This is a genomic window from Catellatospora paridis, assembly GCF_009720365.1.
In the GTDB taxonomy this organism is placed as follows: Bacteria; Actinomycetota; Actinomycetes; order Mycobacteriales; family Micromonosporaceae; genus Catellatospora; species Catellatospora paridis.
The window spans coordinates 55,820-152,999 of the sequence record NZ_WBZD01000043.1; the positions used below are offsets into that span (position 1 = coordinate 55,820).

The 97,180-nt window shown below is 72.1% G+C and carries 88 protein-coding genes, 1 rRNA gene and 3 pseudogenes (1 of these 92 only partly in view); 35 read left to right on the plus strand and 57 right to left on the minus strand.

Annotated elements, in window-relative coordinates; all coding sequences use genetic code 11:
* Positions 1-142, plus strand: partial view of a DUF1345 domain-containing protein gene (locus tag F9C41_RS38125; RefSeq protein WP_155391719.1) — the 3' end only. Its footprint begins 539 nt before the window's first position; only the last 142 of its 681 coding nucleotides appear in the window; the start codon falls outside the window, past its left edge; the stop codon is at positions 140-142.
* 117 nt (positions 143-259) lie between these two features.
* Here the strand turns inward: F9C41_RS38125 and F9C41_RS38130 are convergent, their stop codons facing one another.
* The 4 genes from F9C41_RS38130 to F9C41_RS38145 all read right to left on the minus strand — a co-directional run bounded on the left by F9C41_RS38130 (position 260) and on the right by F9C41_RS38145 (position 4,100).
* Positions 260-1,249, minus strand: coding sequence for a hypothetical protein (locus F9C41_RS38130; protein WP_155391720.1), 990 nt, complete (start codon positions 1,247-1,249; stop codon positions 260-262).
* Between the two features lie 363 nt (positions 1,250-1,612).
* A complete protein-coding gene (locus F9C41_RS38135) occupies positions 1,613-2,779 on the minus strand; it encodes an endonuclease (protein ID WP_155391721.1) in 1,167 nt (388 codons plus the stop codon).
* Positions 2,780-2,934: 155 nt separating this feature from the next.
* Positions 2,935-3,774 (minus strand): DUF4262 domain-containing protein, encoded by an 840-nt coding sequence (locus F9C41_RS38140; RefSeq protein ID WP_155391722.1) that lies wholly within the window; start codon positions 3,772-3,774, stop codon positions 2,935-2,937.
* Positions 3,775-3,818: 44 nt separating this feature from the next.
* A complete protein-coding gene (locus tag F9C41_RS38145; protein WP_155391723.1) occupies positions 3,819-4,100 on the minus strand; it encodes a hypothetical protein in 282 nt (93 codons plus the stop codon).
* Between the two features lie 356 nt (positions 4,101-4,456).
* Between F9C41_RS38145 and F9C41_RS38150 the strand changes: the two genes are divergently transcribed.
* On the plus strand, positions 4,457-4,897 hold the full coding sequence (locus F9C41_RS38150) for a peptidoglycan-binding domain-containing protein (protein ID WP_196280135.1): 441 nt from the start codon (positions 4,457-4,459) through the stop codon (positions 4,895-4,897).
* A 242-nt stretch (positions 4,898-5,139) separates the two neighbouring features.
* On the opposite strand, the gene F9C41_RS38155 is transcribed toward F9C41_RS38150, so the two are convergent.
* Positions 5,140-5,622 (minus strand): DUF2283 domain-containing protein, encoded by a 483-nt coding sequence (locus tag F9C41_RS38155; RefSeq protein WP_155391725.1) that lies wholly within the window; start codon positions 5,620-5,622, stop codon positions 5,140-5,142.
* Between the two features lie 162 nt (positions 5,623-5,784).
* Positions 5,785-6,156, minus strand: coding sequence for a hypothetical protein (locus tag F9C41_RS38160; RefSeq protein ID WP_155391726.1), 372 nt, complete (start codon positions 6,154-6,156; stop codon positions 5,785-5,787).
* Between the two features lie 227 nt (positions 6,157-6,383).
* Here F9C41_RS38160 and F9C41_RS38165 point away from each other — a divergent pair, with 227 nt between their 5' ends.
* Complete coding sequence (locus tag F9C41_RS38165) at positions 6,384-6,623, plus strand: SHOCT domain-containing protein (protein ID WP_155391727.1); 240 nt, start codon at positions 6,384-6,386, stop codon at positions 6,621-6,623.
* 114 nt (positions 6,624-6,737) lie between these two features.
* Here the strand turns inward: F9C41_RS38165 and F9C41_RS38170 are convergent, their stop codons facing one another.
* From F9C41_RS38170 to F9C41_RS38200, 7 genes are all read right to left on the minus strand, one after another.
* A complete protein-coding gene (locus F9C41_RS38170; protein WP_155391728.1) occupies positions 6,738-7,133 on the minus strand; it encodes a hypothetical protein in 396 nt (131 codons plus the stop codon).
* Positions 7,134-7,293: 160 nt separating this feature from the next.
* Positions 7,294-7,851 carry a GNAT family N-acetyltransferase gene (locus F9C41_RS38175; RefSeq protein WP_155391729.1) on the minus strand — a complete coding sequence of 186 codons (558 nt, stop codon included), beginning with the start codon at positions 7,849-7,851 and terminating at the stop codon, positions 7,294-7,296.
* On the minus strand, positions 7,848-8,528 hold the full coding sequence (locus F9C41_RS41945; protein WP_155391730.1) for a UTRA domain-containing protein: 681 nt from the start codon (positions 8,526-8,528) through the stop codon (positions 7,848-7,850). Before F9C41_RS41945 ends, F9C41_RS38175 begins: the two co-directional genes overlap by 4 nt.
* Positions 8,507-9,274, minus strand: coding sequence for a hypothetical protein (locus F9C41_RS38185; protein WP_155391731.1), 768 nt, complete (start codon positions 9,272-9,274; stop codon positions 8,507-8,509). The genes F9C41_RS41945 and F9C41_RS38185 overlap by 22 nt, the downstream gene beginning before the upstream one ends.
* A gap of 286 nt (positions 9,275-9,560) precedes the next feature.
* On the minus strand, positions 9,561-9,956 hold the full coding sequence (locus tag F9C41_RS38190) for a hypothetical protein (RefSeq protein WP_155391732.1): 396 nt from the start codon (positions 9,954-9,956) through the stop codon (positions 9,561-9,563).
* A 10-nt stretch (positions 9,957-9,966) separates the two neighbouring features.
* Positions 9,967-11,478: a sodium/solute symporter gene (locus F9C41_RS38195; protein WP_155391733.1), complete on the minus strand. Its 1,512-nt coding sequence runs from the start codon at positions 11,476-11,478 to the stop codon at positions 9,967-9,969.
* Between the two features lie 127 nt (positions 11,479-11,605).
* Positions 11,606-12,550: an aminoglycoside phosphotransferase family protein gene (locus F9C41_RS38200; protein ID WP_155391734.1), complete on the minus strand. Its 945-nt coding sequence runs from the start codon at positions 12,548-12,550 to the stop codon at positions 11,606-11,608.
* Between the two features lie 128 nt (positions 12,551-12,678).
* On the opposite strand from F9C41_RS38200, the gene F9C41_RS40930 reads away from it, so the two are divergent.
* The 4 genes from F9C41_RS40930 to F9C41_RS38215 all read left to right on the plus strand — a co-directional run bounded on the left by F9C41_RS40930 (position 12,679) and on the right by F9C41_RS38215 (position 16,915).
* Positions 12,679-13,914 carry a sensor histidine kinase gene (locus tag F9C41_RS40930; protein ID WP_196280137.1) on the plus strand — a complete coding sequence of 412 codons (1,236 nt, stop codon included), beginning with the start codon at positions 12,679-12,681 and terminating at the stop codon, positions 13,912-13,914.
* Positions 13,911-14,693: a LytR/AlgR family response regulator transcription factor gene (locus F9C41_RS40935; RefSeq protein WP_196280138.1), complete on the plus strand. Its 783-nt coding sequence runs from the start codon at positions 13,911-13,913 to the stop codon at positions 14,691-14,693. Before F9C41_RS40930 ends, F9C41_RS40935 begins: the two co-directional genes overlap by 4 nt.
* Positions 14,694-14,864: 171 nt before the next feature.
* Positions 14,865-15,770, plus strand: coding sequence for a hypothetical protein (locus tag F9C41_RS38210; protein WP_230690322.1), 906 nt, complete (start codon positions 14,865-14,867; stop codon positions 15,768-15,770).
* Positions 15,771-16,084: 314 nt separating this feature from the next.
* Positions 16,085-16,915 carry a hypothetical protein gene (locus F9C41_RS38215; protein ID WP_155391736.1) on the plus strand — a complete coding sequence of 277 codons (831 nt, stop codon included), beginning with the start codon at positions 16,085-16,087 and terminating at the stop codon, positions 16,913-16,915.
* 80 nt (positions 16,916-16,995) lie between these two features.
* Here the strand turns inward: F9C41_RS38215 and F9C41_RS38220 are convergent, their stop codons facing one another.
* Together F9C41_RS38220 and F9C41_RS38225 are read right to left on the minus strand one after the other, a co-directional pair.
* A complete protein-coding gene (locus tag F9C41_RS38220) occupies positions 16,996-17,403 on the minus strand; it encodes a VOC family protein (protein WP_155391737.1) in 408 nt (135 codons plus the stop codon).
* A gap of 67 nt (positions 17,404-17,470) precedes the next feature.
* Positions 17,471-17,890, minus strand: coding sequence for a helix-turn-helix domain-containing protein (locus F9C41_RS38225; protein WP_155391738.1), 420 nt, complete (start codon positions 17,888-17,890; stop codon positions 17,471-17,473).
* A gap of 221 nt (positions 17,891-18,111) precedes the next feature.
* Here F9C41_RS38225 and F9C41_RS38230 point away from each other — a divergent pair, with 221 nt between their 5' ends.
* Entirely contained in the window at positions 18,112-18,468 is a 357-nt protein-coding gene (locus F9C41_RS38230; protein WP_155391739.1) for a DUF485 domain-containing protein, read from the plus strand.
* On the plus strand, positions 18,465-20,108 hold the full coding sequence (locus tag F9C41_RS38235) for a solute symporter family protein (protein WP_155391740.1): 1,644 nt from the start codon (positions 18,465-18,467) through the stop codon (positions 20,106-20,108). Before F9C41_RS38230 ends, F9C41_RS38235 begins: the two co-directional genes overlap by 4 nt.
* 53 nt (positions 20,109-20,161) lie before the next feature.
* Here the strand turns inward: F9C41_RS38235 and F9C41_RS38240 are convergent, their stop codons facing one another.
* Positions 20,162-20,593, minus strand: coding sequence for a CBS domain-containing protein (locus tag F9C41_RS38240; protein ID WP_155391741.1), 432 nt, complete (start codon positions 20,591-20,593; stop codon positions 20,162-20,164).
* A gap of 63 nt (positions 20,594-20,656) precedes the next feature.
* A complete protein-coding gene (locus tag F9C41_RS38245; RefSeq protein ID WP_155391742.1) occupies positions 20,657-21,289 on the minus strand; it encodes a nucleoside/nucleotide kinase family protein in 633 nt (210 codons plus the stop codon).
* Between the two features lie 48 nt (positions 21,290-21,337).
* Here F9C41_RS38245 and F9C41_RS38250 point away from each other — a divergent pair, with 48 nt between their 5' ends.
* The gene (locus F9C41_RS38250; protein ID WP_155391743.1) at positions 21,338-22,507 is read left to right on the plus strand and encodes a nucleoside 2-deoxyribosyltransferase domain-containing protein; all 1,170 of its coding nucleotides are present in this window, start codon (positions 21,338-21,340) and stop codon (positions 22,505-22,507) included.
* A gap of 45 nt (positions 22,508-22,552) precedes the next feature.
* Here F9C41_RS38250 and F9C41_RS38255 read toward each other — a convergent pair whose 3' ends face one another.
* Positions 22,553-23,380: an inositol monophosphatase family protein gene (locus F9C41_RS38255; protein ID WP_155391744.1), complete on the minus strand. Its 828-nt coding sequence runs from the start codon at positions 23,378-23,380 to the stop codon at positions 22,553-22,555.
* Between the two features lie 281 nt (positions 23,381-23,661).
* Here F9C41_RS38255 and F9C41_RS38260 point away from each other — a divergent pair, with 281 nt between their 5' ends.
* The 4 genes from F9C41_RS38260 to F9C41_RS38275 all read left to right on the plus strand — a co-directional run bounded on the left by F9C41_RS38260 (position 23,662) and on the right by F9C41_RS38275 (position 28,353).
* A complete protein-coding gene (locus F9C41_RS38260; protein WP_155391745.1) occupies positions 23,662-25,356 on the plus strand; it encodes a stealth family protein in 1,695 nt (564 codons plus the stop codon).
* 2 nt (positions 25,357-25,358) lie between these two features.
* Complete coding sequence (locus F9C41_RS38265) at positions 25,359-27,374, plus strand: PIG-L family deacetylase (RefSeq protein ID WP_196280140.1); 2,016 nt, start codon at positions 25,359-25,361, stop codon at positions 27,372-27,374.
* A 28-nt stretch (positions 27,375-27,402) separates the two neighbouring features.
* Entirely contained in the window at positions 27,403-27,975 is a 573-nt protein-coding gene (locus F9C41_RS38270) for a TIGR03086 family metal-binding protein (RefSeq protein WP_155391747.1), read from the plus strand.
* Positions 27,976-28,098: 123 nt separating this feature from the next.
* Positions 28,099-28,353: a hypothetical protein gene (locus F9C41_RS38275; RefSeq protein WP_155391748.1), complete on the plus strand. Its 255-nt coding sequence runs from the start codon at positions 28,099-28,101 to the stop codon at positions 28,351-28,353.
* A 45-nt stretch (positions 28,354-28,398) separates the two neighbouring features.
* On the opposite strand, the gene F9C41_RS38280 is transcribed toward F9C41_RS38275, so the two are convergent.
* Positions 28,399-29,397, minus strand: coding sequence for an ArsR/SmtB family transcription factor (locus F9C41_RS38280; protein WP_407924777.1), 999 nt, complete (start codon positions 29,395-29,397; stop codon positions 28,399-28,401).
* A 58-nt stretch (positions 29,398-29,455) separates the two neighbouring features.
* Between F9C41_RS38280 and F9C41_RS38285 the strand changes: the two genes are divergently transcribed.
* From F9C41_RS38285 to F9C41_RS41710, 3 genes and pseudogenes are all read left to right on the plus strand, one after another.
* Complete coding sequence (locus F9C41_RS38285; protein ID WP_196280141.1) at positions 29,456-30,658, plus strand: MFS transporter; 1,203 nt, start codon at positions 29,456-29,458, stop codon at positions 30,656-30,658.
* Positions 30,659-31,364: 706 nt separating this feature from the next.
* Positions 31,365-31,610 (plus strand): HNH endonuclease, encoded by a 246-nt coding sequence (locus F9C41_RS41950; RefSeq protein ID WP_269059026.1) that lies wholly within the window; start codon positions 31,365-31,367, stop codon positions 31,608-31,610.
* A gap of 27 nt (positions 31,611-31,637) precedes the next feature.
* A pseudogene (locus F9C41_RS41710) lies at positions 31,638-31,859 on the plus strand (MFS transporter); the annotation flags it as partial.
* Here F9C41_RS41710 and F9C41_RS38300 read toward each other — a convergent pair.
* A complete protein-coding gene (locus F9C41_RS38300) occupies positions 31,828-32,763 on the minus strand; it encodes an alpha/beta fold hydrolase (RefSeq protein ID WP_155391751.1) in 936 nt (311 codons plus the stop codon). The pseudogene F9C41_RS41710 and the gene F9C41_RS38300 overlap by 32 nt on opposite strands.
* On the opposite strand from F9C41_RS38300, the gene F9C41_RS38305 reads away from it, so the two are divergent.
* Together F9C41_RS38305 and F9C41_RS38310 are read left to right on the plus strand one after the other, a co-directional pair.
* On the plus strand, positions 32,747-33,271 hold the full coding sequence (locus F9C41_RS38305) for a PadR family transcriptional regulator (protein ID WP_230690323.1): 525 nt from the start codon (positions 32,747-32,749) through the stop codon (positions 33,269-33,271). The genes F9C41_RS38300 and F9C41_RS38305 overlap by 17 nt on opposite strands.
* Before the next feature lie 15 nt (positions 33,272-33,286).
* Entirely contained in the window at positions 33,287-35,767 is a 2,481-nt protein-coding gene (locus F9C41_RS38310; RefSeq protein WP_155391753.1) for a DEAD/DEAH box helicase, read from the plus strand.
* Between the two features lie 92 nt (positions 35,768-35,859).
* On the opposite strand, the gene F9C41_RS38315 is transcribed toward F9C41_RS38310, so the two are convergent.
* Positions 35,860-37,092 (minus strand): threonine/serine exporter family protein, encoded by a 1,233-nt coding sequence (locus tag F9C41_RS38315; RefSeq protein WP_230690333.1) that lies wholly within the window; start codon positions 37,090-37,092, stop codon positions 35,860-35,862.
* A 77-nt stretch (positions 37,093-37,169) separates the two neighbouring features.
* Between F9C41_RS38315 and F9C41_RS38320 the strand changes: the two genes are divergently transcribed.
* The 5 genes from F9C41_RS38320 (at position 37,170) to F9C41_RS38340 (ending at position 42,079) form a co-directional block, all read left to right on the plus strand.
* Positions 37,170-37,961, plus strand: coding sequence for an alpha/beta fold hydrolase (locus F9C41_RS38320; RefSeq protein WP_155391755.1), 792 nt, complete (start codon positions 37,170-37,172; stop codon positions 37,959-37,961).
* A 112-nt stretch (positions 37,962-38,073) separates the two neighbouring features.
* Positions 38,074-38,805, plus strand: a complete 732-nt coding sequence (locus F9C41_RS38325) for an NUDIX hydrolase (protein ID WP_155391756.1) — start codon at positions 38,074-38,076, stop codon at positions 38,803-38,805.
* A gap of 70 nt (positions 38,806-38,875) precedes the next feature.
* Entirely contained in the window at positions 38,876-39,859 is a 984-nt protein-coding gene (locus F9C41_RS38330; RefSeq protein ID WP_155391757.1) for a molecular chaperone DnaJ, read from the plus strand.
* A gap of 10 nt (positions 39,860-39,869) precedes the next feature.
* Complete coding sequence (locus F9C41_RS38335; RefSeq protein WP_155391758.1) at positions 39,870-40,838, plus strand: hypothetical protein; 969 nt, start codon at positions 39,870-39,872, stop codon at positions 40,836-40,838.
* Positions 40,835-42,079, plus strand: a complete 1,245-nt coding sequence (locus tag F9C41_RS38340) for an adenylosuccinate synthetase (RefSeq protein WP_230690324.1) — start codon at positions 40,835-40,837, stop codon at positions 42,077-42,079. The genes F9C41_RS38335 and F9C41_RS38340 overlap by 4 nt, the downstream gene beginning before the upstream one ends.
* A gap of 84 nt (positions 42,080-42,163) precedes the next feature.
* Here F9C41_RS38340 and F9C41_RS38345 read toward each other — a convergent pair whose 3' ends face one another.
* Positions 42,164-44,239 (minus strand): amylo-alpha-1,6-glucosidase, encoded by a 2,076-nt coding sequence (locus tag F9C41_RS38345; RefSeq protein ID WP_155391759.1) that lies wholly within the window; start codon positions 44,237-44,239, stop codon positions 42,164-42,166.
* A gap of 137 nt (positions 44,240-44,376) precedes the next feature.
* On the opposite strand from F9C41_RS38345, the gene F9C41_RS38350 reads away from it, so the two are divergent.
* The 5 genes from F9C41_RS38350 (at position 44,377) to F9C41_RS38370 (ending at position 49,079) form a co-directional block, all read left to right on the plus strand.
* Positions 44,377-45,405, plus strand: a complete 1,029-nt coding sequence (locus F9C41_RS38350) for a LacI family DNA-binding transcriptional regulator (RefSeq protein WP_155391760.1) — start codon at positions 44,377-44,379, stop codon at positions 45,403-45,405.
* Positions 45,406-45,459: 54 nt separating this feature from the next.
* Positions 45,460-46,704, plus strand: coding sequence for a sugar ABC transporter substrate-binding protein (locus tag F9C41_RS38355; protein WP_155391761.1), 1,245 nt, complete (start codon positions 45,460-45,462; stop codon positions 46,702-46,704).
* Positions 46,705-46,775: 71 nt separating this feature from the next.
* Entirely contained in the window at positions 46,776-47,858 is a 1,083-nt protein-coding gene (locus tag F9C41_RS38360; protein WP_230690325.1) for a carbohydrate ABC transporter permease, read from the plus strand.
* Between the two features lie 2 nt (positions 47,859-47,860).
* Positions 47,861-48,739: a carbohydrate ABC transporter permease gene (locus F9C41_RS38365; protein WP_155391762.1), complete on the plus strand. Its 879-nt coding sequence runs from the start codon at positions 47,861-47,863 to the stop codon at positions 48,737-48,739.
* 100 nt (positions 48,740-48,839) lie between these two features.
* On the plus strand, positions 48,840-49,079 hold the full coding sequence (locus tag F9C41_RS38370) for a hypothetical protein (protein ID WP_147433059.1): 240 nt from the start codon (positions 48,840-48,842) through the stop codon (positions 49,077-49,079).
* A gap of 24 nt (positions 49,080-49,103) precedes the next feature.
* Here F9C41_RS38370 and F9C41_RS38375 read toward each other — a convergent pair whose 3' ends face one another.
* Complete coding sequence (locus tag F9C41_RS38375) at positions 49,104-49,736, minus strand: alpha-ketoglutarate-dependent dioxygenase AlkB (protein ID WP_155391763.1); 633 nt, start codon at positions 49,734-49,736, stop codon at positions 49,104-49,106.
* A gap of 223 nt (positions 49,737-49,959) precedes the next feature.
* Between F9C41_RS38375 and F9C41_RS38380 the strand changes: the two genes are divergently transcribed.
* Positions 49,960-52,098 (plus strand): protein kinase domain-containing protein, encoded by a 2,139-nt coding sequence (locus F9C41_RS38380; RefSeq protein WP_155391764.1) that lies wholly within the window; start codon positions 49,960-49,962, stop codon positions 52,096-52,098.
* A 49-nt stretch (positions 52,099-52,147) separates the two neighbouring features.
* Here F9C41_RS38380 and mscL read toward each other — a convergent pair whose 3' ends face one another.
* The 11 genes from mscL to F9C41_RS38435 form a co-directional block, all read right to left on the minus strand.
* Positions 52,148-52,582, minus strand: coding sequence for a large conductance mechanosensitive channel protein MscL (gene mscL / locus F9C41_RS38385; protein WP_155391765.1), 435 nt, complete (start codon positions 52,580-52,582; stop codon positions 52,148-52,150).
* 60 nt (positions 52,583-52,642) lie between these two features.
* A complete protein-coding gene (locus F9C41_RS38390; protein ID WP_155391766.1) occupies positions 52,643-53,674 on the minus strand; it encodes an NAD(P)/FAD-dependent oxidoreductase in 1,032 nt (343 codons plus the stop codon).
* Entirely contained in the window at positions 53,671-54,183 is a 513-nt protein-coding gene (locus tag F9C41_RS38395; protein WP_155391767.1) for an isoprenylcysteine carboxyl methyltransferase family protein, read from the minus strand. Before F9C41_RS38395 ends, F9C41_RS38390 begins: the two co-directional genes overlap by 4 nt.
* Before the next feature lie 2 nt (positions 54,184-54,185).
* Positions 54,186-55,268, minus strand: a complete 1,083-nt coding sequence (locus tag F9C41_RS38400) for a type III polyketide synthase (protein ID WP_155391768.1) — start codon at positions 55,266-55,268, stop codon at positions 54,186-54,188.
* A gap of 227 nt (positions 55,269-55,495) precedes the next feature.
* The gene (gene der, locus F9C41_RS38405) at positions 55,496-56,920 is read right to left on the minus strand and encodes a ribosome biogenesis GTPase Der (RefSeq protein WP_155391769.1); all 1,425 of its coding nucleotides are present in this window, start codon (positions 56,918-56,920) and stop codon (positions 55,496-55,498) included.
* Positions 56,917-57,585 (minus strand): (d)CMP kinase, encoded by a 669-nt coding sequence (gene cmk / locus F9C41_RS38410; RefSeq protein ID WP_230690326.1) that lies wholly within the window; start codon positions 57,583-57,585, stop codon positions 56,917-56,919. Before cmk ends, der begins: the two co-directional genes overlap by 4 nt.
* A 121-nt stretch (positions 57,586-57,706) precedes the next feature.
* Positions 57,707-58,033 carry a hypothetical protein gene (locus F9C41_RS38415; RefSeq protein ID WP_155391770.1) on the minus strand — a complete coding sequence of 109 codons (327 nt, stop codon included), beginning with the start codon at positions 58,031-58,033 and terminating at the stop codon, positions 57,707-57,709.
* Entirely contained in the window at positions 58,030-58,446 is a 417-nt protein-coding gene (locus F9C41_RS38420; RefSeq protein WP_155391771.1) for a YbaB/EbfC family nucleoid-associated protein, read from the minus strand. Before F9C41_RS38420 ends, F9C41_RS38415 begins: the two co-directional genes overlap by 4 nt.
* Positions 58,433-59,116: an endonuclease V gene (locus F9C41_RS38425; RefSeq protein ID WP_155391772.1), complete on the minus strand. Its 684-nt coding sequence runs from the start codon at positions 59,114-59,116 to the stop codon at positions 58,433-58,435. The genes F9C41_RS38420 and F9C41_RS38425 overlap by 14 nt, the downstream gene beginning before the upstream one ends.
* 19 nt (positions 59,117-59,135) lie before the next feature.
* Complete coding sequence (locus F9C41_RS38430; RefSeq protein ID WP_155391773.1) at positions 59,136-59,678, minus strand: NUDIX hydrolase; 543 nt, start codon at positions 59,676-59,678, stop codon at positions 59,136-59,138.
* A 61-nt stretch (positions 59,679-59,739) separates the two neighbouring features.
* On the minus strand, positions 59,740-60,456 hold the full coding sequence (locus tag F9C41_RS38435) for a hypothetical protein (protein WP_155391774.1): 717 nt from the start codon (positions 60,454-60,456) through the stop codon (positions 59,740-59,742).
* Between the two features lie 183 nt (positions 60,457-60,639).
* On the opposite strand from F9C41_RS38435, the gene F9C41_RS38440 reads away from it, so the two are divergent.
* A complete protein-coding gene (locus F9C41_RS38440) occupies positions 60,640-61,494 on the plus strand; it encodes a hypothetical protein (protein ID WP_155391775.1) in 855 nt (284 codons plus the stop codon).
* Positions 61,495-61,512: 18 nt separating this feature from the next.
* Here F9C41_RS38440 and F9C41_RS38445 read toward each other — a convergent pair whose 3' ends face one another.
* Positions 61,513-62,739, minus strand: a complete 1,227-nt coding sequence (locus F9C41_RS38445) for an SUKH-3 domain-containing protein (RefSeq protein WP_155391776.1) — start codon at positions 62,737-62,739, stop codon at positions 61,513-61,515.
* A 117-nt stretch (positions 62,740-62,856) separates the two neighbouring features.
* Between F9C41_RS38445 and F9C41_RS38450 the strand changes: the two genes are divergently transcribed.
* From F9C41_RS38450 to F9C41_RS38460, 3 genes are all read left to right on the plus strand, one after another.
* Positions 62,857-69,018: a toxin glutamine deamidase domain-containing protein gene (locus F9C41_RS38450; RefSeq protein WP_456236822.1), complete on the plus strand. Its 6,162-nt coding sequence runs from the start codon at positions 62,857-62,859 to the stop codon at positions 69,016-69,018.
* Entirely contained in the window at positions 69,006-70,109 is a 1,104-nt protein-coding gene (locus F9C41_RS38455; protein WP_155391778.1) for a PQQ-binding-like beta-propeller repeat protein, read from the plus strand. Before F9C41_RS38450 ends, F9C41_RS38455 begins: the two co-directional genes overlap by 13 nt.
* Before the next feature lie 70 nt (positions 70,110-70,179).
* On the plus strand, positions 70,180-70,536 hold the full coding sequence (locus F9C41_RS38460) for a nuclear transport factor 2 family protein (protein ID WP_155391779.1): 357 nt from the start codon (positions 70,180-70,182) through the stop codon (positions 70,534-70,536).
* Positions 70,537-70,540: 4 nt separating this feature from the next.
* On the opposite strand, the gene F9C41_RS38465 is transcribed toward F9C41_RS38460, so the two are convergent.
* The 14 genes and pseudogenes from F9C41_RS38465 to steA form a co-directional block, all read right to left on the minus strand.
* Complete coding sequence (locus tag F9C41_RS38465) at positions 70,541-71,314, minus strand: TIGR03089 family protein (protein ID WP_155391780.1); 774 nt, start codon at positions 71,312-71,314, stop codon at positions 70,541-70,543.
* Positions 71,315-71,411: 97 nt separating this feature from the next.
* A complete protein-coding gene (locus tag F9C41_RS38470) occupies positions 71,412-72,218 on the minus strand; it encodes a pseudouridine synthase (protein ID WP_155391781.1) in 807 nt (268 codons plus the stop codon).
* Positions 72,205-73,056, minus strand: a complete 852-nt coding sequence (scpB, locus tag F9C41_RS38475; protein WP_230690334.1) for an SMC-Scp complex subunit ScpB — start codon at positions 73,054-73,056, stop codon at positions 72,205-72,207. Before scpB ends, F9C41_RS38470 begins: the two co-directional genes overlap by 14 nt.
* A 400-nt stretch (positions 73,057-73,456) precedes the next feature.
* On the minus strand, positions 73,457-74,533 hold the full coding sequence (locus F9C41_RS38480) for a segregation and condensation protein A (protein WP_407924778.1): 1,077 nt from the start codon (positions 74,531-74,533) through the stop codon (positions 73,457-73,459).
* 52 nt (positions 74,534-74,585) lie between these two features.
* Complete coding sequence (locus F9C41_RS38485) at positions 74,586-75,515, minus strand: ParA family protein (protein ID WP_155391784.1); 930 nt, start codon at positions 75,513-75,515, stop codon at positions 74,586-74,588.
* A gap of 242 nt (positions 75,516-75,757) precedes the next feature.
* The gene (ald, locus tag F9C41_RS38490) at positions 75,758-76,870 is read right to left on the minus strand and encodes an alanine dehydrogenase (RefSeq protein ID WP_155391785.1); all 1,113 of its coding nucleotides are present in this window, start codon (positions 76,868-76,870) and stop codon (positions 75,758-75,760) included.
* A 228-nt stretch (positions 76,871-77,098) separates the two neighbouring features.
* The gene (locus F9C41_RS38495; protein ID WP_230690327.1) at positions 77,099-77,689 is read right to left on the minus strand and encodes an NUDIX domain-containing protein; all 591 of its coding nucleotides are present in this window, start codon (positions 77,687-77,689) and stop codon (positions 77,099-77,101) included.
* An 81-nt stretch (positions 77,690-77,770) separates the two neighbouring features.
* On the minus strand, positions 77,771-79,474 hold the full coding sequence (locus F9C41_RS38500; protein ID WP_155391786.1) for a CTP synthase: 1,704 nt from the start codon (positions 79,472-79,474) through the stop codon (positions 77,771-77,773).
* 40 nt (positions 79,475-79,514) lie between these two features.
* Positions 79,515-81,800: an alkaline phosphatase family protein gene (locus F9C41_RS38505; RefSeq protein ID WP_196280146.1), complete on the minus strand. Its 2,286-nt coding sequence runs from the start codon at positions 81,798-81,800 to the stop codon at positions 79,515-79,517.
* Positions 81,800-82,924 (minus strand): glycosyltransferase family 4 protein, encoded by a 1,125-nt coding sequence (locus F9C41_RS38510; RefSeq protein ID WP_230690328.1) that lies wholly within the window; start codon positions 82,922-82,924, stop codon positions 81,800-81,802. Before F9C41_RS38510 ends, F9C41_RS38505 begins: the two co-directional genes overlap by 1 nt.
* Positions 82,925-82,959: 35 nt before the next feature.
* Entirely contained in the window at positions 82,960-84,594 is a 1,635-nt protein-coding gene (gene murJ, locus F9C41_RS38515) for a murein biosynthesis integral membrane protein MurJ (RefSeq protein ID WP_155391788.1), read from the minus strand.
* 326 nt (positions 84,595-84,920) lie between these two features.
* Positions 84,921-85,748 (minus strand): annotated as a pseudogene (locus tag F9C41_RS38520) (hypothetical protein); the annotation flags it as partial.
* 6 nt (positions 85,749-85,754) lie between these two features.
* On the minus strand, positions 85,755-86,684 hold the full coding sequence (locus F9C41_RS38525) for a copper transporter (RefSeq protein ID WP_155391789.1): 930 nt from the start codon (positions 86,682-86,684) through the stop codon (positions 85,755-85,757).
* Between the two features lie 27 nt (positions 86,685-86,711).
* Positions 86,712-87,890, minus strand: a complete 1,179-nt coding sequence (steA, locus tag F9C41_RS38530) for a putative cytokinetic ring protein SteA (RefSeq protein ID WP_155391790.1) — start codon at positions 87,888-87,890, stop codon at positions 86,712-86,714.
* Positions 87,891-88,051: 161 nt separating this feature from the next.
* Here steA and F9C41_RS38535 point away from each other — a divergent pair, with 161 nt between their 5' ends.
* On the plus strand, positions 88,052-88,375 hold the full coding sequence (locus F9C41_RS38535) for a DMT family transporter (protein WP_155391791.1): 324 nt from the start codon (positions 88,052-88,054) through the stop codon (positions 88,373-88,375).
* An 82-nt stretch (positions 88,376-88,457) separates the two neighbouring features.
* Here the strand turns inward: F9C41_RS38535 and recN are convergent, their stop codons facing one another.
* The 8 genes and pseudogenes from recN to rrf all read right to left on the minus strand — a co-directional run bounded on the left by recN (position 88,458) and on the right by rrf (position 97,173).
* Positions 88,458-90,203, minus strand: coding sequence for a DNA repair protein RecN (recN, locus tag F9C41_RS38540; protein ID WP_155391792.1), 1,746 nt, complete (start codon positions 90,201-90,203; stop codon positions 88,458-88,460).
* Between the two features lie 149 nt (positions 90,204-90,352).
* The gene (locus F9C41_RS38545; RefSeq protein WP_155391793.1) at positions 90,353-91,258 is read right to left on the minus strand and encodes an NAD kinase; all 906 of its coding nucleotides are present in this window, start codon (positions 91,256-91,258) and stop codon (positions 90,353-90,355) included.
* A gap of 4 nt (positions 91,259-91,262) precedes the next feature.
* Entirely contained in the window at positions 91,263-92,084 is an 822-nt protein-coding gene (locus F9C41_RS38550) for a TlyA family RNA methyltransferase (RefSeq protein ID WP_155391794.1), read from the minus strand.
* 5 nt (positions 92,085-92,089) lie between these two features.
* The gene (locus tag F9C41_RS38555; protein WP_120320145.1) at positions 92,090-92,314 is read right to left on the minus strand and encodes a hypothetical protein; all 225 of its coding nucleotides are present in this window, start codon (positions 92,312-92,314) and stop codon (positions 92,090-92,092) included.
* Positions 92,311-93,198: a phasin family protein gene (locus F9C41_RS38560; protein ID WP_230690329.1), complete on the minus strand. Its 888-nt coding sequence runs from the start codon at positions 93,196-93,198 to the stop codon at positions 92,311-92,313. Before F9C41_RS38560 ends, F9C41_RS38555 begins: the two co-directional genes overlap by 4 nt.
* 76 nt (positions 93,199-93,274) lie before the next feature.
* Positions 93,275-94,075 (minus strand): annotated as a pseudogene (locus F9C41_RS38565) (HAD-IIA family hydrolase); the annotation flags it as partial.
* The gene (locus F9C41_RS40950; protein ID WP_230690336.1) at positions 94,072-95,013 is read right to left on the minus strand and encodes a Replicase polyprotein 1ab; all 942 of its coding nucleotides are present in this window, start codon (positions 95,011-95,013) and stop codon (positions 94,072-94,074) included. The pseudogene F9C41_RS38565 and the gene F9C41_RS40950, both read right to left, overlap by 4 nt.
* Positions 95,014-97,056: 2,043 nt before the next feature.
* Positions 97,057-97,173: ribosomal RNA gene (rrf, locus tag F9C41_RS38575) — 5S ribosomal RNA — on the minus strand.
* Positions 97,174-97,180 lie beyond the last annotated feature (7 nt).

Below are 97,180 nucleotides of genomic sequence, written 5' to 3' on the forward strand. Positions count from 1 at the left end.
CATGACCTACCAGGTGTCGGACACGACGCTGCGCAGCCGGCGGATGCGGCGGACGGTGCTGGTACACGCCCTGGTGGCGTACCTGTTCGGCGTGGTCATCGTGGCCGGAGCCATCAACCTCATCGCCGGACTGGTGAACTGACCAAGCCGACGCTCACGATCCTGTGGGCCGACCGGAACCATACGCATGCGAAGAGGTCTGCGGTACGCCGGCTGTGTGAGCAACCAAGAACCGCAGACCTCCGCGCCTCTGGGGCCGTCAGGAAGAGGCGTAGTTGACGAAGTAGCCGACCGAGTAGTTGGACGGCTCCACCCGAAGCGGGTTCAATGCCGGGTCGACCGCCAGATAGAGCTTGGCACTGAACCGGCGGCAGTCCGACCCCGCCGTGATCGGCAGGTATGTCAGCGAATGGACCTTCTTGTGGTGCTGGTCCCACGAGATCGCATAAGCCGTCGGGCTCCCCGTCACCACCTGACACACCTCGCCCGTCACCACGTTGCTGACCGTGACGACCGGGTAGTAGTGCCCAGCGGAGCCCTGGCCCTTGAGGCTAAGCGGTCCCCAAGTGCTCTGCGGGCAGCTGTCGGTGTAGTAGTAGCACGCGGTCAGCTCCGCATCGAGCACCAGCCGCACTGACGTCGTGCTGCTCGCCGCGGTCCAGGAGTTCGAGTGCAGCACGTACTCGGCGCTGCCTGCGGGCAGGCCAGCGCCGACGAACACACCCTCGTCGCCTGCCTGGCAGGTCGCCGGATACAGCACGCAGTCCTCCGCGGTCGACCAGATCGCCGAGCCCGGGTAGACCGACCCGGACAGCCACAGGTACGTCTGGCCGCCGGCCAGCGCGGTGAGGTAGTCGGCGTCGGTCGCGCCGCCCGCGCCCTTCTTGCTTCTGCCGAACAGGCGGCAGGTGTACTCCCCGTCGGCGGGCGCGGTCCAGAGCCAGTTCACCACCAGTTTGGTGATCTCCGGTTGGCCCGTGCTGTTCTGCGTGGTGTTGACGCCCCAGTCGTCGCCGCAGGAGATGCGGGCCGCGACCATCATGTTGCCGGTCGTGCTACTGGCCGCGGCCAGCCCTGCCTTCAGGGTGCGGGTCTCCCCGGCGGTCCACGCCTTGGTGATGGCGGCCAACTCCGTGTAGCCGACCTGCGGCACCGTCGTGTCGACGGCGAGGTCGTCCTGTGTGTACGCGTATGCGGGCTGCGCGCCCAGTGTCACGGCACAGGCCACGGCGACCAACACCGTTGCCATCGCCGCGCCTGCACGGCGCAGCAGGTTAGACATTCCCCCGTTGGTGGTGCGCACCATTCCTCCATGATCAGTTAGATCGGGTCATTATCGCCGCCTTCTCCACTACGCGCTGCCCCGCGAGGACCACATGCGGCGGACGCACCCACCCGCCGCATGGGGGCAGACACACATAGGCCCCGGTCCTCAGGCCGGGGCCAGGATGCCGTCCCACCCGTCACGCCTGCGCCCGCTCCCTATCGGGCGGTCGACAACGGCGTGCCCGTGGCGATGCGGACGCGCTTCGGATCGGCGAGCGCGCACGCCTCGCGCGGAGTTGCCCACGATCTGATGGGACGGCCCACCGCCGAGCAGCACCCGGGCCGGTCAGCCCCAGATCGCCGTGGCCCACTCCGGGTGGTCGATGAACGGGTTGCGGTTGTGCTGCCAGTTGTCGTAGATGACCTGGTTGCGGCGCTTCTCGAAGGCGTCCGGCGGGTCCTGCTGGTTCCACTGGAGCAGCACCGACAGCTTGCCGATGTACGGCACCGACCCGTTGCTGGTGGAGTTGTTCAGCTCCAGGTTGGGCCAGCCGTCCTCGCCCTCGTACCGGATGGCCATGTACATCAGCATCCGCGCGACGTCGCCCTTGACCGCGTTGCGCGGCTCCCACGAGTCGGTGTCGGTGTAGTTGCCCGGCGCCTCGCCGACCGCCGAACCGCCCAGGTCGAAGTCCTTGTTACCGCGGGTCGAATTGACCGTCACGTCCTCGGGGCGCAGGTGGTGCAGATCGGTGCCGGGGCCGGTCGCGGTGCCGAAGTCGCCGTGCGACTGCGCCCAGACGTGCTCGCGGTTCCAGTCGTTGACCCCGCCGCCGTTGGTCGTCTTGCTCTGCGAGCGCCCGCTGTAGATCAGGATGACGTTGGCGGCGTTGTTGGGATCCTGGTCGGTGGCCTTCAACCCCTCCCACACCTGCGCGTACGTGACCTTCGTCTGCGTCTTGATGATGTTGTGCAGCGCGGTGCGCAGCGCCGGCCCGGTCTTGCCGAGCGCGCTCGCGTAGTACGTGGGGTCGTACGGTCCGCTCGACCCGGTCGGCGCGGGCGACGGTGACGAACCGACGCCGAGGCTCATCGAGGTCGGGTCCTTGAGCCCGCCGTGCGAGAAGTACGCCGTCAGCGTGCCGGTGACGGTCACCTGCCGCCCCATCAGCCCGGGATTGCCCTGCAGCCCGAAGGCGCTGCGGTAAGCCGCCGTGACCTGGACATACAGCATGCGTGAAGTGCTCGACTCGGCCGCCGCGTCGGCGATCGCGATCGCGGTGTCGCCGGTGAACCCCGACTTGATCACGGTGTTCGTCGCGGTCGGCTGCCCGACGATGTAGCCCGCCACCGTCGCAGAGCGTCCGTCCTGAGCCGACAGTGCTGCGGCGACCGTCAGCGGGGCCGCCGCCGAAGCCGACATGGTGGCGACACCGGTGGCCACCGCGACCGCGACGGCCAGAGCCACAGCAAGCCGCTTGCCGCCGGCCGAAGTCACCTTCAAAGCACTCATGGCCAGAATGCTATGGGTCGTGGCGCGCGGGCAGAAGAGGCGTGCTGTCGCATCGCGACAGTTCACTCTCCCGGACCCCGTACGCCCTGCTCCGCCGGGCATTCCAGTTTGGTCATAACATCACCGGGGTCGGCGGCCGCCCGCCGCCGGTCAGGTCACTCGTCGGCGAACGCGTGCGGGAACCGCACCCACCGGCCGTCGTTCTGCTGCCAGGACTGGGTGCCCTCGGGCAGGTCACCGAGCGCGACGACGTGCGGCTGGCGCTCGACCACGTGCCGCAGGTGGACCAGGACCGCGTCCCCCTCCTCGGTGCTGCCGCCGTCGAGGAACTGCCAGTCGTCGTCCGCGTCGTGCACGACACCCGTCACCGTCGTCTCACCGGCCATGACACGTTTCGTCGTGTAGACCATGTCGTCCGGGCAGCCGCCGGCGAACAGCCACGGCTCCTCGTCGCGCAGCCGCCGCCACGGCCCGTCCGGGTGCTCGTCGTGCGGCAGCCAGAGCTGCGGCTGGACGTCGCGGCAGTGCTCGTCGACGCCGTCGTCCCAGGGGAAGCGGTGCTGCTTGTCCGGCCATACCAGCTGCAGGAACGCCAGCGGCGGCTGCTGGTAGAAGTTCAGCGCCTGCCCGAACAGGTCGCCGTACCAGGTGTTGTGGATGTATCTGACGGCCAGCGGGTAGTTGTTGATCACGTCGTCGACAAGGTCGCCGGGGCGGAACTCGCGGCCGTCCTTGACCAGGTCACCGGCCGCGTTGATCAGCTGCATGCAGGTTTCCATCCGCAGGCCGAAGACGGCTAGCTCCAGGCTGCGGTGGGTGTGCCATAGGCCGATCGAGTAGCCCCAGGCCGGCACGTGCTCCTGCTCCCGGACTCCGACGACGTGCCAGCCGTGGGAGTTCACGTCGCCGGTGATGCGGGCTTGGCGCTCGCTCGGCTGCGCGGGCGGGTCGCAGACGTGGCAGTGGCACGGGAGGGTGCGCAGGTCGCTGGGCATCGGTGCAGTGTAGGCGGGGGCAGGTGGCCCGCCTAGGCGACCTTCTACCGCCACTCCACGGGGCCCGGGATGACGGACTCTGCGGCGGCAATCGCCTCGGCCAGCGTGTGGAAGCCCTGCGAATCCGGCCAGAACGGCTTGCCCGCGTGGTGCCGGACGTAGTACAGGTGACCGTTCTCGTTCAGCTCCGGAACCTCGCCGGGTTCCAGGTCGTCGTCTGCGGCACCGATCTCGTACCAGAAGTCGTAGTCCAGCATGACCACGTATACCGCCGTGGGTGCGATGCCGTCATACATCCAGAGGCCCCTGGCCACGACTTCTTCCACCCGGCAAGGATGGCACGGGCCGACACCGCCCCGGCTCAACGGCCCGACAGGTGACGCGCACCGCCGGTGAACAACAGCGTGCGGCGGCTGTGATGCGACCGTTGACCACCGTGAACGACAGCGCGACTCGCACCCTTTCGCGGGCTCGCTGAACCCGCCCACGAAACCTCGTGACCTCGGCCTTTCGGTACATTCCGAATTATCTATGCAATCGGGTCCCGTGACCCTACGCTCGGCGCGGATGTCGGCTTGACGGGTGGCGGCTGATGTCTCGTCGGCCGGATCAGTGCACGTCGCGCCCACGGCGTGCGAACGGGATTCGGGTCCGACCCGAAGCCACCCGGCTCGGAGCGAACATGAAGCGAATGCTCAGCGCAGTCGTCGTCACGCTGACAGCAGTGTTCGGCATGGTGATCACCGCCGCGTCGCCGGCTCAAGCCCTCAGCCCGTGCACCTCGTACTCACACACCCAGAACCGCGGCGGCTACATGGCGTCCGTTCCAACGATCGGCAACGAGACCGACAACGTGAACTGCGAACTGTGGCAGGGCCGGACCGGCGACGCCGTCAAGGTGCTGCAGTACGCGCTCAACGAGTGCTACCTGAAGGCTTTCCCCCACCACAAGGTGCCCCTCATCGTCGACGGCGGTTTCGGCACGAAGACCCGTGAAGCACTGGAGTTCGCCCAGTACGTCCAGGGCATCTCGGTGGACGGGCGATACGGCCCGCAGACGCGGACCAACATGCTGTGGCCGCAGGATGGCGGCAGCACTGCGACCTGCACGTATCTTTGGTGAGGTGACGGTCCCGCTATCGGGTCACCGGGATTTCCGTGGGCAGCCGGGCCGACCGCCGTCAGCCCGGCTGCCAGGAGCCCACAGCCTCCTGAGCACCGGAGGATCACCACTTCCCGGGGCCGCTGACCTGGCCCGTCCAGGCTGAAGGCGCCGCCCGATGCAGGAGCGAACAAGGGTAGATCTCCACCTTCGAACTGCTCGGACCTCGCTGGGTGAAACGGCCTTGGCACGAGCGCATCGCCTCAGGTCGACAGCGACCGGATGAGACCTCCTGCGCCGATGATCTCGATCCCGACGAGGAAGCCGTCTTCGTCGAAGTCCAGGACGATGTCGCCTCTGCCCTTCCTCTCCACGACGACGTTCTCTCGCACGCCTCCGGCAGGCACGGGAAACAGCGACACATAGGCGGCGTCCGCGTCGGCGTCATGGTTGAGTTCGAGCGCTCGGGCACCCAGGTGAGGAATGGTCACGAACCCCTCGGTCCAGTGATCCTCGTCCAGCTGGTACGACGTGACCAGGAAACAGTCCGGCTCGTCGACGAAGCCAGGCTGGTCCCGCGTCTGCTCGATGCGCTCCTGCGCGCGCTGGTCTGATGAGTAGACGCCGAGGAGTTTGATGTCGTCGCCGCTCTGCTCATCCCAGGTCAGCTCGCCGTCTTCGGTGTGCTCGACAGTGCCGTCGAGGTTCCTGGCGTGCCTTACGTGCCAGAGGAGGTAAACCCGCATAGCCGAGGAGGCTAGTCCAGGGCGCGATCCTCAGACCGCCGCTTTTCGCACACGGTCCGCCGATCCGAGACGGCCCCGAAGTAGGTGCCTGCGCTACCGGTGGGGAGCCAGCGACCTCTTCCTCGTCATGGACGAGCCCGACCTGCGCACGACCTGCAGCCGCTACATCTGAGCGAAGCTGTCCATTCCGGTCAGCGTGAGGATCTCGGTCCGCACGTCCGCACATCCGGTTTTTACCAGCTCATCGAGTTGACCGGCGTTTTCGGGCTTGGCACCCTGCTGGTCGAAGAACGTCGCCAGGTTCGCCGCCAGGTTGACCTTCCGTCCGACTTCGGACCCGATCCCCTTGAGCACCGGGACCTGTTCCCGCAGGTAGGCGCAAAGGGCGTCGGCCGACAGAGACTTGCCTCCCGCTGCCGGCGCAGACGCAGACGCACCACCCGCTGGTGCCACTGCGGGCTCGCCCGTTTCAGAGCATGCGGCCAGGGACAGTGCGGCCACCATGAATACCTGAACAATCTTCAATCGCTTCACATTCGGGATCATGCCAGCTGTGGTCGTCGTACACAGCGTCAGATAGTCGCCTGTGGCGTCACTCCTTCACGTGGTAACGCACTCCGGCCGCACCACCGATGACCGGCTCGAAACCACTCCGCCGACGGCCGGCCACAGCGGTGGCACCTCGCCACGCGCCACTCACATGCCGCCCGTGATCGAAGCACCCTGCCGGGTGTTGTCCGGGCTCACTAGGCTGACGCGCCATGGAGGTCATCATCCCGGTCATCATCGTTCTCGCCGTCGTCTCGTTTCTCTGGGGGCGAGCTCATGACAGCTGGTTCGCGAAGAAGATCGGCGAGGAGGTGCGCGGGCAGACCCCACCTCGACAGGTGTCTCAGAATGACCCGGTCGTCCTGTTGGAGAAGCTGCACCGGCTCAAGGAAGCCGGCGCGTTGACCGATGCCGAGTACGAAGTCCAGAAGGCACGCATCCTCGGCGGGTGACGGCTCCGGCGCTGAGCATTGCACACCGGCTGCTTCAGCGGGCTCTGCCGCCGGGCGTACACGGCGACCTCGTCCGTCCGATCCAAGACTCGGCGTCGCCGCCTGACATCGAGGTCAGAGCGAGTACGGGTAGATCGCGACCCGCTCCTGCTCGATGACCAGTTCCACCCAGGTGCCATCGGTGTCCTCCGGCATGGAGCCTTCGACGTCGAGGAGGATCTGCCCACCGGCCAGGTCCAGCGCGGCGGCACCGTGCTCCAGGTGACGGAGCTTCCCGCGGAGCACCACACAGTGTCCTTCGGCGCCCACACCCGGCTCGCACACAGTTGACGACCTCGCGTTGCGCCCCCAGCCGATCACGGCATCCACGGTCCACTCGACGTAGTAACCGCCGGAGGCGGCATCCCGATCACCGACCCACACGGCTACAGCACGACCGACCGGCGTCTTGATCCGAGCCAGGAGCAGGCTTCGTGAACGGTTCTCGAAACTCTCGACCTCGACGAGCACCTGCCGATGATGCACGATGACATGGGCCGTCGGCGGACCAATTGACGGTGCCGCAGGAGCACGGCGGCCGACGTCGTCTCGCAGGCTGAAGTCGTAGTCGGCATGGGCGGATACCGAGACTAGGCGACCTCCGGTCACTCCCGCCGGGGGCGATTCAGCGTCACGAATCTTCTTTGAGACGCGTTCCGTGGTACGGCTGGGCCGGGCGCTGGAAACACGCGCCGGATGCACGGCTGGCGACGGTGCGGACGTGCTCGAATCCGAGCGCGGCGTAGTAAGCGTGCAGGTCGGCGTTGGTGGTCCACGCATCGAGGCGCAGCCAGAGGACTCCGGCGTCGTAGGCGCGTCCGGCAGCCCAGTCGAGCAGCTCGGAACCCAGTCCGGAACCGGCGTGCGCGAGGGGGACCATCATCTTCGAGGCGTAGAGGGCGTTGCCCGGATCGTCGGCGGGGTGCCAGAGGGTGTCGGCGTCCGGTGCACGATCGGACTTCCACAGCCCGTCGAGGTCGGCATATGCGGTCAGGGTTATCGACGCCGCCGCTGTGTCGCCCTCGTACGCCAGCCAGGTCTGCCCTGCTTGGATAGCTGCGGCGATGGCCCAGCGCGGCCACGGGGTCTGCCATTGGGCCTGCCCGCGCTCGGCCAGCCAGGCCGCGCGCTGCGTGCGCCAGTCAAGGATGGTGTCAATATCGCCCATCCGTGCGCGGCGGATGATCATCGGCGGAGCCGAGTGATGGTCTCGATGTCGCCGTGGGCCGAGACGAGCCGGACCTTGTCAGCGGCGAACGCTGCGGCGGAGATGCGCAGCGGACGGTCGGCGGTGTAGCCGGTCAGCACGTTGTGCAGCACTGGCGTGCCTGCCGCGACGGGGATCTGCAGTAGGGCGGCTTCTATGGGCGTGGGCATGCGGGCGCTGGTGGTGGTCAGGGCGGCGACCTGGTGGTAGCCGCGCTCCCTGAGGAGTTCGGTCGTGCCCTGGGCGATGTTGTGCGGGCTGAACAGTTCCGGGGAGTCCTGGATCGAGTGCGGCACGCCGTCGACGAAGCGCAGGCAGCGTCGCACCGCAGCCGTGCTGCCCGTCTCGACGTGCAGCAGAGCGGCGAAGTCGGCCGGCATCGGCTCCACACGGGTGGAGAACTCCTGGCTGGGCTCGTGGCCTGCTCTCGCACGGTGCGGAAGAACAGGTCGGCCTCTGACGTGGTGCTCATCGGCTGGTCGTCGCGCCACGCGTACGCCTCGATCATCACCTGTTCGCGGACGAACACCCCGCCGCCACGGCCAGGGCGGCGCTCGACCAGCCCCGCCGCCTGGAGCATTCGATTCAGCTCCGCGTAGCTGCCCAAGGTTGCACTTGCCGCTGACATCGAATACACCTAAACGGAAGGCTGCTCGCATCTCGCTCCTGGCGCCGCCACCTCCTTGCAGAACTGATGACGAATTTCGCGGATGCCGACATCGACCAGATGCATGAGGAAGTCTCCCCGGTCGAACTCCCCAAAAGCGGACCCGAACGCCTCGGTAGCTTTCTCAAAATCAGAGGATGTCGAATCTGTTGGCTCGATTGCGGGCGGCGGATTACTGCTATCTTTGCCAACCAACCCACCCACGTACCAAAGGTGCAGCAATGGCGACATGTCTACATAGATAAAGCTGCACGTTGTCATCACTTTGTCGCGTGCCGCGTTGGCTCGCGCAACGCAATCATCGAATTCCGGAAAGGCTGGAAGAATCAATGAGGCACGATTATAGAGTTCTGCAGAACCCCAAACGGTGAGGTGGTCGCGTATCCCCTGCACTCTCATCCGATCGGTCATATATTGACGCGGTGCCCGTTCGCATTCCGCAGGTTGCCCATCGCGCCCAGCGTTCGTAACGGAAGACAAGAACACTCGAGAAGGAGGTTCGCCAAACGTTTCCGTCACGCAGTGCTGCAGAGTTCTGAGTGAGCTCTTGAGACCGGACAGGCCATCGAGGAAGTCGGAATAGATGCGCCCACGTGCCTCGCGGATCTGAGCCATACGGTCGGCTTCGGCTTGCGCGCTCACAGCCGCTAGCTGCGCTTCGATGGTTGCCTGAGTGGCTGCAATCGTCAAGAGCCCGCCGACAAGCGCCCCGACTAATGAAGAAATAATCGACGTCACGGCTGAGGAACCGATTGGACCACGGATCCATCTGGTGACACGGGTCGCCAGTCGAGATTGCGCGGCAGAGTTCAGTTCCCACGTCGCGAACCTGCCACATTTGCCACTGCAGGCTCGTCGGGCGCGGCGCCGCCCGTGTCAGCCGAAGAGGACCCTTCCATGGCTGGCTAGAGTATCGACCCGCCGCAAAGGAAGAGTATGCGCAACCACACTCACACCGGCCCAGTCCGGTAGACCATACGGCAGCGACGATCCATGTCGGATACTCGCTCGATACCTCTCGTTGTCAGCGGGATGACAGCTCAGGGGTCGTGCCACGTTCGGCCGGGCGGCCGACGAGCGCCGCGAAGTCGGCCTCGTTGCGTTCGGCGAGCCGGGTGTAGACCAGGCCGGCCCCGGCCAGGAACGGGAACGACAGGACGCCGAGCAGCAGCCACGGCAGCGGCATCCCGGCCACCGACACATGCGTGCCCGCAGGCCACAGGCTGAACAGCAGCGGCAGCCCGCCGAGCGCCACCGCGACGACCGCGGCCAGCCGCAGCGCGAGCCCGAGCTGCACGCGCATCAGTTCACGCACCAGCGCGTCGCCCATCGCCGTCTGGTCGACCAGCTCGTCGTGCGCCCCGGGTCGCGGCCGGACCCGGCGGTGTGCGGCGAGGTCGACGCGTACTCGATCACTCACATCGGCCACGCTACAGCCGCGATGTTTCGGATTTGCGCTGCGTTTCCGGGGTGTGCAGCGTTTCGGGGGCGTGTAGGCGCAGCAGCATCGCGCCGACCGCCCCGGGCACGCGCCGCCGGGTGGCCAGGGACACCGACACCATGACCGCGAACGCCAGCGGCACCGTCCAGGCGGCGGGTTGGGCCAGGAGGTCCGCGGCCAGGCCGGGAGGCGGCGGCACGAAGATCGTCCAGAGTACGGCGACGACGGCACTCCCGCCCCCGGCCAGGATGCCAGCGGCGGCTCCTGCCGCGGTCAGTCCCCGCCACCAGATGCCGAGCACCAGCATCGGGCAGAAACTCGACGCGGCCACGGCGAACGCGAGCCCCACCACCTGCGACACGTTGAGCCCGTGTACGGCCAGGGCCAGGCCCATCGGCACCGCGCCCGCGAACAGCGCCGCCACGCGGAACAGCGGCAGCGGACCCCATACGGCGAGCCGTCCCCGGCCGAGCACGTCGTTGGCGAGCACCCCGGCGACGCTGGTGAGCAGGCCGTTCGAGGTGGACAGGAAGGCGGCGAAGGCGCCCGCGGCGACGAGCGCGCCGAGCGCGTCGGCGGCCAGGCCCGGTCCGAGGGCGGCGGCGGGCAGCAGGAGCACGACGGTGTCGTTGCGGCCGGTGGCCAGTTCGGGGGTATAGACGCGGCCGAGCACCCCGTACACCGTAGGGAACAGGTAGAACAGGCCGACGAGGCCGAGCACGATGGTGGTGGTGCGCCGGGCGGAGCCGCCGTCGGGGTTGGTGTAGAAGCGGGCGAGCACGTGGGGCAGGCCCATGGTGCCCAGGAATGTCGCCAGGATCAGCGAGTACGTGGCGACCATGCCGCCGGCGGGGGCCAGCCAGGCGTCGTCGACGGGGATGGCGGGCCGGCCGTCGTCGTTCCAGCGGGCCAGCAGGAAGAACGCGGGCACCGCGATCGCGGTCAGCTTGAGCCAGTACTGGAACGCCTGCACGTAGGTGGCCGAGCGCATGCCGCCGAACGCGACGTTGCCGGTGACCACCGCGCCGACCAGCACTACGCCGACCCAGCTCGGCGCGCCGGTGACGATGCGGAACGTCAGGCCCGCGCCCTGCAGCTGTGGCAGCAGGTAGAACCAGCCGATGAACAGCACGAACGCGGTGGCGAGCCGGCGCAGCCGGGGTGAGGCGAGGCGGGCTTCGCAGAAGTCGGGCAGGGTGAACGCGCCGGAGCGCCGCAGCGGCGCGGCCACGAACAGCAGTAGCGCCAGGTAGCCCGCTGCGAATCCGACGGGGTACCAGAGCATCTGCGCGCCGTACGCCAGGATCAGCCCGGCGACGCCGAGGAAGCTGGCGGCCGACAGGTATTCCCCGCCGATGGCGGCGGCGTTCTGCGTCGGGCTGACCATCCGCGACGCGACGAGCAGGTCCGACGTGCCGCGCACCAGCCGGATCCCCCACGCGCCGATGGCGACCGTCGCCACGGTGACGGTCGCGATCGCGAGCAGGGCATAGGCATTCACGGCCGCTGGATCGTACCCGAGGCAAGCCCACCTTCTGGCCGAAGGAAGGGCACCTTCTTAACGCTCTGGGTAGAGGAAGGGCACCTTCTTAACTCTGGCGACGCGGAGCAGCAGGATGCGGTGGGCGTCAGTGTCCGGCTTCGAGGCGGGTGCGCAGCCAGCGCAGGGAGGCTTCGCCCTGGGCGCGCTGGAAGGCGCGCACCGTCGGGATGCCGGGCGGCGCGGGCCGGCGGGCGGCGTCGAGGAAGTAGCCGGTCATCCCGGCGAGCACGCCGGTCACGTCGGCCGGGCGCGCGCCCAGCGGGGCGGTGTGCGCGGCGAGTAGGGCGTCCACGTCGTGGCCGCCGAACAGGTTCACGTTCACCATGATCATCATGCTGTCGAGCCAGGCCGGGCCGACGCATGCCCACGGCCAGTCGACGACGGTGACCGTGCCGTCGGGGCCGACGAGCAGGTTGTCGGCGCGGATGTCGGTGTGCGCGACGGTCTCGCCGTCCAGCGCCGCCACACCCGCGGCCCCCAGCTCGATCAGCTCGGGCAGGCGCGCGACGGCCCACGGGTCGAGGTCGTCCGGCGGATCGGTGGCGAGGCGCTCCCAGCCGCGCAGGTCGTTGCCGAGCAGGGCAGCCACGGTCGGCAGGTCGGGTATCGGGCACGGGGTAAGGCCCGTGGCGAGCATGCCCAGCGTATCGAGCACGGCGTCGAGTTCGGGGGCCGTCCACGGTGTCACCGGGTGCCTGCCCTCCACGTCCTGCAGCACCAGCGCGATCCAGCCGCCGTCGTCGAAGCAGCCGAGCAGCCGCGGCGCGGGCACGTTCGGCGGCAGGGCGGCGGTGACCAGCGCCTCCTGGCGGTGCAGCTGCACCGAGCGCTCGTTCTGGGCGGTGCTGACGGCTTTGACGAAGGCGCGCCGGCCACCGGCGGTGCGGACCCGGTCGGCGGTGCCCGGCGAGAAGCCGCCCTGCTGCGTCACCGCCTCCACGATCCGGTCGCCCAGGATCGTCTCCACCTCTGCCTGGACGTGTTCCGGCACGTCCGCCCACCCGATGCGTACCCCGCTCGCCACTGCCATCGGCAGATCCTCGCACCGGCGTGACCTGCCGTGCAGCCTGTTTTCCCCCGTTCGTGGTCGACCGGGTGGTCGCCGGTGCGGCGTCGCGGGGGTGGAGCGTGGGGGCGGGGCGTGGCACGATCGCTGCCATGTACCCAGCGCTGGGCGCCGCCGCCGTGGCGGCCGTCATCGCCGCGACCGCGGTGGTGATGATGCGCGGCCGTCGCCGGGTCGTCACGCCGGAGGAGCGGGCGACGTACCAGGTGCTGCATTTGGCGACGCTGGCCAGCGAGCCGCTGCGGCAGGGCTTGCGCGACGAGACCGCAGCGTCGGCGCTGAAGCACCTGCGCACCCTGGTCGGCGCGGCCGGGCTGGTGCTCGCCGACGGCACCGGTTTCCTGGCGCACGACGGCGCGGGCGGCCACCACCGCGAGGCTCTGCTGGCCGCGGCGCAGCGGGCGCTGTCCAGCGGCCGGCCGGTGCTGCTGCGACCCCAGGAGCTGACCTGTGTACGGCTGGACTGCCCGGTGCGCGGGGCTGTCGCGGCACCGGTGTCCAAACCCGACGGCGGCACCGCCGGGGCGCTGGTCGCGGTGACCGAAGCCCGGCCGACGCCGGGTCTGGTCCGGGTGGTGCTGGAGACCGCGCACTGGGTCGGGCTGCAGCTGGAGCTGGCCGAGTTGCAGGAGGAGCGGGCCCGCTCGGCGCGGGCCGAGGTGCGGGCGCTGCGGGCGCAGATCAGCCCGCATTTCGTCTACAACGCGCTGACCGCGATCGCCTCTTTCGTGCGCACCGATCCCGAGCAGGCCCGGGAGCTGATCCTGGAGTTCGCCGAGTTCACCCGGTACTCGTTCCGGGCGCACGGGGAGTTCACCACGCTCGCCGAGGAGCTGCGCTCGATCGACCGCTACCTGACCATCGAACGGGCCCGGTTCGGCGAGCGGCTGCAGGTGCGGCTGCGGGTCGCGCCCGAGGTGCTGCCGGTGGAGGTGCCGTTCCTGTGCCTGCAGCCGCTGGTGGAGAACGCGGTGCGGCACGGGCTCGCGCCGAAGCCGGGTGTGGGCACGATCCGGATCATCGCCGCGGACGCGGGTGCGGACTGCGAGATCATCGTGGAGGACGACGGCGTGGGCATGGACCCGGCGGTACTGCTGAACGGCGACGGCACGGTGGACGGCGACGGCGGGCAGCATGTGGGGCTGGGCAATGTGGACGACCGGCTGCGGGCGGTGTTCGGCGACGCGTACGGCCTGGTCGTGGAGACGGCGCCGCAGGCCGGCACCCGGGTCAGCCTGCGTATCCCGAAGTTCCGGGGTGGCGCGGTCATGAGCGAGCCGACCACGGCCGGGCGGCCCGCCGCCGGGCGCGACGGGAGGCGGGCGTGACCGGCCGTCCCGCGTCCCCGCCGCGGCTGCGGGTGCTGGCCGTCGACGACGAGCCCCCGGCCCTCGACGAGCTGCTCTACCTGCTGCGCAATGACCCCCGCGTGGAGTACGTGCACAGCGCCGCCGACGCCGCCGAGGCGCTGCGGGTGCTGCACGAGAACGACGTGGACGTGGCGTTCCTCGACATCCGCATGCCGGGCCTGGACGGCATGGACCTGGCCCGGGTGCTGCAGCGCTTCGCCCGCTCCCCTGCCGTCGTGTTCGTCACCGCGTACGACGACCGGGCCGCGGACGCCTTCGACCTGGGCGTCGTCGACTACGTGCGCAAGCCGGTGCGCGCCGAGCGCATCGCGGAGTCGCTGCGCCGGGTGCTGTCCGAGCGCGCGGCCGTCGAGGACCGGCCCGCGGCCCCGCCCGAGGCGAGCCCGGCCGGCGGGGATCCGATGATCCCGGTGGAGCTGGGCGGCGTGGTGCGGCTGCTGCCGCGCTCGTCGGTGTGCTGGGTGGAGGCGCAGGGCGACTACGCCCGCCTGCACACCACCGACGGCTCGCACCTGGTGCGCGTGTCGCTGACGCAGCTGGAGGAGCGCTGGACCGACGCCGGTTTCCTGCGCATCCACCGCTCCTACCTGGTCCGCCTGGACCTGGTCACCGAGCTGCGGCTGACCGGCTCCGGCTATGTGGTGTCCGTCGGCGGCCGCCAGCTGCCGGTCGCCCGCCGCCACACCCGCGTACTCAAGGACCGCCTCATCCGCCCCGCCAAGCAGCACTGGGGCTGACGGGCGGCCGCGTCACGCAGCCACCTGCGTGAATCTGTCGTCGCGTTGACCGCCCTACCGACGCGCCATAGCCTGCACTCGACGATCTCCAAGACGTGGGGCCTGAGTCGTCAAGAGTCCGGGGAGGACCACATGCGTTTCGGTGGACGGCTGACGATACTGATCGCTTCGGTGCTCAGTCTGTTGCTCCTATCTGGACAAGCCGCTCAAGCCGCTTATTACAACACGTACACCGACATCGCCAGCACGCCCGATACGAGCTGCTGCACGGGGGTACAGGGGTTCGCCGCCGGAGCCACCTACCTCTACTCGGTCAAGAACCACACCGACTACGACGACGTCTCCGTCATCTACCGTGTCCACAAGACCACCGGCGAGCGGGTGCTGATGACCAACGGCACCAATGGCGGGTCGACCAACACCTGGCTCGGGCACGGGAACGACATGACGATCGTCGACATCGACGGTCAGCACCATCTTTTCGTCGTCACCATGAACAGCAGCGGCGCGCAGCTCGTGAGGCTCCGCTACGAAGGCACCACCTACTACCACTCCGGGTCGTACCAGCTGCGCCTCAACGGGGCCGTAGCGGCGCCGTCCGGGATAAATCGCGTCTCGGTGACCAGCACCGCGATCACGTTCATGTTCAAGAGCGGGCGGACGATCTACAACGGCAGCCTCCCGCTGCGCGCCTCCTCCGGCACCATCGACCTGACCAGAGCGTTCGACCTGCAGGTCGACGGTGCCCTGGTCAACGGTGCCACGGTGCCGGACCTGGGGACGTTCGCCAACCAAGGATTCTTCTACGACGCGGCCAAGAAGGTCCTCTACTACCCGCTGACCAAGGACAACCGCAGCATCGTGCTCGTCTACCGGAACGTGTCGCCGACGACGACAGGGACCGCGCCCGCCGCCACTGATCTGTCCTTCCGCATCACATCTTCGGCATACTCGACCAAGTTCGAGATCGAGGGCGTCGGGATCAGCGACGGCAAGCTGTACTTCAACACGAACCGGGCGAACTCGAGCGGTGCCCACGACGGGGTCCACGTGTTCAACGGCTACGTCGCGGCCTAGGCGTACGACCCCGCTCACCGGAGCAGCCGTCGGCTATGGACCACAACCGGCGGCTGCTCCGCGAGACGAATTCCGGCTGACCCTGGTGCGCCCCGGTTCCGTGGCGAAATGCCGGTGACGTCGATCAGAGCGTCGCGGCCAACCGAGCTGTGAGTCTCCTCTATCGGGTGATACGCGGGTGTTTCGGCCGACTGCGGCTATTGCATCGTGAATACTGCCGAAGTCGCCAGTGGGAGAACCTGATGCCTTCAAGAGATCGCCGCGCCCGTCGCCGAGGTTCCATCAGGACCTGGCTTCGCCGGCACCGCACAGCTGTGGTCTCCACGTCCTCGGCGATCATGCTGCTTGTCATCGGGGCGATCGTCGCCCCGATCGCAGACCGCCTGGTCGAAGCGACCTGGCCGGCGCCCACGCCCACACCCTCCACCGAGGCCAAGCTGGTGACCATCGCCCAGTGGCCGCCGGAGGATCCCTATCTGTGCGATCACACGATCGCCGTCGCCGGGGCCGGCCCGAACCTGCCTGACACGCTCACCCCAGCTGAGGTCGAGGACGTCAGAAACATGGCGCTTCGGCAGCTCGATGCCGTCGTCTGGTATCACGGCGTGCTCAACATGACGCTTACCGGCGTCAACAGCGAACCGCTGCTGATTCTCGGCGTTGAGCCCGAAGTGTTCACCCGTCGTGACGTCGTTCCTGCCTGGGGCCTGGAGGCGGAACCCGGCTGCGGCGGACCGTCCCAGGTCCGCAATCTGCAGGCGGTGCTCGACCGAGGCTCGGTCACCGACCTCGGCGTCGTCGACGGCGGCATGGACAACCCGCAGGCCAAAGCAGCCCCGTTCGGACGCACGTTCACGGTGTCGCGTGGGGACGCCGCCGACATCAAGCTCGACGTCTACGCCTGCGAGGGACTCTACGAGTTCGGCGTCCGGATCAGCTATCTCGATGCCGACCGCGAACTCACCACCTGGGTCGGCACCCCCGACAAACCGCTGCGCCTGTTCGGCGGCTGGAATGGCGTACGCCGATTCCACAGCCAGTTCGGCGGTCCCGTCCTGCCCGGCGCGCTCCCCGGCGCCCCGGGCAGCCCGCTGCCTTCGGGACCTCCCGATGCCGCCGCACAGGCCTGCGCGAAGAACCACTGACCTGCGACTGTGCGCGTACGCGATCGGGGTTGCGCGTCGACACGTCGGGCTACCGCGTTTCACGAACAGGTCAGGATGGATCACCCCTGCTGGAGGATCCGGACCGGGTTGCCGAACGGGTCGCGGATGCCCATGTCGGTGCCGTAGAAGTGGTCGATGGGCTCCTGGGTGAAGTCGTTGAAGCCGCCCGCTTTGAGGTTCTCGTACAGTCCCCGCACGTCGTCGGCGAGCAGGACGAGGCCGGTCAGGGCGCCCTTGGTGATCAGCTCGCGGAGCTGCTCGGTCGTCGCTTCGTCGTGCAGCGGCGCACCTGGCCGCTCCAGGGCGATCTCGGTGCCGTCGGCGCCGGGGACGCGGACTGTCAGCCAGCGGTATGAGCCCTGCTTGACGTCGTTGCCCTTCTCGAGCCCGAGTTTGTTCACGTAGAAGTCCAGCGCCTCGTCCTGATCGAGGACGTAGATCGACGCGACGTTCAGCTTCGTGATCATCTCTGGTTCTCCTCGGTGCACGGTGATCGACGTATCGCCAGGCTAGGCGAATCCTCTCGACCTCGGCTTATCCAGAACTGCTCGATCGGGTCGCGGCCGCCCGTGGTCGGGTGTTGGCCATGAGGGCGCAGTGGGGCACGCCCACGGGTCGGTGTCCGCTGCGGTATCCCGACGGCGTCTGCCCGACGATCTCCCGGAACGTCCGACTGAAGGTCCCGAGGCTGGAAAAGCCGACGTCGAAGCAGACGTCGGTGACGCTGCGGCCGGTCTCCCGCAGCAGGAACATCGAGCGCTCCACCCGTCGCCGCTGGAGATAGCGATGCGGCGTCTCGCCGAACACGCCGCGGAAGCGGCGGCTGAAGTGCGCCGGAGAGAGGTGGGCAACCGCCGCGACGGCACGGACGTCGAGCGGCTGGGCGTAGGCGCGGTCCATCGCATCGCGGGCGCGGAGCAGACGCCGGTTCAGTTCCTCGACCTCTCGGCTCACGCCGCAATGCTATGCGGGTGGGAGCGCTGCCGTTCGGCGCGCGGGCAGGCACCGCTGGGCGCGTGTGGTCGACCGCTCGGCGCGCACGCCGCGCATGTCCGCTTCGGCCCGTTCACAGATCCACGCGCCGGTCCCTAGCCTGCGGGCAACCGCACTGTGACCCGTTGCACACACGTCGACGTGCCACGTTGCACCCTCTCCCCAACCGAGGCTGGTGATATATGAGCACCGACGCTCCGGACCGCTACGAGCGCATCGCGGAAAGCCCCGAGTTCGCCGGGCTGCGCCGCTCGCTGCGGCGCTTCGTGTTCCCGATGACGATCGCGTTCTTCAGCTGGTACGCCCTGTACGTGATCCTGTCGGCGTACGCGCGCGACTTCATGGGCACGATCCTGTTCGGCAACATCAATGTGGCGCTGGTCTTCGGGCTGCTGCAGTTCGTGACGACGTTCCTGATCGCCTGGCTGTACGCCCGCTACGCCGACCGCAAACTCGACCCCGTGGCCGAGGACCTCAACGCCCGCATCCAGGCCGGCGAGTTCGACGCCGACCCGCAGCCTGAGGAGGTCAAGGCATGAGCGCCCGTACCCTGACCATCGTCCTGTTCGTGGTCTTCGTGTTGATCACGCTGGCCATCACGATCTGGGCCAGCCGGCAGACGAAGACGGCGACGGACTTCTACGCCGGCGGCCGGTCGTTCTCCGGGTTCTCCAACGGCCTGGCGATCGGCGGCGACTACATGTCGGCGGCGAGCTTCCTCGGCATCGCCGGCATAATCGCGCTGTCGGGCTACGACGGCTTCCTCTACTCGATCGGCTTCCTGGTCGCCTGGCTGGTGGCCCTGCTGCTGGTCGCGGAGCTGCTGCGCAACTCGGGCAAGTACACGATGGCCGACGTGCTGGCGTTCCGGATGCGCCAGACGCCGGTGCGCGTGGCCGCCTCGATCTCCACCATCGTGGTGTCGATCTTCTACCTGCTGGCGCAGATGGTCGGCGCGGGCGCGCTGGTGGCGCTGCTGCTGGGCATCAAGCCCGGGGCGCACTTCCTGGGCATGGACGCCGACACCGCGAAGATCGCCACGATCATCTTCATCGGCATTCTCATGATCGTGTACGTGACCGTCGGCGGCATGAAGGGCACCACGTACGTCCAGATCGTGAAGGCGTTCCTGCTGATGGTCGGCGCCGCCCTGATGACGGTGCTGGTCCTGGCGGCGTTCAAGTTCGACCTGTCCGGGCTGCTCGGCGAGGCCGCGGCGAAGTCCGGCAAGGGCGCGGCGTTCCTGGAACCCGGCCTGCGCTACGGCAAGGAAGTGGCCGGGGACGCGGCGCAGACCTTCTACAACAAGATGGACCTGCTGTCGCTCGGCATCGCACTGGTGCTCGGCACGGCCGGCCTGCCGCACATCCTGATCCGCTTCTACACGGTGCCCAACTCCAAGGCCGCGCGTAAGAGCGTGCTGTGGGCGATCGGCATCATCGGCACCTTCTACCTGATGACCCTCGCGCTCGGCTTCGGCGCGGCGGCACTGGTCGGCGGCGAGGCCATCACCGCCCAGGACAAGGGCGGCAACACCGCAGCCCCGCAGCTGGCCCAGGTGCTCGGGGAACGCTTCCTCGGCGGCACCACCGGCGGCGCGGCGATGCTGGCGATCATCGCGGCGGTCGCGTTCGCCACCATCCTCGCCGTCGTCGCCGGTCTGACACTGGCCTCGTCCAGCTCGCTGGCGCACGACATCTACGCCAGCGTCATCCGCAAGGGACAGGTCAGCGAGGGCGGCGAGGTGCGGGTGGCCCGCATCTCGGCGTTCGCCATCGGCGCGGTCGCGATCGTGCTGGCCATCTACGCGCAGAGCCTCAACGTGGCGTTCCTCGTCGCGCTGGCCTTCGCGGTGGCGGCCTCGGGCAACCTGCCCGCGATCCTGTACTCCCTGTTCTGGAAGCGGTTCACCACCGCGGGCGCGACCGCGGCCATCTACGGCGGTCTGATCACCGCCGTGGTGCTGGTGTTCTTCTCGCCGGTCGTGTCCGGCAGCCCGACCGCGATGTTCCCGAACTCGGACTGGCAGTGGTTCCCGCTGTCGAACCCGGGCATCATCTCGATCCCGGTCGGCTTCCTCTGCGGCTGGCTGGGCACCGTCCTGTCCCGCGAGCCCGCGGACCCGCAGAAGTACGCCGAGCTCGAGGTGCGTTCGCTGACCGGCGTCGGCGCGCACTGACCCCCGGCACAGCACGAGGGGCGCCCCGGTCGGGGCGCCCCTTTCTCGTATGCTCAGCCGCGCGTCGGCGGCGCCGCGGTGATGGTGGAGACGAAGTGCGCCAGCTTCTCGTTCGACAGGTGCTGGGCCAGGTCCGCCTCGCTGATCATGCCGATGATCTGGTGGTCCTCGATCACCGGCACCCGGCGGATCTTGTGCTGCTCCATGGTCTTGAGGATCTCGTCCTCGTCGGCCTTGGCATCGACCCAGATCGGCGTGCCCTTGGCCATCTCGATGCAGGTCATCGTGTTGGGGTCGCCGCCCGACGCGATGCACTTGATGACGATGTCACGGTCGGTGATGATGCCCCGGAGCTTGTCGTCGCTGCCGCAGATCGGCAGCGAGCCGACGCCCATGTCACGCATCAGCTGGGCGGCGCGGGCCAGTGTCTCGTTCTCGGGCACGCATTGCGCGCCCAGGTGCATGATCTGCTTAGCCGTGGTCATGATTACCCCCCTGTAGCCAGTCCCCTGGGGTCATCCTGCGCTTCCAGCCTACGGCGGCGCGGCTTAATCGACGGACATGATCGCCGGGTGGCGGGCGTCGTCGACCTTCGCCACCAGGTCGGCGAAGGTCTGCGGAGCCACCTCGGCGGCGTAGCGGGCATACGCGGGCAGGGTCCAGGCCAGCTCGGGCGGGGTGTGCCGGGCCAGCGCCGCCGGCGACATCACCAGGTGCGCGGCCAGCTCGAACGGCAGCCCCGAGCCGAGCAGCAGGTCCCCGCTGACCAGCAGGACCGCGCCCGGCGGCAGGGTGAGGTAACCGGCCCGGGTCGCCCGGTCGCGCACCGGATCCCACAGCGTCGGCAGCACCCGGCCGGTGCCGCCCGGCCCGAGCGGGTCGAGCACCTCCCGCCGCAGCCCGGCCTCGTCGAACCAGCCCTCGTAGTAGGCGTAGGGATCGGTGCGGCCGAACTCGAACCGCACCGACCTCGGGCGCAGGAAGTCGACGGTGCGCACGTGCAGCACCTCGTGCCCGAGCGCGCGCAGCGGGTCGACCAGCGCCTCGGCCAGCCGGTCCGGCCCGGCCGCGGGCGCGCCGTCCACCGCCACCCGGGTCCACCCGTCCGGCTCGGCGATCTTGGCGATCCGCTCGACCAGCTCGCTCACCAGGCCCTCTGGCGTCACCGACCGCACACGCATCCGACTACCCTACCGACGGCCACTGTGGAGCATGGGACGATCACCGGCATGGAGATCGCGCGCGAGGTCGCCCCCGTGTACGCAGGAGAATCGCCCCCGGACTCCTGGGCGGCGGCGCTGTTCCTGGCCGGGCCGACCCCGCGCTCGCCCGACGTGGCGTCCTGGCGTCCGGAGGCCCTGGACCTGCTGGAAGAGCAGTGGAAGGGCCCGGGGCGGCTGGTGGTGTTCGTGCCGGAGCGGCCCGAGGGCGGTATGCCGCACGGCTGGCTGCGCCAGGTGCAATGGGAGGACGCCTGCCTGCACCTGTCCGACACGGTGCTGTTCTGGGTGCCCCGCGACCTGGCCACGCTGCCCGGCTTCACCACGAACGTCGAGTGGGGCCGCTGGGAGTCCAGCGGCCGGGTGGTGCTCGGCGCGCCGCCCGACGCCCCCGGCCTGCGCTACCTGTCCCACTACGCGCAGCTGCACGGCGCGCCCGTCGCCGACACCCTCGCCGACACGCTGGCCGCGGCGCTGACGCTGCTGGGCGGCGGATCCCGGCGCGCGGGCGCGCACCGCGAGCTGCCCCTGGCCCTGTGGCACGACCAGGGCGTGCGGACCTGGCTGGGCGCGCAGGAGGCGGCCGGCAACCGGCTGCGCTCGGCCCGGGTCGCCTGGACCTGGCCGGGCGCGGACGGGCGGCCGTTCTGGTGGGCGGCGCACGTCGGCGTCGAGGTCGCCGCGGAGGACCGGGTCAAGGACAACGAGGTGGTGCTCGGCCGGCCGGACGTCAGCGCGGTCGTCGCCTACCTGCCCGGGGACACCCTGGCGCAGACCCGGATCGTGCTGGTGCGCGAGTTCCGCTCCAGCGCGGTCACCACCGACGGGTACGTGCACGAGCTGCCGGGCGGGTCGCAGCCGGGCGCGGCTGACCCGCGTCAGGTCGCGTTGGCGGAGCTGGCCGAGGAGACGGGCCTCCGGGTGGACGCGGCGCGGCTGCGCGCCCATGGCGTACGCCAGCCCGCGGCGACGGTGTCCGCGCACCGGGTGCACCTGTTCAGCCTGGAGCTGACCGAGACGGAGCTGGCCGCGTTGGAGTCCGGACCGCAGCAGCACGGCGTCACCGCGGACGGCGAGCACACGGCCCTGGAGTTCACCACCTACGGGCGGCTGCTCGCCGACCCGGACGTCGACTGGACCACGGTCGGCCTGGTCACCGCAGCCCTGTCAGACCGCTGACCGGACCGGGCCGGCCGCAGTCAGGGCGCGGCCGGGTTCAGCAGGTCAGGCCGCATCGGCTGGGTTCAGCGCCGAGAGCACCAGGTGGGCCGTCGCAGCGTCCGGGGCGACCAGGAACGGCATGGGGTTGCCGCCGCCGATGCGGAACGGGCTGCCGTCGGCGGCCATGGCCACCCCGCCGGCCTCGGCGTGCAGCAGCAGCCCGGCCGCGTGGTCCCAGGGCAGCTCCCAGGTGAGCACCATCGCGGTCCGCCGCCCGCTGGCGAGCTGGATGTACTCCAGCCCTGAGGTGTCGAAGAAGGACAGCGCCACGCCGTGCCGGCTGAGCCGGTGGAAGCCTTCGCGGTGGTCGGGCGCCCACCAGATCGGCGGGGAGACGCTGACGTCGAGGTGGCGCAGGGTGGGCTCGACCGGGCGCACCTGAACCCGCTGCCCGTCGACGTACGCGCCGCCGCCCGCGGTGGCGACCGCCATCAGGTCCATGACCGGCGCGTAGGTCCACGAGGCGAGCAGGCGGCCGCGGTGGGCGAGCGCGACCAGCGTGGTGAACCGGGGGCTGCCGCTGACGAAGTTGTGCGTGCCGTCGATCGGGTCCACGATCCACACGGGGGCGTCGCCGTCGATCTCGTTCAGCAGCGCGGGGTCGCCCGCAACGGCCTCCTCGCCGACCATGATCGAGCCGGGGACCAAGGCGGTCAGGTGCTTGGCCAGCTCCTCCTCGGCGGCGCGGTCGGCGACGGTGACGAAGTCCGTCTCCGAGGACTTGAACGCGATGTCGGCTGCGGTGAGGCGGCCGAACCTGGGCAGGATCTGTTCCTCGGCGACGCGGCGTACCGCCCGCTCGACCTCGGCCACCTCTGTCGCGTCCAGCACGGGCCCAGCCTGCCATCCCGGCGGATGTCACCGCAGCGCGGCCCCGGCCCGCGAGGGTTCGGTCGGCGCGGGCGGAGCCGCGGAGCCAAGTCGGCGGTGTCGGCGACCGGACACCTTGGCTCCGCGTGGCGGGTCACCGATACTCACCCTGTTTCGGCAGGCAGCAGGCCCTGGCTGCGCTCACAGCGAACGTACAGGTCGGCCGTCCGGAGGAGTCTCGTTTTGCAGGTCACGATCGTTATTCCGACGTGATCTTCCAGGTGCCCCGACGGTCGGCCGCGATGGCGGCGCTCTCCCGCAGGTCGGTGGACCTGCTCCTGCCGCGCGCCCGACGGGCCGGCGGCCCGGCCGACAGGTGGGCGCGCTCGGCGGTGCGCTGGCACCTGACCAGCCGCTACGACACCACCGAGCTGCGGCTCGTGTCGACCGCGCACGGGCCGGCGCTGGCCCGGCCGATGGTCGAGGCGACCCCGCTGGCCGCGCGCCGGCTCGCCCTGGAGACGGTGCTGACGGTGCTGCGCGACGCGGGCGTCGACCACTTCTGCGTGCGGGGATACGACGACAAGGCGTCCGCGGTCGCCATCGGGTCGGGCGGGCGGCGCGAGGCGTGGGCCGCGCTGCGGCGCGAGGCGCTGCGGCGGCCGCTGTTCGTCGCCGCGGTGACCGACCAGGGCGTGCAGACCCCGATGCCCGCCACCTCCAACCACGCCTGGCGCACCCTGGCCGGACACCGGGTGATCCGGCTGATCCAGTACGTCTGCGACCCGTCCGGGTCACTGCTGCTGGGCGTGGCGCACGGCTGCGACGTCGAGGTGTGGTCGCGCACCCCGCAGGGGCCGCTGCACGCGCCCCGGCCCAACCGGGTCGCCGACCGGGTCCCGGCCACCGGCTCGTCGCTGAGCCTCGACGAGGCCGCCTTCACCCGGATGACGTCGGCGCACGTGCCCGGCCAGCCGCAGCGTCCGACCCGGCCGGAGTTCGCGGGCACCCTGCTCGACGACATCACCTTCCCGGTCGACGTGGTCTACACCTGGGTCGACGACAGCGACCCGGCCTGGCAGGCCCGGCGGGACGCCGCCCTGGCGGCGCAGGACCGGCCGCTGACGGTCCAGGCCACCGGGGAGTCGCGTTTCGCCAACCACGACGAGCTGCGCTACTCGATGCGCTCGCTGCACCTGTACGCGCCGTGGGTGCGCCGGATCTGGCTGGTCACCGACGACCAGGTGCCGTCCTGGCTGGACACCTGCCACGGCCGGGTGCGGGTGGTCAGCCACAAGGAGCTGTTCGGCGACCACGGCCGGCTGCCGACGTTCAACTCGCACGCCATCGAGAGCCGGCTGCACCACATCGACGGGCTCAGCGAGCAGTTCGTCTACTTCAACGACGACGTCTTCGTCGGCCGCCCGATCAACTCTCTGAAGTTCTTCCAGCCCAACGGCCTGTCGAAGCTGTTCCCGTCGCGTGGGAAGGTCGATCCGGGCCCCGCGGACGCGGCCGACCTGGCGCCCACCGTGGCGGGCAAGAACAACCGCGCCCTCATCGCCCGCGACTTCGGCCGGCACCTGACCTACAAGATGAAGCACGTGCCGCACGCGCTGCGCCGCGACGTGCTCGCCGAGATGTCCGAACGGTACGCGCAGGAGCTGGAGCGCACCGCGGGCAACCGGTTCCGGGACCCGACCGACGTCTCGCTGGTGTCCTCGGCGTACCACTACTACGCGCTGGCCACCGGCCGCGCCGCCATCGACCGGATCACCAGCACCTACGTGAGCCTGGCCGCGGCGGACGCGAAGCGGCAGCTGGCGCTGGTGCTGAGCCAGCGGGCCAAGGACGTCTTCTGCGTCAACGACGAGGACGGCACCACCGGGCAGCGGCACGATCGGGACCGGCTGCTGCGCGACTTCCTGACGGCCTACTACCCGGTGGCGGCGCCGTGGGAGCTGCCGGGTCCGGACGCCGCGCGACAGGACGGTTGACCTTGCACCGGCGCACGGCGCTCAGCGCCCTGCTGCTGGCCGGCGGCGGGGTGATCGGGCTGGGCCTGACCCGGCCCTGGGAGCGGGTCTGGTCGGCGGGCGCGCCCCCGCGGCCGGCCGCGTTCGTCAACATCTGCGCGCACCCCGACGACGACCTGTACTTCCTCAACCCGGACGTGATGCAGGCGCTGGACAGCGGGAACGCGGTGACCAGCGTCTACCTCACCGCCGGGGAGGCCAACGGGATCAACGCGCCGCTCGACGCCGGCCGCGAGCCGAAACCCGACTTCGAGGGGTACGCGGCCGCGCGGCAGTACGGCATCCGGTCGGCGTACGCGGCGATGGCGACCGGTGACCGCGACAGCGCGTGGCGGCGCGAGGTCCGCCACGTCGGCGACGCCGTGTACGAGACCGCCACGCTGGCCGCGGCCCCGCACGTCACGCTGGCGTTCCTCAACCTGCGAGCGCCCGTGGACGGCCCCGGAGGCAACCGGCTGCAGTGGCTGTGGGACGGCCGCCGCGACGCGCAGCCCTTCCTGCGGCCCGCCGACAGCCCCCTGCCCGCGGCCGGGGAGCTGACCCGCGACGAGGTCCTCGCCATCCTGGCCTCGGTGCTGGACACGGCCGAGCCGACCGTGGTGCGCACCCTGGACCCGGCCCCGGAGCACCTGAAGTACGCCGAGGGCGACGTGGCGTACTCCGACCACACCGACCACCTGTATGCGGCGTGGTTCGCGTTCGAGGCGGTGCGCCGCCACCGGCGGGCCGGCGAGGCGGTGCAGGTGCAGAGCTACCGCGGCTACTTCAACAAGCAGTGGCCGCGCAACCTCAGCCCGGCCGTGTACGAGCGCAAGTTCTCCTACCTGGACATCTACGGCTGGGCCGACGAGCATCCCTGCGCGGTGCCGTACGGCTGCGGCGACCTGCAGGTGGGCACGCGCGCGCGGGCCAAGCGGTACGGGCGCAGCCAGACCTACCGGCACCCGGGCGGCACGACGTGGCTGGTCCCGTACGGCGACGGGCTGGCCGCCTTCGCGGTGTTCGGCGGGACGGCGCTGAGGTGGCGGCGCGGCGCTGACCCGGGCTCCTGGTCCGCGCCGGAGCCCGTGGGCGGGGAGAACCTGCTCCCTCACCTGTGCGCGGTGTCCGCCCCGGACGGCCGCACGCACCTGTTCGGGGTACGCCAGGACCTGGCCGTCGCCGGCCCGCGCCTGGCCGTCGTGCACGGCGAGCAGGCCGTGCCCGGCGGCCCGGTCACCTGGGCGGAGCTGGGCAACCCGGACGCGGGCGGCGACCCGGCACGGGCCCGGGAGGTCGGCATGCCGGTCGCGGTCGCCGACGCCGACGGCGGCCTGAGCGTGTTCGCCCGCGACTTCGAGCGCGGGGCCGCGATGCGCCGGCGCGGCGCCGACGGGCGGTGGGGGCCGTGGATCCGGTTGGGTGGCAAGGGCATCCGCGACGCGCTGGTGACGGTGTCGGCCGGGCCGCGCACGGAGCTGTACGCGGTGACCGACGACGAGCTGCTGTGCTGGCGGCGCGACGACCCCGCGGGCCGCTTCGGGCAGCAGGAGGTGCTGCTGCGCGGGGTGATGGACGGCGCGCTGTCGGCCGCCCGCTCCGCCGCCGGCGGGGAGGGCCCGGTGCTGGTCGGGCACGCCGACGGGGCGACGCTCACCGTGCTACAGGATGGCGCCGGATCCACGGTGCCCGCCGGCGGCGGCACGGGCGCGGTGGCCGGGCTGCTCCGCGACGGCCGCCTGCAACTGCTGCGTCGCGACGACGCGGGCCGGGTCGGCCTCACCGACGCGCACCGGCCCGGTGAGACGGCGGCCTGGTCGCCGTCCGGGGCGCTGTTCACCGGCGCGCCCTCGGTCGCCGTGGACTCGCGCGGGCGGGCCTGGGCGGCGACCGTCGGCGCGGACGGCCGGCTGTGGACGTGCGCCCTCGACGGCACCGCGACGGACACCCGCTGGCAGGGCGCGCCTGCCCCGAGCACGTTGCGCCCGGCGCAGGTGTGAACGTCACCGGGCGGGGCAGGAAACGGGCATGGACGGTTATCTGACGCTTCCCGACCCGCTGGCCGCGTACGACATGATCACGGCCGAGGTCGGCGCGCTGGCGGGCACGGTCACCCCACGGCGCATGGACGACCCGACGCCGTGTGCGGGCTGGACGGTCAAGCGGCTGCTGTGCCACCTGGCGTTCATCGGTGACCGCTACGCGACCCTGGCCGAGGGCGCGCCGCCGCCCGAGGACGAGCCCGGCTACCCCGACCCGGTGGCCGCGTTCGGCGAGCACGCGGCGCGCGCCCGTGCCGCGTTCGGCCGGCCGGGTTACCTGACCGAGGTCGCGCCGACGCCGATCGGGCCGCAGCCGGGCGCGGTCACCGTGCAGCACGTCGTCAACGAGCTCACCACGCACGGCTGGGACCTGGCCCGTGCCCTCGGCGCGAGCACCGACATCTCCCCTGAGCTGGCCGTCCGCGTGCTCGCGAGCTGGCGGTCCTTTCTGGACGGGGTGCCCCGCGACGGCGGCCCGTTCGGGCCGGAACGACCGGTCCCGGCGGGCGCGACCGAGGCCGACCGGCTGGCCGCCTATCTGGGGCGGGACGCAGGCTGACCTTGGTTACCGACCGGTATGCCTAGTATGTCCATTCTGCCCCAAGGACCGCCGCCGCTCTTCTAGCGTGGGCCGTGGGTGTCAGCAGGGCGCTGAGGCCCCAGTTCGAGGAGGCACGGCAGCATGGCGAAGAACAACCGACCCGACCGCGACCCGCGCGAAGCCCGTCACGAGGACGCCCAGCACGCGGGCACCGCGCAGCACCAGGCGGCCGGTGGCGTGAACGCGCACTCCATGAACCACACCGAGTCCGAACATGAACAACCTGCGGCCGCCACGGCGACGATGCCGCAGAAGAAGGAGCAGGCGGGCAACTCGCCTACCTCGATGAAGTCCAAGAAGGGCAACCAGCCGAAGCACAACCAGCCCAAGCGGTAGCCCCGGCCGGGTGGCGGGCCGTGATCCGGCCCGCCACCTGCCTGTTCACGTCCCGGCCAGGGCGTCGCCGAGCGGGGTGCGCTCGTAGCGGACCGCGCGGCCGGTCCGGGTGCGGCTGACCAGGCCGGTGTCGCGCAGCACGGCCAGGTGCCCGCCCACCGCGCCCAGGCTCAGGCCCAGCTGGCGCACCAGCTGTGTGGTCGTCGCGGGCACGGCCAGGGCCCGCAGCACGTCGGCCCGGTGCGGGCCGACCAGCCTGCCCAGACCCAGCCCGCCCGGCTCGGCCGCCGGAGGCCCGAGCAGGTCGGCGATCCCCCGGGCCGGATACACCAGCGCGTACGGCCACGGCGGCTCCACATACGTGATGAGCGAGCCGAACACGGTGGGCATCAGCAGCAGTCCCCGGCCGCCGAGGCGGTGCCGCTCCCACGCCGTCCGCGAACCGGTCCGCACCTCGATCGTCCCGGCGGGTCCGTCCGAGCGCCAGCTCACCCGCGGATCGAGATCCGACAGTGCCGCCGCCCACCCGTACATCGCGAGGTGCCCGGCGCGGCGGACCAGGTCACGCTCCAGCACCGTCCGCAGCCGCGCCCAGTCGGGCTCGACCAGCGTGTGCCAGGCCGCCTCGATCGCGTCGGCGAGCCGGTCGACCACGTCCGGAGCGTCGAGCACCTGCCGCACGTGGCGCGGGGGCGGGCGCAGGCCGACCAGGTTGCGGGCCAGTTCCAGGCGGGCCCGGGGCAGCGGCGTGGCACGCACCACGGCCAGCTCGGCGGCGAAGTCGACGCCCGGACCGGCGGGCGGCGGGTGGACGAAGTCGGCGTTGTAGGCGCCGCGCCGCATCAGCGCGGTCAGCGCCCCGACCGCCGGCACCTCGCGGCGCAGCCGCTGGTAGTGCGGTGCGATGCGGTCGGCCCACGGTCGCAGCGCCCCCGCCGCCTGCACCCCGGCCGCCACCCGCAGCGCCTGCATCGCCTCGCCCAGCGGCGAGATCGCGTAGCGGGTGTGCGCCACGTCGACCGGACCCACGTCGATGGCCAGCATGTTTCGCCTCCTCGCGAAAGCTTAGCCAGGCCAGGCACGGGCCCCGATGCTGACCGACATGACCGTCACCGCCGCACCCCCGCGGGCCACCTACCGCGAGGTCTTCGCCGTAGGCCAGTTCCGGGTGCTGTTCACCGGCTACACGCTGTTCCTGGTCGGCGAGACCGTACGCATGCTCGCGCTGTCCGTGCTCGTCTACGCCGCAACGGGGTCGGCGCTGCTGTCCGCGCTGGCGTACGTGTCCGGCTTCCTGCCGTACGCGCTCGGCGGCACGCTGCTGCTGGCGTACGCCGACCGCTGGCCGCCCCGCGCGGTGATGGTCGGCTACGACCTGCTGCGCGCCGCCGTCGGGGCGGTGCTGGCGATCGGCGTGCTGCCCGCCCCGGCCATGCTGGCTCTGGTGTTCGTCACCGGGGTGCCCAGCGCCATCGCCTCCGCCGCCCGCACCGCACTGCTGCCCGACCTGCTCGACGGCGACCGCTACGTGCTCGGCCGGGCCGCGTTCGCCGTGTCCGCGGGCGGCACCCAGGTGCTCGGCTTCGCCGTCGGCGGGTTCCTGATCGCCGCCGTCGACGCCACCGGCGCCATGTGGATCACCGTGGCGTCCTGCCTGCTGTCGGCCGCGCTGATCCGGCTCCGGCTGGCCGACCACCCGCGTCGCGGCGGCTCCGGCGGCGGGGCCGTGGCCGTCACCTGGCGGGTCAACCGGAACCTGCTGGCCCGGCCCGAGGTCCGGTCGCTGCTGCTGGCGCAGTGGCTGCCGCCGTCGCTGGTGGTCGGCGCGGAGGGCGTGCTGGTCCCGTACGCCGCCGAGGCCGGGCTGCCGGACGCGGCCGGGCTGCTGTTCACCGCCGTCGCCGCGGGCATGCTCGCGGGCAACCTGGTCGTCGGGCGGCTGCTCACCCCCGACCGCCGGGAACGGCTGGCCGCCCCGCTCGCCCTGCTGCTCGGCGCGCCGCTGCTCGGCTTCGCCCTGTCCCCCGGCCCCCCGACCGCCGCCGCCCTGCTGGCCGCCTCCGGCTTCGGCGTCGCATACCAGCTGGGATTGGCCCGCCGTTTCCTCGACGCGGTCCCGGAGGCCGCCCGCGGCCAGGCGTTCGGCCTGGCCCTGACCGGCACCATGACCATGCAGGGCCTGTCCGCGGCAGCCGGCGGAGCCCTCGGCGAGGCCCTCCCGCCCGCCGCCGTCATCGCCCTCTGCGGCGCCGCCTCACTCACCGCCACCCTCGCCCTGCGCCCTACCCTCTCGCGTCGATCATGAACTTATGGCACGGCTCGGCGGCGTGTCCCTGCCACAACTTCATGATCACCGGCAGTGGCGGCCGTGGTCGGCCGGGACCCCGCGGGCGCTCCTGGGCGTGGTTAACGACCCCATCGTGCTGCTGCGCCTGTGGTGGCATTCTTCCGCAAGTCGCGGCGCCTACGGCGTCCCGATCCCTGCGGCCTGACCTTCCATGACCGCCGGCTGATCGGCTGGCTGCGCGAACTTCGCAGCATCAAGCCATTGTTCTGAGTCAACTTGTCGCATGCCACTCATAAGATCCACTCCCCATTGGATGGGAGGATCTGTGAGGGCTTGCGAGCACTGCAAGGTTGACATCTCGCACAAGCGGAGCGATGCACGGTTCTGCAACAAGCCCTGCAAGGCAAAGGCACGGCACGCCGCCAAGGGTGTGCCACCGCGCAGCCAGGGCGGAACGTGCACAATCGAGGGCTGCGGAAAGCCGTGGAAGGCTCAAGAGCTGTGTTCCCGTCACTACCAGCGGCTGTTGAAGTACGGCGACCCGCTGGCTACTGCGCAACCGGAGCCGGCGACCACCCGTCGATGCGTCACCTGCGGCGCGAGCACCCGCCACCGGCGATCCAACGCGATGGCCTGCTCGAAGCCGTGCAAGCTCAAGGCCGCTGACCGAAGGCGCAACGCGCGCCCAAGCGCCGTGATCCGAAAGCACGCCCGCCGGGCTCGTATGCTCGGCAACCCGGGCCTGGTTGTGATCTCGGCCGGCGAGTGGGAACGCATCAAGCGTCGCCACGATGGGCGCTGTGCCTACTGCCACCGCAAGACCTCTCGCCCCCAGATGGACCATGTCGTCCCGCTGGCGAGAGGAGGGCGGCATGCGCCCAGCAACGTCCTGCCCGCATGCGCGCCATGCAACCTCTTGAAGTCCGACTTCTTCCTGTCTGAATGGAGGCTTCTCCGCGGAAGGAGGTGAGTCCCATCTCAGCCCTGACCACAGACGGCCGTGGCCGCCACCTGGCGGGTCAACCGGAACCTGCTGGCCCGGCCCGAGGTCCGGTCGCTGCTGCTGGCGCAGTGGCTGCCGCCGTCGCTGGTGGTCGGCGCGGAGGGCGTGCTGGTCCCGTACGCCGCCGAGGCCGGGCTGCTGTTCACGGCCGTCGCGGCGGGCATGCTCGCGGGCATCCTGGCCGTCAGGCGGAGCCGCCGCCCAAGGTCAGCCGAGCCCCGCCACGGGCGCGGCCGCAAAGCACGGCGGCGAAGGGCTCGACCGCCGCCCGCCAGCCGGCAGGGTCCTCGCGGTGCAGGACGTGCCCGGACTCGGGCAGCAGCGCGAAGGTGGCGTCGGGCAGCAGGTCGGCGGCCTCGCGCTGGCCGGGCACGGGGTTGTCGCTGCGGCCGCCCGCGACGACCAGCGCCGGACACCTGACCAGGGCCAGCTCCGGGCGGTGGTCCCGGGCCGCCCAGTGCTCGACCGTCGCTACGACGTGCTCGGCGTGCGCCTGTGGCCGCCACCCGTCCGGGCCGTGCCGCATCACCTCGGCGAAGACCCCGCCCAGCGCCGGGCGGTCGGCCCCGAAGTAGGCGCGCACCTCGTCGAGCGAGGCGAACGGCACGGGCCAGCTCGCCAGCCAGTCCCGCCAGCTGCGCACGGCGTCGACCGGCGTGACCGGGGACATGTCGCCGACAACGATCCCGCGCACCAGCTCGGGCCGCCGACCGGCGAGCTGCCAGGCGGTCAGCCCGCCCATCGAGTGGCCGATCACCAGTGCCGGGGCGAGGCCGAGCCGCTCGATCACGGCCGCGGCGTCGCCCACGTAGGCGTCGCGGGTGTAGGGCCCGGCGGGGCGCTCGCTCATCCCGTGGCCGCGGGCGTCGTAGGCGACGACCCGGCCGTATGCGGTCAGCCAGGACGCGGTCGACGCCCAGGTGCCCGCGTGGTCGGTCAGCCCGTGCAGCAGCAGGATGCCCGGCCCGGTCCCGCCGAACGCGGTCACCTGCAGCCGGGTCCCGTATGCGCCCTCGATCTCCATGACGTCCTCCTCGGCGTACCTCGTTTCGAGGCACGAAGGTAGTGTATACCTCGAAACGAGGCAAGGCAGAATGAGCGGTGTGATCGAACTCGCCATCCTGGGTTTCCTGGCCGAGCAGCCGCTGCACGGATACGAGCTGCGCACCCGGATCGCCCAGCTCGCCGGACACGCCCGGCCGATCAGCGACGGCAGTCTCTACCCCGCGATCACCCGGCTGGAGAAGGCCGGGCTGCTGGTCCGCCGCCGCGAGGCGGGCGCCGCCGCGGCCCAGCGACACACCCTCGAACTCACCGGCGCCGGCCGGGCGGAACTGCTGCGGCGCTTGGCCGAACCCAGCGAGTTGGACATCACCGACAGCACCCGGTTCAACGTGCTGCTGGCCTTCCTCGGCCGGCTCGGCGACCCCGCCACGCAGGCCCGCGTGCTGCGGCGGCGGCTGGACTTCCTGGAGGCCCCGGCAAGTTTCTTCTACGCCGGAGACCGGCCGCAGCGGGCCGACGAGCAGGCCGACCTGTTCCGCCGGGGCATGCTCACCGTGGCGCGCGCCACCAGCCGGGCCGAGCGGGCGTGGCTACGCGAGGCGCTGGCAGAGCTCGCGACGTGAGACCATTTACGGACCATGACGCTCACTGATCACCTCCCCCGCGACAGCGATCCCGACTCCCTCTTCGACGCCTTCTCCGGCTGGGTGGCCGAGCAGGGCATCTCGCTGTACCCGGCGCAGCAGGAAGCCCTGATCGAGATCGTCTCCGGGGCGAACCTGATCCTGAGCACGCCGACCGGCTCCGGTAAGAGCCTGGTCGCGCTCGGCGCGCACTTCGCCGCCCTGGCCGAGAACCGGCGCACCTTCTACACCGCGCCCATCAAGGCACTGGTCTCGGAGAAGTTCTTCGCGCTGTGCGCCGCGTTCGGCCCGGAGAACGTCGGCATGATGACCGGCGACGCGGCGGTCAACCCGGACGCGCCGATCATCTGCTGCACCGCGGAGATCCTGGCCAACCTCGCCCTGCGCGACGGCGCGGACGCCGACGTCGGCCAGGTCGTCATGGACGAGTTCCACTTCTACAGCGAGCCAGACCGGGGCTGGGCGTGGCAGGTGCCGATCATCGAGCTGCCCGACGTGCAGTTCGTGCTCATGTCGGCGACGCTGGGCGACGTCACCCGGTTCGTCGACGACCTGTCCCGGCGCACCGGTCGGCCCACCGCCGTGGTCAGCTCCGGCGAGCGGCCCGTGCCGCTGTTCCACTCGTACGTCACCACGCCGCTGCACGAGACCATCGAGGAGCTGCTGTCCACCAAGCAGGCCCCGGTGTACATCGTGCACTTCACCCAGGCCGCGGCCCTGGAGCAGGCCAGCGCGCTGATGAGCATCAACATGTGCACGCGCGCGGAGAAGGACGCCATCGCCGAGCTGATCGGCACGTTCCGGTTCACCGCCGGCTTCGGCAAGACGCTGTCGCGCCTGGTGCGCCACGGCATCGGCGTGCACCACGCGGGCATGCTGCCCAAGTACCGCCGCCTGGTCGAGCAGCTGGCCCAGGCCGGGCTGCTGAAGGTCATCTGCGGCACGGACACCCTGGGCGTCGGCATCAACCTGCCCATCCGCACGGTGTTGTTCACCGGCCTGAACAAGTTCGACGGGCAGCGGATGCGGCTGCTCAAGGCGCGCGAGTTCCACCAGATCGCGGGGCGCGCGGGCCGGGCCGGATACGACACCCTCGGCACCGTCATCGTGCAGGCACCCGAGCACGTGGTCGAGAACGAGAAGGCCGCCGCGAAGGCCGCGGGCGACCCCAAGAAGCTGAAGAAGCTGGTGCGCAAGAAGCCGCCGGAGGGTTTCATCGGCTGGGCGCAGCCCACCTTCGAGCGCCTGGTCTCCGCCGAGCCCGAGCCGCTGACCTCCAGCTTCAACGTCAGCCACGCCATGGTGCTCAACGTGATCGAGCGCGGCGGCAACGCCTTCGCCAACATGCGCCACCTGCTCACCGACAACCACGAGACGCCGACCGCCCGCCGCAGGCACATCCGCCGGGCGATCATGATCTACCGGGCGCTGCGCACCGCGGGCATCGTGGAGCAGACCGAGGAGGGCCGCATCCGGGTCACCGACGTGCTACAGCTCGGCTTCGCGCTCAACCAGCCGCTGTCGCCGTTCGCGGTGGCCGCGATCGAGCTGCTCGGCAAGGACGACCCCGGTTACGCCATGGACGTGGTGTCGATCATCGAGGCGGTGCTGGAGGACCCGCGGCAGATCCTCTACGCGCAGCAGGACCGGGCCAAGGGCGAGGCCGTCGCGCAGATGAAGGCCGACGGCATCGAGTACGAGGAGCGCATGGCGCTGCTCGAGAACGTGACCTGGCCCAAGCCCATGGAGGAGCTGCTCGAGGTCGCCTTCGAGTCCTACCGCAAGGGCCACCCGTGGGTCGACGACCAGCGGCTGTCCCCGAAGTCCGTGGTCCGGGACATGTTCGAGCAGGGCATGACCTTCACCGAGTACGTCAGCTTCTACGGCCTGACCCGGTCCGAGGGCCTGGTGCTGCGCTACCTCGCCGACGCGTACCGCACGCTGCGCCAGACCGTGCCCGAGGACAGCAAGACCGAGGAGCTGCACGACGTCATCGAGTGGCTCGGCGAGCTGGTCCGCCAGGTCGACTCCAGCCTGCTCGACGAGTGGGAGCAGCTGAGCAACCCCGGCGACGCGCCGGTCGAGGCCGCCCCGCCCGCGGTCACCCGCAACGTGCGCGCGTTCCGGGTGCAGGTGCGCAACGCCCTGTTCCGCCGGGTCGAGCTGGCCGCCCGCCGGCGCTGGGAAGCGCTCGGCGAGCTGGACGCCGCCGACGGCTGGGACAGCCAGGCGTGGCGCGAGGCGCTGGAGCCGTACTTCGAGCTCTACGACGAGATCGGTATCGGCCCGGACGCCCGCGGCCCCGCCCGGATCATCATCGAGCAGGGCAAGGACGTCTGGAAGGTGCGCCAGATCCTGGACGACCCGGACGGCCACCACGACTGGGGCATCAGCGCCGAGATCGACCTCGCCGCCTCGGACGAGCACGGCCAGGCGATCGTCACCATCACCGACGTCGGCCAGCTCGGCGCCTAGCCCACCCACTTTCGCAACTTGTTAAGAGTCGCGGCCTCGGCGGATGCCGGTGGCCGCGACTCTTTAAAAGTTGCGCCGCGTGGGGTTGGGGGTCAGGCCGAGCGGGAGGTGAGGAGGCGGGAGGTGGCGGTCACGTTGGACAGGAGGCTGGAGCCGACGAGGACGCCCAGGGAGACCGCGACGACGGTCAGGAACGCGGTGACCAGGTTGGACCGGCCGGTGCCGGACAGTTCGACGAGGCCGGTCAGGCCGGTCACTCCGACCAGGCTGAGCGCGCCGGGCACCAGCAGCCAGAACGACGGCAGGAAGACGACCTGCGCGGGCGGCCCGTGCAGTCGCTGCACCGCGTTGGCCAGCGGCACGATCAGCAGCCCGCCGACGAACGCGGCGAACACACCGCCGCCGACCTGGCCGGCCAGGTACTGGCCCCCGTACGCCAGGAGGAGCGTGACCAGCAGCCACGGCAGCGAGCGGGGCGGCGCTGAGCTGTTGAGGTAGATGCCGACGCCGAACACGAGCACGCCGACCCACGGCGCCCACACGCCCAGCGGCGGCTCGCTCGCCGCGATCGCCTGCGCGGGCCCGGCGATCTGCATCCCGGCGTAGATGCCGAAGGTGAGCAGGAGCAGCACGTACACGCTGGAGACCAGGCGGCTCGCGCCGCTGATGATGGACCGGGTGACCATCTCCTGCGCGCCCAGCGTCAGCGCCGCCCCGGGCAGGAACGTGGCCAGCGGCGGGATCAGCAGGCTGGCCGGGTCCGCGCCGAGTTCCGGGCTGTACCGGTAGGCCAGCACGGTGACCAGCATCGCCGCCGCCACCGGCAGCGCCAGCGACAGCACCTGCACCCGCTCGGCGAGCAGGCGCAGCACGCCGACCAGGAGCCCGAGCAGGGCCAGGCTGATCAGCGCCCGGCCGTCGCGGACGAACAGCAGGCCGATGCCGACGGTGAGCACGCCGTGGCCGAACACCGTGATCACCGCGCCGAAGCGCGGTGGCGCGTCGAGGATGTCCTGGACCCGCTCGATGCCCTCGGCGGGCGGGATCGGATCGGCCTTGACCTGCTCGAACAGTTTGTACAGCCGGTCTACCTGGTCCAGGCGCAGCGGCGGCCCGTCGGCGTTGGCGAAGTCGACGGTGACCCCGCCCTCGACACCGGCCCGGACGAAGACTCCGGTCGGCACGACCAGGAACTCCACCTCGCCCACGCCGTAGGCGTCCGCGATCGCGACCAGCTCGTCCGGGATGCGGTTGGCCGTCTCCCCGGCCAGGCACAGGGCGACCCCGCACTTGCGGAGGAATTCGAGCAGGTTGTCGGGCGGCATGGTCACTGCGGCAGTATGGATCACCGTGGCGCGGCAGAGAAGGCCCGTTGCGGACCGTGGGACGGGGGGAGACGCAGATGCAGGTGGTACGCGACGGAGTCCGGCTGGACTGCCATGACTCCGGTGGCGACGGCCCCGCGATCGTGTTGCTGCACGGCCTCGCGGGCCACTCCGGGGAGTTCGCCGAGCTGCAGCGCTCGCTGCCGGCCGGGCTGCGGTGCGTGGCGGTGGACCAGCGCGCCCACGTGCCCGGCGAGCCGGTGCCCGCGGACCTGTCCCGGGCGGCGTACGCCGAGGACGTCGTGTTCGTGCTCCAGGAGCTGGGGCTCGCGCCGGCGGTGCTCGTCGGGCAGTCCCTGGGCGGGCACACCGCCATGCTGGCCGCCGCCGCGCGGCCGGACCTGGTACGCGGACTCGTGATGATCGAGGCGGGGCCGGAGGCCGACGGGCCGGAGCTGCCCGCGGAGATCGGCGGCTGGCTGGACTCGTGGCCGGTGCCGTTCGCCTCCCGGGAGCAGGCCGCGGAGTTCTTCGGCGGCGGGCCGGTCGGCGCGGGCTGGGCCGCGGGCCTGGTCGAACGCGACGGCGGGCTGTGGCCGAGGTTCGCCCGCGACGCCATGGTGGACTCGATAGCCACGCTCGTCGGCGCGCCCTCGTGGCCGGCCTGGGACAGTCTCGTCGGCCCCGTGCTGGTGGTGCGGGGCGAGCGCGGCATCATGACCGACGCCGAGGTGGCCCGCATGACGCAGCGCCCGGACACCACCCTGGTCACCGTGCTCGACGCGGGCCATGACGTGCACCTCGACCAGCCTGCGGCGACGGCGGCGGCGATCAGCGCCTACCTGGACGGCCAGGCGCCCGCCGCGTAGCCCACGGCCCGGTGGCCTGACCCACGCTGACCGCCGTCCCGTTGACAGTGGCCGGACTCGGCTCTAGAGTCCTTCTCAGATTGAGTTTATCTCCAATTGAGAAGGACGTGGCATGGTCACCGAGCGCGAGTTCCTCGACGGCTACGACCCGCGGGCCTACCCGGCGCTCGCGGTCACGGTCGACGTCGTCACGCTCACCATCCGCGACGGCGTGCTTCATGTGCTGCTGGTCGAGCGCGGCGAGCAGCCCTATGCCGGCCGCCTCGCGCTGCCGGGCGGTTTCGTCCGCGAGGAGACGCTCGACCAGGCCGCACTGCGCGAGCTCGCCGAGGAGACGGGCCTACTTCCCCGCGTCCACCTGGAACAGCTGGCCACCTTCGGCGACCCCGGCCGCGACCCGCGCATGCGGGTGGTGTCGGTCGCCTACCTCGCCTTCGCGCCGCGCCTGCCCGATCCCACCGTCGGCGGCGACGCCGCGGCGGCCCGCTGGGTCCCGGTCGACGACGCGACCGACCTCGCCTTCGACCACGACGCGGTCCTCGCCGCCGGGCTCGAACGCGCCCGCGCCAAGCTCGAATACTCGCCGCTGGCGACCGCGTTCGTCGGCGAGGAGTTCACGATCGCGCAGCTGCGCGGCGTGTACACAGCGGTCTGGGGTGAGGAGCCGCACGCGGGCAACTTCCACCGCAAGGTGCTCTCCGTCCCGGGCTTCATCGAGGCCACCGGCACGACCACCGAGCGGGGCGGCGAGCGCGGCGGACCCCGGTCCAAGCTCTACCGGGCCGGCGACGCCCGCATCCTGCACCCGGCGCTGCTGCGGCCCACCCCGGAGGAGCGGCGATGAGTGAGCGCAGCGAGCGAATCATGTGGCACGGGTCGGCTCAGGCACGTGACGAGCGCAGCGAGGAGCGGGCATGAGCGGCTTCGACGACGCGGTCACCCGCGTGCTGGCGGCGCGCTCCCCCGGCGACCTGTTCGGCGGCGGCAACAGCGGGCACGCGTACCGCACGCTTGCCAAGGTCCTGCACCCGGATGCCGCACCGGCCGGCTCCGGCGCGACCGCGACGCGCGCCTTCGCCCGGCTCGCGGACATGTGGGCCGCCCACCGCGGCGGCACCACCATGACCACGCGTCGCGGCACCTACCGCGTCGGGTCGCCGGCCTACGCCGGCGACATCGCGGACCTCCACACGGTCGACGGCGGCGCCGCGCTGCTGAAGCTGCCCCGGCATCCCGCCGACAGCGACCTGATGCGCCGGGAGGCACGCGCCCTGACCCGGCTGCGCAGACACGGCGAGGCACGCCATGGCGCGTACGCCCCGGAGTTGATCGAGTCGTTCACGCACCGCGACCCCGCGAGCGGCGCTCAGCGCACCGCCACGATCCTCGCCCACCAGGACGGGTTCGTGACCCTGGCCCGGGTGAAGCAGTCCTACCCGGACGGCGTCGACCCGCGGGACGCGGCCTGGATGTGGCGGCGCCTGCTCGTCGCCGTCGGCTACGCCCACCGCGCCGGGGTCGTCCACGGGGCCGTCGTCCCCGATCACGTGCTGATCCACCCGGTCGAGCACGGCCTCGTGCTCGTCGACTGGTGCTACAGCGTGACCGAGCCCGGTCAGACCGTCCCGGCGCTCGTCACCGGATACCGCGACCTCTACCCGCCGGAGGTTGCCGGCAAGCGCCCGGCGAGCGAGGCGACCGACATCCACCTCGCCACCCGGTGCATGACCTGGCTCATGGGCGACCGGACACCGGCCGCGCTGGCCCGGTTCGCGCACGGCTGCACCCTGCCCAATCCGAACGCGCGCCCGCACGACGCGTGGCGGCTGCTCGCCGAACTCGATGAGCTGCTGGACGCGCTCTACGGGCCCCGCACCTTCCGGCCCCTCACCCTCTAAGGAGCAGATCATGGGAAGCGGACGATGGTCCACCGACGTCTACGCCGCCGCGGCGGGCTACCGCGCGGCGACCGGCGCCAGCGCCTTCGCCTACAGCGACTCCGGCGCGCGCACCGTGCACGACGCCCTGAACCCGCACGGCGTCACGGTGCGGGAGAGCCGCGACAGCGACCAGCACCCGCGGTCGACGCCGATCGCGATCCTCTTCGACGTCACCGGGTCGATGGGCACGGTGCCGCGCGTGCTGCAGACCAAGCTGCCGGAACTGTTCGGCCTGCTGATCCGCAAGGGCTACTGCACCGACCCGCAGATCCTCTTCGGCGCGATCGGTGACGCCACCTGCGACCGCGCGCCTCTGCAGCTCGGGCAGTTCGAGTCCGACAACCGCATGGACGACGACCTCGGCCGGATCCTGCTCGAAGGCGGCGGAGGCGGGCAGCGCACCGAGTCCTACGAGCTCGCCATGTACTTCATGGCCCGCCACACCGAGCTCGACACCGTCGCGCGCGGCGGGCGCGGCTACCTGTTCATCATCGGCGACGAGATGGCGTACCGGCGGGTCAAGCCCGACGAGGTGCGCCGCGTCATCGGCGACACGATCGCCGAACCGATCAGCACCGAGGCGATCGTCGCCGAGCTGCAGCTCAGCTACGACGTGTACTTCATCATGCCCGCGCAGGCCAGCTACACCGGCGACGCCGAGATCCTCGGATATTGGCGCAAGCTGCTCGGCCAGAACGTCATCGAACTCGACGACCTCGACGCCGTCTGCGAGACCATCGCCCTCACCGTCGGACTCGGCGAGGACGCCACGGACCTCGACGCCGGACTGGTCGACCTCGCCGAGGCCGGGTCGGCGGCCGGCCCGACCGTCGGCAAGGCGCTCGCCCCGCTCGGCACCAGCCGCGGCGCGCTGGTGCGCTCGGCGCTGCCGGCCGGTTTCGGCGACGGACGAGCCAACCCGGTGACCCGGCTGTGACCAGCGCCCGCCACGTCATCGTCGTCGACCTCGGCTACGGCGACGCCGGCAAGGGCACGATCGTGGACTGGCTCTGCGCGACCCGACCGGTCACCACCGTGATCCGGTTCAACGGGGGCGCGCAGGCCGCCCACAACGTGGTGACGCCCGACGGGCGTCACCACACGTTCGCCCAGTTCGGCTCCGGCACGCTGCACGGGGTCCGCACCCACCTGTCCCGGTTCATGATGGTCGACCCGCTGGCGCTCGCCGCCGAAGCCGGACACCTGGCCGAGCTGGGCGTGGCGGCGCCGTTCGAGCTGCTCACCGTCGACCGCCAGGCGCTGCTGACGACACCGTGGCACCGGGCCGCCAACCGAGCCCGGGAAGCCGCCCGCGGGCAGGACCGGCACGGGTCCTGCGGCATGGGCGTCGGCGAGACCGCCGCGTTCGCGCTCGCCCACCCCGACCTGGCCGTCCGCGCCGGCGACACCGAGTCCCCGGCCACGCTCGCCCGCAAGCTGCGCGCGGTCCGGGACGCGCTCACCGCCCAGCTCGGCCCCCTCGACGCGCCACCCGTCGCCGCCGTGGCCGAGGCATTCCGGTGGTTCGGGACCGCGATCCGGCTGGTCTCCTCATCCCGGCAGGCGCTGCGCGGCCCGTGCGTGTTCGAGGGCGCCCAGGGCGTACTGCTGGACGAATGGCGCGGCTTTCACCCCTACACGACCTGGTCGACGACCACGTTCGACAACGCCGAGACCCTGCTGGCCGAATCCGGCGACGGCGCGGCCCTGCGCCTGGGCGTCGTGCGCACCTACACGACCCGCCACGGCGCCGGACCGCTGGTCACCGAGGATCCGCGGCTCACGGCGACCCTGCCGGAACGGCACAACACGCACGGCCCGTGGCAGGGCGCGTGGCGGGCCGGGCACTTCGACGCCGTCGCCCACCGCTACGCCGTCGAAGTGTGCGGCGGCGTCGACGCGCTCGCCGTCACCCACCTGGACGTCGCCGCACACCACGACCTGAAGATGTGCCTGTCGTACGAGCAGCTCGACCGGATCGTGCCCGGCGAGCACGGCGACCTGGCGTACCAGGAGAAGCTCACGCAGACTCTGACCACCGCCACCCCGGTCTACACCGGACTCACCGACGTGGGCGAGGTGCTCGGTGCCCCGATCGCGGTCACCTCGCGCGGCCCGACCTGGCGGGACAAGAGCCAAGCGAACTGGCAGCCGACGCGCTGGACAACCCGGGTCTGAAGCCCGAGCCGAACTGAGGGTCGGCACGGGTCACCCGGGGGCATCCCGCGAGCGGTGCTCGCGGGGTGCCCCCGTCGGCGGTGCTCAGTCCAGGGTCAGGCCGGACGGCAGTCCGGTGACGGTCGGCCGGCCCGTGCCGTCGACCGCCACGGTGACCGGCTTGCCGCCGATCCGCAGGCCGCGGGCGGTGACGGCGCCCAGGGGCGCGCCCGCCAGCGGCCGTACGCTGACCCGGCCTCCGGGCACGTCCGGGCGTACGCCGAGCATCGCGTGCAGCACCGCGACCACCGCGGTCGCCGACCACGCCTGCGGCCGGCAGGCCGCCGGGTACGGCACGGGCCGGCGTGACGTGCTGCGGGCGTCGCCGGAGTGCAGTTCCGGCAGCCGGTAGTCGAACGCCTCGGCGGCGGCCAACAGGCCCTCAGCCAGCTGCGCCGCGACCTCGGCGTGGCCGTCGGCGGCCAGGCCGCTGATCGCGATGGCCGTGTCGTGCGCCCACACGGTGCCGCAGTGGTACGACAGCGGGCTGTACCCGCGCTCGTCGGCGGCCATGGTGCGCAGCCCGAACGCGTCGGCGTTGCCCGGCGCGGCCAGCAGCGCGGCCACCGATGCGGACTCCGCCTCGGACAGGATGCCGGTGCCCAGCAGGTGACCGATGTTGCTGGTCAGCGAGTTGACGGGCCGCTTGTACCGGTCGAGCGCGAGTGCGGGGTGCGCGCCGTTCGGCCCGTCGACCCAGTACGCCGCGCGGAACCGTTCGGCCAGCCGGCCCGCGTGGTCGCGCCAGCGCTCGGCGCCGGCCAGGCCGTACGCGTCGAGTAAGGCCGCTCCGTGCACGGCCGCCTGGTAGGCGTAGCCCTGGACCTCGACCAGCGCGATCGGTGCGTCGGCCTGGCGCCCGTCCCGGAAGCGCACGGCGTCGCCGGAGTCCTTCCAGCCCTGGTTGGCCAGCCCGTGGCCATGAGTGTCGACGTACTCGACGAAGCCGTCGCCGTCGGGGTCGGCGTGCTTGTCCAGCCAGCCGAGCGCGGCTTCCAGGTGCGGCAGCAGGTCGGCGACCTGGTCTTCGGGCATGCCCCAGCGCCACGCGTCGTGCAGCAGGCTGATCCACAGCAGGGTCGCGTCGACGGTGCCGTAGTAGACGTCGGGCAGGTCCAGTTCGCCGACGGCGCCGCCGAAGTGGAACGGGCGGCGGCGCAGCTCGTGCATGATCTTGCCGGGCTCCTCGCAGGTGGCGGCGTCGAGCGCGCGGCCCTGGCGGCGGGCCAGCGCGCGCAGCGTGCCCGCGGCCAGCCCGGTGCCCAGCGGCAGCATCATCCGGGCCGCCCAGATGCTGTCCCGCCCGAACAGGGTGAGGAACCACGGCACCCCGGCCGCGAGGAAGGTGTCGCCCGGCTGCGCGGTCTCGGCCAAGCGCAAGGTCTGCAGGTCGTCCAGTGACTGGTCGAGCAGCCGGGTGAGCCGGTGGTCGGCGGCGGCGACCTGCGGGCGGGCCCAGTCCGCGGCGTGCCGGGGCGTGGTCACGATCGAGCGCGGGTCGCGGACCTCGGCGTGCCAGCGGTGGCTGACCTGCTCCCGCGGGCCGAGGGCGACCTGCCAGCGCAGGCCCGCGGCGATGCCGTCGATCAGCTCGGCGCCGGGGGCGGTGACGCGGACCTCGGTCTCGCCGTCCCGCCACCGCAGCGCGCCGTCGTATTCGCTCGCGGCGTGGTCCAGGCGTCCGCCGCCGGACTTCACCTCCTCGATCGGCGCGAAGTCGCAGCCCAGAGCGATGCTGAGAGTGAACGTGACGGGGACCGCAGCGGTCGAGGTGACCGTGAGGTGTTCGTCCATACCGGATGGTCCGGCGGTCCGCAGGCGCTCGACGCGCACGGTCGGGTCGGGGCCCGGATCGCCGAGCCACCGCACGAGAGCGGTGAACCGCGTCGCGCCCGGCGCGTCGGGGGCGAACGCAACGTGTTCCGGCTCGCGCCCGTCGATCAGCAGGTGCGCCCGGGACAGCACCCGGCTGTCTGCGTAGAACAGGCCTTGCACACCAGCCTCCCGGATCTGCCCATCGGTGCCACTCAACGCGCTCGCGGGAGCGAAGACGGTGCTGACCAGGTCGTGCAGCAGGGGTTGCAGGAGGCGGGCTTCGGATGGGTTGGACTGGTTGAGCAAGGGGTAACTCCTTGATGCCGAACCGTCTCTTGACAGTCGGTTCGTTGGGATGCAAAGTGATCATGATTCCGGCAGTTGAACGTTCAAATTATGCGGTCTCGTTTTTAGAACGATCAAGAGGGGCAAAGGCGGCGAGAATGGCTGACAGGGTGACAATCACCACAGTTGCTCGTCATGCCCAGGTTTCCGTTCAGACCGTGTCCAATGTGCTCAATTCACCTCATGTCGTGCGACCGGAGACCCGGCAGCGGGTGCAGGACGCCATCGACGCCCTGGGCTACCGCGCCAACCAGGCCGCCCGCCAGATGCGCACCGGCCGCTCCCGGCTGATCGCGGCCCGCATCGAGCCCGCACAGGACGGCATCAACGGCTCGATCCTGGACCGCTTCCTGCACGGACTCGCCGAGGCCGCCGCCCCCGCCCGCTACCGCGTGCTGCTCTACACCGCGGCCGACGACGCCGCGGAGATCACCACCTACGAGGACATGCTCAGCGCGTACGACATCGACGCGTTCGTGCTCACCAGCACGCACCATGCCGACACCCGCACCGGCTGGCTCGCCGAGCGCGGCGTGCCGTTCGTGACGTTCGGTCGCCCCTGGGACGCCCTGGGCAGCCATCCGTGGGTCGACGTGGACGGCGCCGCCGGCACCGCCGAGGCGACCCGGCACCTGCTGCGCGCCGGGCACCGCCGGATCGGCTTCATCGGCTGGCCACCCGGCTCCGGCGTCGGCGACGACCGCCGCTCCGGCTGGGCCGCCGCGCTGGCCGAGGCGGGAATCGACATCCACGGCCTCGACGCCGTCACCGCCGATGGGGTGGCCGAGGGCGTGGCCGCCGCACGCGACCTGCTCACCCGCGGCGAGCCGGTCACCGCGATCGTGTGCTGCAGCGACTCGCTGGCCCTAGGCGCACTGCACGCCACCGGCGGCGCCGAGCCCGCCGTGCCGGGCCCGCCCGCGCCCGGGCGGATCGCCGTCATCGGCTTCGACGACACCCCCGTCGCGCAGGCCGTCGGGCTCACCAGCATCGCCCAGCCGCTCGGCGAAGCGGCCACGCACTGCCTGCGGCTGCTGGCCGCGCAGCTCGACGCGCCCGGCAGCCGCCCACCGGGAGACGGGCAGATCCTGCTCACCCCGGCCCTGGTGCCCCGCCGCACCGCCTGACCTCACCACGCACCCTGTCCCGTCCCCACCCCGCTGAACAGGAGATAACAGAAAATGTTCCACAGCAGACTCCGCAGGACCGCCATCGCGGTCGCGGCGGCCGGTGCGCTGGCGGTCACCTCCGCCTGCGGCAGCGGCTTCGACGACGGCGCCACCACCGAGCAGAGCAGCGGCCCGGCTGCCCTGCAGGTGCTCATCGGCTCCTCCGGCGAGGCCGAGACCAAGGCCGTCAACGACGCCGCCGCCAAGTGGGCCACCGCCACCGGCAACACGGCGACCGTCACCCCGGCCCAGGACCTGAGCCAGCAGCTCGGCCAGGCCTTCGCCGGCGACTCCCCGCCGGACGTGTTCTACGTCGACGCCTCCCGCTTCGCCGACTACGCCAGCGTCGGCGCGCTGGAGCCGTACGGCGACAAGCTCGCCAACAAGGGCGACTTCTACGACAGCCTCAAGCAGACCTTCACCTACGACGGCAAGTTCTACTGCGCGCCGAAGGACTTCTCGACCCTCGCCCTGCAGGTCAACACCGACCTGTGGACCAAGGCCGGGTTGACCGACGCGGACCTGCCCACCACCTGGGAGCAGCTGCAGGCCACCGCCGAGAAGATCAAGGCCAAGGGCCTCACCCCGCTGGTCGTCGGCGACACCCGCGACCGGATCGGCGCCTTCCTGGTGCAGGCCGGCGGCTGGCTGGTCAGCACCGACGGCAAGCAGGCCACCGCGGACAGCCCGGAGAACCTGCAGGCGCTGACGTACTTCCAGGGCCTGCAGAAGAAGGGCCTGGCCGTCTTCCCCAAGCAGGTCGACGCCGGCTGGGGCGGCGAGGCGTTCGGCAAGGGCAAGGCCGTCATGACGATCGAGGGCAACTGGATCAAGGGCGCCATGGCCAACGACTTCCCGAACGTCAAGTACACGGTGCACGAGCTGCCCGCCGGCCCCAAGGGCAAGGGCACCCTGTCGTTCACCAACTGCTGGGGCATCTCCGCCAAGAGCAAGTTCAAGGACCAGGCGATCAAGTTCGTCGAGGCGATGACCAGCGTCGACCAGCAGCTCGCCTACGCCAAGGCGTTCGGTGTCATGCCGTCGCTGAAGACCGCCAAGGACGGCTACTCCCAGCAGTTCCCGGCCGACGGCCCGTTCGTGACCGGTGCCGACTACGCCCACGGCCCGGTGAACGCCCCGAAGATGGACAGCGTCCTGTCCGACTTCGACACCCAGCTGCAGAAGCTCGCCACCGGTGACCCGAAGGCGGTCCTGGAGCGGGTGCAGAAGAACGTCGCCGCCGCGCTCGGCAGCTGATCCCGACCGGTGGAAGGTGCGCGGCCGCGACCGCGGCCGCGCCCCCCGACTTCGCAGAAGGCAGGTGACTCGTGTTCGGCAGCAGGCGCCGCGGCGGCATCCGCGGCAACGAGGCGGTGGCGGGCTGGCTGTTCGTCGCCCCGGTGGTGGTGATCCTCGGCCTGTTCCTGCTGCTGCCCATCCTGATGGCGCTGTGGGTCAGCCTCAGCGGCTGGAACGGCCAGGGCAGCCCCTTCCGCGACGACGTGCCGTTCGTGGGCGCGGACAACTACACCCGCCTGTTCACGCAGGACGGGCTCGCCCGCGAGAACTTCATGACCAGCATCCGCAACAACGCGTACTACGTGCTGCTGGTCGTGCCCGCACAGACGGTCCTCGCGCTGGGCTTGGCGCTGGTCGTCAACCGGCGGGTGCTGCGCGGCAGGTCGTTCTTCCGCACCGCGTTCTACTTCCCGTCGGTGACCAGCTCCGTGGCGATCAGCGTCATGTTCCTGTTCCTGTTCGCCAACACCGGCGCGGTCAACTCCCTGCTGAGCGTGTTCGGCCTCGACGGCCCGCAGTGGTTCGCCGACCCGCGCGGGCTGCTGCACCTGACCCTGTCCGGACTCGGCCTGGTCGATCCGGCCCACCCGCCCGCGGCGCTGACCGACAGCGGGCTGCTGGGCCTGTCCTGGTGGGAGTGGCTTTCCGGGCCCAGCGTCGCCATGAGCACCATCATCATCCTCGTCGTCTGGACGACCAGCGGCACCTTCATGCTGATGTTCCTCGCCGCACTGCAGGACGTGCCGGTGCAGCTGGAGGAGGCCAGCCTGATCGACGGGGCCGGACCCTGGCAGCGGCTGCGCTACGTGACCCTGCCGCTGCTCAAGCCGACGATGTTCCTCGTCATCACGCTCGGGCTCATCAGCACCTGGCAGGTGTTCGACCAGATCTACGTGATGAGCCAGGGCAACCCCGCCAAGACCACGCTGACCCCCGCCTACCTGTCCTACCGCACCGCGTTCAAGGACTTCGAGTACGGCAGCGGCGCGGCGATCTCGTTCGTGCTGTTCCTGCTCATCGTGGTGCTGACGCTGGGGCAGCGCTGGGTCATGCGTGACCGCGACCGCGTGCCGCGCACCCGCCTGCTCCCGACCCGTACGCGGAGGTCCTGATCATGTCCGTGGCGGCCGACCGACCCCGCTCCCCCGCCCGCCGCGACGGCGGCCGCACCCTGGCGAGCCATTTCGTCGGGTACGCGGTGCTGGTCTTCTTCGCGCTGGTGTTCCTCTACCCGTTCGTGATCCAGCTGGCCAACGCGTTCAAGTCCGAGCCCGACGCGGCGGCCAACCCGCTGGCGCCGCTGCCGGACCCGGTGACGACCGCCGCGTTCACGCGGATCTTCGAGGGCACCGGCTTCCCCCGGTGGGTGGCGAACTCACTCGTCGTCACCACCGTCGTCACCGCCGGCCGGGTGTTCCTGGACTCGCTCGCCGGGTACGCCCTGGCCCGGCTGCATTTCCGCGGCCGCGCCGCGGTCACCGGCGCGGTCGTCGCGGTCATGGCGGTGCCCGGCGTCGTGCTGCTGATCCCGAAGTTCCTGGTGCTCAACCAGCTCGGCATCTACAACAGCTACACCGCGCTGATCCTGCCGGTCATCGTGGACGCGGCGGGCGTGTTCATCATGCGGCAGTTCTTCGTCTCCGTGCCGGTCAGCGTCGAGGAGGCGGCCCGCATCGACGGGGCGGGCGTGTTCCGGACGTTCTGGTCGGTGGTGCTGCCGATGGCCCGCCCGGCGCTGATCACGCTGACCATCCTGTCGTTCCAGGGCTCGTGGAACGAGTTCCCGCACACCCTGGTCGCGGTGCAGAGCCCGGAGCTGTTCACGCTGCCGCGCGGCGTCGCCGACCTGGTCAGCGGGTCACTGGGCGCGGGCAGCCAGTACCCGCTCAAGCTCGGCGCCGCCCTGCTGGCCACCATCCCGGTCGCCGTCATCTTCCTGGTGTTCCAGCGCCACTTCGTCCGCGGCGCGGCCGAGGGCGCCAGCAAGGAATAGAGGTCCGGTCGTAAGTCCGACATGGCGCCGGCCGCACGGCTGAGGGTCCCGATAGGTGGAACGCACACCAGCCGGCCGCCTCGAAGCCGACAATGTACCCATGACGGACGAGCATGCGATGCAACGCGAACTGGAGCAGGTCGACGCGATGATCGCCGAGTTGCGCAGCCAGGCCGAGCAGATCCGGCACGAGGTCGGCAACCGCGAGGACGGGCCCGGCGATCCCGGCGACACCACCCTGCTGATCAGCAGCGCCGAGGAGCAGGAGGCGCTGGTCGCGGTGCTGGAGGACCGCCGCGGCAAACTCCGCGAACGCCTCGGCCTGGGCGCGCAGGGCTAGTCTCCCCGCGGCACCGCAGGTCGCTCAGGCCACGTTGACCGGGCGGAACTGGACGCTCACCCGCGGCCCGACGTGGCGGGCCGTCTTCGGGATGCAGTGCTCCCAGGTGCGCTGGCAGGAGCCGCCCATCACGACCAAGTCGCCGTGGCCGAGCGGGAACCGGACGCTCGGCTCGCCGCCGCCGCGCGGGCGCAGCAGTAGCGGCCGGGGCTCGCCGAACGACACGATGGCGACCATGGTGTCGGTGTGCCTGCCACGGCCGATGGTGTCGCCGTGCCAGGCCACGCTGTCGCGGCCGTCGCGGTAGAGGCACATGCCCGCGGACACGAACGGCTCGCCCAGCTCCGTGGCGTAGAAATCCGACAGCGCGGTGCGGGCCTGGTCGAGCACCGGGTGCGGCAGCGCCTCGTCAGGGCCGTACCAGCGCAGCAGGCGGGGCACGTCGACCTCGCGCTCGTACATCTCCCGCCGCTCGGCCCGCCAGTCGACCTGCTCCAGCAGCACCTCGAGCACGTCTTCGGAGCCGTGCACCCAGCCGGGCAGGTGGTCGACCCAGGCCCCCCGGGTGAGCGGATGCCGGTTCACCGCCCCGGCCAGCGGCCCCAGGGTGGCCCGCTCATCAAGATCGAACATCGACGGCTGGTGTGCGTGCGCCATGAGCAGGGATTCTACACCCCTTTCGAACAGGGGTACCAATCCATGGGACTCGCTACCCTGATTAAGCGGCCAACCGGACGGCAGGGCATGATGACTGCCGAAGCGCTCCCAGTCGGCATATCCAATCACGACTGTTGTATGTGGTGTCGAACCGCCCGCCGGGGAATCGACGGGGATAGTATGCGGCGCGGGAGCGCAACTGAAAGCCGACTGAGGGTGTCGTATGAGGCCGCTGGGAACCACCGACCCGCACTCCGTAGCAACGTACCGGCTGGTCGGCGTTCTCGGCGGCGGCGGCATGGGACGCGTCTACCTGGGACAGTCTCCGGCCGGGCGCTACGTCGCGATCAAGGTGATCCGCCCGGAGCTCGCCGCCGACCCGATGTTCCGCCGCCGGTTCGGCCGCGAGGTGGCCGCGGCGCGCCTGGTGAACCCGCTGTTCACCGCCGCGGTCGTCGACGCCGACACCGACGCCGAATCACCGTGGCTGGCCACCACCTACATCGAGGGTCCCAGCGTGGAGCAGCGGGTGCGCTCCAGCGGCCCGCTGTCGGTCAGCGCCGTGCTCACCCTCGCCACCGGCCTGGCCGAGGCGCTGGCCTCCATCCACCGCGCCGGGCTGGTGCACCGCGACCTCAAACCGGCCAACATCCTGCTCGACGACAACGGCCCGCACATCATCGACTTCGGCATCGCGCTGTCCACCGACGCGGAGCGCATGACCACCGGCGTCAACGTCGGCACCCCGTCATACATGGCCCCCGAGCGCATCCAGGGCGAGGACGCCGGATCGCCCGGCGACATCTTCTCCCTGGGCGCCACCCTGTACTTCGCCGCCACCGGCCGCACCCTGATCAGCGGCGGGAGCATGTTCGAGCAGATCAACCAGGTGACCCAGGGCCGGTTCGACCTGGCCGCGGTGCCGATCCAGCTGCGGCCGTTCGTGGTGCGCTGCATCAGCCTGCGCCCGCAGGACCGCCCCACCGCCAAGGAGCTGTCCCGGATCCTCATCGGCACCGGCGTGTCGACCCCCACGCCCGGCTGGTTCCAGCCGCTGATCGCGCTGCCCGGCGGCGAGCCGCAGGTGGACGAGCCGATCGCGCCGACCTGGGGCACCCCGAAGCTGTGGCAGCGGCGGCCGGTCCTGGTGGGCGCCGTGCTGGGCGCGCTCGGGCTGGCCGCGGGCGGCGCGTGGGCGGTCACCCGCGGCGGCGCGGACCCCGGCGCACCGGACGGGTCGAGCCCGGCCAGCGGCGGGCCGAGCGGCTCGCCGCTCCCGACCGGGCCGCTGCGGCCGGGGGCACTGCGCTGGCAGACCAACTCGCGGACCACACCGGGCAGGTTCCACCTGGTGGTGGCCGACGGCGGGCGGCTGATCGGCACGGACGGGCCGCGGGTGTTCGCCACCGACCCGCCCGGCCCGGGCCAGAACCAGGCCTGGAGCGTACGGATCGACGCCGAGCCGGTCGCCGTGCGCGACTGGGGGCCGGCCGTGCTGGTCATCGCGGACAGCCGGCTGTGGCGGGTGGAGAACGAGACCGGCAACCTGGACTTCAAGGGCATCGACGCGGGCGGGACGGTCGGCGAGGTCGCCCTCGCCACCGACCGGGCCTTCGTGGGGCTGCCCGCCTCCGTGCGCGCGTTCAACCGGGTCGGCGCGCCGGTGTGGCGCAAGGACGTGACCGAGTCACCGCTGGTGGCCGACATGTCCTGGCTGGTCACCCGGCAGGAGCGCAACGGCACGGTGTGGATCACACTGCGCGAGGCGGCTACCGGCAACCAGAAGTGGCAGGTGACGTACAAGCTCACGCCCCCGCCACCGGATGCCGGTCGGGGTGGCCCCGGCGGTCCGGGCGGTCCCGGCGGCGGCCCGCCAGAGGACGCCTGGGAGGCCGTCGAGGCCCGGCTGGGCCCCACCCACCTGCTGTTGCGCGAGGGCGGCGTGCTGCGGGTGATCCGGCTGTCCGACGGCGCGGTCAGGTGGGAGAAGCCCTGGGACAAGCCGGTCGCCGGGGTCGACCTGATCGGCGACACGGTGGTGATGGCCGCCGACCGCATCTACGGCTTCCGCACCGACACCGGCGTGGAACGCTGGAACATCCCCGCCCGCGGCGGCCGCGTCGCCGCGTCGCCGGACGGCAAATTCTGCTATGCGGTCGCCCAGCAGCGCATCGCCGCGATCGACCCCGCGACCGGCAACGCCGACTGGTCCGTACCGCTGCCCGCCGACGCGCGGGAGGAGAACGTCAGCGGCCTGGTGGTGCGGCATCCGACCGGGTACATCCTGCTGCGGCCCCCGCCGTTCAAGGACGGCGACACACCCGACGTGCTCGCGATCTCGCTCGTCGCCGGGCCCCGATAGCTCCGGGCCGCGGTGGCGGCGGACGGCGCGCGGCCGCCCGCCGCACAGCTCAGCGGTCGGCGGGGTGGTCGTTCTCGTGGCGGACGGCCTGCGCGGGCACCCGGCCGGCGACCAGCGCGTCACGGATCTCGGTGAGCAGCCGGATGTCCTCGGTGATCGGTGCGGGCTCGGGCTCCTTGCCCTTGTTGCGCCGCTCGGCCAGCTTGTTCATCGGCAGCACGACCAGGAAGTACAGCACCGCGGCGGTGAGCAGGAAGGTGATCGTCGCGTTGATGAACGCGCCCCAGGCGATGACGTTGTCGGTGCCGATCTCCGTCTCGCCGCCGATCTTGCCGTCGCCTGCGCCCACCAGCTTGATCATCGGTTCCAGGAACGACTTGGTGAACTGGGTGACCAGGGTCGTGAACGCCGCGCCGATGACCACACCGACCGCCAGGTCGACGACGTTGCCACGCATGATGAAATTCTTGAAGCCGCTCAACATGTCCCACACCGTATCCGAGCGCGTGGCCCGACCCACGCGTCCGACACAGTGATGTAACGCCTATCCCGCCAGCACGTTCACCGCGCCGCGGAACAGCGGCGGAACCGCGACGCAGATCGGCACCACCGCGCCGCGCACCGGCCGGGCCGCGGTCAGCAGGACCAGCCCGCGGGTGAGCAGGCGGTAGGTGCGGGTACGCCGCCGCCACTGCGCCTCGTACCCGGTGAGGTCGCCGTTGAGCAGCGCGGACACCGCGGCCTCGGCCTGGCTCAGGGCCAGGCTGACCCCCTCGCCGGTCAGCGCGTCCTCGTAGCCGGCGGCGTCGCCGACCAGCAGCACTCGGCCGCGGACCCGCGCGGCGACCGTGCGGCGCAGCGGACCCGCGCCGCGCACCGGGCCGTCCGGTGCCGCGCCGCCGAGCCGTTCCTTCAGCTCGGGGAACCCGTCGAGCAGCGTCTCGTAGCCCAGCCCGGACCGGCGGTGCAGGATGGCGACCCCGACCAGGTCGGGCGCGACCGGGGTGACGTAGGCCTCGGCGTGCGCCGACCACCACACCTCGACCAGGTCCGACCAGGGCGCGACCGGGTAGTGCCGGCGCTGGCCGAAGCGCGCCGGAGTGCCGGCCGCCGAGGCGATGCCCACCTCCCGGCGTACCCGCGAGTGCAGGCCGTCGGCGCCGACCAGCCAGCGCGCGCGTACCCCCGCCGCCTCGACGCCGTGCGCGTCCTGCCGCAACCCGGCGACGCGCCCGGCCACCCAGGCGATCCCGGCCTGTGCCGCGCGTTCGCGCAGCGCGGTCTGCAGGGTGGTGCGGCGGACCCCGCGGCCCGGCCCGGCCGCGAAGCGGGCGTGGGCCGAGCGCTGTCCAGCGCGGTAGGCGATGCCGTGGAACGGCACGCCGACCGGGTCGACGCCGAGCGCCAGCAGCCGGGCCAGCCCACCGGGCATCAGCCCCTCGCCGCAGGCCTTGTCGATCGGGTCGGCGCGCGGCTCGACCACCACCACCGACATCCCCGCCCGCCGCGCCAGCAGCGCCGTGGCCAGCCCCGCCGGCCCGCCACCGGCGACCAGCAGATCGGCGTCGAAGCTCACGCGGTGGCCTCGGCCAGCGCCGCGTCCTCCACCCGGATGCGCACGGCCAGCAGGGCGAAGTTGAGCAGGGTGAAGGTCAGCGCGGTGAGCCAGGCGCTGTGCACCAGCGGCAGGGCGAAGCCCTCCACCACGACGGCCAGGTAGTTGGGGTGCTTGAGCCAGCGGTACGGCCCGCGGTCCACCAGCGGCAGTCCCGGCACCACGATGACCAGGGTGTTCCAGCGCCGGCCCAGGGTCGTCACGCACCACCAGCGCAGCGCCTGGCTCGCCGCGACCAGTGCCAGCATGGTCCAGCCGAGCGCGGGCAGGAACGGCCGGTCCAGCAGCCACACCTCGGCCAGGCACCCGGCCAGCAGCGCGGTGTGCAGGGCCACCATGTACGGGTAGTGGCTCCGGCCGTACTCACGGCCGCCGTTGGCCAGGGCCCACGCCGCGTGGCGCTTCGACACCACCAGCTCCACCAGGCGTTCGGCGGCCACCGCCAGGATCAGCAGGGTGTACGCGAGCACGCTCACCACCTCAGCAGGACGAGTTCGGAGCAGAACCCCGGCCCCATGGCGATCATGAGTCCGGGCTGGTCTTCGCGCGGTGGGCCGGCCATCGCCTCGTGCAGCACGTCCAGCACCGACACCGACGACAGGTTGCCCCGCCCGGCCAGCGACCGGCGCGTCGGCATCAGGGCCTCCGGCGGCAGGTCGAGGACCTTCTCGATGGTGTCGATGACCTTCGGCCCGCCGGGGTGGCAGACCCACGTCGCGACGTCGAGCGCGTCGACGTCGTGATCGGCCAGGAAGCCGCGCACGTCGCCGCCGAGGAAACGCTCGGCGATCGGGGCGACCTCGTTGGACAGCACGATCCGGAAGCCGCTGGACCCGATGCGCCAGCCCATCACCTGCTCGGTGTCCGGGTAGAGGCGGCTGCGGGTGGCCAGCACCCGCGGGCGGCCCGGCACCGCGGCGGCCCGCCGGCCGCCGACCATCACCACCGCGGCCGCGCCGTCGCCGAACAGGCTGGAGGCGACCAGGTTGGCGGGCGTGGTGTCCTGCTGCTGCACGGTCAGCGAGCACAGCTCGACCGCCAGCAGCACCGCGACCTGGTCCGGATAGGCCCGCAGGTAGTCGTGCAGCCGGGCCACCCCGGCCGCGCCGGCCACGCAGCCCAGGCCGAACAGCGGTAGCCGCTTCACGTCGGGCCGCAGGCCGACCCGTGTGGCCAGCCGGGCGTCCAGCGAGGGCACGGCCAGGCCGGTGACGCTGGTGGTCGCGATGAGATCGACCTCGTCGGGGCGCACCCCGGCCGCGTCCAGCGCCTCGCGCAGCGCGACCTCGCCCAGTTCCTGGGCCACCTCGATGAACGCGTCGTTGGCCTGGGTGAACCCGGTCAGCCCGGCGTACTGGTCCAGCGGCAGCGCCAGGTGACGGGTCTGCACGCCGGTGGTCCGTCCGAACCGGGCGAACACCTCGCGCCCGGGATGCTCGCCGGGCAGGCACATCGCGGTGAACTCGGCGACGATCTCCTCCTGGCGGTAGCGATGCGCCGGAAAGGCCAGCCGCACCGCCGACACCTGCGGCGCCGACTCATCGATGTGAATCATGTACCGACAGTACCGTCCGCAGGTCCGCTTGCCCACGAACGCCGCGTGGGCCGAGCGGGCACAAAGGACCGCGCGTCGCTTGCGGGCCGTGAGCGCGGTTTCGGGACAGAACCTGTGGTCAGTTCGAAGGTTCTGACACCGAACAACGATCATGGCGACGGGGCGCCGACGACGAAGCTCCGCCGGCCCCCGGTGGGGCGGGCGGAGCTTCGTGAGTGGATCAGCGGTCAGCCGTGGGTCTTGCCGCGGCCGCCGGGGCCCTTCTCCTTGCGGGGCTTGACCGAGATGTCGATCGGGCTGCCCTCGAAGCCGAACTCCTCGCGCAGCTTGCGCTCCACGAACCGGATGTAGCCCGGGTCCAGCGGCTGTGTCGTGAACAGCACGAACTTCGGCGGGGAGATGCTGGGCTGGGTCGCGAACAGGATGCGCGGGGCACGGCCGCCGCGCACCGGGTGCGGGGTCGCCTGCACCAGCGCGGTCAGCCACTGGTTGAGCTGGCCGGTCGGGATGCGCTTCTCCCAGCTGGCCAGCGCCTGGCGCAGCGCCGGCGCGAGCTTCTCGACGGCCCGCCCGGTCAGCGCGGAGATGTTGACGCGCAGCGCCCACGGGATGCGCTTGAGCTCCCGGTCGATCTCCTTGTCCAGGTAGTGCCGCCGGTCGGCGTCGACCAGGTCCCACTTGTTGAAGGCGAGCACCACGCCGCGGCCGGCCTCGGACACCATCGACAGCAGGCGCTGGTCCTGCTCGCTGATGACCTCGCTGGAGTCCAGCAGCACGACGGTGACCTCGGAGGTCTCGATCGCGGCGGCGGTGCGCAGCGAGGCGAAGTACTCGGTGCCGCTGGCCTTGCCGACGCGCTTGCGCAGGCCGGCGGTGTCGACGAACTGCCACGTCTCGCCGCCGATGACGACCAGCGAGTCGACCGGGTCGACGGTGGTGCCGGCGACGGGGTCGACGACCGAGCGCTCCTCCCGGGCGAGCCGGTTGAGCAGGCTCGACTTGCCGACGTTCGGGCGGCCGACCAGGGCCACGCGGCGCGGGCCGCGCGGGCCGGGCAGGTGGTCCTCCAGCGGGGCCTGCTTCGGGAACGCGGCGAGCACCGCGTCGAGCAGATCGCCCGAACCGCGGCCGTGCAGCGCCGACACGGCCCAGGGCTGGCCCAGGCCGAGCGACCACAGGGCGTGGACCTCGTACTCCATGTTCTGGTTGTCGGCCTTGTTCGCCACCAGCAGCACCGGCTTGGAGCTGCGGCGCAGCATCTTCACCGCGGCCGCGTCCTCGTCGGTCGCGCCGATGGACGAGTCGACCACGAACAGCACCACGTCGGCGGCGGCGATGGCCGCCTCGGCCTGCGCGGCGATGGCCGCGGCGCGGTCCTTGGCGTCGGGCTCCCACCCGCCGGTGTCCACGACGGTGAACTTGCGGCCCGACCAGTTGGCGTCGTACGCCACCCGGTCCCGGGTCACGCCGGGGATGTCCTCGACGACCGCCTGGCGGCGGCCGATGATGCGGTTGACGAGGGTGGACTTGCCCACGTTGGGGCGACCCACCACCGCCAGGACCGGCTGCGGGGTGACGACGTGCGTCGCCGGAGGCGCCTCCGGCAACGGCTGCTCGACGACCTCCAGCTCGCTCCACTCAGTGTTGCTCATGCTGCCTTCCTTGTTGTCAGCAGGCGGTGCAGCTCGCTGACAACCTCATCGATGCCCAGCTGGGTCGAGTCGAGCACCACCGCGTCGGCGGCCTGCTGCAACGGGTTGACCTTGCGGGTGGAGTCCAGGTGATCACGACGGGCCAGGTCGGCCTCGGTCGCAGCGTGGTCGCCGGCGGTCTCGGCGCTGCGACGGCGCGCCCGCTCGGCGGAAGAGGCGGTCAGGAAGACCTTGAGGTCGGCGTCGGGGGCGACGACGGTGCCGATGTCGCGGCCCTCGACGACGATCCGGGCGGACTCCTCGATGATCGCGCGCTGGCGGGCGGTGAGCACCTGCCGGACGAACGGCACCGCGGAGACGGCCGACACGGCCGCGGTGACCTCGCCGCCGCGGATCGGGCCGTCCACGTTCTCGCCGTTGACGCTGATCGAGGGACGCTCAGGGTCGGTCGTGATGATCAGCTCGCAGTCGACGGCCACCTTGGCGATGCCGTCGGGGTCGGTGAGGTCCACCCCGGCCTGCAGCACGGCCCACGTCAGCGCCCGGTACATGGCGCCGGTGTCGAGGTAGCGTGCGTCCAGGCGACGCGCCAGCCGGCGAGACACCGTCGACTTGCCCGAGCCCGAAGGCCCGTCCACCGCGACCACGCAGCGCAGTTCAGCCACGACCCATCCTCCGCCTCTAGGTTTGATGCTCCCATTCTGCCCGGTCCGTCCGGACGCCGATCAGGCAGAGGGGCTCCAGGCGGCGTAGAACACGTCCCGCAGGCCACAACCGGCCCGCCCGTCACACCGTGAGCTGCCGGAACCTGGCCTGCCCAGCAGCGTCGACGTGCTCGGTGGCGGCCACCGCGGTGACGATGGACTCACTCAGCTCCACCGTGCGGTGAGCCGCGTCACGCCACAGCAGGAGCAGCATGACCGCGCTGTCGGCGTACCGCGCCGCGAAGGCCTTGCCCAGCTCGTCGTCGCCCCAGGGGCGGTCCTGCCCGGCCTGCTCGATCCGGCCGCCGGACAGCTCTCGCTCGCGGACCAGGGACTGCCCGGCCAGGTTCAGCCGCCGGGCCACCGTCAGCGCGGCCGCCGGGTCGAGGTCGATCCGCTGTCCGATCATCGCTGCTCCTCGTAGCCCATGGTGTCGTCGTGGCGGCGCAGCAGCGCGCCCAGGTCGCCGCCGCGCAGCAGCTCGGGCACTCCGGTCTCGGCCGGCACCACCCGCGCCACCAGCTCGGCCGTCGCCTCCACGGCGGCCTGCTCGGCCCGGCGGGTGGTCTTGGTGATCAGCTCGGCGAGCCGGTCCGGCCGGTGCGCCGCGTACGCCCGCTCGTGCAGCCGCAGCCGCAGCAGTTGCCCGCGCGCGCCCACCACGACGGTGACCATCCCGTCGGCGGAGGCGACCGAGACCTCCAGCCCCGCCAGCTCCCGCTGCAGCTCCCCCACGTTGTCCCGCAGGTGGGTGTACTGCGCGTGGACCTCGTCGAAGCGGGCCCGCAGCGCCGCGTTGGCGTCGGGGTCAACGGGCGGCATGCAATCCTCCGAGCAGTCGGCGGGAGAGCTGGTCGGCGTGCCGGGTCGTCTCCGGCAGCCGGAAACGCGGCGACAGGGTCAGCGTCAGCGCGGTGGCCGCGTCGAGGTCGACGCGGTGCCCGACGGAGACGAACACCGGCTTGACCTTCGGCTGGCTACGCAGCACCCGGCCCAGCACCTCGTCGCCCTCGGTCAGCGGCGACCAGTCGCCCCGGCCCGGACCCGGCTCGGCGTGCGCGGTGGTGAACGGCGTCTTGGCCACCCCGAACGTGGGCAGCCCGGTGAGCACGCCGACGTGGCAGGCCAGCCCGAACCGGCGCGGGTGGGCGACTCCGTAGCCGTCGCACACCAGCACGTCGGGCGTGACCGTGAGCCGCTCCAGGGCGTCGACCAGCAGCGGCAGCTCCCGGAACGCGAGCAGGCCCGGCACGTACGGGAAGGTCACCTCGCCGGTCGCGGTGGCCGCCTCGACGACGGTCAGCGTGGCGAGGTCCAGCACGACGGCGGCGGCCACGGCCCGGCCGGTCTCCTCGTCGTACGACACGTCCAGCCCGGCCGCGGTCCGCGCGGCCGGAAGCGGCCCACCCGGCTCGACCCGTGCCCGCAGCGCGAGCTGCTGGCGCAGTGCCTCGGCCTGGTCGGCAGGCCACGGATCGTGCGGCACCCTCATCGCCGGACCCGCCCGTCGCTCAGCCGAGCCGGGCCATGGCGTTGCGCACCACGCGCGCGGTGTCCGTGCCGAGCGGGCTGGGCAGCGCGTCGGGGGCGAACCAGCCGAGCTCGTGCGACTCCTCGCTGACCTGCGCCACCGCGTTCGCGGGCGCGTGCACCAGGAAGATCACGTCGTAGTGCCGGTTGGGCCGGCCCGCGCAGTTCACGTGGTGCACGTCCACGTCGACCGGCACCGGGTCGACGACCAGCCCCGCGATGCCGCTCTCCTCGGTGGCCTCGCGCAGGGCGGCCGCGGCGAGGTCACCGTCCTCGGGTTCGAGGTGGCCGCCGAGCTGGCACCAGATGTCGTGCCGGCCGTGCAGGCACAGCAGGATGCGGGAGCGGTCGTGCGAGACGATGATCGCGCTGGCCGTGACGTGCCCGTCGAGATGCGGCTTGCCCATCACCTGCGGGCCCTGCGCCAGCAGGGCGATCGTCTGCGTCCAGTCGGCCTCGGCGTCGGTGGGCGGGCGCCAGTCGGTCAGCAGGCGTAGGGCGTCGGCATGCAGGGTCTGCGTCACCCGGCCGATGCTAGTGCCCGGGACGCGCTCGCGTTCCCGGGCCTGTGGACAACTTCGGCGATCACGCTTTGACCAGCACGTCGTCGCGGATCTCGCGGAGCAGCCGGGCGCTGTCGTCCATGGCGCGGCCGCCGTAGAACAGGCCGAGGCCGAGGCTGCCGTGGTCGATCCAGGCGCAGACCACGACGGGCGCGTCGCTCTGCTTGTCGCGGGCGTTACCGCAGCGCAGCTCCCCACCGCGCGCTCCGGCGGGGAAGCTGCGCACGCCCGTGGGCCGGTCCTTGCCCGCCCCGGCGAGCGCGCCGTCCAGTTCGCCGGCCGGGTCGAGGATGAACCGGGTGGCCACGACCAGCACCACCGGCATGTCCTTGTGCTTGGGCTCGTCGAGCTTGGCGACCTCCGCGCCGGTCACGTCCTGCTCCCGGTGGATCTGCGCGATCAGCTCGTTGGCCGCGGCGCGGACGTCGGGGCTGTCGTCGCGGCGCAGGCCCGCGATCGTGGCGCCCAGCTCGGCGCGCACCGGGTACTGCGCCCGGATCGGCGCGGTGACCGCGGCGAGCACCCCGCAGCAGCCCAGGCTCAGCACGGTCAGCGTGCCGAGCACCCACGGCCAGCGCCGCCGGCGGGGCCGCTCCACGTAGACGACCTGCGGCTCGGCTGGGGCGGCCGGTGCGATGCGCTGCGGGATGGACGCCATGCCGAGGGTGTGCGTGTGCCCGTCGCGGCCCGCCCACGGATCGGCGGGCGGGGGCAGCGGCGGCGTGGGGGTGTTGCTCACCCGCGGCACTGTACCGAGCCGCTCCCAGCACCGCACTCGAAGCGCGAGAGCGGCGCACAAAACCCCAGGTCAGAAACAATCTTGAGAACAAGTCTGAGCAATTCGGGCTAAATCAGCACCACCCTGGGAGAAATCTGATAGCACCCCCTTTTACCTGGGCTAATGCCTTCTTAATATCGGCCAATGCCCCCGCATACCCCCCGTGATCAGCAAGAACCTCGTTTCGCCCGCACCACCGGCTCCCCCGCCACCGGTCGGCACCGCCGCGACGACGGCTGGCAGGCCCGGCACCGGCGCGGGCGGTCCGGGGCGCAGCGCCTGCTCGCGCCACTGCTCACGTCCGCCGCACTCGTCGGCGTCGGAGCCGTGGCCATCCTGTCCGGCAACGCCCGCCCGGTCGTCGTCGAGCCGCCGACCGCCGCCGGGCTGCTGCCCGGCAATGCCGTCGCTTCGCCGATGTTCGTCGCCGCCAGCGACGTGACCAGCGGCGCGCTGCTGCACCGCATGCCGCAGTTGCGGGCGCCCAAGGCGAGCCCGCCGGCGGTCAAGCCGAAGCCCAAGCCGAAACCGAAGCCCAAGCCCAAGCCGGTGGTCCGGGTCGCGAAGCTGGTCGCCGGGATGGACCGCCAGCAGATGGACAACGCCGCCGCGATCGTCAAGAAGGCCCAGTCGATGGGCCTGTCCAAGTGGGCGATGATCGTCGGCGTGGCCACCGCCATGCAGGAGAGCCGCCTCTACAACGTGGCCAGCCACGTCGTGCCCGAGTCGCTGGACTACCCGCACCAGGGCACCGGTTCGGACCACGACTCGATCGGCCTGTTCCAGCAACGCGCCAGCGGCAGCTGGGGCTCCGTCGAGGAGATCATGCAGCCGCAGTACGCGGCGGGCGCGTTCTTCGGCCGCCTCGTGAAGATCGACGGCTGGGAGAACATGTCGCTGACCCGGGCCGCCCAGTCGGTGCAGATCTCGGCCTTCCCCGACGCGTACGCCAAGCACGAGGACAACGCGACCCTGATCGTCAGCGCGCTGCTGAACTGACGCGCCGGTCGCGGCGGCTCACCGGGCCACCGCGATCACGCCGTCGGCGCGCAGCCGGCCGGGCGTGCGCCCGGTGGCCAGGTTCGTCAGCGCCTCGTCGACGTGCGCGCCGAGGAACCAGTCCCCGGCCTGGTCGAGCACGAAGAAGCGGCCCCGCGCGTCCACGACCAGGATGTTGAAGGCCGTCTCGGACCCGATCGGACACACCGGCACGCCCAGCCGCTGCTCGAACGCGGCCAGCTCCGGCACGGGGCAGAACTCGTCCGGCAACCGCAGCGTGAACTGCTGCGCCAAGCAGTCCACGCCCGCGACGGTGGCCCGCGTGGACAGCTGCGGGTAACGCACGAAGACCTCGCGCGCGGCGGCCGCGGCCGCCGGGTCGTGCCACGCGCCGTGGGCTTCGCGCGCCTCGTCGAGCAGCCGGCCCACCTGCGCGGGGTCCAGCCCGCCGCCGGTCCAGCCGCCCTCGACGAGCACCGCCGCCACCGCCGGCGGGAACCGGTAGGGGTCGGGCGCCGCACCGGCCGCCACCGGCTCGCGCAGCTCGGTCCAGTCCACCGCCGCCAGGTCGCCGCCGCCGAGTCCCTGCCAGGCGAGCTGGCACGTGACGCAGCACGGCAGGTCCGGCCCCAGCCCGAGCGGCCGGTCCGACATCGTCGGGTAGCTGGTCGGCCACGGCTCGGCCAGCGCCGACCACATGGCCGCCGGGTCCGTCGACCCGGTCTGCGCCCAGTCGGTGAACAGCCGCGAGAGCAGCACCAGCTCGGCATGGCGGGCCGCGCCGCGCACCAGCCGCCCGGCCGGCTGGGCGGCCAGCCAGCCCGCCACCGCCGGATGGTGCACCGGTGCGGCGTCGCCCCGCGCGGACCCGGCCAGGACGCTGACGTTCTGCGTGGTGAGCGCCATCGCGATGCGCGCCGGGCCCGGTTGCGCCTGCGCCGCCTCGGCCCGGCTCGGCTTGGGCGGACTGGCCAGATGCGTCGCCGAACCAGGCTGGTATCGCTCCTTCACCTGCTCCGTCCACCAGGCGGGGTAGTAGGCCAACAGGCCGCTGTGCCGGTCGAGCACGACCGTCACGCCCGAACCCAGCGGCGGCGGCTCCGCCGTCGGCTGTGTCGGCACGACCCACACGCACCAGCCGTGCGCGAACTCGTCGACCAAGCCCCGATAGGGCTTCCCGTCGCGCAGGGTCGCCTCCACGGCGAACCGCTCCGCCAGCCGCAGCGCGTCGTCGATCGTAGCCACGATGCCCTCCCCAGGGTGGTGTGCAGACACGCCACGGTAGCGGTTGCGACCGATGTCTGGTGCGTATGGACGGTGCCCGTTAGGGTGTCGCCAGTCACCTGGGGAGGGACTGCCACCATGCCACTTCTACCTTCACCGATCCCACATCCATTGAGCTATTTCGATGCTCACGATTGGATGTGCACCGCCCTGGAATGGGTCGTGGGCGTCGACTGGCCCGAGGGCGACGAAGCCGCCATGCGCGAGCTCGCCGACGACTGGCGGGCCGCCTCGTCCCGGATGGGGCCGCTGCTCGACGAGGCCGACGACGCCGCGCTCGCCGCGGTGGCCGCCGCGGGCGGACCGGACGGCCAGGTCGCGAGCGCCATCCTGCGGCTGTGGTCGCAGCTCGGCCGCGCGCACGGCACCGGCGGCGAGGAAGCCGCCCTGGCGATGGTCGTCGAGCTGCTGGACGACTTCGGCAGCCAGGTCGACGACGGTGCCAACCAGATCGAGGGCGTGAAGATCGAGTTCTACGTGGAGCTCGGTCTGCTGCTCATCGAGCTGATCGCGCTCGCCGCCGCCGCGACCGTCACCTTCGGCGCCTCGATGGCCGGCGCCGCGCCCGCCATGTACGCCACCCGCTTCGCGATCCAGCGGCTGCTCCGCCGCGCGGCCAAGGAGCTGCTGGAACGCGCGGCGAAGAAGGGCCTCAAGGACCGGCTGAAGGACCGCCTCGGCGACGCGGTCAAGGACCGGATCAAATCCAAAGTGGTGCGCCACCTCGGCGAGCAGGCCCTGGAAGAGGGCATGCAGGAGGGGCTCACCTCGCTGGGCGTCCAGGCGTACCAGGTGAGCGAGGGCAACCGGGGCGGCCTGAACGCGGGCGAGCTGGCGCTCGACACCGGGCTCGGCGCCCTGGCCGGCGGCGTCGGCGGCGTCACCGGGCTCGGCCGGGCCCGCGCCACTACCGCCCTCGGCCGGTTCGGCGAGCACGCCCTGCGTGGCGCGAGCGGCGCGATGCTCGGCGAGGTCACCGTCGGTGTGGTCACCGGCCAGGGCGTGAGCCTGCAGACGCTCGGCATGGCCGCGAGCTCCGCCACGTTCGGCTCGGCCGTCGGGGACACCCGGGTCGCCGTCGACGGGCGGCTGCTCGGGGCGGAGCTGAGCCTGTCCGCCGCGCCCGACGCCCAGCGACTGCCGGACGCGGCTCTGCCGCCCGGCCCGTTCGACGAGTCCGGTCTCGCCGCCTCGGCCGCCCTGTTCGCGGGGCCCGCGGGCGAGACCGTACCCGACTCCACCATCATCGGCCTCGACCGGACCGTCGCGACCGTGGACCTGTCCGGCGGCCAGCATGGTGGACCGGGCGTCGCGTTCGGAGCCGAAGTCCCCGGCACGACGGCCGACGGCGGCGGTCCACGCCTGCCCGGAGCACCGGCCGACCCGACAGGCCTGTTCGACGGGGGTGCCTGGCCGACCGAGGACCGTGGACCTGAGGACCGTGGCGCCGAGGCCACGGGGCCGACCGGACATCCCGGTGCTCCCGTGGGCGGTCATCCGGGCGCACCCGCCGCGAGCCTGGCCACGGGTGCGGCGGCCGTGCTCGAACCGGCGTCCGGCACGATCCCGTCGTCGCCCGGCCCGGCCGTCACCAGCCCGCCGGCCGGGCCCGGTGCTCTGCCCACGGGCGGGGGCGTCGCCGGGGATGTCCCGCACGGTTTCGTCTCGCCGGTCGTCCCGGCTTCGACCCACCACGGCCACCCGGGCACGGCGAGCGGCCCGGCGCGGCCCGGCGGTGTTACTCCGACGGGCGGGCCGTCCCCCATCACCGCACCGGAGCGGGCCGACGATGACATCGCCGTGGTGGCCGCTGCCGCGGTCGCCTCGCTCGGCGGTCCGGGCACCGGCCCGGTGCGGCCTCCTGCCGCAGCGCCGGGCACCGGGGACCGTCCGGCGTTCAGGGCCGCGGTCTCGGAGAGCCGTGCCGAGCGGGAGGCATACGAGAGCCACACCGCGTTCGGCCGCACCCACGCGATGCGGCTGCGATTCGACCCGCGCAGCCCCACGCTGCTGAACCGGATACGCCAGTGGCTCCAGGACGGGTACGCGGCGGGACCGCCCACGTTCGACCCCGGCCGGCAGGCGTACGAGCAGAGCCTGGCCCCGTGGGAGGCACGCCTGCGGACACTGCTGGACGGCCCGATCGACGGGCCGCTGCCGTCCGAGATCGACCCGGCGTCGTTCGCCGAGTTCCAGCACCTGCGATACGGCGAGGACGAGCGCGGGATGTTCCGGGTCGCCGACGGCGCGGTCAACGAACCGGACGACCGCTCCCGGGCGACCGGCCTGGACGATCCCCGGCCCGTCGAGACCAGCCGCCGCTACGGCATGCCCGGCGGCCACCGCCGCCCGTTGGCCCTGCACCAGCAGGACGTCGAGCTGGCCGTGGAACGCGACGCCGACGGGCGGCCGCGCCGGTTCAGCGACCTGTTCGGCGAGTGGCCGCGCCGCGCCAACGACGGCGGCCCCAAGGCCGACCCCACCCGCGCCATCAACTGCCCCGACGTGGTGCTGTCCGTCATCGACACGTGGCTGCACGGCAGACCGCGGGTCGCGGCCCCGCGCACCGTCGACCGCTTCAGCCCCGACCTGCTGCCGCTGGGCGGCGAGCCCGGTGGCGCGGCCCGCATCGAGGACGCCGTCGGCGCCCGCTTCCAGCAGCTCATGACCGACCACCGGGCCAGCTCCTACGACGAGGCGTGGCAGCCGCGCGAGGAGGCGTTCGGCACCCTGGAGTCGGCGCTGCTGGCGCAGGGCCACGGCGCGGTCGCGGTGCTGCTCATGGAGCGCCCGAGCGGCGCGGCACACGCGGTGACCGTGCACAACCAGCACGGCCAGGTGGTGTATGTCGACGCCCAGGACAACGAGCGCCCCGTGGCGACGTACCGTCCGGGCGGCGCGGTCCGGATGGACGCGCTGCTGCTGAGCGCCGACGCCCTGCCGGTCGACCTCGGCCTGCCGCCGGGTCACTGGACGACACCGGGCACCGCCGTCGAGGACCCCGGCACCAGCCACGTCGAGGCCTCCGGACACCAGCGCCCCTCCGACGTCTTCGCCACCCCTGAACAGGTCACGACCTGGGACTCGCTGTCCGGCGGTGGGCTCGACCTGCTGGTCGGCGAGCTGAAGGCACGCGACGACCTGAACCTCGACCAGAAGTTGCGGCACCTGCGCGAGGAGCTGTTCCGCGAGGTCGCGCCGCCGCCCTCACCTGTGGGCGGTGACCTGGACACCAAGAACCTCCGGGTCTACGAATGGCAGAGCGGCGAGCTGTTCGTGCACGCCGCAGCGCTGATGCTGGACGACACGGCCACCATCGAGATCGCGTACGAGCCCCACCAGCTGTTCACCCAGTACCGCGACGACGTCTCCGATCCGTACCTGTCGCACGTCGGCCCGGTGCCCGCGGGCATGACCCGCGACCTCGCGGACAAGACGGTGCTGTGGCGGGCGCTGTCCGGCCGGTCCACCGACGGCGTCGACCCGGCCGAGCTGGCCGCCGACGCGATCGACATGCAGGTCCGGCCGCTGCGCGGCGCGCTGGCCATGCGCAAACGGCTGATCACCGAGTTCGGTGTCGACCCGGCCCGGGTCCGCCTGTGCCACGACGACCAGCCGCGCCACGTCCACTACGCGACCAGCAAGTTCCGCCGCGCCCACCTGGTGGCGCTGCCGCAGGTGCGCCGCGACGGGCGGCAGGCCCGCGCCGCGATGGTCGCCGCGATGCGCGGGCACGGCGAGCGGGGGGCACGGCGTGACGCCCGGGCGCGCGCCCTGGCAGAGCTTGTGTGCGCCCGGCATGAACCCGACGGGCAGCCCGGCAGCTACGCACTGCTGTGGGTGCGCCAGTCCCGGGTGCCGATGGGCGCGTTCATGGACACCAAACCCGAGCTGCTGCGCCAGACCGTCGCCCTGCTCCGCGAGACGGACCCGGACCGGCGCATCCTGCTGATCGGCGACGACCTGTTCGACGGCCGACCGGAGCTGAAGGCCGCATTCGATGCCGAAGGCGTGCTCGACAACGTCGACACCGAGACGCTGCGCCAGTTCTGGTCCGCCGACCGCCACGGCGGGCAGGAACTCGGCCAGGGCGAGCAGGCACTGTTCCTGCACCACCTGGACAGCGCCCGCGACATCGTGCAGATCGGCATGGAGAGCGGCGCGCTGGAGATCGCCGTCACGCTCGGCGTGCCCACGGTGTACTTCCAGGGCCGCGAGCACGTCGGCGACAAGGGCGTGCGCTGGCAGCTCTACTGGGACACCTGGGAGTACGGCGACCGCCGCGACCTGCTCGACGAGGACGGGCAACCGCAGCTGTTCCCGTCCGGGCGGGTGAAGACGGAGTTCGAGGCGCACACCGGGCCGTTGCGGGCGCCGCTGGCGACCATCCACCGGGTCGAGTTCGGCCCGGACCTGCCCGACCCCGAGGACCGGCTCACCCCGCCCGTCGCCGTGCACCACCCGGCGACGGTGTCCGCGGTGTCGGATCGGATCGCGCAACTGGCGGGTCGTGAACTGGACGGGTGGCCGCAGCGGCTGGGCCGGGACCGGTCGCTGCCCGACGGCTGGACACCGTGGGACGAGACGGCCTGGGCCGACAGCCGCTACTGCGCCGACCAGGCCGACCGGTGGCTGCGTACGGTGCCGGGCGACATCGAGTCCGCGGCGCACAAGTGGACCGCCGTGCAGCGGGCCCTGTCGGGCGTGCTGCGGCCCGCGACGGCTGCCGCCTACCGGGAGGCCGGCCTGCACACCGAAACGGCGGCAGGCACTGCCACCGCGGCCAGGCTGTCGCTCGCGTACGCCGCCGAACCGGACACCCGCCCGCGGGCCGTCACCGAGCACGTGCGCCGAGTGCTGGCCGAGACGGAGCCGCGGCGGCAGGCGGCCGAGGAACTCCGCCTGCTCCAGCTCGACGAGCAGGAGATCGGTTCGCTGCGGAAAGCGATCGAGCAGGCCGTGACCGCGCGCGCCGAGATCAGGCGGACGGAGCGCGGCGAGACCGCTCCGGCCCACGGGCTGCCACACGAGCCGGACCGACCGGAGGAGGACACGGTGCCCGATCCGGACAGCGCACCCGGCCTGGCCCGGACGGTGCTCGACCGCGCGAGGACGGTGCGCGCCGACGGCGGAGCGGTGATCCCGCAGGCGGTGGCCGGTCTGATCGATGGCGCGCAGATGCTGGCGAACGGTGCGGACGGCCGGCCCGCGGTGGCCGACTTCGCCGCGGCAGTGCTCGGCAGACCGGTGCACCTCGCCGAGATCACCGGGTCGACCGGCGCGAAGGGCCTGTCCGGTGCGCCGGTCATGCTGGTGCAGGACGACGACGGCCGCAACATCGGGGTGGTGAAGGCGTTCCCCGACGCCGAGGAGTTCGCCCGCGAGCTGTCGGCGCTGCAGCGGCTGCGCAGCCGCGAGTTCACCCGGTTCGGCACTCCTGCGGCGCTGGGCATCGCGGCGTCGCCGCAACGCCACGGGGTCGTCGTGTCCGCACTGGCCCCCGGCCAGGCGATCGACGACCTGATCACGGAGGTGGGCAGGTCGACGGGTGCGGAGTGGGCGCCCGCCTTCAGGCGGCTCGAATGGTCCGTCGTCGGGGTGGGCGCCGCGCTCGCCGACCTGCATACCGCCGCCGCGGGCTCAGGCAGGCCGGTGGCGCGGGAGTTCCTGGACCGCCACATCGCGGTGGTGCGCAAATGGACCGGCCAGGTGGTGGACACGATGCGGACGCTGCAGGACCGTGACTGGGGCCTCGACCAGCTGACGAGGCGGGTCGAGCAGACCATCGCCGAGGCGCGCGACGTTCGCGGCTGGGCCGCGCTGGCACACGGCGACGCCCACCCCGGCAACTTCTTCTGGCATCCCGAACGCGGCCTGACCGTCATCGACCTGCCGATGCTGCACCACGCCATGGACGGCGCCGGGAACCCGATCGGCGCACCGGAACGCGACCTCGCGTTCTTCGAGATCAAGCTGGCGGACTTCGGCATGAGCCTCGGGCTCAAGCCTGAGGAGCTGGCCCACCTGCGGCTGGCGTTCCGCAACGGGTACCGCGACGCGGGCGGCCCGGACCCGGACCCCCGCCTCATGGCACTGTTCGGGGTACGCGGCGCGATCCACGTGCTCAAGGAGGTGCCGTATCGGATGAGAAACGATCGACGCTACCGCCGCACCTCCCTGTCGGACCTGATCGAAGCTCGACTCGGCCTGCTCAGGGAGGTATTGAGGTGGAATCCGTAAACGCCGTGTCGGACACATCACCGCTATGGTCGGTCGAGCTTCCCGCCCACGACGGGACGCTACGCACCGAGGACGTGGACGGCTGCCTCGTCATCGCCGAGGCCGCGGCCACGCTCATCAGCCCTGACGGGCGGATCCGCTGGTCACAAGAGCTCGGCCAGCACGGCGACTGGTATCCGCTCGTCCGGGACGGACTAATGCACCGGATCGAAGACGACCGCATCGTGACCCGGGATCTCGGAACCGGCGAACTCGTGGCCTCGTTCGACGGTGGTCCCCGGGCACACCGGCTGAAGTTCGACCCGTGGGGCGGGTTCGTCTTCCGTCACCTGGTCGAGCAGGATCAGCGGGAGGTGCGCCGGGTCGGCCTGGACGGCGAGCTGCACTGGGCGGTGCCGTTACCCGATCGCATGGACGGCTACCGCCTTCGTACCTTCGGCGACCTCGTGGTGTTCGACGTCAACAAGCTGCTGTACGCCTACGACCGTGACGCGGAACTGCAGTGGGCAGCCTGGGCCTGGGCGGGGGTCAGACTCGACCGGCCGGCGGACGAGCACCACCGCATCAAGGGCCTGTGGGAGTACGACGCGAACCGCCTGCTGGCCCGCTTCGACTGGTACGACGGGGGCGGCTACTACCTCGTGGACGCTTTCGGCGGCTCATCCGAGTTCATCACGACGCGGCAGGTCAGCGAGCCGCTCGCGGTGCTCCCCGGGGTCGAGGGCGGCCCCATGCGCCTGGCCGTGTGCGGACCGTCCCGGCAGGAGCAGATGATCTACACCTACCCGGTTTGGATGATCGAGGGCGACCGGGCCGTCTGGACGCACGACATGAACGTCGCCCCGGTCACGCTCACCGCGGGCGCAGCGGGCTCACTGGTCGTTTCGGCATCGCCGGACCGGCGGCGCTGGGACACCTACCACTGGCTCAGGCCGCTGTGGCACGAAACCTACGTGCGCTGCCTGAACTCCGACGGCACGACCCGGTGGACCTGGTACGCCCCCGGCATGATCACCCAGCATCCGAACATCGGCGCGGACGGCACGGTCTACGTCGGCGCGGCAGGCAGGTTGTACGCCCTGCCGGCGTGACGCTATTTTCAAGGTCGAGTTCGGACGGTCCGGGCACGGTCTGGGGAACGGGAGGTCGACGATGGCGAGCATGCCGGACGCGACGGAGTTCAGCCGGCGCTGGGTGGCGGCGTGGAACGCGCTCGACGTGGAGGCGGTGCTGGCGCACTTCCACGACGACGTCGTGTTCTCCTCGCCGCTGGCGGCGCAGCTGTTCCCGGAGACCGGCGGCGTCGTGCGGGGCAAGGACGCGCTGCGGGACTACTGGGGCGAGGGCCTGAAGCGCGTGCCGGACCTGCACTTCACCGTCGAGGCCGTGTACGTGGGCGTCGACGCCATCGTGATCACCTACCGCAACCAGCGTGGCGGCCTGGTCAACGAGGTCCTCGTGTTCGACGGCGACCTCGTCCGCTCGGGCCACGCCACCTACCTGCGGCAGGACGCCTGACTGCTCAGATGACCCGGGTGATGCCCTCGGCGGCGATCCTGGCCTCCAGGTTGTCGCGGTCGAGGTTGGCGCACAGGACCACGGTCGCGCCGGCCGCCAGCGGTGTCAGCAGCCACATCACCGGCTGCTCGTGCTTGGCCACGTCCACCAGCAGCTTGTCGCCCGCTCGCAGGCCCAGCTGGTCGGCGACGCCCTGGGCCAGCCCGCCCCACTGCCGGTAGGTGGTGCCGTCGGGGCTCGCCGCGTCCGTGCTGCCAATCGAGCCGTACGCGGGCAGGCTCGCGGGATGGCGGCCCGCCTCGGCGACGAAGTCCCGGTAGCCGTCCGGCACCTCGTCGAGCGGCGCGCCGCCGGGGGCGAGGCCGAGCACGAAGCGGTGCCGCGCCTGCGGCACCTGCTCCAGCCAGCTGTCCATCCGCTTGCGGCTGACGAACAGCACGTCCAGCGGGTCGTTCTCGCCCACGCCGACGGGTGCGAGGCCCGCGGTCGCCCACGGGCGGAACGACACGGCGGCCCCGATCGACCAGGCTCCGAGCAGCACCGCGGCGGTCTGCCAGTGCGGCGGCAGCAGCACGGCGACCCGCGAGCCGGTGTCGAGCCCGCAGTCCTCGCGCAGCAGCGCCGCCGTCCGTGCGGCCAGGCCGCCCAGCTCGGCCGCGGTGAGCTCGGTGCGCTCGCCGGTCGCGTCGTCGCAGTACGTCAGCAGCGGCCGGTCGGCACCCGCCAGCGCGTCCCCGCCGAGCAGGGCGGGCAGGTCGGTGACGGTCGTCGGCTGCATCAGGCGGGCTCCCAGCGGTGTACGGTCAGCGGTCCCGCTCACCATACCCACCGGTAGGCCCGCCTCACCTCGGCCGGGCCCGTGGCGGCGGCCGGTCTCAGTCCTCGTACACCTCGGGCACCTCGCGGATGGTGTCCTCCTGCGCGGCGCCGCGGCCCTTGCGGTCTGTGATCTTGAACAGGGCGGCGACCTCGCCCGCGTTGAGCCGGCGGTGGCGGCCCGCCTTCAGGTCGCCGAGCTTGATAGGGCCGATCGCGGTGCGTACCAGGCGCTGCACCGGGAAGCCGACCTCCTCGAACATGCGACGCACGATGCGATTGCGGCCCTCGTGAATCACGATCTCGATCAGCGCCTGCTTGTCGATGGCCTGGATGAGGCGGTAGTCGTCCAGCCGCGCCGGCCCGTCCTCCAGCTGCACGCCGGCCATCAGCTCGCGGCCGACCACTCGCGGCAGCGGGCCGACGACCTCGACCAGGTACGTCTTGGGCACCTCGAACGACGGGTGCATCAGCTTGTGCGCCAGCGTGCCGTCGTTGGTGAGCAGCAGCAGGCCCTCGGAGTCGGCGTCGAGCCGGCCCACGTGGTACACCCGGGCCGAGATGTTTCCGATGTAGTCGGCGACCGCCTCGCGGCCCTTGTCGTCGGCCATCGTCGAGACCACGCCGCGCGGCTTGTTCATGGCCAGGTAGACCAGGTTCGCGTCGGTGACGATGCGCTGGCCGTCGACGTGGATGATGTCGGCGATCGGGTCGGCCTTGTCGCCGAGCTTGGCGACCTTGCCGTTGACGGTGACCCGCCGCGCCGCGATCAGGTCCTCACTGGCCCGGCGTGAAGCCACACCGGCCTGGGCGAGGACCTTCTGCAGCCGCTCAGCGCCCTCAGTTCGTACTTCAGCGCTGCTCATCAGCGATCTCCTCGACGTTGTCAGGTAGGAAGGGAGCCAGTGGCGGAAGCTGCTCGACCGAGTCGAGGCCCAGCTTCTCCAGGAACAGGCTCGTGGTGCGGTAGAGGTAGGCGCCCGACTCGGGCTCGGTGCCGCACTCCTCGATCATGCCCCGGGTGACCAGGGTACGGATGACGCCGTCGCAGTTGACGCCGCGGATCGCGGAGATCCGCGAGCGGGTCACCGGCTGCTTGTACGCGACCACGGCCAGCGTCTCCAGGGACGCCTGCGTGAGCCGCAGCTGCTGCCCGTCCAGCACGAACCGCTCCACGTAGGGCGCGTACTCGGCGCGGGTGTAGAGCCGCCAGCCGCCGGCAGCGCGGCGCAGGTCGAAACCGCGGCTCTGCCGGGTGTACTGCGCCGACAGGTCGATCAGCGTGCCCGCGATCAGCTCGGCGGGCACCTCCAGCACCTCGGCGAGGGTCAGCTCGCTGACCGGCTCGTCGACGACCAGCAGGATCGCCTCCAGGGTCGGCACGAGGTCACCCTCGGCGAGGCCGGGCGGCGGGGTGGCGAGCTTGGATCCGGCGTACGCGACGGCGGCCTCGCCGCTGTCGTCCGGCCCGTCCACGTCGAAGTTCGAGGCGACCGGCCCGTCCAGGCCGAGCGCCTCGGCGAGGTCCTCGACCACGGCGATCTCGGCGATGTCCTCGTCGTCCCCGTCCACCGGCGCGCCCGGCCCGGCGCCCACCGCCTCGGCGTCCGGTTCGGGCCTCTCCACCGACTCGCCGTCCGGTTCAGGCCTCTCCACCGGCTCGGCGTCGGCTTCCGGTCCGCCCTCGACGACGCCCGTGAGCATGTTCTCTGCTTCCGCCGAGGCCTCGGCAGCGTTCAGAGGCTCGTTCTCCGCACCGCGCACGTCCTCCACCGCCGCCACGGACTCGACAGCGTCCAGCACGTCAGCGTCCGGCGTGGCAGCGTCCGGCGTGGCAGCGTCCGGCGCTTCCTCGTCGGTGTCCAGCGGGCCGGCGAGGTCGTCGGGACCGCAGTCGACCTGGCTGTCGTCCGCGGGCTGCGCGTCCTCGGGCAGCGCTGTCCCGCCCGCCGGCCCCTCGGCCTGCGAACTCTGCGGCTCGACGTTAAGAAGGTGCCCTTCCTCCACGGAATCCGTTAAAAAGGTGCCCTTGCTTTCTTCGGGAGCGGGGGTGCGGGCCCACGGAGGGACCCAGGCTGCGGCTTGTTGTTCGAGGGACTCGTTGTCAGTCATCGTCTTCTGCTCCCCCACGCTTGCCAGGCTGTTCCACCGCGGCCGCGGCGTCGAGCGCCGCCTCCCGCGTACCCGGATCGATCGGTTCCGGCTCCGAGTCGTCCTGGTCGTCGTCCGGTTCCTCGCCGTCCGGTTCGTGGTCGTCCGGTTCGTCGTCGCCCGGTTCGTCGTCGCCGGGTTCGTCGGCCAGGACCGGGGGTTCGGCGGCGAGGGCCTGTTTCGCCTCGTCGTCGCCGTCGTAGTCGTCGACCGCGAGGTCGCCGGCGGCCGTCTCGCCGCCGGTCCAGTGGACCGTCAGCTCGCCCAGCGCCAGCTCCTGGTCGAAGCCGACCAGCCCCTCCCGGTACAGCTCCAGCAGGGCGAGGAAGCGGGCGACCACTTCCAGGGTGTTCTCGCAGTCCGCGGTGAGCTGGCTGAACGTGGCGCTGCGGAGCTCGAACAGGCGGTTGCGCAGCAGTTCGGCGTGCTCGCGGACGCTGACCCGGACCTGGTGGATGTGCGCGACGGAGACCAGCGGCGGGGCCGCCTTGGGGGTGAACGCCTTGAGCGCGAGTTTGGCCAGCCGGTCCACGCCGATGTTCAGGATGAGGTCCGGCAGCGCCTCGGCGTACTGCGCCTCCAGCGCGACCGAGCGCGGCCAGCGGCGGCCGCCGGTGGCCTCCAGATCGGCGATGAACGCGGCGGCCTGCTTGAACGCGCGGTACTGCAGGAGCCGGGCGAAGAGCAGGTCGCGGGCCTCCAGCAGGGCGAGGTCCTCCTCGTTCTCGACCTGGGCGGCGGGCAGCAGCCGGGCGGCCTTCAGATCGAGCAGGGTGGCCGCGATGACCAGGAACTCGCTGGCCTCGTCAAGATCCCACGCCGAGCCCATGGCCCGGATGTGGGCGATGAAGTCGTCGGTCACCCGGTGCAGCGCAACCTCGGTGACGTCGAGTTTGTGCTTGCCGATGAGCTGCAGCAGCAGGTCGAACGGGCCTTCGAAGTTGGTGAGGCGCACGGTGAAGCGGCCTGAACCGGACGGTTCAGGCGACTGCTCTCCGGCCGGGTCGGCCGTCACCACGGGATCGCTCACGTCGCAAGTATCCCAGCAGGTCAGTTCGCGGGTGCAGGCCGGTGGGCCCGGATCACCTGCGGGCGGCCTCGGCGGCGATGACCTCGCGCGCGAGCTGCCGGTAGTTGCGGGCGCCCGACGAGGCGGGATCCAGCGAGGTGATGGGCGCGCCGGCGACGGTCGACTCGGGGAACTTGACCGTCTTGGTGATCACGGTCTGGTACACCTTGTCGCCGAACGCCTCGACGACGCGCTGCAGCACCTGGCGGCAGTGCGTGGTGCGGCTGTCGTACATCGTGGCCAGGATGCCCTCGAGCTCCAGGTCGAAGTTGAGCCGCTCGCGGACCTTGTCGATGGTGTCCAGCAGCAGCGCCACACCGCGCAGGCTGAAGAACTCGCACTCCAGCGGGATGAGCACGCCGTGCGCGACGGTCAGCGCGTTGATGGCCAGCAGGCCCAGCGACGGCTGGCAGTCGATGAGGATGTAGTCGTACTCCTTGCGCACCGACTTCAGCACCCGGGCCAGCGCCATCTCGCGGGCGACCTCGTTGACGAGCTGGATCTCGGCGGCCGACAGGTCGATGTTGGCGGGCAGCAGGTGCAGCCCGGCGACGTCGGTCTTGATGATGACGTCCTCGGCGGTCACATCGTCCTGCATGAGCAGGTTGTAGATGGACAGGTCGAGGTTGTGCGGGTTGACGCCGAGGCCGACGGAGAGCGCGCCCTGCGGGTCGAAGTCGACGAGCAGCACCTTGCGGCCGTACTCGGCCAGGGCCGCGCCCAGGTTGATGGTCGTCGTGGTCTTGCCCACGCCGCCCTTCTGGTTCGCCATCGCGATGATCCGGGAGGGACCGTGCCGATCGGTCGGCATCGGCTCGGGGATCTCCTTGCGGGCGGTGTAGGCGGACGGATCCGCCGGACCCAGGTCAGCACCGAGGTCCATACGGGACTGTTCCGCCCGCAGCGTCGAGGTCCATGCCTCCGCGCGCCCGTTGCCTGCCATCTCCGCTACGCCCTTCCCGACGACCTCCGTCCGGCCGGATGAGGCACCGTCGTGAGTGGGCCATCAGCTGCCCGACCGGCCGCATGCGTGTCGTCGTCGTCCGACTGTACGTCACCGACCACGCCGGTGCGCCGCCACGGCTCGGCGTGTCTTCACGATCCGGGCCGAACCCGGCAACCGCAGGCTGTGAACAGCATGATGCCGGTGGCGCTGTTGCGCCACCGGCATCAGGAAAACACTGCTCAGAGCAGCGAGTCGACGTCCACGGCGGTGAGGCCGTGCGCCTCGGCCACCGGGCCGTAGGTGATCTCGCCGGCGTGGGTGTTCAGGCCCAGCTTCAGTGCCGGGTCGCGGCGCAGCGCCTCCTGCCAGCCGTGGTTGGCCAGCTCGACGGCGTACGGCAGGGTCACGTTGGTCAGCGCGTAGGTGCTGGTGTGCGGGACCGCGCCGGGCATGTTCGCCACGCAGTAGAAGACCGACTCGTGCACCTTGTACACCGGGTTGGCGTGGGTGGTCGGGTGCGAGTCCTCGAAGCAGCCGCCCTGGTCGATCGAGATGTCGACGAGCACGCTGCCGGGCTTCATGCGGGACACCAGCTCGTTGCTGACCAGCGTCGGGGCCTTCGCGCCCGGCACCAGCACGGCGCCGACGACCAGGTCGGCCTCCAGCACCGCCTTCTCCAGCTCGAACGCGTTCGACATGACGGTGCGGACCTGGCCGTGGAACTGCTGGTCGACCTCGCGGAGCTTCTTGATGTTCTTGTCGAGCACGGTGACCTCGAAGGCCAGGCCGTGGGCGATGGTCGCGGCGTTCATGCCGGACACGCCCGCGCCGATCACGACTGCCTTCGCCGGGCGCACGCCGGGCACGCCGCCGGGCAGCACGCCCCGGCCGCCCGCGAAACGCATCAGGTGGTACGCGCCGACCTGCGGGGCGAGCCGGCCGGCCACCTCGCTCATCGGGGCGAGCAGCGGCAGGGCGCGGTCGGCGGTCTCCACCGTCTCGTACGCGATGCCCGTGACCTTCTGCGTCATCAGCGCGTCGGTGCACTCCTTGGACGCGGCCAGGTGCAGGTAGGTGAACAGCACCTGCCCCTCGCGCATGCGGTGGTACTCCTCGGCGATGGGCTCCTTGACCTTGAGGACCAGCTCCGCGTCGGCCCACACCTCGTCCGCGGTGGACAGGATGGTCGCGCCGGCCGCGACGTACTCCTCGTCGGTGATCGAGGAGCCCAGACCGGCGCCGGTCTCGATGACGACGTCGTGTCCGTTGCGGACGAACTCGTGTACGCCCGCCGGGGTGATCGCCACCCGGTACTCGTGGTTCTTGACCTCGCGGGGGATACCGACCTTCACGACTGCACCTTCCTCGAACCTGCGCTGTGCGGGAGGGCCGAACGGCGCCGTTGCCGCTGGTCTACCCCCCGCGGCGGCAGTCTAGGCCCGGAAAACCGGCCAAAGTGGTTGACAGGATGCAAGCTGATGACTCCTCGGCCTGACATGGTGTCAACACGGCACGCTGCCGCCCTGCGGTAGCTCCAAGGATAGTGCTGAATCGGATAATTGCCTCTTACCGCCCGGCCTTCAGCGGGGTGGGAGGGGGGCGTCGGCGGGGCGGAGGGTCTTGAAGCCCTCGTCGCGGGCGCGGGCGGCGGCGAGCAGGCCGCCGACGGCGGGGCCGTTGGTGATGCGGCCGTCGAAGACCATGGCCACCGCGTCGTCGAGCGGGACGAGGTCGACCTGCATGTCGGCCTCCTCGTCGGTGCGGGCGTGGCGCTCGTGCACGGGGATCTCGACCAGCTCGCGGGCCAGGAAGACGCGGATCATCTCGTCGGAGCAGCCGGGCGTGGTGAACATGTCCACCAGCAGGTCGACGCGACCGGCGGTCAGATCGGCCTCCTCGGCCAGCTCGCGCAGCGCCGCGGCGGCCAGGCCCTCGCCCTGCACGTCGATCAGGCCCGCGGGCAGCTCCCACAGGTAGCGGCCGACCGGGTGCCGGTACTGGCGGACCAGGACCACGCGACCGGCGTCGTCGAGGGCGACCACGCCCACCGCGCCGACGTGGCGCACCACGTCCCGCCCGGCGACCTCGCCCCCGGGCATCGTCACCTGATCGGTGACGACCCGGAAGATGTGCCCGGCGAACCGTTCGGTGCTGCCGACGACCTCGTACACACGATCTCCTGTCCTTCAGACGACGCTGGTCGCAGGCAATCGTGCCTGCGACCAGCGTGGTTGTTCGGTTGTCCGGCCCGGTCAGCGCTTGGCGGCCACCGGCTCGGCCGCGTCGGCCACGCCGGGCAGCTGGTCGGCCTGAGCATAGGCGATCGCCGCTCCCACCAGACCCGAGAACAGCGGGTGCGGGTGTGTCGGGCGGCTCTTGAGCTCCGGGTGCGCCTGGGTGGCCACGAAGTACGGGTGCAGCTCGCGGTCCAGCTCGACGAACTCGACCAGCCGGCCGTCCGGCGAGGTGCCGGAGATCTGCAGGCCGGCCTTGGTCAGCGCGGGCCGGTAGGCGTTGTTGACCTCGTACCGGTGCCGGTGCCGCTCGCTGACCTCGGTCGCGCCGTACAACTCCGCGACGATCGAGCCGGGCGTCAGCTTCGCCGGGTACGCCCCGAGCCGCATGGTGCCGCCCAGATCGCCCTTGCCCGCGACGATGTCCTCCTGGTCGGCCATCGTCGAGATGATCGGGTCGGAGGTCTGCTCGTCGAACTCCAGCGAGCTGGCCTTGGTCACCCCGGCCACGTGCCGGGCCACCTCGATGGCCATGCACTGCAGGCCCAGACACAGCCCAAGGGTCGGGATGCGGTTCTCGCGGGCATAGCGCACCGCGCCGATCTTGCCCTCGATGCCGCGCACGCCGAAGCCGCCCGGGATGACCACGCCGTCCACGTGCGCGAGCGCCTTGGCCGCGCCCTCGGCGGTCTGGCAGTCGTCGCTGGGCACCCACTTGAGCTTCACCTTGGCCCGGTGGCCGAAACCGGCCGCCCGGATCGCCTCGGACACCGACAGGTACGCGTCCGGCAGGTCGATGTACTTGCCGACCAGCGCGATGGTGACCTCGTGCACCGGGTGGTGCACCCGCTCCAGCAGGTCGTCCCAGGTGGACCAGTCCACGTCGCGGAACGACAGGCCGAGTCGGCGCACCACGTAGGCGTCCAGGCCTTCGCGGTGCAGCACCTTCGGGATGTCGTAGATGCTCGGCGCGTCCGGGGCGGACACCACCGCCTCGGCGTCGACGTCGCAGTACAGCGCCAGCTTGCTCTTCATGCCCGCCGGGATCTCCCGGTCGGAGCGGCAGACCAGCGCGTCGGGCTGGATGCCGATGTTGCGCAGGGCGGCCACCGAGTGCTGGGTCGGCTTCGTCTTCAGCTCGCCCGACGGGGCCAGGTAAGGCACCAGCGAGACGTGCAGGTAGAAGCAGTTGTCCCGGCCCACGTCGTGGCGGATCTGCCGGATCGACTCCAGGAACGGCAGCGACTCGATGTCGCCGACCGTGCCGCCGACCTCGGTGATCACCACGTCCGGGGTGCGGCCGTGCTCGTCCGGCTCGGCCATGGCGCGGATCCGGGACTTGATCTCGTTCGTGATGTGCGGGATGACCTGGACGGTGTCGCCCAGATACTCGCCGCGGCGTTCCTTGGCGATCACCGCCGAGTAGATCTGGCCCGTGGTGACGTTGGCCTTGGCCGACAGGTCACGGTTGAGGAATCGCTCGTAGTGCCCCACGTCGAGATCCGTCTCGGCGCCGTCCTCGGTGACGAACACCTCGCCGTGCTGGAACGGGTTCATCGTGCCGGGGTCGACGTTGAGATAGGGGTCGAGCTTCTGCATGACCACTCGCAGACCGCGAGCGGTGAGAAGAGTGCCCAGGCTTGAGGCCGTCAGGCCCTTGCCGAGTGAGGAGGCGACGCCTCCCGTAACGAAAATATGCTTGGTCGTCCGCGCTGCTACCACGGGGTTTCACCCTAACACGGGTCCGGCGTTCATCCGCGGGCTACGGCCCCGAAACCGCCTCGGGGGTGTCGTCGCTCACCCGCGCGGGGGCCGGCGGCTGCTCCGCCACCGGGTTGCCCTCGCTCATCGGCGGGTTCGGCGACTCCTCCGCGATCCGGGTGCGGTCGGCGGCGTGCCCGAGCACCCGCATCGCGCCCAGCGTGAGCACCGGGATCGCGGTGGCCGCTGCGGCGCCCATGACGTTGAGCGCCGCGCCGCCCAGCAGCCCGCCCACGATCGAGGCGAGCCAGAGGCCGGCCACCGCCGCGCGGATGGGCGGGTAGATGCCGTACAGCCGCTTCAGGCCGCCCCAGGGGCGCATCAGCACCACCCACAGGAACACCGCCGACACCAGCGCCAGCACGGTCAGCGGGCTGGTGAACAGGGCGATCCGGTTGGCACCGCCCAGCCGGCTCAGGGTCGGCCCGGAGGTCCCGTCCGACAGCTGGGTGAGGAACCGGCCGAGGCTGCCCTGCTGATCCACCGGCTGGCGCACGTCGACCAGCGCGAACACGACGGTCGCCGCCAGCCCCGCGAGCATGGCCAGGGCGAGCCGCTTGAAGGTGAGCCAGCCGCCGGGGCACAGGGCCGCGGTCAGGCACACGCCGGCCGTCAGCGCGACGGCGCCGCCCGCGTCGGCCCCCAGCGCCGGGATGCCCACCAGCAGCACGCCCGCGGCACCGATCGCGCCGACCAGCAGCGGGCGGTTGCGGTGCGGCACGAGCTGGGCCAGCGTGCCCGCGGTGAGCAGCACGCCGGCGAAGAACACGCCCATGCCGACCATGCCGATGCCCGCGTACCGGGTGCCCTCCAGCACGGAGTAGCCGGCCACGCCGTTGAGCTGCAGCCGCGCCCCGGTGATCAGGTCGATGCCGACCACGGCCGCGGCGATCGCGGCCACCACGCCGACCGGGCCGAGGGTGCGTTTGCGGTACACCGGCAGCCGGACCGTGACGAAGGTGAGCAGCAGGGTGATACCGGCCGTGACCAGGCCGAAGATCAGACCGCGGCGGCCGAAGCGCCACCACGGCACCACCCCGGCGATCAGTGCGGCCGGTAGCGCCAGCGAGGCCCCGGTCAGCAGCACCTCCAGCAGGCTCACCAGCCGCTGCGGGGGCGGGGTGGGCCCCGTGGGCCCGGCATGGCGGTAACTGCGGCGCAGCAGCGGCACCACGGCCGTGAACAGGCCGATCTGCACCAGCGCCAGCAGCCAGAAGAACGAGACCGACACGGTACGCGCCGCCGCCGCGCGCCGGTCGGCGTCGGTGCCCGCCGCGGTCGCCTGGTCCAGGTCCGCCGGACGCCCGTCGGCCAGCACCGCCGGGTGACCGACCATGATCCGCTTGGGCACGTCCCGGCCGAGCAGGTGCAGCGCGGTCGGTGCGAGGTCGACCAGCTGCAGGTAGCCGGCGCGGCCGGTGGTGGCCGAGGTCAGGTAGCCGCCCTCCCAGCCCTTGCCGTCGGCGATCACCGCGTGCAGCCGGGAGCTGGCCTCGGTGTCGGCGACCCCGGCGACCAGCAGCGTGGAGTTCGTCGGGCGGGCCGCGAGCAGCTGCCCGAGCTGCTTGTCCGCCGCGGCCGTCTGGCGCAGCCGCTGCGCCGGGGAACGGCCGTCGATCGCGCCCAGGTCGACGATGGTCAGCAGGCACTCGCTGAACGCCTTCTTCGCCTCCGGCGCGGCCGGCAGCGTCGGGTGATACCGGTCGACCCGGCCGAACGAGCGGGCCGCCGCCACGGCGGCCCCCGGACCGACCGCCGCGGTGCAGCGCACCGACTCGGCCAGCGCCCCGGGCACGGTCCCGAACGGCAGCTCGCGCTGGCGCTCCACGACCGCCTCCTGGTCGGGCAGGTACGCCCCGACCGCGTCCGGGCGCTCGATCGCCACGTCCAGCTTCTGGCACAGCTGCGGCGCGTCGGGGTCCGGCTCGGCGACACCGTCGGCGGGCTCCTCGCCCACACCGGTCCGCTCGGCGTAGTTGCCCGCGCCCAGCGTCAGCCAGCCGTCGGCCGGGCAGGTGGGCGTGTGCGCGGACCGCGTCGACAGCGAGCCGATCGAGCCGCGCTCGGCCAGCTTCCACAGGTTCGGGGTCCGGTCGGCGTCGATGTCGTCCCAGCGCAGCCCGGCGGCACCCGCGACGATCACGTAATCGGCCTCGTCGTCCTCGGTGGGCCCGGCGGCCGCGGCGGGCGCCGCGAACAGCGTGCCGGCCAGCGGCAGGACGAGGCCGAGCAGCGCCAGCAGGGTCAGCAGGGGGGCCGTGGACGCGGATGCCGGCCGGCGGAGCATCAAACCTGCTCCGTACGGTTCTGGGCGGTCAGCTCCGCGTACACGGCGCGCACGCCGTCGATGCTGGCCTGCTCGTCGGGCCAGGTGGCGGCCTGGGCCAGCCCGCGCTCGGCCAGCCGCGCCCGCGCCTGCTCGTCGCCGAGCAGCTTGCGCACCGCGCTGTCCAGGCCGTCCGGGTCGCTCGGCTCGATCAGGTGCGCGCCGTCGCCGACCAGTTCCGGGATGCCGCCGACGGCGGTGGCGACCAGGGGCAGCCCACCCGACAGCGCCTCCTGCGCGAACAGCTGGCGCGCCTCCCAGACGCTGGTGACCACGCCGAGGTCGGCGGCGGCGATCAGGTCGCCGACGTCCGTGCGGTGCCCGAGCAGGGTGACCGGGGCCCGCAGCTGCGAGATCTGGGCGGCGAGGTCGAGGTAGGCCGGGCCCTCGCCGGCGATCAGCACGCGGGGCGCCGGGGACATGTCCCGCCAGCGCGCGGCGACGGAGACCAGCATGTCGTACGCCTTCTGCGGGTGCAGCCGGCCCACGGACAGCACCAGCGGCACCCCGTCGGCCAGGCCCAGCCCGGCGCGCACGGCGGACCGGCTGCGCCGGGTGCGCCGCAGCCGGGGGGCGGCGACCGGGGCCATGCGCGCGTCCGCCGCGCCGACCGCGTGGGCTCGCGCGACCAGGTCGCTGGAGGCGCCGAGGGTGACCGCGGACGAACGGGCCACCATCCGCTCCACCAGGGTGTGCACCCGGCCGCGCAGGCCGGCGCGCAGGGGCGCGTTGTGCCAGGTCGTCACGAGCGGGCACGGCGGGCGCGACAGCGCGGCGGCCAGGCCGGCCCGCAGCCCGTGCGCGTGCACCACGTCGGGGCGCGACGACGCCAGGAACTGGCGCAGCGTGCGTACCGCCCGCATGTCACTGGGGTGCAGCTCGGCGGGGATCTCGACGGGGTGGAAACGCGCGCCGCGGTCGGTGAAGCGGAAGTGCTCCTCGGTCGTCGCGGGACCGCACACGGTCACCTCGCAGCCGGCCCGGGTCAGCCCTTCGGCCAGCCCGGCCACGTGCTGCCCGATACCGCCCGTGCTGGAGGCGAGCAGCAGCGCGACGCTGCCGGTCCATTCCGTCCCCGTGGTCAACGGTCCTCCTGCCCTCGCCCGCCGCGCCCGCCCGGTCATCCCCGCCTTCGGCTCACCCGCTCGAGCAGCGGACGCAGGTCCGGCAGGTCGAGCAGGGCACACACGATCAGGAAGACTACAAGCGACACGCCACCGGACAGCATGCCCTGTCCGACCAGACCCATGATGCCTGGGGTCCCGGAGACGACCGCCCGGCCCGCCTCCACCCCGGCGGCGGCGCCTGCCGCAGCGGCCGCCGAAGCGGCCAGCGCGGCACGGAACAGGCCGGTCAGGGCGTTACCACCCACCCGGGCACGGACCGCCAGCGCGAGCAGCACCGCCATCACCAGCATGCCGATCGAGTTCGCCGCGCCCAGCGCCACGGCCCGCTGCCCGTCCGGCAGCGCCCAGGACAGGATCACCGCAGCGACGAGCGTGACCGCCCAGCCGCCGCTGACCCCGAGCGCCGCGAGCCGGTTCGCGCCCACCGCGTACAGGGTGCGCTGGTGCAGCGCGGCCAGCCCGTAGCCGAGCAGGCCGGGTGCGAACGCGAGGACCGCCGTGGCCAGCGCGGGGATGCTCTCGTCGTCGGTCAGGAACCCCGCCGCGGGCACGGCCACCGCGGCTAGGCCCGCCGCGCCGAGGCCGCTGAGCAGCAGGACCGCCCGTCCGGTACGGGCCACCGTGAGCCGCAGCGTGGTGTGATCGGCGGTGGCGAAGGCCGTGGCGATCGCGGGGTAGGCGGCCGTGGCGGCGGGCACCGCCAGCACCGCCCACGGCAGCAGGTAGAGGGTCATCGCGTAGTTGTAGAGCGTGTTGACCGACGCCCCGTCGGGGCCGGACAGGACCCGCCCCGCCAGGATGATCGCCACCAGCAGCGCCACCTGCTGCGCGACGACCGTGGCCGCACCCGCCAGCCCGAGTGCGCTCATCCGCCGCCGCTGCGCGGGCTCCACCCGGAACACCGGCCGCAGCCGCAGGCCCAGCCGGCTGACCGGGATGATCAGGCACAGGGTCAGGACCACCACGCCGAGCGTCGTGCCCACCGACAGGATGGCCAGCTCGGATCCGCTGACCTGCGTCGGCTTGGCCCCGGCGGCGGCGGCGAACAGCAGATACGCGCCGATCACGGTGAGGCTCGACAGCAGCGGCGCCAGCACCGGCCACGCGAACTTGCGATGTGCGTGCAGCACGCCGGTGAGCACGATGCCGATGCCGTAGAGCGGCACCTGGGGCGCGAACACGCGCAGCATCGACACACCGGCCTCATGCAGCTCCGGTCCGGCCTTCGACTGGAGCAGGGTGACCACCGGGTCGGCCGCCACCCACAGCAGCGCCGCCAGCGGGATCAGCGCCACCAGTGCCCAGGTGAGCAGCGCGGATACGGTGCGGCGCACCTGCTCGCGGTCCCCCGCCGCCAGCGGCCCGGCCAGCAGCGGGACGACGAGGCCGGCCAGCGCCCCGCCGGCCACGATCTCGAAGATGATGTTGGGAATGGTGTTGACGGCCAGGTACATCCCGCTGAGGTCGCCGAAGCCGACAGTCTGCGAGAAGACCAGGGTGCGGCCGAACCCCGCCAGCCGGCTCAGCACGGTCAGCCCCGCGATCAGCGTCGCGGCGCCGGCAATGCGGGCCGCTGCCGGGCCGGCGGCCGAGGGGGCCGCGGCCTTGTCGTCAGCGGTCACGGTCATGAAGCGGTACGGCGCGGCGCCCGTGCTCGTGGCCTCGGCTTGTCCACGGCGGGAGCCGCGTCCGTGGCATGCTCGGCCCCCACCGCCGCCGTCCCGTCCGCCGGGGCTGCCTGCTTCGCGACGGGCCGCACGGCCTTCTTCGCGGTCCTCGGCTTGGCGGGGGCCTCGTCGGCGGAGGTCTCGTCAGCGGGGGTCATCGGCTCGTTCGTGGTGGCCCTGCCACCGGCACCGGCCACCGAGACCTGGCCGGGCGCGGCACCGCCGGCGGGCTCGTCGACCGGGCTGCTGCCGGGCGTCGCGGCGCCGCTCGGCCTGGCCGCCGGGATACGGCCCCAGGCGTCGATCTCGCGCAGCACCGGGGTGCGTTCGATGACCTTGGTGAAGCTGACCTTCTCGCTGGCCGCGGTCAGCGCGGCGATGCCGGCGAGCATGGCGGCGCGGCCGAACAGGCCGGTGCGGGCGGTCGCGCTGACCCCGAGCAGCGCGCCGAGCGCGTTCGCGCCGGAGTCGCCGAGCATGATCTCTTCGCCGAGGTCGGCGGGCAGCAGGCCGGCGCTCGCGCCGACCGGACCGGCGGCCAGGCCGCCCGCGCGGGTGGCGGTCAACGGCACGCCGACCAGCACACCGGCCTTCAGCGCCCGGCCGGGGCGCAGGTCGAGCAGGTTGAACAGGTTCGCGCTGCCGGCGATCACGCCGGCGCCCAGCGCCACCTCGGCGGCCCGGCCGAGCCTGCCCCGCTCGCGGCGGTTCGGCAGCAGCGCCGCGGCGACGAGCGCGCCCGCGCCCACCCCCGCGATCTTCACCAGGCCGCTGGTGACCCGGCCCTCGCGCAGCGCTCGCAGGTGGCCCCGGAAGCCCTTGTCGGCCTTCTGGTCGGGGCGCGCGCCCACGACGTCGTCGTACAGCCCCACCGCGCCGCTGGACAGGCCGGCCGTCAGCGCGGCGGCGGCGGTGCGCGGGTCGCCCGCGCCCAGCGCGCTGGTGACGCTCGCCGAGACCGCCAGCGCGGGGCCGCCGGCCAGGGTGAGCGTGCGGCCGCGGAAGTTCGTCCGTTCCAGCTCCTTGGCCCGGGGCTGGTCGCGCACCACACGCAGTGCGGCCCGGGCGCCGTAAGCGCCCAGGCCGATCAGTGCCGCTCTGGCGAGTAAACCCACGTCAGCTCACTTCTGCTGCTGCGGCAGCAACGCGCTGGCGTTGGGGCCGACGCCGTAGTGGCCCGCCTTGCTGTCGGAGAACTGCTCGTGCAGCGCCAGCGCGGCGGCGACCTGCCCCTGCACCGTCTCCGCGTTGTCCACGGTCGAGATGGTCTTGGCGAGGGTGGCGTCGTCGCGTACCTCGATCATGAGGTTGCCCTCGCCGCCGAGCACACCGCCGACGACCGCGACACCGGCGTGGTCGAACTGCACCGCGGTGGTGACCACGGAGGCGTTCTTGCCCGCCGCCTGGCTGTCGGTGTACGGCGAGCCGCTGACCAGCACGACCGCCTCGGCCGGGCCGGACACGGCGCCGCTGGTGGTCAGGTAGCCGAGCTTGCTGTACGCGGCGAGCACCGCGGCGCGGTCCGGCGCGGGCACGGCCGGACTGCGGTCGAGCAGCACCGCGGCCAGCAGCGCGCTGGAGGACTCGACGCCGTCGCTGTTGGCCGGGATCGCGGTGGTCGGCACGCTGGCCGGCTCGGCCTTGTTCTCCAGGTCGAGCAGCTCGACGCTGTTGTCCGGGTTGAAGAACTTGTCGGTCAGCTCGACCGTGCCGGCGATCTTGGCGCCCGCGGTCTTGAGGATGCTCTCGACGCCCTCGACCTGGTCCCGGCCCGAGGGCAGCACCAGCAGCAGCACGCGGCGGTTGCCGAGCTTGCCGTTCAGCATGATCGGCGCGGCCTCGGTGACGAACTGCTCCTCGCGGTTGGCCTGGTCACGCAGTCCCGTGACCTGGTCACGCAGCTGCGAGTTGGTCGCGCGCAGCGCATTGACGTTCTTCTCGAGGGCGTCGGCCGCTGGGCCGTTGAGCGCGGCGGTCCCCACCACCAGCCCGATTGCCAGCGCCAGGAACACCGCCGTCATGGACACCACGTGGTACCTAAAGTTGATCACGTCAGAGCCTCTTGATCGTCCGGGTTCCTAGAACAGCCGCTGCAGGTGGAACATCACGTCGTCCCACCACTCCGCGGCCAGCGACAGGTAGGCCTTGCCGACCGTGGACACGGCGACGGCCGCGGCCATCGCCGCAATGGCGGACAATACCAGCAAAAGCAACGAGGAACCTGAAATGCTCTGCCGGTAGAGCCGGCTCACACCCTTGGCGTCGACCAGCTTGCCGCCCACCCGCAGGCGGGTGAGGAACGTCGAAGCCATACCCCCGCGGCCCTTGTCCAGAAACTCGACCAGCGTCGCGTGGGTGCCGACCGCCACGATCAGGGTCGCGCCCTTCTCGTCGGCCAGCAGCATCGCGATGTCCTCGCTCGTCGCCGCCGCCGGAAAGGTGATCCCGGACACACCGAGCTGGTGCACCCGGTCCAGGCCCGGGGCCCGGCCGTCGGGATAGGCGTGCACGACCACCTCGGCGCCACAACGCAGCACGTCGTCGGTGACCGAGTCCATGTCGCCGATGATCATGTCGGGCGTGTAACCCGCCTCGACCAGCGCGTCCGCGCCGCCGTCCACACCGATCAGCACCGGCTTGAACTCGCGGATGTACGGCCGCAGCACGTCCAGGTCGGCCTTGTAGTCGTAGCCGCGCACCACGATCAGGCAGTGCCGGCCGGAGATCTGGGTCTTGATCTCGGGCACGCCGACACCGTCGAGCAGCAGCTCCCGCTCCTGCTTGAGGTACTCCATGGTGTTCGCGGCGAACGCCTCCAGCTGCACCGACAGGCCCTCGCGGGCGTCGAGCATGGCCTTGGAGATGGAGTCGGCGTCCTGGCGCACTCCGTGCGCCACCGGCTCACCGCGCACGAAGACGGTGTTGCCCTCGACCCGGACCGAGTCGCCCTCGCGGATCTGCTGGAACACCCCCTCGCCGAGATCGTCGAGCAGGGTGATGCCGGCCTCGACCAGCACCTGGGGACCTAGGTTGGGGTAGCGGCCCGAGATGGAGGGCTTGGCGTTGAGCACCGCCGCCACCCCCACGGCCACCAGGGAGTCGGCGGCGACCCGGTCGATGTCGACGTGATCGATCACGGCGATCTCGCCAGGGCGCAGGCGACCGACCAGACGTTTGGTCCGGCGGTCGAGCCGTGCGGTGCCGGTCAGGATCCCCGGTTCGGCGGGCCGGGTCCGGCGCAAGGTGGGAAGACGCATCGCAGCCATCCTGGCATGTCAGTCCGGTATTGGCGCGTACGACACCCCTTGATCGGCCCAAACGGGCCGAATTGTGATGTCCGAAACCTCGCGCGAACTCAACGGTAACCGCATCGCGCCGCAAGCGCCGACCTCCATGATCGACCTTTACAGTGAGGCGCGTGATCTACCTCATGCTCGCCGGAGCCATCCTCGCCGAAGTCATCGCCACGGTGTGCCTGCGGGCGTCTGCCGGCTTCACCAAGGCGCTGCCGTCCGTGGTGGTGGTCGTGGGCTACGTCACGGCCTTCGTGCTCCTGAGCCAGGTCCTCAAGCGCGGCATGGCACTGGGACTGGCGTACGGCATCTGGGCGGGCATCGGCGTGGCCCTGGTCGCCCTGGCCGGGGTGGTCTTCTTCCAGGACCGCTTCAGCTGGCTCCAGGTCGTCGGCCTGGTCCTCGTCGCGGCCGGCGTGGTCGCCCTCGAACTCGGCCAGCAGCACTGACCCCCGCCCCGACGCTCAGACGCGGACGAAGGCGGTGCGCGCCACGGGTGTGGGGCGCACCGCCCTCGGCGGTGGTACGGGCTCAGGCGGCGCGTTCGCGGGCCGCGACGGCCAGCAGCTCCTCGGCGTGGGCGATGCCCAGATCGGAGTCGGGCAGGCCGGCCAGCATGCGGGCCAGTTCACGGGCCCGCTCGGTCTCCTCGACGACGCGCACGCCGCTGGTGGTGATCGCCCCGCCGGTATCCTTGGCCACCACCAGGTGGCGGTCGGCGAACGCGGCGACCTGCGGCAGGTGCGTGACGACCAGCACCTGGTGGTTGCGGGCCAGCCGGGCCAGCCGGCGTCCGATCTCCACCGCGGCGCGGCCGCCGACACCCGAGTCGACCTCGTCGAAGACCAGCGTCGGCGGGCCGCCGACACCGGCGAAGACGACCTCGATGGCGAGCATCACCCGGGACAGCTCACCTCCGGACGCGCCCTTCTGCAGCGGCAGCGCCGGCGCGCCGGGGTGCGCCAGCAGGCGCAGCTCGATGTCGTCGGCGCCGTCGGGGGTGATCCCGGACCCGACCCCGTCGACGACCAGGCTGATGTCGCCGGCCGGGCGCGGCACGACCAGCACCGAGATGCGGGAGTGCGGCATGGCCAGGCCCGCCAGTTCGACGGTCACCTTGTCGGCGAAGAGCCCGGCGGCCTCCATCCGCGCCGCGCGCAGCTTCGCGGCGAGCTCGGCGACCTCACCGGCGAGCCGGTTCATCTCCCGCTCGAGCTCGTCGAGCAGCTCGTCGGAGGTGTCCAGCGCGGCCAGGCGGGCCTTGGCGTTGTCGGCCCAGGCGATGACGCCGTCGACGTCGTCGGCGTACTTGCGGGTCAGCGAGCGCAGCGCGGCGCGGCGCTCGTAGATCTGCTGCAGCCGGGCCGGGTCGGCGTCCAGGCTGGCCAGATACGTCGACAGCTCCACGGAGACGTCGCCGAGCAGCGACGCCGCCTCCTCCAGGCGGGCGGCGTACTCCCCCAGCTTCGCGTCCACCGTGGACTGCGACTCCAGGGTGCGCCGGGCGGTGCCGACCAGGCTGGTCGCGTCCTCGCTGTCGGTCTCGCCGCCGCCCGCGATGGCCTGGTGCGCGATGTGCGCGGCGGTGCGCAGGCCCTCGGCGTGCTCCAGGCGCTGGGCCTCGGCCCGCAGCTCCTCGTCCTCACCGGCCTGCGGGTCCACCCGCGTGATCTCGTCGAGGCCGAGGCGCAGCAGGTCTGCCTCCTGGGCGCGGGTGCGCGCGTTGGCGCGACGGTCGGCGAGGTCCTCGGCCACGGCCCGCCAGCGGCCGAACAGCTCCTTGAACTCCACCAGCAGCTTCTCGTGCTCCGGACCGGCGAACCGGTCCAGCGCGCCGCGCTGCTCCGACGGCCGCAGCAGGCGCAGCTGGTCGGACTGCCCGTGCACCGCGACGACCTGCTCACCGACGTCGCTGAGCAGCGACACCGGCACGGTCCGGCCGCCCACGTGGGCCTTGGACCGGCCCTCGACGGTGACGGTGCGGCTCATCAGCAGCGTCCCGTCGTCGTCGCCCTCGGCTCCGGCCTCGGCCACTCGGGCGGCCACGGCACTGGCCGCGTTGCCCGTCAGCCGCAGCCGGCCTTCGACGGTGGCGCGGCCGGGCTCGGCCCGCACCCGGCCGGCGTCGGCACGCCCGCCGAACAGCAGCCCCAGCCCGGTGACGACCATGGTCTTGCCGGCACCGGTCTCACCGGTGATGACATTCATGCCACGGGTCAGCGGGAGGGTGGTGTCCTCGATCACGCCGAGACCGGTGATACGCAACTCTTCCAGCACAGCAGATGACAGTAGCCCGCCCCTCCGACAGTGTCACGCCGGGCCGCCGTGGCCTGTGCCGACGACTGCGGTAACACGCTGCGTCCACCCGGTGAACGACCCGGTCGCCGCCGGCGGCAAACCGACCGGTGGCGACGCCGGGTCGCCCGTCAGTGGCCGGTCGCGTGCCGCTGGCCGTGCGTGCGCCAACCCTCCACGGGCAGGCCGAACTTGGCCACCAGCCGGTCGGTGAACGGCCGCGGCCGCAGCCGCGCCACCCGCACCGGCAGCGCGCCGCGACGCACCGTGACCTGCGCGCCCGGCGGCAGCGCGAACACCCGGCGACCGTCGCAGCTCATCAGCGCGTGCTCGGTGTACGGGTCGATGGTGATCTGGATCGTCGAGTCCGGCGCGGTGACCAGCGGGCGGCTGAACAGCGCGTGCGCGCTGATCGGCACCAGCAGCAGCGCCTCCACCTGAGGCCACACCACGGGCCCGCCCGCCGAGAACGCGTACGCCGTCGAACCGGTCGGGGTGGCGCACACCACACCGTCGCAGCCGTAGCGCGACAGCGGGCGACCGTCCACATCGACCAGCAGTTCGAGCATGCGCTCGCGGCTGCCCTTCTCGACGCTGACCTCGTTGAGCGCCCAGGACTCGGCGATGACCTCGCCGGCCAGCTCCGCGGTGACGTCGATGGTGAGCCGCTCCTCGACGCTGTACTCGCGCGCGACCACGTCGCGCACGGCCGAGTCCAGGTCGGCGATCTCGGCCTCGGCCAGGAACCCGACCTTGCCCAGGTTGATGCCCAGCAGCGGGGCCCCCTCCGGGCGCGCCAGCTCCGCCGCGCGCAGCAGGGTGCCGTCACCGCCCAGCGCGAACACGATCTCCGCGCCCTGAGCGGCGCACGCGCCCGAGATCGGGGTCACCCCCGACAGGTCCAGGTCTTCGGCCTCCTCGGCCACCACCCGCACGCTGAACCCCGCCGCGATCAGGTCCCGCGCCACGGTGCGGGCGTGATCGGTGGAGTCCTTCCGGCCGGTATGGGTGACCAGCAGCGCCACGCGCTCCGTCATTCAGTCAGTCCTCAGGGTCGGAAACGTTCGGCACCCCAGCCTCCACCACGGCGCGGATGTCGTCCACCGCGGGGGCGGGCGCGTCACGCCGGAACCATACGAAGAACTCCACGTTGCCCGACGGCCCGGGCAGCGGGCTCGCGGTCACCCCGGCCACGCCCAGCCCGAGCGTGCCCGCGGCGGCGGCGACGTCCAGCACCGCCTCGGCCCGCAGCGCCGGATCGCGCACCACGCCGCCGGTGCCGACGCGCTCCTTGCCGACCTCGAACTGCGGCTTCACCATCAGCACCAGGTCGCCGTCGGTGCACGCGGCCAGCGCGGGCAGCACCAGGCGCAGCGAGATGAACGACAGGTCGGCCACCGTCAGGCCGACCACGCCGCCGATCGTCTCCGGGACGAGCGTGCGCACGTTGGTGCGCTCGTGCACCTTCACCCGCTCGTCGGTGCGCAGCGACCAGGCCAGCTGGCCGTAGCCCACGTCCACGGCGACGACCTCGGCGGCGCCGTTGCGCAGCAGCACGTCGGTGAAGCCGCCGGTCGACGCGCCCGCGTCCAGGCAGCGGCGGCCGGCCACGACCAGCCCGTGCGGCGTGAACGCGGCCAGCGCCCCGGCCAGCTTGTGACCGCCCCGGGAGACGTAGTCGTCACCGGTGGACTCACCGACGACGCGCACCGCGTCGGCCGGGTCGACCATGGCCGCGGCCTTGTGCGCCACGGAGCCCTTGACCTCGACCCGGCCCGCGGCGATGAGCTCGCCGGCCTGCTCGCGCGAGCGGGCCAGCCCGCGACGGACCAGCTCCGCGTCCAGGCGCGTACGACGTGCCATGTGCGTCAGGCCTCGATCGCGGTCAGGACTTCCCGCAACGTCTTGTGCGCCGCCTCGTACGCCGCCAGCTGCTCGGCCAGCGGCAGGTCGGCGGCGTTGGCCACCGCCCGGACCGCGGCGTCCACCGCGTGGTGGCCGGTCGGTCCGGGCATGAGCGTCGCCGGTGTCGGCATCGGACGCGGCGTCGGCACCGACGGCGAGAACGACAGCGGCAGCTGCGGTGAGGTCACGCGGTGGCCGCCTTACGGGCGGGGGCCTTCTTGGCCGTGGTCTTCTTGGCGGGAGCCTTCTTCGCGGCCACCGGGACGTCGGCGGCGGAGCTGAACGCGACCGGGGCCACCGGCTCCGGGCCGCCCGAGGTCGCCTTGGCGACGGCCTCGATCGCGGTGGCGGCGTCCACCCCGGCGGCGGCCTTGCCGGCCACTGCCTTCGCGGTCTTCTTCGCCACGGCCTTGGCCGGCTTGCGGGCCGCCGCGGCACCCTTGATCGGGGTCTCCTGGGACGGCTCGGCCTTCGCCGCGGGCGCCTTCTTCGCGGGCGCGGCCTTCACCACGGGCGCGGCCTTCTTGACCCGCTTGGCGACCGCAGCCGGCGTGGTCGTGACCGGCTCCACGGGCGCGGCCGCGGGCTCGGCGGCCTTCGCCGGAGCAGTCGCCTTCGCCGGAGCGACCGCCTTCTTGGCGATCGCCTTCTTCGCCACCGGCGCGGGCGCGACCACCGGGCTCGCGGCGGCGGAGGAGCCGTTGGTCGTGGACGCGGGCCGGTCGGCCTTCGCCTCGCGCAGCTCGGCTTCGAGGTCCTCGATGCGGGCGGTCAGCGTGGCGACCTCCTCGGCGGTGGCCAGACCGACCCGGCCGAGGGCGCGGTCGAGCTCCAGGCGCACGATGCGGGTGATCGCCTCACGGTTCTGCAGCCCCGTGGTGACCAGTTCCTCCGCCATGGTCTGCAGCTGCGCCGCCGTCGCGCCGCTCTTGCCGAGCAGCTCCTTGGCCGCCTTCTTGACGGTCTTCTCCGCCTTCTTCTTCGACGCCTCGGTCAGCCCGAAGGCCAGCTCGAGGTACGCCTTAACCACGTCCTGCATCGGTTCGCCCGACTTGCTCGCCACAGCGGTCACCACCTCTCGTCTGATGCCCGGTATGGGACACCACAGGCGTCCCGTACCGTTCCGCGGACCAACGCTACAGGGCCGGGACTGTGGGTGCCGTGAAGAGGCCCCCCAGATCCGCCGCCACGTACGTCGGCCGCAGCGCGCCGCTCGCCGCGGCCGCCTCGACCGCCGTGGAGACACCGGTCAGCACCAGCAGGCTGTCCATTCCGGCCCGATGCGCACCGGCGATGTCGGTGTCCAGCCGGTCGCCGACGACCAGCACCCGGCGCGCGGACGCCTGCGCCGCCGCCGTCGCGAACAGGCCCGGCTCGGGCTTGCCCACCACCACGTCGGGCTCCCGCTCCAGCGCGTGGGCCAGCAGCGCGACCAGGGAACCGTTGCCCGGCAACGGCCCGCGCAGCGTCGGCAGGGTCCGGTCGGTGTTGGTGGCCACCCACCATGCTCCGGCCCGGATCGCCACGCACGCCTCCGCCAGCTGCTTCCAGCCGAGATCCGGGCCGAAGCCCTGGACGACCGCGCGAGGGTTGTCGTCGGCGCTGTCCACCGGCCGCAGCCCGACGTCGGTCACCTCGCCGCGCAGCGCGGGCGCACCCAGCACCAGCACCGGCGCGCCCGGCTCCAGCCGCTGCGCCAGCAGCGCCGCGGCCGCACCGGCCGAGGTCAGCACCTCCTGCGGCTGCGCCGCGATGCCCATGCCCCGCAGCAGCGCCGCGACCTCGGCCGCCCGCCGCGAGGCGTTGTTCGTCGCGAAGCGCACGGGCAATCCCTGATCCCTCAGGCGTGCCAACGCATCGACCGCCCCGGGAATGGGGCGGTCGATGAGGTAAAGCACGCCGTCGAGATCGAATATGACCAGGTCATAGTTCTCGACGAGCGATGTCACTTGTCTGCTTCCGCCTTCGTGGCAGGGGCCTCGTCGGCAGCGGCCGTGGGCTTCTCGTCGAAGTCCTCGAGGTCGTCGTCGTCCTCGTCGGCGCCGCCGTCACGGCCCTCGTCTTCATCGTCGTCGTCGTCGTCATCGTCGTCGAGGTCGTCCTCGTCGTCTTCATCGTCTTCGTCGAGGTCGTCCTCATCGTCTTCGTCGTAGTCCTCGCCGTCGACGTCGTCATCATCCTCGTCGTCGTCGTCGGAGTCGGAGTCGGAGTCGGAGTCGGCCTCAGCCGAGGCGGCACGCGCACGGTCGGCGTGCTCCTCGTCCCCCTCGTCCTCGTCCTCGATCTCGACGCCGTCCAGCTCGAGCAGCCGCTCGGCCGCGTCGGTCACCGCGTCGGAGTCGGCTGCGGCCGCCTTGGCGAACCACTCCCGCGCCTCCTCGGTGCGCCCCGACGCCAGCAGCGAGTCGGCGTACGCGTACCGCAGCCGCGGCGACCAGTCCTCGTCGGACTCCACGGTCAGCTCGCGCACCTGCAGCATCGCCGCGGCGGCCTCGTGCTGACCCATGTCCCCACGGGCACCCGCCGCCACGATCAGCAGCTCCAGCGCCTCGCCCTGGCTCAGCTTGTCGCGCTCGACACCGCGGAACAGGTCGATCGCCTTCTCCGGACGGCCCAGCGCGCGCTCGCAGTCGGCCAGCACGGCCAGGTGCGTCTGACGCCCGGTCATCCGGTGGTACGTGCGGATCTCCGCGATCGCGCTCGCCCAGTCGCCCGTCTGGTACGCGGCCAGACCGACCGCTTCGCGGACCACCGCGATGCGCGACGCCAGCCGGCGGGCGGCCAGCGCGTGCTCCAGCGCCTTCTCCGGGTCGTCGTCGATCAGCTGACCGGTCGCGACCAGGTGCCGGGCGACGGTGTCCGCGACCGGCTTGGCCAGCGACAGCAGCTCGGCGCGCACCTCGTTGTCGAGGTCCGCGGCCGTGATGCTCTCCGGCAGCTCGGGGCCGGGGCGACCCGTACCCTCGAATTCGCGGGCCTGGTCGCCCTCACGGCCCTCGGTGGACCGCTCACGGTCGCCACCGCGGACGCCGCCCTCACGGCGGTCGGCACCGGCACGGTCCCGGTCACCGCCGCGGAAACCACCCTCACGGGGGGCGCCGCGGTCGTCGCCGTCACGGCGGAAGCCGCCGCGGTCGCCACCGGCACGCTCGCCGGCACCGCTGCGGAAACCGCCCTCACGACGGTCGCCGTACGCGGGACGGTCGCCGCCGCCGGAGAACCCGGCACGGTCGCCGCCACCGGAACGGAAGCCGCCCTCGCGGCTGCCACCGGCACGGTCGCCGCCACTGGGACGGTCACTGCGGAAGCCGCCCTCACGGCTGCCACCGGCACGGTCGCCACCGGAACGGTCCCGGTCACCGCCACGGAAACCACCCTCACGGCTGCCACCAGTGCGGTCGCCGAACCCGCCGCTGCGGTAGCCGCCGCGGTCGTCGGACGGGCGGCGGAAGCCGCCTTCACGGCTGCCACCGGCACGGTCGCCGCCACTGCGGAAGCCACCTTCACGGCTGCCACCGGTGCGGTCGCCACCACCGGAGCGGAAGCCGCCCTCGCGAGTGCCACCGGAACGGTCGCCGTAGCTCGGACGGTCGCCACCGGTGCGGTCGCCGCCACTGCGGAAACCACCCTCACGACGCTCGCCGCCACCGAAACGCTCACGGTCACCGCCGCTGCGGAAACCGCCCTCACGGCTGCCACCGGAACGGTCGCCATAGCTCGGACGGTCGCCACCGGAACGGAAACCACCCTCACGGCTGCCACCGGCACGGTCGCCGCCACTGCGGAAGCCACCTTCACGGCTGCCACCGGCGCGGTCGCCGCCACTGGGACGGTCACTGCGGAAGCCGCCCTCACGACGGTCGCCACCGCTGCGGAAGCCGCCTTCGCGGCTGCCACCGGAACGGTCGCCGTAGCTCGGACGGTCGCCACCGGTGCGGTCGCCGCCACTGCGGAAACCACCCTCACGACGCTCGCCGCCACCGAAACGCTCACGATCGCCACCGCTGCGGAAACCGCCCTCACGGCTGCCACCGGAACGGTCGCCGTAGCTCGGACGGTCGCCACCGGAACGGAAGCCACCCTCACGGCTGCCGCCGGTACGGTCCCCGCCACCGGAGCGGAAGCCACCCTCGCGGCTGCCACCGGCACCGCCGCCACTGCGGAAACCACCCTCGCGGCTGCCACCGGAACGGTCGCCGTAGCTCGGACGGTCGCCACCGGAACGGAAGCCACCCTCACGGCTGCCGCCGGCACGGTCCCCGCCACCGGAGCGGAAGCCACCCTCGCGGCTGCCACCGGCACCGCCACCGCTGCGGAAGCCGCCACGGTCACCGCCGGTGCGGTCGCCCGCACTGCGGAAGCCACCCTCGCGGCTGCCACCGGAACGGTCGCCATAGCTCGGACGGTCGCCGCCACCGCGGGAGAACCCACCACGGTCGGCACCACCAGAACGGAAACCACCCTCACGGCTGCCACCGGCACGGTCGCCATAGCTCGGACGGTCGCCACCGCGGGAGGACCCACCACGGTCGCCACCGGCGCGATCCCGGTCACCGCCACGGAATCCGCCGCGGTCACCACCGGTGCGGTCGCCGGCACTGCGGAAACCGCCGCGCTCGTCACCGCCGCTACGGGGCGCGCCGCGCTCACCGGCACCGGCGCCGCGCGGCTTCTCGTAGCCGCCGTCGAAACCACGGGCGCGGTCGCCGTCGCGCCGGAAACCTTCACGCTTGCCATGGGAACGGTCGTACCCGCCCCTCTCGGAGCGAGACCCGCCGCCTCCGCGGCCGGCCTGGCCGGACGAGTCTTGTCCGGGCTTGTCGTTGGAACTCGAGTTCACGGGTACATCCTTCCTGATGCTGCCGGAAATCGGCGGCACAACGCATACGAGGGCCTACCCCTGGCGGGGAGGCCCTCGTATGGAACGTTTGTCCGGCGGCGTCCTACTCTCCCACAACGTCCCCGTTGCAGTACCATCGGCGCTGGAGGGCTTAGCTTCCGGGTTCGGAATGTTACCGGGCGTTTCCCCTCCGCCATGGCCGCCGTAACTCTAT

Coding starts and splice junctions, on each gene's coding strand:
- F9C41_RS38130 (WP_155391720.1), bottom strand. CDS start 1,249: ATGGCAACGGTGTTGGTCGCCGTGGCCTGTGCCGTGACACTGGGCGCG.
- F9C41_RS38135 (WP_155391721.1), bottom strand. CDS start 2,779: ATGAGTGCTTTGAAGGTGACTTCGGCCGGCGGCAAGCGGCTTGCTGTG.
- F9C41_RS38140 (WP_155391722.1), bottom strand. CDS start 3,774: ATGCCCAGCGACCTGCGCACCCTCCCGTGCCACTGCCACGTCTGCGAC.
- F9C41_RS38150 (WP_196280135.1), top strand. CDS start 4,457: ATGAAGCGAATGCTCAGCGCAGTCGTCGTCACGCTGACAGCAGTGTTC.
- F9C41_RS38155 (WP_155391725.1), bottom strand. CDS start 5,622: ATGCGGGTTTACCTCCTCTGGCACGTAAGGCACGCCAGGAACCTCGAC.
- F9C41_RS38165 (WP_155391727.1), top strand. CDS start 6,384: ATGGAGGTCATCATCCCGGTCATCATCGTTCTCGCCGTCGTCTCGTTT.
- F9C41_RS38175 (WP_155391729.1), bottom strand. CDS start 7,851: ATGATCATCCGCCGCGCACGGATGGGCGATATTGACACCATCCTTGAC.
- F9C41_RS41945 (WP_155391730.1), bottom strand. CDS start 8,528: ATGCGAGCAGCCTTCCGTTTAGGTGTATTCGATGTCAGCGGCAAGTGC.
- F9C41_RS38200 (WP_155391734.1), bottom strand. CDS start 12,550: ATGGCAGTGGCGAGCGGGGTACGCATCGGGTGGGCGGACGTGCCGGAA.
- F9C41_RS40930 (WP_196280137.1), top strand. CDS start 12,679: ATGTACCCAGCGCTGGGCGCCGCCGCCGTGGCGGCCGTCATCGCCGCG.
- F9C41_RS38220 (WP_155391737.1), bottom strand. CDS start 17,403: ATGATCACGAAGCTGAACGTCGCGTCGATCTACGTCCTCGATCAGGAC.
- F9C41_RS38230 (WP_155391739.1), top strand. CDS start 18,112: ATGAGCACCGACGCTCCGGACCGCTACGAGCGCATCGCGGAAAGCCCC.
- F9C41_RS38235 (WP_155391740.1), top strand. CDS start 18,465: ATGAGCGCCCGTACCCTGACCATCGTCCTGTTCGTGGTCTTCGTGTTG.
- F9C41_RS38240 (WP_155391741.1), bottom strand. CDS start 20,593: ATGACCACGGCTAAGCAGATCATGCACCTGGGCGCGCAATGCGTGCCC.
- F9C41_RS38245 (WP_155391742.1), bottom strand. CDS start 21,289: ATGCGTGTGCGGTCGGTGACGCCAGAGGGCCTGGTGAGCGAGCTGGTC.
- F9C41_RS38250 (WP_155391743.1), top strand. CDS start 21,338: ATGGAGATCGCGCGCGAGGTCGCCCCCGTGTACGCAGGAGAATCGCCC.
- F9C41_RS38260 (WP_155391745.1), top strand. CDS start 23,662: ATGGCGGCGCTCTCCCGCAGGTCGGTGGACCTGCTCCTGCCGCGCGCC.
- F9C41_RS38270 (WP_155391747.1), top strand. CDS start 27,403: ATGGACGGTTATCTGACGCTTCCCGACCCGCTGGCCGCGTACGACATG.
- F9C41_RS38275 (WP_155391748.1), top strand. CDS start 28,099: ATGGCGAAGAACAACCGACCCGACCGCGACCCGCGCGAAGCCCGTCAC.
- F9C41_RS38280 (WP_407924777.1), bottom strand. CDS start 29,397: ATGCTGGCCATCGACGTGGGTCCGGTCGACGTGGCGCACACCCGCTAC.
- F9C41_RS38285 (WP_196280141.1), top strand. CDS start 29,456: ATGACCGTCACCGCCGCACCCCCGCGGGCCACCTACCGCGAGGTCTTC.
- F9C41_RS41950 (WP_269059026.1), top strand. CDS start 31,365: ATGCTCGGCAACCCGGGCCTGGTTGTGATCTCGGCCGGCGAGTGGGAA.
- F9C41_RS38300 (WP_155391751.1), bottom strand. CDS start 32,763: ATGGCGAGTTCGATCACACCGCTCATTCTGCCTTGCCTCGTTTCGAGG.
- F9C41_RS38310 (WP_155391753.1), top strand. CDS start 33,287: ATGACGCTCACTGATCACCTCCCCCGCGACAGCGATCCCGACTCCCTC.
- F9C41_RS38315 (WP_230690333.1), bottom strand. CDS start 37,092: ATGCCGCCCGACAACCTGCTCGAATTCCTCCGCAAGTGCGGGGTCGCC.
- F9C41_RS38320 (WP_155391755.1), top strand. CDS start 37,170: ATGCAGGTGGTACGCGACGGAGTCCGGCTGGACTGCCATGACTCCGGT.
- F9C41_RS38325 (WP_155391756.1), top strand. CDS start 38,074: ATGGTCACCGAGCGCGAGTTCCTCGACGGCTACGACCCGCGGGCCTAC.
- F9C41_RS38330 (WP_155391757.1), top strand. CDS start 38,876: ATGAGCGGCTTCGACGACGCGGTCACCCGCGTGCTGGCGGCGCGCTCC.
- F9C41_RS38335 (WP_155391758.1), top strand. CDS start 39,870: ATGGGAAGCGGACGATGGTCCACCGACGTCTACGCCGCCGCGGCGGGC.
- F9C41_RS38350 (WP_155391760.1), top strand. CDS start 44,377: ATGGCTGACAGGGTGACAATCACCACAGTTGCTCGTCATGCCCAGGTT.
- F9C41_RS38355 (WP_155391761.1), top strand. CDS start 45,460: ATGTTCCACAGCAGACTCCGCAGGACCGCCATCGCGGTCGCGGCGGCC.
- F9C41_RS38365 (WP_155391762.1), top strand. CDS start 47,861: ATGTCCGTGGCGGCCGACCGACCCCGCTCCCCCGCCCGCCGCGACGGC.
- F9C41_RS38370 (WP_147433059.1), top strand. CDS start 48,840: ATGACGGACGAGCATGCGATGCAACGCGAACTGGAGCAGGTCGACGCG.
- F9C41_RS38375 (WP_155391763.1), bottom strand. CDS start 49,736: ATGGCGCACGCACACCAGCCGTCGATGTTCGATCTTGATGAGCGGGCC.
- F9C41_RS38380 (WP_155391764.1), top strand. CDS start 49,960: ATGAGGCCGCTGGGAACCACCGACCCGCACTCCGTAGCAACGTACCGG.
- mscL (WP_155391765.1), bottom strand. CDS start 52,582: ATGTTGAGCGGCTTCAAGAATTTCATCATGCGTGGCAACGTCGTCGAC.
- F9C41_RS38400 (WP_155391768.1), bottom strand. CDS start 55,268: ATGATTCACATCGATGAGTCGGCGCCGCAGGTGTCGGCGGTGCGGCTG.
- der (WP_155391769.1), bottom strand. CDS start 56,920: ATGAGCAACACTGAGTGGAGCGAGCTGGAGGTCGTCGAGCAGCCGTTG.
- F9C41_RS38415 (WP_155391770.1), bottom strand. CDS start 58,033: ATGATCGGACAGCGGATCGACCTCGACCCGGCGGCCGCGCTGACGGTG.
- F9C41_RS38420 (WP_155391771.1), bottom strand. CDS start 58,446: ATGCCGCCCGTTGACCCCGACGCCAACGCGGCGCTGCGGGCCCGCTTC.
- F9C41_RS38425 (WP_155391772.1), bottom strand. CDS start 59,116: ATGAGGGTGCCGCACGATCCGTGGCCTGCCGACCAGGCCGAGGCACTG.
- F9C41_RS38440 (WP_155391775.1), top strand. CDS start 60,640: ATGCCCCCGCATACCCCCCGTGATCAGCAAGAACCTCGTTTCGCCCGC.
- F9C41_RS38450 (WP_456236822.1), top strand. CDS start 62,857: ATGCCACTTCTACCTTCACCGATCCCACATCCATTGAGCTATTTCGAT.
- F9C41_RS38460 (WP_155391779.1), top strand. CDS start 70,180: ATGCCGGACGCGACGGAGTTCAGCCGGCGCTGGGTGGCGGCGTGGAAC.
- F9C41_RS38465 (WP_155391780.1), bottom strand. CDS start 71,314: ATGCAGCCGACGACCGTCACCGACCTGCCCGCCCTGCTCGGCGGGGAC.
- F9C41_RS38470 (WP_155391781.1), bottom strand. CDS start 72,218: ATGAGCAGCGCTGAAGTACGAACTGAGGGCGCTGAGCGGCTGCAGAAG.
- scpB (WP_230690334.1), bottom strand. CDS start 73,056: ATGCTCACGGGCGTCGTCGAGGGCGGACCGGAAGCCGACGCCGAGCCG.
- F9C41_RS38485 (WP_155391784.1), bottom strand. CDS start 75,515: ATGGCAGGCAACGGGCGCGCGGAGGCATGGACCTCGACGCTGCGGGCG.
- F9C41_RS38505 (WP_196280146.1), bottom strand. CDS start 81,800: ATGCTCCGCCGGCCGGCATCCGCGTCCACGGCCCCCCTGCTGACCCTG.
- murJ (WP_155391788.1), bottom strand. CDS start 84,594: ATGACCGTGACCGCTGACGACAAGGCCGCGGCCCCCTCGGCCGCCGGC.
- steA (WP_155391790.1), bottom strand. CDS start 87,890: ATGCGTCTTCCCACCTTGCGCCGGACCCGGCCCGCCGAACCGGGGATC.
- F9C41_RS38545 (WP_155391793.1), bottom strand. CDS start 91,258: ATGACGGAGCGCGTGGCGCTGCTGGTCACCCATACCGGCCGGAAGGAC.
- F9C41_RS38550 (WP_155391794.1), bottom strand. CDS start 92,084: ATGGCACGTCGTACGCGCCTGGACGCGGAGCTGGTCCGTCGCGGGCTG.